Genomic DNA, 115,343 nt, shown 5'->3' on the forward strand with positions numbered 1-115,343 from the left:
TCTACATCGCTTTTCAAAACTTTGTTGGTCAAAATCTATTGCCCTAACCCGATATTGAATTTGGTCAAAATCTTGAGTGACAACAACTACATAGTTATATGCTCTCATATCTCCTAAAAGTCTAACAAAACACTGCTCGTTAAATTTAACAAATTCTTTAGACAGCCTTACCGGGTTTATGTTTCGTTGGCCAGATTTTACTTCATTAATAAATTGATCTCCTGGTATTCCAATAATATGCTCCTCTATAAGCGTGTCTTTGTAGTAGATATAATTTATTTTGTTGGGAGAAAAATGATGTTCTAACTCTAACCCATAAACTCTAGATGCGTCAGCTTTCTTAACATAATAGTAATCGTAATTATCGTTTAATTGATTTAAAATTTTTATTCGAAAAGGTTTAGAATTTCCATAACCACAAAAGTCAATACCATCAACCGTTAAGTGGTCTAATTTTGTTCCGTCAGAAATTAGTAATCGGTATATTTCAACAAGTCCTGCATATAAATAATCCATCTCATTAGGACCATAAACACACCTGTTCCATAATGTTGGCTCTCCTGAAAAATCTTCTAATGGAATTAAACTAGCATACCTCAGCAAATCTTCATACTGCAAAGGTATTTCTATGCTTCTTGATATTTTTACTAAATAGTCGTTGAGTTCTTTGCCAATTTTAAAAAAAGGCTTTTTGTATTCTATATTGTTAAGTCGCATAATTAGCTATAAAGCTAAAAAATTACACAACCTATACAAAACTCTTGCTCCAACATTTGCGTCCCACTCATTGTTTCCAACCTCATTTAAATCAAACCCTATTATTTTTTTGCCCGAAGAGACAAGTTCTCTAATTAAAAAATTGATTTGTTCAACTTCAAAACCTCCAGCAACCGGCGTTCCAGTATTTGGACAAAGTTTTGGGTCTAAACCATCAATATCGTAACTTATGTAAACTTTTTCTGGCAATTCATTAATTATTTCTTTGCATTGTTGCTCCCAGGTTTTACCTTCATATTGAGCATTTTTAATATCCCAATCAAAAAAAGTTTTAATTCTGTTTTCAGAATTATTTATTAATTCTATCTCTGCTGGACAAATATCTCTAATTCCAACCTGAACCAACTTAGAAACCTTGTTGTTTTTAAGTGCGTTAAACATTATAGAGGCGTGAGAATATATAAACCCTTCGTAAGCCTCTCTGAGGTCAGCGTGTGCGTCTATTTGAAGTATTCCAAAGCTGTCATGTCTTTTAGACAGGGCGTTTATTAATCCTAATGGAGAGTTGTGATCGCCACCCAACAAACAAACTGTTTTGTTTTGGTTTATATAAGTTAACGCTGTTTCTTCTACTTTTCTATTTAGCTCTTCACAATGCAAATTGATTTTTTCATATAAACCCTTGTCTTCTTCTGTAAACGGGATTTCGTTCTCCAGCTTATCAATAAGAATTGTTGCTATTTCTCCTATTTCTCTATTCTTTTTGAGTTCTTCTTCAAAAATTGGCAACATAGCAACTTTTGTTTTCCAGGCCTCTTTTTTATAAGGACTATAAAAATCAAGCTGTGTTGATGCTTCTAAAATTGCTTTTGGCCCTTCGGCTGTTCCTTTTGAATAAGAACAAGTAATGTCAGATTGAACAGGTATAATAACAATTTGGCTTTCCTCAACACTGTAAGGAAAGCCAAAAATATTGCCATTGTTTATACCAACTTCGTTAGGATTAAACATTGTTTATGCGTTTACTGCTTCTTTTTTTAATAACTTTTTCACAAAGTTTGGCATTGCAAAAGCTGCTTTATGAATTTCTTGATTGTAATAATTTAGTTCATTTTTGTTTACAAACGCCTCTATTTTACTTTCGTCAGCATTAATAGGATTTATATTCCCTTTCGATGCTATTTGGAAGCTCCACATTCCAGTAGGATATGTAGGAATATAAAACAATAATGTGTTTACTTTTTCTTGACCAAAAATATTACTCAAACATTGGTTTAACTCAACGAAAACTTTTCCGTTAAACATTGGAGATTCTCCTTGTGCAACAAGTAACCCATTTTCCGATAAAGCATTTTTACAGTTTGTATAAAACTCATCTGTAAACAATCCTTCTGCTGGTCCAACAGGGTCTGATCCATCAACCATTATTAAGTCGTATTCTCCAGCTTTTGCGTTTTTAACAAACTCTATTCCATCGCCAACTATTAGGTTTAGTTTTGGGTTGTCAAACTCACAAGAAATAGATGGCAAATGTTCTTTACATGCTTCTATTACAACTCCGTCTATTTCTACCATTGTAACTTTTTCAACGCTCTCGTGTTTTAAAATTTCACGAATTGTTCCTCCGTCACCACCGCCTATTACTAAAACATTTTTAGCGTTTCCATAAGCAAGCATAGCTGGGTGAGAAATCATTTCGTGATAATGATACTCATCTTTTTCGGTACACATAACCATATTGTCTATGGTTAACATTTTACCATAAGCATGGGTGTCTAAAACTGAAACTCTTTGAAAAGGAGATTCTTTTCTAAACAATACTTCTCCTGTATATCTTAATGAAAGCGCTTGATTTTCGTCTTTATCAGTAAACCACACATCTCTTGTATATTTTCCAGGGTTAACACGATCTGTTGTTTGACTTCTCATAGAACTTAAGTCAAAATCCATTCTCTCCAACAAATTAATAACCCCTCTTCTCATTTCTATAGCTGAATAATTTTTGGCCTTAAACTGATCTTGTAAATAGTCAAACGCAGCCCAGGTGTTTGTGTCGCCACAAGTAAAAATATCTACTGCAGCATAACCGTATTCTGGCCAAGTATGAATTGCCAGGTGACTTTCTTGAACAACAACAACCCCAGAAACACCGTAAGGTGAAAAATGATGAAACGTTGAGTTTATCACTGTCATTTCTGCTCTAACAGCAGCTTCAACCATGTCGCGTTCTATTGCTACAACATCGTTCATAATTTCAGGTGAACACCCTGTAAATTCAACCAAAATATGGTTCCCTAATGCACTCATAATGTAAGTTTTATAAAATAAAAAAGTGGTTAAAATTAACCACTTTTATTGTTCTTTGTTAGTTTATGTCTTTTTATATCAAGTTTATTTTATTAAAGAGATCGTCTTTGTATGAACCCCCTATTGGAATAAGCTTTTTTCCTCCTTCTATTACAATGTTTGGTTGTTCTATTGCTATTATTTTATCAAGTCTTACTATATAGGAACGGTGCACTCTTTGAAAATCGTTTTTAGGTAACTTTTTTTCAATGTCTTTCATTGTTGAGTGAATAGTATATTTAGCCTCACCAATATTAATAACTACATAATCTTTAAGTGCTTCTACATATAAAATGCTTGAAGTTTTTACCTTAACAAGTCTTGAGTTTGATTTAACAAATATAACACCATCATCTCCTTCCTTGTTTTCTACTAAAGAATAAAGAAAATCTCTTTCTTTAATGATTTCTGCTTCTTTACTATGTTTGTAAAGAGCCATTTCTATTGAGGTGTGAAGGTCGATTTCTTTAAAGGGTTTAATTATATAGCCATATGGTTCTGTAACTTTTGCTTTACTAAGCGTATTTTCATCAGCATAAGCTGTTAAATATATTACAGGAACATTAAGTGTTTCTTTAATTTTTTCTGCAGTATCAATTCCACTCATGTCTCCTTTCAACATAATGTCCATCAAAACAAGGTCTGGTTTTGTTTCGTTAGCTAATAAAACAGCTTTTTCTCCTGTTGCTGCCGCTCCAACGATATTATAACCAAGCTTTTTTAAGCTTTGTTGAATATCTTTTGAAACTATACTCTCGTCTTCAACTACTAAAATATTGTATTTCGACATTTTTTATACTTGTTTAAATTTTATTGTATATGTTGTTCCTTTTGTGCTTTTCATTTCAATCGTTCCATCAATTTGTTCAACCAGTGTTGTTACTAATTGAAGTCCTAGAGAGTTTGTTTCTCTAAAATTTATGTCTTTAGGAAATCCTACTCCATTATCAGAAACCGTAAGAACAATATTTTTTCTATTAAGAGACAAATTTATCCTTATTTTTCCTTCTTTCCTTCCTTCAAACGCATATTTTAATGCATTAGAAACCAATTCATTAATTATCAACCCGCACGGAATAGATGTGTCTAGATTTAAAGAAACATCTTCAATTTGATGTGTTAAGTCGATAAACTTATCTAAAGAACTGTATGAATGTACTAAATTTTTAGACAAACTTACAACATATTCCGAAAAATTTATTTTAGAAAAGTCATTTGTCTGGTATAAACTTTCGTGTATAATAGACATTGATTTTATTCTGTCTTGACTTTCTTTTAGTATTGAAAGTGTTTTTTTATCATCAATATATGATGATTGAAGGTTTAAAATGCTAGAAATAACCTGCAGGTTATTTTTTACCCTGTGATGAACCTCTTTAAGCAGAATTTCTTTTTCTTTTAAAGAGTCTTTCAACTGTTCTTCTGCTAATGTTTTTTCTGTAATGTCATGAGCAATTCCCGAAACCTGTGTTACTTTGTTGTTTTCATCAAATATAGGATTCAAAAAAATGTTTCTAATTATTCTGTTTCCCTTTAAGTTTGTTTTTGATGTTGTAAACTCTACTTGTTTGCCAGAAAATGCTTGTTTATATTGTTCGTCCCAAAAAGAATAAACATCCTTTTTAGCTTCTTGAGGTCGCATTTTTAGCTCTTGATTTATTTTTAATTCTTTACCGTATAAGTCAAAAATGGCATCAGAATAGTTTTTATTATATGTTGTTATTCCTTTGTTTTCTTCATATATCCAAAACAAATGAGAGCTGCTTTCAATTATCGATCTTAATTTTGAACTTTGGTCAAAAAGCATTTGCTCATCATACTTTTTCTGAACAGCTAATGCTAATGCTCCTGAAATAAAATCTAATATTTCAAGAGATTGATCGTCAAATTGATTTTCATTTTTATATGATTGTACAGATAATACACCTACTACTTTGTTTTTTGTTTTTAATGGAATTCCGATAAATACTTTACATTTAGGCCCTAAAACTTCATATTTTCCATCTTCAATAATCTTATCTAATTCTTTTCTTTTTAAAAGTTTACTTTTCTTTTCTTTTAAAAAATATTCATTTATTCCTTTCTTTCTTTTCCTGTCCTCTTTATAAATTCTTCCCCCTCTTTCAATATCATAATAATAAGGAAACGAAATAGATTCATCGTTAATTGCATAAGAAATAACAAAAACATCAGTATTTAACACCTTTCCTAATTCTATTCTTATGGCTTCATATAGTTCTTCAGCATTAGTTTTCTCAGCAATTATTTTTGAAATATTATTATAAACAGTTTGTCTTTTATTTGCTTTCTTTTCTTCTGTTACATTTCTAAGTATTGCTCTTGTAGATATAGGTTTTCCTTTATTATCAAATTTGCAACTAATATCTCCCTCTACTGTTATTTTTTCTCCCTTATTTGTTTTTAAATCAAATGTTTTTCTAACTGATTTTACCGTATTATTTTTAATAATTTCTTTAAAAAATATATTACAAGAATCAACACTATCTTCGTGAATGAAATCAAAAATATTTTTGTTATATATTTCTTTTTGATTGTATCCTAATGTTTTTAACCAAGATTTATTTACATATACAATATTACCTTCTACATCTATGCTTTGAATTAAATCCGTAGCATTTTCAAATATATCTCTATATCTTTCTTCACTTTCTATTAGTTGTTGCTCTGCAAGTTTTATATCTGTTATATCTCGAGAAACACCCATTGCTCCTTTGGGTTTCTTATTTTCATCTAATAAAACAGAAGCTGAAAGAAATGAAGTAAACTCCTCACCTCTTTTGTTAACATTTATAATTTCACCTGTAAAAAATCCTTGCTTTTTTAGTTCATTTTCTACTCTTAAAAGAGTGTCTAAATTTTTATAAAGTATGCTAATAGGTTTATTTAAAACTTCTTCTTTTTTATATTCAAAAGCACGTTCTGCAGCTTTATTAAATTCTTTTATATTTCTATTTTCATCTGTAGCAACAATAATATCTAATGAACTATAAATAATATTATTTGTATAGTTCTGATTTATTAATAATTGTTTCTCTACTCTTTTCCTTTCTTCAATTTCTTTTTGAAGTATTTTGTTTGATTCCTCTGCTATTTGTGTTTTAAGCCTTTCTATTGATAATTGCTTTTTATCAGATATATCTTGAAAAACAACCTGGATTGCTTTTTTACCTTCATAGTTAAAAAGCATTGATTTTGTTTCTAAATCAATTATTTCTCCTGTTAGTGGTTTTTTTACTCTTACTTCTTGAAAAATAACTTCTTCTCCGTTTAAAACCTGTTTTCTCCTTTGTAGGGCATTTTCATGATATTCCTCTAGTAAATAATTAAAAATATTTATTTTTTGATTAACTTGATTTATACTTTTTAAACCTAAAATTTCATAAGATTTTGGGTTAGCATAAACTACATTTCCATCTATATGTATTAAATTACCATAAGGAGAATTTTCAATAAGATTTTTAAAATTTTCTTCGCTTTGTTTTAATTGTTTTTCCTTTAATATTTGCTCTGTAATATCAATTAAAGTTCCTTCAATTCTATTTGTTTTTTTATCAGTAATAGAAACATTTGTTAATATCCAAATTTCTTCACCTTTCTTATTTTTATGTTTTAAAGTATAATTAGATAAAAATCCTTTTTTAGATAATTCTTTAATATAATTATCTCTATCCTTTTTTGAAAAATATAATAGTTCTGCTTTTTTACCTATTAAATCACTACTTTTTTCGTAACCAAAAATTTTAGCAAATGAATCATTACATTCTTTTATTAATCCTTTTTCTGTATAAAAAACTCCTGCTAAATTATTTGTAAATATATTCTTATATAATTGTCTATTTTCTATTAATTTTTGTTGTTGCTCTTTTTCTCTAGTTACATTTCTTAAAACAGTTGTTGTTTCTACTATTTCTCCTTTTTCATTATATTTTGCATGAACAGTTTCATCTATCCATATATATTCTTTTTTACCTTTTGGTTTAAATCTAAAAACAGAATTTATGTATGTTTTTCTTTTTTTATATAATCCTTCTGAAATGTTTTTATCTATTTTTTTTATATCATCAGGATGAATTCTACTTGATAATTTACCTGTATTACCTAGCTCGTTAAATTCTTCAATTGAATAACCTAATAATTCTTTTATTTGAGGGCTTATGTAAGTTAGTGTTTTATTTTTTTCAGAAAACTTTACATTATAAATACATTCATCAATATTTTCTAATAAAAATGAAAGCTGATTTTCTTTTTCTTTTTTTTCAGATATATCTCTAGCGGTACCAAATAATCCTTTTTGAGTTCCATCATTATTATATAAAGTATTGATAGACTCTTCTATCCAAACATATTTTTCTTTTATTTTATTATAAAAACGATATGTAATTGACCATTCTTTGGTTTCTTTATTTAAACTTTTTACTTTCTCCTTTATAAATTCTATTTCCTCTGGATGAAAATATTCAAAAAGCTTATTTTGATTTTTTATATAATTTTCAACTGATAATCCAAATACATTTATTACTTGTGGACTTATATAATCTAATATTTTTTTTCCTTTTTCATCAAAAGAAATTTTATAAAACATTTCACTAACATTATCCATTAATAAAGATAAATTAGCTTCTTTGCTTTTAAGGTTTTCTATTTCCTTAATTAACTCTTCTTTTGATTTTTTTGAGTAATCCACTTATTTTAGTTTAGTACCATCAATTTTATATTCCTTACCATCTTTATAATTGATGTTTAACACTATTTCTCCTAATTCATTATAAGTTTTCCAGGTATCAACTTTATTTCCCATTAAAAAATGTTCTTCTCTCCATAATTTACCTGATTTAAAATAAAATTTATGTTTTCCATCAGGTACTCCATCAATAAAATTACCTTCAAAATTTAATTTATTATTATCAAAATAATAATTCCATACACCACTTCTAACACCATTTCTATATTCTCCTTCTTCTCTATGATCACCCATTTCATAAAACCAAGGACCTTCTTTTAATCCATCAATAAATTCACCTTTAGTTATTAATGTTCCATCATCATAATATTCATATAAAAAACCATCTTCTAATCCTTTTCTAAAACTTTCTTCCCTTAATAGTTCACCATTTGGATGATACCATTTCCATAAACCAGTAAATTTTTCTCCTTCTAAATATTTTCCTTTTTGCTCTAATTCACCATTATTAAAATAATATTCCCATTCTTCAATTTTTAAACCATCTAAATATTTTCCTTTTGACTTTAATTGACCATCAAAATAATATTCTTCCCAATAACCCTGTCTTCTATCCATCTCATCAGTTAATCCTTTTGCAACTAAAATTCCATGATGATATATTTCTGTTTTTTCAACATTTCCATTTTTATCATAATAATTAAAATTTCCATGCTCTTTACCATTTACATCATAAGCACCTTCTTTTTTAATAGAAGCATCATCATAAAATTCTCTTCTAATATCTAAAGCTTCTACTGATTCATCAAAACTTTGTGGAACACCATTTATATATAAAATAGCATTTATAAGTTTTCCTTGCTTATCGTAATCTTTTAAATAGCCATTCAATAAATCATTTTTGTAACGGCATTCTTGTTTAAGTTTTCCTGATTCATAAAACTGTTTCCAAATACCATCTTTTTCATTTCTTTTATTAAATCTATTTATTTTTTCATTTCCAATAAAAGTTCCTTTTTTATATACACTTATTGTAATTATTCTTCCATCTTTTCCATATTCATAAGAGATACCATCTTCAACACCATCTATAAAAGGAATTTTTTTACTAATTAATTTACCTGGTTCATCATAGTAATAAATTGTAAAATTTTGCTTTATATCATTATTAAAATGTTCTTCTAAAATAATATTACAGCTATCACTGTAATAGATTTTTAAACCATTTTTTAAGCCATTTTTATAATTAATTTTCGTTTTAAATTCACCTTTTTCATTATAAAAAATCCAGGTACTATCTAAAACATAATTTTTTCTATTACCCTCCGATTTTATCAGACCTGAAGGATAATAAGTGAACCAATAACCTTCTGGCTTACCATTTTTTATTAATCCCTCGCTAGATAAATTGCCATTTTCAAAGTAAAATTTAGTAACACCATCATTCAATTTATTTTGAGTAAAACTACAGATAGAAATACAGCAAAAAAATAAATTTAGAATGAACACTTTATACATATATATATATTATTTATTTTAAAATTAAAAAAAGTATGTTATTACTATTAAGGTGTTAATTGTGTTTAAAATTAACAAATAGTTTATTCGTTTATTTAATTAATAAAAAGATATGCCTATTAATTAACAAAAAATGAGTTAATTATAATACTGATTTTGTTTTACTTACTAAGTTAATTAACATTTGTTAGTTTCTTTAATTAATAATAAGTTTTTGTAAAAGTTATTAGTTCTTTTATTCTTTTAGTTGTTTATAAAAAGAGTGTTTAAAAACATAAAAAATACTTGCAATATTCAATCTAAAATTTCATTATATTTTTATTTGATATATCCTATTATAAAAAGTTAGTTTTTATCAATACTTAATTTATTTATAAACATGATTATGGTTAATTTTATAGCCTTTAAAATCAACCATTTAAAAATAGTAATTAACATAGATGTTGATAACCTTAATTTAATATAAAATAACAATGATAGTAAACAATATTGCAATAGGTAGCGATCATGCTGGTTTCGAATTAAAAGAATTTTTAAAAGATTATTTATTAAATATAAATATAAAAGATTTTGGACCTGATTCTGATGCTAGAGCAGATTATGCAGATTATGCTCACCCGGTTGCTAATTGTGTTGAAAATAACCCTGATTATTTAGGTATATTAATTTGTGGAAGTGGTAATGGAATTAACATGACTGCAAACAAACACCAAGCAATAAGAAGTGCACTGTGTTGGAATGCAGAAATTGCTGAACTAGCTAGACTTCATAATAATGCTAATATTTTGGTTTTACCGGCTCGATTCATAACAAAAGAAGAAGCAATTAAATGTGTTGACATATTCTTTAATACTCTATTCGAAGGAGGAAGACATACAGATAGAGTTAATAAAATTGCTTGTAAATAAAATCACATAACATTTTCTTAACATTGAATTAATTTAAAGTTAACTCTTTAGCTTATTTATAGGTTTACTTTCGCTAAATATTAGAATTTAGATAACAAAAAGTAAATATTATGAATAAGATTAAATTAATGTTAACATCAGCTTTTTTTACAATAGCTATTTATTCTTTTTCTCAAGAAGTAACCAACACTAAATTTGGTAAAGGCCTTTATAATGTTGTTGCAGCAGACAGTTCTTGGAGCATGAAGTTTGGAGCAAGATTTCAAACATTATTTATAGGTGAATGGAATTTAAATGAAGATGATGGAATTACAGAAGGTACTTCTAAGTTTTTAACTAGAAGAGCAAGGTTAAAATTTGATGGTTTTGCTTACTCGCCAAAATTGCAATATAAACTTGAGTTGGGCTTAAGTAATAGAGATATTTCAGGAGCAAGCGCATACACAAGTAATTCGCCAAGATATATTTTAGATGCAGTTTTAAAGTGGAACTTTTATAAAAACTTAACCTTATGGGTTGGACAAACTAAACTACCAGGAAATGTTGAAAGGGTTATTTCTTCAGCAAACCTCCAATTAGTAGATCGTTCTTTATTAAATAGTAGATTTAATATTGATAGAGATATGGGAGCTCAATTAAGACACCATTTTAAATTAGGAAATGTTGTTATTAGAGAAATTATTTCTGCTTCTCAAGGAGAAGGAAGAAACATTACTTCTGATAATTTAGGGGGTTACCAATGGACTAGTAGATTAGAAATTTTACCTTTTGGTAGTTTTAAAAATAAAGGAGATTATTCAGGAGGAGATTTAAAAAGAGAAGAAAAACCAAAACTAGCTTTAGGAGGTACTTTTGATTACCATGATAGAGCAGTAAAAAATAGAAGTAATCAAGGAAGTTATATGACCAACGATGTTGGTTTTTATCAAACGGATGTTTATACATTATTTATTGACGCAATGTTCAAATATAAAGGGTTTTCATTAATGGCAGAATATGCTGATAGAACTGCTGAAGATGCGATAGCAAAAAACTCTGATGGAACAGAAACAGGAGATGTAGTTTCTGTTGGTAATGGATTAAATGCTCAAGTAGGTTATTTATTTAAAAACAATTGGGAAGTAGCTACCCGTTTTACACAAATTCAATTAGATAAAAAAATTACAGGAAAAGATGTTGAAACCCAATATACTGTGGGTGTTTCTAAGTATTTATCAGGGCATAAGTTAAAAATACAGTCAGATGTTAGTTATTTAACTGTTGAAAATAGTAAGGATAGTGGGTTAATGTATAGGCTTCAAATCGATGTTCATTTCTAAAATTAACATTAATTTAACACCCTAAAAAAACCTCATTAAAAAAGACACTTTAGATTTGCTAAAAATTAAATAATTATGGAATTCGGAATAATAGAAATTTTAAAATTAATAGGAGCTCTTGGTTTTTTCATTTACGGAATGAAAATAATGAGTGAAGGAATTCAAAAAGCTGCTGGTAGTGGCATGAGAAAAATACTTAGTACCATGACCAAAAACAGGTACATGGGCGTATTAACAGGGTTTTTAGTAACCTGTTTAGTACAGTCGTCTTCTGCCAGCACAGTAATGGCAGTAAGTTTTGTTAATGCAGGACTACTTTCTTTAGTTGAGTCAGCAGGTATAATGTTAGGAGCTAATATTGGAACAACAATTACTGGTTGGTTAGTTGCTGTATTAGGGTTTAAAGTGAAAATGGCGGCAATGGCACTTCCTCTTTTAGCTTTTGGTGTTCCAATGATGTTTATGAAGAAAAACAGAACTAAAAGTATTGGCCAATTTATAGTTGGTTTTGCTATATTGTTTTGGGGTTTATCTGAGTTAAAACATTCAGTTCCAGATATTAAAAATAGCCCTGAAATTCTTCATTTTTTAGGTGATTATGCTCATACAGGATTTTTAAGTAACATATTCTTTATTATAGTAGGAACTATTTTAACAATTGTTGTACAATCTTCTAGTGCATCTATGGCATTAACACAAACATTATGTTTTAGTGGTATTATTCCTTTTGAAGTTGCAGCAGCTATGATTTTAGGTGAAAATATTGGAACGACAATTACTGCAGAGTTGGCGTCTTTACCAGCAAATGTTCATGCAAAAAGATCGGCAAGAATACACTCTATGTTTAATATTGTTGGGGTAAGTTGGGCTGTTCTTTTAATAACTTTTACTCCTGCTCTAGACGGGGTTAGAGCTATTGCAATGAACTGGTTAGGTTCAGCAGACCCAATGACAGCAGAAGGAGCCCCAATGGGATTAGCTATATTCCACACAGCATTTAATGTGGTTAATGTGGGTATCATGATTTGGTTTGTACCGCTTCTAGTAAAATTAGCTATTAAATCTGTTAAATCTAAAGGAGAAGCAGACGAGGAATACCATCTAGAATATATCAGCACAGGTATAATGTCTACACCAGAGATGTCTATTATGGAGGCACAAAAAGAAATAGCTAAATTTGGTGAGGTAGTAAAAAGAATGAATGGATTTCTTAAAAGTTTAATAATTACAACAGACTCAAAAGAAATTAGCAAAACCCTTGCTCGTGTTAAAAAATACGAAGACATTACTGATAGAATAGAAGTTGATGTTGCTGATTATTTAGCTAAAGTTGCTGAAGGTGAAATGAGCGAAAACTCTAGTATTCGAGTTAGAGGTATGTTGCGTATTATAGGAAACCTTGAAAGAATGGGAGACATTTATTATCAAATGTCAAAAGGAATTGAAAGAAAGAATGAACAAAAAGTTTATTTTACTCCTGAACAAAGAGAAAAATTATTAAACATGTTTGAATTAGTTGAAACAGCACTGGAAAACATGGTTAAAAACCTAGATGGACATTACGAAGATATTTCTTTAACCAAAGCAACAGAGCTTGAAAACAGTATTAACGCTTATAGAAAAACAATAAGAAAAGAACATTTCGAAAGCGTAGAGCGAGGTGATTATAATTTCCAGAGTGCTACAGTTTATAGCGAATTGTTTAATTCTTTAGAGAAAATAGGCGATCACACTATTAATGTTACCGAAGGAGTTACTGGGGAACATTAATTTTTCTTAACATTAATTTAATATAGGTAACACATCTTTAACAATTAGATAAAAATGTGTTACCTTTTTTTATGTTTCAATGTTGTTACTTTGCTTAAAAATTCAAACTATGAAACAGACAATATTTTCAATCCTTTTTTTACTTTCAGTTATTGCTTTTGCAAACAACAACGAAACAACAAAAATTAAAACGACAACACTTCAAGGAAAGGTTGTTGATAACACAGAAAGCTTAACAGGAGTAAAAGTTACTATTGACAACCAAGAAACAGTTGTATACACGGATTTTGATGGAAACTTTTCTTTAGAAAACATTCCTGTTGGAACTCATAAAATAGAATTAAGCTTAATTACTTATAAAAACAAAGAAGTAAGTGTTGATTTATCTCAAGAGAATAAAATTGAAATAAAGTTAGAGGCAAAATAAAAAAGTATTTAAAAACAAAAAAAACCTCGCTTTGCGGGGTTTTTTTGTTTAAAAAACATAACAAATAATTTTTTTAAACGTAATGTATTAAAAAAACAAGAAACATGCATAAAAGAATAGCTTTAATAATATTAATTACTTCAATATCTCTGTTTAGTTATTGTCAAAAAATAAATAAGATAGATGGTTTTTTTGTTGATGAAAAAGGACAAAAATATAGTGGAGATTTGATTTCTTATTATGAAAACGGAAACAAAGAATTTGTTTATTTAATAAATGATGGTGTTGAAGATGGCGTCGTTTTGTTTTATTATGAAAACGGAAACATTATGGAAGAAGGGTTTTATAAGGAGGGATTAAAGTCTGGAAAATGGGTAAAATGGGGAGAAAACGGAAACAAACTAGCAGAAGCAAATTATGATAAAGGAATAAAACATGGAAGCTGGTTGGTTTGGGATGAAAAGGGTGTTAATAGATATGAAATGGAATACAATAATGGAAATAGATCGGGTACATGGATAAGTAGAAATGAATCAGGGGATGTTGTTAGCAATAAAACATATTAATGTGTTTATTTTTAATACTACCTTAACCTTCTGTTAACCACAAAATAGAAATGTAAAGTTAATTTTCTAGTAAAATTACTTTACAATGTCCTCTAGTATAGCGGTTCTTTCTAACAACAAAAACGAAAGTTTAGATTTAATTTCTCTTTTAAATAAAGAGGGTTATGACGCTTTATTTTATTCCGACGCTAAAAAGCAAACTTTAGAAAATATATTGAACTCTTCCCCTAGAATTGTTTTAATTGACTTAGACCTTGAAATAACAGACGGGATTGAAGTCTGTCATTTTTTGAAAAACGAAAAGAAGATTAACTCTTTTCTTTTTATTTTTTCAGATAGAAATGAAGAATATATTGAAATAGAAGCTTTTAAAGCAGGCGCAGACGATTATATTTTAAAGACAATTAATCCTCGTTTGTTATTAAAAAAAATAAGCGCTATACTAAATCGAAGCAAACAAAATAAGGCTAATTTTGAACAAAAACAACTTGTTTTTAAGGATGTAATTGTTGACTTATATAGTTATACGGTTTATAAGAAAAATACAGCAATATATCTTCCTAGAAAAGATTTCGAAATCTTACAGCTTTTTATATTAAACCCTCAAAAAGTTTATTCTAGAGAAGAAATACACAGGATAGTGTGGTCTACAGAAGATAACTTTAACCCAAGAATAATAGACGTTCACATTAGAAAAATAAGAGAAAAAGTTGGCAACTATTTTATTGAAACGATAAAAGGTGTTGGTTATCGCTTAGCAGCATAAGAGTTTAATTAACAAAAAAGGGAGCAAGTTTTTTCTTGCTCCCTTTTTTGTTTTGTATTCTATTCTTATTTGAAAGTATAGCTATATCCTACTCCAAAAAACCTTCCTTCACTATATGATGAAAATATTTCGTCGTTCGCGTTAAACGAGCTATATATACGCTGTCTTTTTTGATTTAGCACATTTCTTACGTTAAAGCTAATTTTATGACGTTTAATCTCTCCTCCTAAGCTTTTAGATAGTTTAATGGTTAAATCATGAAAAGCTTTGTCATAAACATCAGGAATTCTTCCTATACCTACAATAGCTAAGCTTTTCCCTTGTACGTTATAACTAAGTGTTGCGTCGATTCCTTTATCTCGATTTGTATAGCCTAAAAAGCTATTAATTAAAAATGGTGCTTGACCTTGAAAGTCTCTTGTCTTTTCAACTGTTTGTCCATCTCTAGCTTCTAATGTTCTTGATTGAAACTCAATATCGCTCATTTCAACTTCTGATTTTGCAAAAGTTACGTTAGATCCAATTGAAATGTTTTTAAGTTTTTCACTGATAAATTCTAGGTTCTTTTTTACTTCAAACTCAACACCCAAAACAGTTGCTTTATCAACGTTTCTAGGCGTAATGTTGTCGGCACTTGTTGCGTTGTAAGAAACAACTTCTATTGGGTTAGTAAATGTTTTATAAAAACCACTTACTGAAACAATGTCTGTTGAACCCATGTATTTTTCAAAACGTAAGTCGTAATTGTTAATGTGTGTTTGAACTAAATCAAGATTTCCAATAAAAGTAATCTGCGTAACTGCATCGTAAATTTGAGCGCCCGACTTTTCCTTAAAAGATGGTCTTGCTAGCGTTCTACTAAAGTTACCTCTAATGTTTATGTCTTTTGCTACAGCATAAACCATACTAACAGCAGGAAGGAAGTCTAATTCATCTAAAACCACACGGTCTTTATACACGTCTTCATTAGGGTCAATTACAGTTTGTCTTTGCCCAGTATATTTCATCTCTGCTTTTTCAACACGAGCACCATAAATTACTTTAAATGAACTATCAATTGGTAGTTCGTTCATAATATAACCAGCAAGAACAGTTTGTCCTGCAACGTAAATGTTTGAAGAGTCAACCTGTCCTATTGCATAAATACCCTCTCCTGTAACTGGTGAGTTAGCAGCACTAAACAAGTATTCGCTTGTAAAAAGCTGATCTGGATTTCCTGAGTATTCTGGCTGCCCAATATTTCTAAAGTTGTATTCAACAACATCAAAAGAGCGTTCTTTAAAAACATAGTTAACACCTGTTTTAAGTGTGCTTTTCATTTCCGACCATTGGTTAAAATCCCATTTTAAGTCTGCTTTTGCGTTTAAATTTATTTCTTCAAGATTTCTGTATGCTCTATTTACAAGGGCGCCTTCACCATAAGCTAAAGTGTATTCTCCAGCATCAGAAATTACATAAATAGTTTGCCTTAAGTCTGGCTCTTTGTTTAAAGCGAGAGATGGAGATATGGCTGTTTTTAATTCCAGTTTTTTATTAAATTGGTGTTTTGATGACAATAATATATTGCTAATACTTCTTTGGTTATAATAAAGGTTTGTTTTATCCAACGTAACGTTGTTGTCTGAAAAATCGGTGTTTTCTTGCAATAATCTTGTGGCTGTTTTTATTCCGTTTTGCGTATGAAATAAAGTTAATGAGTATTTACTTTTCTCTCTTTTTAAAGAAGTGCTTAATAATCCATTCCAAAGAACTTCTTGCTTGCCTACCGAACCATTATTTTGTTCAACCAACTCAAGATTAAACTTAGAGGTTGTATCACTGTTTTGGAAGGTGTTAAATTCAAAATCGTCATAGAAAGTATATTGCATACTATAACCTAATGAAGCAACAAACCCTATCGTGTTTTTCTCTCCATCAAACTGATTACCATAAGTAATGTTGTATCGTTGGTTCAATAAACTGTTTGCCTCTATTGCAGACATATCTCTATCAAAAGCTCTAGTTGCCTTTTGAACAGAAATGTCATTTTGTTGACTAATTAAAGGTCTTGGTATTTCACTTTTTGGGTTTATTGGGTTTACTCTCCACCCTGCACCGTCTGCCCAGAGATCAGAAGTGTATCCGTTATAGGATAAGAAGTCACTTTTAAAGTGCATGTTTGGGTTATAACTAAAAGAAGTTGAAATGCTAAAAAATTTGCTTTCAGGAAAGTCTTTAGTAACAATATCAACCATGCCGCCAGTAAAATCTCCTGGAAGGTCTGGTGAAAATGTTTTATACACCACAATATTATCTACCACACTAGTTGGAAATATATCTACTTGTACTGAATTTCTATCAGGGTCTAAACCAGGAATGGTTATTCCGTTTAATATTGTTTTTGTGTATCTGTCCCCTAAACCTCTTACATAAACATTTTTTCCTCCTTGAATTGAAACTCCGGTTACTCTTTTTAAAGCCCCCGCAGCTGAGTTATCGCCTGTTTTTGCAAATGTTTGAGCAGAGATACCATCAATTAAATTAACAGACTTTCTTTTTATTGTTGAAATAGCAGCTTCGTTATTTCTTACTTGTTTTGCTGTTAATTCAAATGTTTCTCCTGTAATTGATTGGTCTTTCATTCTTAACGGAACAATTGTTACCCCACCATCTTTAACCACAACATCGCTAACTTTTTGTGTTGCAAACGACACATAAGAACTAACAACGGTATAAGTTCCTGGGGCAACAGAAATAGTATAATTTCCATCAAAATCAGTTATTCCTCCTGTTGTTGTTCCTTCAATTATTACACTACAACCTATAAGAGGCAAGCCTGTTGCATCCTCAATTACTGTCCCTCTAATTTTTCCAGTTTGAGCAAAAACTCCAAAACTTAAAACTGTTAATGTTACTGCTAAAATATTTTTCATAAATCTTTTAAAATAAAAATTGCCGCAATGTTTCATGCGGCAATTTTAAGACTGTAAAATGTTGTAAGTATTACTTCAACATTAACTAATTGTTAATTAGTTATTGCATTTTGTATTGAGCAGTATTTGAAGCTAAAGACCACCCTGCAAATTGACTCATATCAATTCCGTTTGTAATACCAGTATTGGTTGTGTTTGAACCATTAAATGTTGTCGCATCAAAACCAGCTTGGTCTGAATTCAACACTCCTGACAAAGAAGCCACATTAAAAGTGTTGTTTGTAATAGTTAGTGTAGAAGCGCCCGTTCCTGCATAATTACCATAAGCATCAGCACCAAGAATCCTAACTAAAGCGCCAGATTTAAAACCTGTAAAATGTATGTTTTGTAAAGTACCTTGAGCTTTTGATTTAAATACCGCAAAGTTTCCGTTAGAAATTGTTGATGAAGCACCAGAACCAACAACATACCCTTTGTTAAATGTAAACAAACCAGAGCTGTTTGCAGACCCTTCTGGACCATCTATTTCAAAAGCGTCACCATCTTGATTAGGACCTAAAACAGCAACAAAGTTTGAAATAGTTCCACTATAAGATTGATCAACATCATAACAATCATCGTCAATTTTAATAACAATAGCATCAGTAACATTAACAGCACCACCAAAAAACTCAATACCATCATCTAATCCTGCATAAATTTCAACGTGATTTATTGTTGTGCCACTTCCAACACCTCCAAGTGTTAAGCCATTTATTTCATTACCTCCAGACAAAACAATTCCACCATGTCTAATTGAGCAATACTGAAACTCTCCAGAGTTATCAGCAACATCTGAACCACCATAAGTAGTTCCTGCTGTTCCTGCAGGAATACCTTCAACTTCTGCTGTTGTTCCAGAGCTTGGTGAAACAGGAGCATCTCCTAAGATGATAACACCCCCCCACAAACCTTTGTTGGCAACTGTTAAGTTTGGACTTTCTATTTGTCCAGGAAGAATTTGATCATCTTCTCCAGTAAAAATTATTGGGCTTGAAGCTGTTCCTGTAGCATGAATTTTAGCGCCAACACCTACTATTAAAACAGAAGCACTAGCACCATCTCCTGCTTTCCCCTTAATTACTGTTCCTGCTTCAATTGTTAATTCAGCTGGAGCAACAACAACAACACGACCATCTAACAATACTACTTTGTCTTTTGTCCATATTGTGTTTGTAGTTATGTTTCCTGATACTGTTATTGAGGGAAAAGAAGCTTCAGGAGTAGTTACAGGCAATATAATTTCCTCGTCGTTACTATCTTTTTTCTTCGAACAAGAAGTAAACACTAAGCTTGTTCCAAGTATTAAGGCTGAAGCAAATAATAGTTTTTTTGTTTTCATTTTAATTTAGATTTTAAATTTGATTAATTAGATTTTCGTTTTATAATTTTTTACAATGCAAAATAAGTTCCTTAAGGTTATGTGTTAATGAAAGCAACTTTACAATTGCTTTAACTTCGTGTTAAGTAAACATTAACAACAAAATTGATTTGTATTTTATTAATTCACATGACTACCGGTTTTGCTGAGAAAGAAAATAATTTAATGTTAATTTAACACCTATAATTAAAGAACGGGCGTATCTTCGTAGGAGAATAAAATAATTAAAGAATGGAAAAGATACTATTAGTTGATGACGAACAAGACATTTTAGAGTTCATTAGTTATAACCTTTCTAAAGAAGGGTATAAAGTAATAACGTCTTCTAATGGTAGAGAGGCTATTCAGGTTGCTCAAAAAGAAGAGCCAGACCTTATTATTTTAGATGTAATGATGCCTGAAATGGATGGCATTGAGGCGTGCTTAGAGCTAAGAAACATAGAAAAATTAAAAGATACGTTAATCGTGTTTCTTAGTGCACGAGGAGAAGATTACTCACAGGTAGCAGGGTTTGACGCAGGGGCAGATGATTATATATCTAAACCTATAAAACCAAGGCTTTTAGTTAGTAGAGTTAAAGCAATACTAAGAAGAAAAGGTTCGCCTCAAGAAGAAACTTCCGAACAAGAAGGAGGCATTCGAATTGATAGAGAAAAATATTTAGTTTATAAAGAAGGAACAGAATATTCTTTTCCTAAAAAAGAATTTGAATTGCTGGCCCTTTTAATTTCAAAGCCAGGAAAGGTGTTTACTAGAGAAGTTATTTTAGGTACTGTTTGGGGGGGTGAAGTTGTGGTTGGAGACAGAACCATAGATGTTCACGTAAGAAAACTAAGAGAAAAACTAGGCGACCAATACATTAAAACTATTAAAGGTGTTGGATATAAGTTTGAAGCCTAGTACTTTATTATAAAAAATCATTTACCTTTGTTCTTGTGAACAACCTTACCCCCAAAGGGATAGCCCTTAGAATTTCTTTTTTGGTAGCAACCATTGTTACCATTATTGTTTTATTAGCTCAAACTTATGCCGATAAATATAATTTATTGGTGTTAGTGTGTGTTTATCCGGCAACATTTATTTCCTCTTATTATGGGTTTTTAATTGCCATCGAAAAGTTTATTTACACAAAAATCAAATTAGTTTATCGAACAATACACAATTTAAAAAGAAATAAAACAACAGAGTTTAATAAGCTTAACTTAGATAAAGACATACTTACGCAAGTGCGTGAAGACGTAATAGAGTGGGATAAAACAAACAAACAAGAAATAGAACGATTAAAAGACATGGAATCTTATCGTCGTGAGTTTGTTGGAAATGTTTCTCACGAGCTAAAAACACCTATATTTAATATTCAAGGGTATTTGTTAACATTGCTTGAGGGCGGCATTTATGATGAAAACATCAATGTTAGCTACCTAACAAAGGCAAACAAAAGTGTAGAGCGAATGATTGCTATTATTGATGATTTGGATCAAATTACAAAGCTAGAAGCGGGAGTTATTGAAATGAACCTTAAAAAAGTTGATTTAATCGAGTTAACAAAAGAGACCATCAATTCTATAGACATTACCGCACAAGAAAAAAACATTAAAACAAGTGTTGTAAACCACACCAACAAACCATCTGTTTTTGTTTTAGCAGATAGTGATAAAATAAGTCAAGTTTTAGTTAACCTAATAGTTAATTCGTTTAAATATGGAAAAGAAGATGGAGAAACTAAAATAGAGTTTTTCGACATGGATGAATTTATTTTGGTTGAAGTTTCTGATAACGGACAAGGAATTCCAGAAGAACATCACACAAGGTTGTTTGAACGTTTTTATAGAACAGATAAAGGAAGAGCAAGAAATGCCGGAGGTTCTGGCTTAGGTCTTTCTATTGTAAAACACATTATAGAAGCTCACGAACAAACCATTAATGTGAGAAGCACGCCAGATGTTGGGTCAACATTTTCTTTTACATTAAAGAAATTCACGAATAAATAATAATTTAGATTTCGTTACTTTGTGTTATGCAGGTTAAGCTCTCGGTAGTAATAATAACATACAACGAGGAAGTAAATATCGAAAGGTGTTTAATTTCAGTTAAAGATATTGCTGACGAAATATTGATTGTTGATTCATTTTCAACTGATAAAACCAAAGAAATTTGTTTAAATCATAAAACCAGTTTTATTGAGCATGGATTTGAAGGGCATATAGAGCAAAAAAACTGGGCAATAACAAGAGCAAAATATCCACATATTTTATCATTAGATGCTGATGAAGCTTTAACTCCAGAGCTTGTAAAAGAAATTCAAAAAATTAAAGAAAACTGGACGCACGATGGATATGTTTTTAATCGATTAACTAATTATTGTGGAAAATGGATTAAGCATAGTGGGTGGTATCCGGATAAAAAATTACGATTATGGGATAGCCGCTTGGGCGAATGGAAAGGAGAAAACCCTCACGATCGCTATGAGTTGAGAACAAACAATATTAAACACATAAATAAGGACATCCTTCATTATAGTTATTACTCAATAGCAGATCATTTAGCTCAGGTTAATTACTTTACTGACATTGCAGCAGAGGCTGCAATAAAAAAAGGAAAAAAAGCATCTTTGTTTAATGTAGTGTTTAACCCTCTTGTTAAGTTTTATAGAGATTATATTTTTAAATTAGGAATTTTAGATGGCTATTATGGGTTGGTAATTGCTTTAATTTCTAGTCACGCCACATTTTTAAAGTATGCTAAAATAAAACAACTCCAAGAAGAAAAATGATTCCTAAACGCTTAATAATTAGCAGAACAGATAGCATTGGGGATGTGATTTTAACCTTGCCAATGGCTGGAATCATAAAAGAAAAATACCCAAACTGTAAAATCTATTTTCTAGGAAAAACATACACAAAGTCTATTATTGAGCTTTCTCAACATGTTGATGAGTTTTTAAATTGGGACGAAATCCAAAAAAAAGAGAACCCTTTAGCGGAATTTGAAAAAATTGAGGCTGACACGATTGTTCATGTTTTTCCAAACAAAAAAGTTGCTGAGCTAGCAAAAAAAGCTAAAATAAAAAACAGAATAGGAACGTTAGGACGAATACCACACGTGTTTACCTGTAATAAAAAGGTTTATTTTTCTAGAAAAAAATCAAATTTACACGAAGCCCAATTAAACTTAAAGCTTTTAAGCCCTATTGGAATTACAAAAGCTTTTGAGAGCGACGAATTGCATAAATACTATGGGTTTCAAGTTAAAAACAAACTACCTGAAAAGCTAAAAGAGTTAATAGATCCAAATCGATTTAATTTAATTTTACACCCTAAATCTCAAGGAAGTGCAAAAGAGTGGGGATTAAAAAACTTTCAAGAACTTATTTCTATTTTACCTCAAAACCAATTTAAATTGTTTATTTCTGGAACAGAAACCGAAAAAGAGTTGATTGGAAACGATTTAGATTTAAACCACCCCAATGTAATTTCTTTATTAGGAAAACTTAATTTAGAAGAGTTTATAAGTTTTATTGGTAGCTCAGACGGGTTGATTGCGGCAAGTACTGGCCCACTTCATATCGCCTCTTCTTTAGGCATAAATGCAATTGGACTTTATAGCTCAAGAAGACCGATTCATCCAGGAAGATGGAAACCATTAGGATTAAAAGCTCAAGCAATTGTTTACAGCCCAAAATGTGAACAATGTGCCAAAGGAGAAGATTGTGATTGTATTACTAAAATATCACCACAAATAATTATGGATTTATTGCTAAAACTGAATCCAAAAAATAAGTAAGCACCTTATTTTAAAAATTACGAACTTTATGAGTTTGCAATAAGCGAAACATAAAGGTCGTTTAAGAAATTTAATGAGTAGCAATTATCAAATATTAATACAAAAACTAGATGCTTTTATTCGAAAGTATTATAAAAATCGTCTTTTAAAAGGGGGTATTTATAGTCTTGCGCTTCTGTTGGGTTTATTTGTGTTGCTAACTACTATCGAATATTTTGCCCAGTTTAACACAACAGGAAGAACGGTAATTTTCTATTCTTTTTTTGCTGCTGCAGCATACATTCTTGTTCAATACATTTTTATACCTATTTCAAAGCTATACAAATTAGGAAAGGTAATTAATCATGAACAAGCTGCCGAAATTATTGGGCGACATTTTACAGGAGTTAAAGATAAGTTAACCAATGTTTTACAGCTTCAAGAGATGTCTCAAACCCATGATAATCAACTAGTTATTGCAGGTGTTGACCAAAAATCGATAGAATTAAAACCCGTGCCATTTACCGATGCCGTTAACTTAAAGGAAAACCTAAAACATTTAAAGTTTGCTGCTATTCCATTGTTTTTAGTGTTGTTTATTTCAATTTTTTCACCAAGTGTTTTTCAGGTGGGTACAAATAGGTTAATAAACTACAATACAGAAATTAAGCCTGTTGCTCCTTTTCAAATAAATATTTCTAATGAAAAGTTAACGGTTTTAAAAAATAAGGACTTTGAGTTAAACATCGAGATTTCGGGAGATCAAATCCCCGATAAACTTTATTTGAATCAAAACAATGTAAAAACACCTTTTAGTAAGATTAGTAATACTAAGTTTTCTTTTGTTTTTAAAAATGTCCAAGAAGCACAATCGTTTACTATTTATTCATCAGGTTTCGACTCAGAAGAATATCTTTTAACTGTTTTGCCAAATCCAATTTTAACTCGTTTTAAAATCGAGTTAAATTATCCAAACTACATCTCAAAGGTTTCAGAAACAATTGAAAACAATGGAGATTTAATTATTCCTGAAGGGACAGCTGTTAAATGGTTAATAGAAACTGAAGATGCAGGTCAATTAATGTTTTTATTGGCTGATAGTAGTATAATATTAAACCCAACAAACAATCAATTTGTTTTCTCTTCTCTGGCAAAAAGAAGTTTTAAGTACTCTTTTGTTCCTGTAAATAAACAAATAAGTTTTGGTGATACGGTAAGTTATTTTGCTCAGGTAATTCCTGATCACTACCCAACAATACAAGCCAATGAAAAACAAGATTCACTTAATGAAAAAAGAATTTATTTTAAAGGAAAAATAGAAGACGATTACGGTTTTTCTCGCCTTACTTTTAATTGTCAAATTTTAACTAAAATAGACAGTCTTCCTCAAAGAAATGAAAAAACAACGACTGAAATGCCAGTAAGCAAAACGTTACTAGCTGACGATTTTTTCCATTTTTGGAACATGGAAACAATGAATATTTTACCTGGAGATGAAGTTGCTTACTATTTTGAATTGTGGGATAATGATGGTGTTAATGGTCGAAAATCTGTTAAAACTAGTGTTAAAACGTATAGATTAAAAACACTAAAGGAAAGAGATGAAAAGACAAACAAATCTAATGAGAGTATTAAAAATCAACTATCTGAAAGCATTGATGGTGCTAAAGAACTAAAAAAAGAAGTTGAGGAATTGAGAAAAAAAATGGCTGAGAAGAAAGAGTTGGGATGGGAAGAAAAACAGAAAATAAAGGAGTTGGTTGAAAAACAAAAAGAGCTTGAAAATAAATTGGCAGACCTTAAGTTAGAAAATCAAACAAACAATCAGCAACAAAACGAGTACAAAAAATACAATGAAGAAATCCTTAAAAAGCAAGAACAATTGCAAAAACTTTTCGATGATTTAATGACGGATGAGATGAAAGAATTAATGGAGCGTTTGGAAGAAATGATGGAAAAGCTAGACAAAAATTCACTTGAAAACGAATTGGAAAAAATGGATGAATCTAGTGTTGATTTAGAGAAAGAATTAGATCGTTCATTAGAGCTGTTTAAGCAAATGGAGTTTGAACAAAAGTTAGAGGAAGCTAAAAACAAAATGGAAAAGTTAACTGAGGAGCAAAATAAACTTGCCGAACAAACTGAAAATAAAGAACAGAGCAATGAAAAGTTAGAAGAGAAACAGGAAGAGCTTAAAAAAGAGTTTGAAGAGCTTAAAAACGATTTAAACGAGCTAAAAGAGAAGAACAAAGAACTTGAAAGGCCAAAAGATTTTGACGACATGAAAGAAAAGCAGGAGCAAGTGTCAGATGACATGAAAAAAAGCTCGGACCAATTAAGCAACAATAAGAATAAAAAATCTTCTGAATCTCAAAAAAGTGCTGCAGAACAAATGGAGCAAATGGCTCAACAGATGAAAGAAATGCAAAGCGCTGAAAGTGAAGGTGAAGACATGGATGCTTTGCGTCAGTTGTTAGAAAACCTTTTACACCTATCTTTTGACCAAGAAGCTTTAATGGAAAAATTTAAAGTTGTAAAACGAGAAAGTCCTGAATATGTAAAACTAGCTCAGCAGCAAAAAAAGCTAAAAGATGATGCGAAAATGATTGAAGATTCTCTTTTTTCTTTGAGCAAACGTGTTGTTCAGTTGGAATCAACAATTAACAAGGAAATAAGAACTATTAATTCTAACATTGCTAAAGCTATTGACTTTATGCAAGAGCGACAAACACCTATGGTTGTGAGTCGTCAACAATATATCATGACATCTATTAATAATTTAGCTTTATTATTTGATGAAGCGTTACAGCAAATGCAACAACAAGCACAACAAAAGCCTGGTGAAGGAAGTTGTGACAACCCAGGGGGTTCTGGAAAGCCAAAACCTGGACCAGGAAGTGTTAAGTCTATGCAAGAGCAACTAAATAAACAGCTTGATGATTTAAAAAAGGCCTTGGAAGAAGGAAAAAAACCAGGAGGTAAAAAGGGTGAGCAGGAAGGAAAAGGAATGCCTGGTGGAAAAGGAAGTTCAAGTGAGTCTTTTGCAAAAGCGGCAGCTCAACAAGCTAAAATTAGAGATCAGTTACAAAAAATGCGTAACGAAATGAATAAGGAAGGTAAAAGCGGTGTTGATCAAATGTCAAAATTAATGGAAGAGACAGAAACAGATCTCGTTAATAAACGTATTACCCAACAAACAATAAACAGACAAAAGGAAATTCTTACCCGTCTATTAGAGTCTGAAAAAGCTGATAGAGAAAGAGAGTTTGATGATAAACGAGAGTCAACTGAAGGAAAAAACGATAATTTTAGTAACCCTGAACTTTATTTTGAGTATAACAAGAAGAAAGATCAAGAGGTAGATTTGTTAAAAACAACACCTCCTAATTTTAATTTATTTTATAAAAAGAAAGTTTCGCAATATTTTCAAAAGATTAATCAATGACCTTACTTGCTCAAAACTTAGTTTTATCTTCAGACATTTCTAACCTTATTCAAATCGAAAAGCTAATTGATTCGGTATGTGACAACTGCCACATTACTGAAGATAATTATGGAAATATTTTAATTGCATTAACAGAGGCTGTAAATAATGCTATTGTTCATGGCAATAAAGAGGATGTTTCCAAAAAAGTTACTTTAACTTATGTTGTTAGTAGTAATGAAGTTTGTTTTGTTGTTAAAGACGAAGGAAATGGCTTTGATCTAAATCAAGTTCCAGACCCAACCTTGCCTGAGAATATTAATAAATTAAACGGTAGAGGTGTCTTTTTAATGAATTCACTTGCAGACGAAGTTGTCTATGAAGAAAACGGCTCTGCTGTTTCTTTAAAGTTTTGTCTAACAAATAGTTAAGTTGTCCTTTATGAGCACCATCTCTTTTTTTTCTGAAGACATTGATTTTGAATTAATCGATGAATCAAATTATATTTCATGGCTTCAAAATGTTGTTGAATCTGAGAATAAAATTTCTGGCGAACTATCTTTTGTTTTTTGTGATGATGAATATCTACATAAGATTAATCTTCAGTATTTAAATCATGACACATACACAGATATAATTACTTTTGATTATACAGAATCTGGAGTTATCGCTGGCGATATTTTTATTAGCATTGATCGTGTTAAAGAAAATGCTTTATTGTATAATAAACCTTTTAAAAATGAACTTTCTCGTGTTATTGTTCATGGGGTTTTACACTTGGCTGGCTATAAAGATAAATCCGAAGAAGAATCAACCTTAATGCGTTCCAAGGAAGATTTTTATTTAAATTTGCTTCCTTGATTGTTTCACGTGGAACACCTAATTTTTTTATATGAATAACAGTTACGATATTATAGTTGTAGGTGCTGGTCATGCTGGCTGTGAAGCTGCTGCTGCTGCTGCAAATCTGGGTTCTAAGGTTTTGTTAATAACCATGAATCTAAATGCTATTGCTCAAATGTCTTGCAACCCAGCTATGGGTGGTGTAGCAAAAGGTCAAATAGTTCGTGAAATTGATGCTCTGGGCGGATACTCAGGAATTGTAAGCGATAAAAGCGCTATCCAATTTAAAATGCTAAATAAGTCAAAAGGCCCAGCTATGTGGAGCCCTAGAACTCAAAATGATCGTATGGTTTTTTCTAACGAATGGCGAATGATGTTAGAGCAAACTGAGAACGTAGATTTTTGGCAAGATATGGTTGTTGAACTTATTTTAGAAGGTGGTAAATGTGTTGGTGTTAAAACTCAAATTGGGGTTGAGTTTAAAGCTAAATCTGTTATACTTACAAATGGTACTTTTCTTAATGGTTTAATTCATATTGGTGAAAAACAATTTGGTGGTGGAAGGGCTGGAGATAGACCTTCTATAGGTTTGACTGAGCAGCTTGTTTCTTTGGGTTTTGAATCAGGAAGAATGAAAACAGGCACCCCTCCTAGGGTTGATGGAAGATCGTTAGATTATTCTAAAATGGAAGAACAACCTGGAGATGATAAGCCATCTAAGTTTTCTTTTTCTAACACAAGTATATTAACAAAACAACGTAGCTGTCATATTACTTATACAAATGATGATGTTCATGATATCCTTCGTACTGGGTTTGAAAAATCTCCAATGTTTCAAGGTAGAATACAAGGTCTAGGGCCCCGTTATTGTCCTTCAATTGAAGATAAAATTGTTCGTTTTTCTGAACGTAATAGACACCAATTGTTTATTGAACCTGAAGGTTGGGAGACATGCGAAATTTATGTAAATGGTTTTTCTACATCTCTACCTGAAGATGTTCAATATAAAGCAATGCATTTAATTCCTGGTTTTGAAAAAGCTAAAATGTTTAGACCTGGTTATGCTATTGAGTATGATTTCTTTCAGCCAACGCAATTAAATATAACACTTGAAACTAAAGGTGTAGAAGGTTTGTATTTTGCTGGTCAAATTAATGGAACCACAGGTTATGAAGAAGCTGCTGGACAAGGTTTGATGGCTGGAATAAACGCTCATTTAAAAATTAATAATGAAGAGCCCTTTATACTTAAGCGTAATGAAGCATATATTGGAGTTTTGTTAGACGATTTGATAACTAAAGGTACAACTGAGCCTTATAGAATGTTTACTTCTAGGGCTGAGTATCGTATATTGTTACGACAAGATAATGCAGACATACGTTTAACCGAACGTTCATTTAATTTAGGATTAGCTTCTAAAGATAGATTAGATAAAGTTTTATCCAAACAATCCGATATAGAATCTGTTATTAAAAGTTTTGAAAGAACTAGTGTTGATCCTAAAGAAGTAAATGAATATTTGTCTACTTATTCATCATCTCCTTTGAAACAAAAGGTTAAAGCGTCTTCTGTTTTAACTAGGCCAAATGTTAAGATTACTGAATTGATGAGTTATTCAGAAGATCTTAATAACAGTCTAAATTCTTTTTCTGAAGAAGTTATAGAGAGTGCTGAAATATTGATGAAATATGATGGTTATATTTCTCGTGAGAAAGATGTTGCTGATAAAATGATGCGACTTGAAAATATCAAACTACATGATAATATAGATTTTTCTAAATTAAGTTCACTTTCCGCTGAGGCAGTTGAGAAGCTTAATAAAGTAAAACCAAACACATTAGGCCAAGCCTCGCGTATAAGTGGAATTTCTGCTTCGGATATTTCTGTTTTGATGGTTCATATGGGAAGGTAGATGTTTCACGTGAAACAATTGTTTTTTCTTCTTTTTAAGCGATTTAACGAGTTTTTGGTGCTCGGCAATACTTTACCTTCAAAAACTTCTAAAAACCCCACAAAACGAATGTTTTTAAAGCGCTGATTTACAGACACTTACTTGTTTGGTCATAAAAAATTCCTACTCAATCAAAATAGAGAGCTATAAACATACATTATTGTTATATTTGGATGCTTAAAAATAATGTATGTTTAAACTATCAATTTTGATTCCTGCCTATAATGAGGCAAAAACCATTCATTTAATTTTGAATAAAGTTAAAGATGTACAACTTACATCTGGAATACAAAAAGAAATTATTATCGTTAATGATTTTTCTTCCGACAACTCTGTTGAAGTAATCGAAAAATACATTAATGAAAATCCAGACTTAGATATTAGATTATTTTCTCAAGAATACAATCAAGGAAAAGGCGCAGCAATTCATAAGGCAATAGAATTGGCTACTGGGGAATATTTAATTGTTCAAGATGCTGATTTGGAGTATGACCCAAGAGAATATAACGACTTGTTAAAACCAATTGTGGAGGGATTTGCTGATGTAGTTTATGGTTCTCGGTTTTTAGGAGGAAACCCTCATCGAATTTTATTCTTTTGGCACTCTATAGGAAATAAATTTTTGACATTTTTATCCAACATGTTCACTAATTTAAATTTAACAGATATGGAAACCTGTTATAAATTGATGAAAAGCGATGTGGCTAAAAGCTTAAATTTAAAAGAAAAACGCTTTGGATTTGAACCTGAATTAACAGCAAAATTGTCTAGAGTTCCTAATTTAAGAATTTATGAGGTTGGAATTTCGTACTATGGAAGAACCTATGAAGAGGGTAAAAAAATTGGGTGGAAAGATGGTTTTAGAGCCATATATTGTATTCTTAAATATAATCTTTTTAGTAAATAATTTAACCTATATAAGAAATGAAAAAAAATGCTCTTTTAGTTGTTGTTTTTGCAATGTTGTTTGCGTGTTCTTCTTCTGAAGAAAATAATAATGTCGAGGAAAATCTTCAAGAATCTTCTGCTTTAAAAAAAGAAGAGGTAAAAAAGGATTATGATTATTTTATCAAAAGAATTTCTGAAGATGCTGACTGGATGCTTCAAGTTGAGAAGCAAGCTGTTGAATTAGGAATTTCAACAGAAGAATCTCTTAGCAAAAACGCTAAGTTTATGGCTAAGCAAAATGGCTTTGAAGAAATTGTTCCTAGTGAGCTGGAAAAGCAAATTGATAAGATTAAAAATAATCCTGAATGGTTTAGTCAAGTTGAAAAACAAGCCCTAGAAAGAGGAATAAGTTTAGATTCGATGTTAGTTAGATCTGCAAGATATGTTATAAATAATAAAAGCAACTAATGGTTTTTAGTAGTACTTTCTTTTTATTACTTTTTTTACCCGTTTTCCTGTTTTTTTATCATTTAGCTGCTGTTAAATATAAAAACTGGGTAATATTAATTGCTAGTTTATTTTTTTATGCTTGGGGTGCACCTAAGTTTGTTTTTGTAGTAGTTGGTTCTGTTATTGTTGACTTTTACTTAATTGATTCAATGTATAAGTCCAAAGTTAAAAGAACAAGGCTTTGGCTGTTAACTATTTCTATTTCTATAAACCTTGGTTTACTCCTTTATTTTAAATATGCTAATTTCTTTATTGAAAATGTTAACGGGGTTTTATCTTCTTTTGGACAAGAAAATGTTTCTTGGACAAGCGTTGTTTTACCTATAGGAATTTCGTTTTATACGTTTCAAACACTTACATATTCTATAGATGTTTTTAGGGGAACACACAAACCATTAAAAACACCTTTGCAGTACTTAGTTTATATTATGTTATTTCCTCAAATGATTGCTGGTCCAATTGTTCGTTTTAATGAAATAGCTGATCAAATTGAAAATAGAGAAGACCTTGAAACCGTTGATAATAAGTTATTAGGGTTCTTCAGATTTGGAATAGGTCTTGCAAAAAAAGTGTTAATTGCTAACGTTATGGGACTTGAGGCTGATCGAGTTTTTTCAATGGCAGAAGAAGATTTAACAACACCAATAGTCTGGATAGGTTCTTTAGCATATACATTTCAAATTTATTATGATTTTTCTGGTTATTCCGACATGGCAATTGGTTTGGGCAAAATATTAGGATTTAAGTTTCCGGAAAACTTTAATAACCCATATGTTTCTCAAAACATAACTGAATTCTGGAGAAGGTGGCACATTACTTTAGGAAGTTTTATGCGAGACTACCTTTATATACCTTTAGGTGGTAATAGGGTGAAATCTAAAACTAGACTTTATTCAAATTTATGGATTGTTTTCATTCTATCTGGTCTTTGGCATGGTGCAGCATGGAACTTTGTTTTATGGGGAGCTTTTCATGGGTTTTTCTTAATATTAGATCGTTTATTTTTATTAAAAGTGTACAGCGTTATTGGTAAGTATCCAAGTATCTTAATTACATTTATAATTACAATAGTTGGATGGGTGTTGTTTAGGGTGGAGTCCTTAAGCCAAGCGGGATTTTATATAAAAAAGATGTTTGCTTTTGATTTTAGATCTATTGACCATTATTTAGACCAACAATTTTGGACGATATTAGTTGTTGCAATAATTTTTGCTTTTATTACTGTTTCTAAGCTAGGTTTAAAACTAGAGCAGAAAACTTTTTTTGCTGAGAGCTATACAAATAAAGGTTATGTTTTCGGAACCTTCTTGTTTTTAATTTTATTTGTTTTAAGTTTAAGCACAATAACTTCGTCTGGCTTTAATCCATTTATTTATTTTAGATTTTGATGAATGAAAAAATTATTGTTAGGGTTAGTATTTTTTCTTTTATTTATACCGTTAATTCAATGGAATATACAATTATTTGAAGAGGAACCTTTGGGTGGTGAATATACTGTTGCCGAAGAACCAGAACTAAATTGGAATAATTGGTTGACGGGTAGTTATCAAGAACAATTCTCTAGTTTTTTTAATGATACTATAGGATTTAAAAAAACCTTGGTAAGAACATATAATCAATATTGTTTTTCCCTTTTTAATAAAGCAAATTCTGTTAACACGATTATAGGAAAAGATAAAGTCTTGTTTCAAGAAAATGTAATTGAGTCTTATTTGGGTAAGAATTTTGCAGGAGAAGATAAGCTAAACAAAATAGTTGACGACTTTAAGTCTGCTCAAATAGATTTAGAAAAGCGAGGAATTCTTTTAGTTGCTGTTATTGCACCAGGTAAAGCTTCGTTTTTAAAAGAATATATACCAACTAGGTTTGCCTTATCACAAAAGAAAACTAACAATTATGACTACCTAACAAAGAGGCTGATAGAAAAGGATGCAAATATTGTTGATTTAAGTGAGTTATTAAGAAATACTAAAACCGAATATCCGTTATTTCCTAAAAACGGAATGCATTGGTCTGGCTATAGTACGATTTTAACATTTAACTCTTTAACTCGATTTATCGAAGAAAAAACAAAAAAGAATTTAAGAGGCTACATACAAAAACCAGGTGTTTTAACAAAAGATAGTTTGAGGTACACAGATAATGATATTGCAAAAGCAATGAACACTCTTTGGTTGCCAGAAAATTTTTTAATGAATTATCCGGTTGTAGAGTTTGAGGAAGATAAATATTATAAGCCAAATGTGTTAATTATAGGAGATAGTTATTCTCAAAGCTTTTATGGTTTTTACCCTTTTTATGAAAACGTTTTCAACTCTGAGTCTAGTTTTTGGTACTATAATAGAATCGAACTTTGGCCTTACGAATCGGGTAAAGAAACAAACGTTCATAAACTAGATAAAAAAGAAGAAATATTATCTAGAAATGTTATACTATTGATGGCTACAGAAGACAATTTGCATCGTTTTGGCTTTGGTTTCCTTGAGGATTATAAATATATTTTAGAAGGGGTAGAAAGCCCTAAAGATAAAGAAGTAAAAAGGCTGGAAGAAAGCATAAGAAATAACCCAGAATGGATGAAATTTATTTATATTCAAGCGAAAGAAAGAAACCAAACAGTTGATCAAACAGTTAGAGCAAACGCTATTCATCTATTCAACAATAAGAAGTAAAAATTTTATTTATGAGCATATTAAAAAAATCGTTTAATTTTTTGATTGTTCTATTATTAGCCATTGTGTTTTGTTTTTATTCTCTATCGCTTGGCGAGAGTATATTAGACCCAGGAGACGGGTTAAAACATTTCTTAATTGCAAAACATTCATGGGATTATCCTGCTCTTTTTTTTGACCATTGGGGCAAACCCCTTTTTACGTTGTTAAGCTCACCTTTTGCTCAATTTGGGTTTAAAGGTATGCTGTTTTTTAATACACTTCTTTTTGTGGTAACCAGTTTTTTTTTATTAAAAATTGCCAAATTATTTTCTTTGAAAAATGGTTGGTTAGCTATTTTGTTTTGTTTTTCTATTCCCATTTATTTTGGTGTTGTTGTTTCTGGTTTAACAGAAATATTGTTAGCAACACTTATTGTAGCAGCTTTATATTACTTTTTAAAAGAAAATTATTTTACAGGGTGTATAATCCTTTCTTTTTCTTATTTCTCTAGGCCAGAAAGCTTATTTGTAATAATGAGTTTTGTTCTGTATTTATTGGTAATTAAAAAGTATAAGTACATTCCAATTATTGGTTTATCAATTATAATTTATAGCATAGCAGGGTCTTTTACTCACGATGATTTCTTTTGGGTTTTTACAAAAAGACCTTATTCCTCAACAGGAACTTACGGATCAGGGGAGTTGTTTCATTTTGTTGGAAGCTATAAAGATACCTTTGGGAAATATATATCCTTTTCTTTTTTAGTTGGGATTTCTGTAATATCTTATAATTTTATTAAAACAAAACTAACTCCCTCAAATTTACAATGGAATTTGCTTGTTGTATTCCCTGTATTTTTAGTTGTTGGTGCTCACTCAATATTGTGGTGGAAAGGGATGCAGGGTTCTGCAGGATTGTTAAGAATTTTAGCTACAATAGCTCCTTTAGTTGCTTTAGTTGCGGTTTTTGCTTTAAATAAAATAGAATCTTTATTACCAATCAAAACTCTATCTAAGCCTTTTTCTTTTCTATTATTAATAGTTGGCTCATATACAGCTTATTTAACAGTTCAAAACCATTTTGTTGATGACAGAATGATTAGTTCGGAAAAAGTGCTGTTAGAAGCTGCGGAATGGTATAAAAACGAACATAAAGGTGTGAAGATTTACTATATGCCTCCATATTTTGCTTATCAAGCAGGTATTGATCCTTTTGGAAAAGATACAAATATGGAAATGTTTAAAATGTTTAAGGACAAAAAAAACCCGTCAAATAATGTTGAGTTTGGTGAATTAATTTTGTGGGATGGACAATTTTCTGAAATTGAAGGAAAAATTTCATTGACAACAATGTATAACGATCCAAGCTTAAGTCATGTTAAAACTTTTAAACCAGAAAAATCCTTCAAAGTTTACGGAATTAATTATGAGGTTCAGGTGTTTAAGAAGGTAAAAAACAAACTACAACAGGAAGTAAACAAGATTATAGAAAGAATAAAAAACAACAAAGAATGGTTTGACAAAGTCAAAGTAGAAGCTGAAAATAGGGGTGTATCGATTGAAGAAATGTTAAAACGATCAGCAATACATGTTATAAAAAACAGAAAGTAATTAATGAAAAAGAATAAAAAAAACACAAGGTTTTCCAAGGTATTATTTTTTTTAATTATATGCTTTTTGTTTCTTCCATTATTTCAAAAAACAACAACTTATTTTCGAGAAATAGAGATTAAAGGTGTTTATAGTTTAGCATCAAAACCTGTAAAAACTATAGAAACATGGTTTTCTGGAGAATACCAATCAAGTTATGAAAAATATTATACCGACCACATTGGTTTTAGGGGTTTTTTTATTAAACTATACAATCAAATTGACTTTTCTTTGTTTGATAAACTAAACGCTAACAGCTTAGTTCTTGGACTAGATGGTTATACATATGGACAGGGTTATATTGAAAATACTATTTCTGGTAAGGATTTTATCGGAGAAGCTCGTATTGACAGTATTTTAACAAAAGTAAAAGAAACTCAAATTAAGCTTAAAAACGAATTGAACATTGATTTAATAACAGTTTATGCTCCAAGCAAAGAGTTTGTAATTCCTCAATTTATTCCGAAAAGATATTCAAATAATAAAATAGGGCAAACTAATACTGAATGTTTTATCAAAAAATCAAAAAGAATAGGATTAAACTTTGTTGATTTAAATGAATTTCTAATAAATTTTAATGATACGAGTTATTACCCAGCTTACTATAAACAAGGGGAGCATTGGTCATATTACAGCATGATTAAATCGGGAATATATTTGGTTGACTATATCGAAAAAATTAGAAAAATTGACATGCCAGATATTAATATTGTTGGCTTAGAAAATTCTGATACCGCAAGATATTTTGATAATGACCAAGGTGATGCAATGAATTTATTATTTGACTTAAAACAAGACAGAATAGTTTATCCCATTTTAAGTTTTAATGAATCGAATAAAATAAAACCAAAAGTATTAGCAATTGCCGATTGTTATTATTTACATATTTTTAGATCACCAATAGCTGATAATTGTTTTAAAAATGGAGGCGATTTTTGGTTTTATAATAGACAACTTTCCTCAAAAAAATATGGTGATGAACAAGATATTTCTGTTGTAAATAAGCATCAAGAAATAATTAAACAAGATGTTATTATTCATATGATTACAAATCAAAATTTAAAAGATTTTGGTTTTGGCTTTTTTGATGAAATAGATAATTTATTAGAGGAATCAAAATATAAAGATTTTATTAATAAAAAAGAAGGTCTAAATAAGGAGTTTGAAGAGGAGTTGGCTAGGGTAGTTTCAAGAATAAAGAAAAACAAAGAATGGTTTGACAATGTTAAAAAAGAAGCAAAAAGTAGAAAAATTTCTATTGAAGATATGTTGGAAAGGTCTGCTAAACATGTTATAAAAAGTAGGAGCTAACAAAACAATCTACCCTTAATTTTTTTTTATACTTAAGCACATTTTTTTTAACTCTAATGGAGTATTTTTTGTTACAGTTAGCGAACAGGTAAAAATGTAATCTTTGCTTAATGATGTAACCTCTTCTGAAAAGTTTAAATTGTTCCAGATATTAGGTTTGTAGTTTTTCATTGTTAATATTTTTTCGTATTTTATTTCGTTTCGCTTGTTTGTTATTTGAACTCTTATTTCAAAAGACGATTCTATTTTTTGATTAAAATTAAGGTCCAGAAAATAATCTAATGACGAATCTATATTTACTTCAAATAAAGAACATCTATATGATATCGTTAGTCCAGAATCTCCTGGAACTGTATGGTAATCGTTTTCTAAGTCTGTTTTTTTTACTGCGTCAGTTTTATTCCATTCTAAAATTAGGTTTGCTTTTGAAGCTTCCCCAAATTTAGCACAAGGAATATTTATGGGTTTTGTAAAATTTGTTTGAATTTGCTTTATAAATAGGCAATTTAAATCATTGTAATTAAATGTGTTTCTGTTTGAGTTTTGGAAATAAATTTTAACAACATCTTCATCAGTAATATAGGAGGGTAATTTTATGAAAATAGGACCATTTTTTAATTTTTCAGTGGAGGTTGTTTTATAGAAAAATGAAGCACCAGTTTTGTTTTTAATATTTATTGAAATATAAAGAGGAGTGTTTTCTTGTTTAATTATGTTCGCTTTTATTACTATGAACTCTCCTCCTTTTAGACCCAAATCTTCAACTTTTTTATATAAAATATTTTCAAATAAACCGTTAACTTTTTCTTTATCCTTTTTTGGTATTGATAAAAAAACTAGAGAATCTTCTATGATAATGTTTTGCGTACTCTTATAAAGTGAAAAATTATACGCAGTATCTATAAGCATGTGATTATTAAAAAAATCAGGCTTTATTTCATAAATTTTTGACAATAAACTGTCATGTATAACTACATCATTATATATCTGATCAAGGTTTGTTTCAGTAATAGAATAATATTGAATGTAGTTATTTTTCTGGGTTAAATTAGAAAAGCAAGCAATAGTGTCGGTTGGCGTGATTCCAATTTTTTTAAAAAAACTGTCGAGATTGTTGCTTTCAGGAGAGCTTGCAAAGCATGATGTAGTTATTAATAAGCAAAATAAAAACCTCATAAGCATTAATTCTTACTCATTTTTTTAGCTTCTAGAGTTACTAATTCACTTTCTGAAACACCTCTTTCTTTCGCTTTTTTACGAATTTCATTCATCCAGGTTGGTTTGTTAATTATTTGAACCTCGAAATAGAGAGGAGACTTGTTTTTTTTGTCTAAAATTTCTATATCTAGAAATAATAATCTTTTGTTAATCCAACTTTTTAAATAATCAATTTCGTCTTCATATGTTTTGCCCAAATAGTGGTTGGGCCAAAAGTCTTTACTATTTAAAACGGTCCATTTTTTAAAGTTGTTTTGAGCTGGGGTTTTACAAATGTTATAAAAAGAATCTATTTTGGCATGAATATATTCATTGCTCAATGTAGTTTTTCTTAGTTGAAAGTAGCGATTTTTTAAAGCGTCGTTAAATGTGTTGTTTGCCATTAGTTTTTCCCACCAAAAAGGCACATAGCTAGCCGAATTGTAAACAAAACTTTCAGGATTAAAGCCATCATTATAATTGGTTAGTCCGTAAGCAAAATTATAATCCCAAATAGGACCCATATAAAATATAGGTGTTTTTGCATTTATATCAGGATTGTAGATATATGTACTAAGCCTATAAGCATCTATGTTTTTAGTAAACTCAGAAATAATAAAGTGGTCTACAAAAGAATTTATATCTACATTGGTTAGCATATCCTCGCTTTCTTGATATAAATTCTTTTCGAAAATATTAAATTGACGTTTTATTAATTCTTGTGTTGAGCTATCTGTTTTTTTTGTTTTAGGACATTCCAACGTGTAATATAAAGGAAGATGAGAAGTGTCGTTAGATGAAGGGAAAATAGCACTCCATTTATTCCTGTCAACCTCTAATAAATAGCCTCCCGATGTAATACCGTTATTTTCTATTTTAAGTTCAGGAATATTTAAGTGATTAGGACCAATATTAATTTTTTCGGTAAGCACATAAACACCTTGGTAGTTGTCATTTATAATTAACTCAATAAAAGCAGTTTTAACTGAATAATGCCCCATATCATTATATAAGCTATAGGTTAAAGCATTTCTAATTAAAGATTTGTCGGCATATGGTCCATATAAGACCCATTTTTTAGCTGCTGGTAAACCTAATAATGGTGTTGCTCTTGGTATACCATCATCAAGAACTGAAAACCCATAAGATTTTTTAGCAAAGTTTTGCGAACTAAACCCTCTACGTTCAATTTTTATTTGATAGGAAATAGGCTCGTCAGTTATTTTGTTTTCGTTTTTGTTATCAAAAACATTTAATAGAGATTCAATTTTTGGCTCATCAGGAATAGCCTTATTATTTGTGTTTATTTTAAAAACAGGCAGGGTTGAACTTGAAAAAATTGATGAAGAATTTTCTCTAAAATGATTTATATTTTCTTCTTCAGGCAGTAATTTTTCTTCTAAAAAAGAGATGCTTATTTTACTAGGAGAAAAATGTTTTAAATCATTAACATTTTCCACCAATAATATTATTGTGTTTTCTCCATTTCTTAAAAAGGTAGAAACTTTTTCTAAGTTAATAAATCGTTTAGCTCTAGACCAATTTTCATAAATTTTTAACGTGTTTTTTGACCCAGTCAAAAGGTCTGTTTCAGAGGTTATTAAGTGTCTGCTTGCTTTATAGGATAGATTATTGTTTAAGTATAATGAAATAGAATATTTGTTATTATATTCTAATAGAATATGCTTTATGGACGAGATGTTTTCAACTGATAAATTGGTTTTAAAAAGGATGTTTTTGTTGTTTTTACTTTCATCTAGCTCAATTTCTTCAATAGAACTTGGATTAACCCAGCTTATTTTAGATAAAAAGTCGGGAGTGTTTTTTAAAGCAGAATCAACTATTGCGTAAGACCATAATTTATCTTTAGAAACTGCGTAAATCCAAACATCTTTGTAAGCGAACTGAGCAGCAATAGTTAATGCTAGTGCTAAAAATATAACAATATAGACTAATTTTTTTAGCATTTACTCAACAATAATGCTCCAGTTTTTTTGAGATTTATCGTTTATTCTATTTGATTTTATTGTTACACCTTTAGCCTCGTCAATTTCAGATATCGCGCGATAAGTGTGTTGATCTAAAACAAATCCATTTGAGTTTATAAGTGTAACCGAAGTCTCGTTGGGTGTTAGTTTAGGGAGTTCATCAATAATATTAAATGCCTTAGGATAGATGTTAGAAAACTCAATAAAATTGTTAACAAGATAAACAGACGCTAATCGAGGTAAAATTGTGCCGATAGGAAACCTGAATTTTTTCTCTCCTTTTTCAGTTTTTATAATAATCGTATAGCCTGTTAAATTAACATCAATATTGTAATTGTTTTGTAATTCTATCCAATCACCACTGTTTTTATCTTTAGAAGATTTAATATGAATATTAACTAAGCTAATTGCAGTTGTTTTACTTGAAAAAGCACCAATATCATTTTTGTTTTCTTGAAGGTGATAGTCAAAATTAAGGGTGTCTAAAAAAATAGGCTTCTTATTTATTGCATCACCCCCTATGTTTTTAGGGTAAGACAAAGAATTCGTCCTCTCTAATGTTGACCATTCATCAGCCCAAGCATACATCTCAGAGCAATTATAAAATAAATTATTTTCAGCTTTTATTGCACCGCCCAACTTATAGTCGCTTCTTTTTCTATAAGCGTATAACCCTTTTCTGTTGTTAATCATAGTGTTGTTCTTAACTAAAGCAAAAGAGCTGTCCTTAACAGAAACACATGTTTTGTTATTAATAAACAAGTTATTTTTAACTACAACTCCATTTTTAGAAGGTCCGTACTGCTCTGTGCCTATAGAAACACCTTTGTCGGAATTATTGATTAAGATGTTATTTTCTATAATTACATTGTTACAGGCGTTTAAATCAATAGCATCATCTGGTGAATTTCTTACTAAGTTGTTTCTAATAATTCCTTTGTCTGTCTGAATGTATTCAATAGCATCAGGCATATTGTTAAAGGATGAATTTTCAGTAGTTGCGTCAACAAAATAAACAACCATTCCTTCTCCTGTCCCATTCCCCTCAAAGGTTGAATTTAAAACATTTAATTTTCCTTTTAGTCCCCAAATCAATGCAGATCTTTTTTCACCTTCAACTAAATTTTTATTATTTATAGTTATAGAAGAGCTGTCTAATGTAACTTCTGTTTCTTTAAAGTTTATTATTCCATCTTTTAAGTGCACATGTTTAAAGTAACCTGTTTTTGCTTTTTCATAAAAATAGATATGACTCCAATTTTTACTTGTGTTGTCAGGCATAAAATAAATGGGTTCTTCTCTCGTTCCTGACGCAAAAATATTCCCGTTACAACTAATTTTTACATTTTGTTTTAGGTGAATTTCAACACCAGGATTTATAGTAAGTGTTGCATTTTCTCCTATTGTTAAATTTTCTTTTATTATATAAGGAGATCCCTCTTTAGTAAAGGTAGTGTTTGAATTAATATTAGCAGAAACCAATGTTCCGCTGTTAAAGATTAAGATGTTTTTGGTGTTAAACCCCTCAGTAATAAAATTGCCATCGGTTGAAGATACTTTCCAATAATACTTTCCGTTTTTTAAGCTATTTAGTTTGTAAAAAGTATCGGTAATATTTGTAATGTATGTTGTTTTGCTGCTGTCAAGTAATAAAAAATCTGTTCCATAAGCTAGCGTGTAAGTAATATTCTTATTCGCCTTATGTTTAGATTTTTCCCACTTAAAAGTAACGGTGTCAGTTTGAGTTTGTTTGAATCGATGAACATAAAAACTTAGAGGTTGCTCATTAAATTGATTTTGTAATAATGCATAATGGTTGTTAAAGTATTCTTTCTCTCGGTTAATATTTGCTAACCATTCTTTTTTCGTTTTGATTTTATCAAGAGTGTCTAATTCAACAACAGGGTCAATTAATGGAATTAATTTATCAATAATTGGAGTTACAAATTCGTTGTTTAAATGGGACTTGTGAAGTTCGTTAATACGCTCTTTAATATCGTTGAAAATAGGCTCACATAAAATAGCCCTTTCAATTAAAGGGTTGTCTGATTCCCATTCACTAGAAGTTCTATGATAAGTATAGGGCATCCAATTGTAGTATGATAAACTTTTGTCAATATCCCACTGAAAAAGTTGCCATTTACCTGTTTTGTATAAATCATGATATAGGTAATAGTTATGATAATAAGTACTTCCGTTAGATAAAAACATGTTTAATGCAATAACATTTACCAAGCTTTTATATTCAAAAGTGTTTTTAACAAAAGAATAAAAATCTTTATCAGGAGTGTTATTTACTTTCTCTATCAACTCTTTTAAGTCGTTAAAACTTCCTTTTTTATTGGTTTTTTTTTCCCATTTTGCATTAACATCGTCAAAAATACTTAAGCACGCTCCGTCTTTTGTTGCTTTATAAAGATTGTTCTTTTTAGATAAATTGTTTCTTTTAAGAAAGTGCTCATCTATATTTTCCACCTTTAAATATAAGCCGTAATATTTGTTGTTAAGATAAATTTTAACCAGTTCGGAGTTAAAACAAATTTGCCCAGATTGCTGAATAAGTTTGCTTGAAAGGTATTGTCTTATAAGGGTTTTGTCAGAATATTCAGCATTTAAATTAAACACCATTTCGGTAGGTGAAAATGAAGTAGAATCGAATTTAATTTTTAATGATTTTTTAGGGTCTTCTCTAGATGTGTCTCCTCTAATTCTCATTTTAGCGATGTGAGTTTCGCCATTTAAAGTAATTTTTATCGGAATATAAAGGTTTTCTTTTGGCGAAGCATAAATTTTTTCAACATCACTTGTTTCGCAATCAATATAATATTCTTTAAAACTGGTTGGAGGAAAATCTTCATTTTCAATTTTAACTTGTGAAGTTCCACATGAAACAAAAAGAACTATGCATAAAAAAGCAACAGCGTATCTCATAGACAGAGTAATCATTTTTAATAAATTATTTTACACGACTCGCCTTTAACGGGTTTTCGTTTATTTCATTGTCCATTTTTCTGTTTTTTACAACATCAATTGCTAAATAAATTGCCGATCGGAACGATTGCTCGTTGGCTATGTTTTTCCCAGCAATATCATAAGCTACTCCATGGTCGGGAGAAGTTCTGATAATATCCAGTCCTGCTGTAAAATTAATGCCAGAACCAAATACTAACGATTTGAAAGGAATTAAACCTTGATCATGATACATCGCTAAAACAGCATCAAACTTTTTATAGTTACCAGAACCAAAAAAGCCATCAGCTGCGTATGGACCAAATACATTTAAACCTATGCTTTTGGCATTGTTTATTGCAGGAATAATAATTTCATCTTCTTCTGAGCCTAAAAGCCCATTATCTCCAGCATGAGGGTTTAACCCTAGAACAGCAATTTTTGGACTGTGAATGGCAAAATCTTGAATTAACGCTTTGTTTAGCACTTTAATTTTTCCAAAGATTTTATCCACAGTAAGATTGTTGGCTATCGTTTTAACAGGAATGTGTCCTGTAACCATTCCAATTTTTAAGTTTTCGCTAATCATCAACATTAACGACTCACCAGTAGACTTTGATTCTAAATATTCTGTATGACCAGAAAATTTAAAGTCATCTGATTGAATATTGTCTTTGTTGATTGGAGCGGTTACGATTGCATCAATTTTACCTTCAAATAAATCTTTTGTTGCTGCATTAAGAGAGGTAAATGCATACTTGCCAGCTTCGCTAGTGGATTTTCCAAACGCTATTTCCGCCTCTTCTTCCCAACAATCAATAATGTTTGCTTTTTTGGGGTTTGCATCTTTTGCATCATCAATTTTATTAAAACTAAAATCATGAATATCTAAACTTTTACGGTATAAACTCACTGTTTTAGAAGAACCATAAACAATAGGAGTGCATAACTCCATCATTTGAGGGTCAAGAAAGGTTTTAATAATTACTTCTATACCTATTCCGTTAATGTCGCCGACACTAATTCCAATTTTTGTTTTTTTAGACATTCTTTATAAGAATTAATAGTTTTTTATAAAATCGTAAAACACTCTAACACCAGACCCAGAACCACCTTTAGAAACATAATCTACTTTAGATTTCATCCATGCTGGACCAGCAATGTCAAGGTGTATGTATGGGTAATCAGTAAAGTTTTCTAAAAATTTACCTGCAGTTATCGATCCTCCAGCACCATTTCCAAGGTTAGTTAAATCAGCAATACTAGATTTCAATTGCTCATTGTATTCATCCCAAAAAGGAAATTCAACAATACGTTCGTAAACGTTGTTTCCGGCTGTTTTAAGTTTGTTCATCACTTTTTCTTCTGCGTTACCCATAGCTACAATTCCGTAATGACCAATAGCAGCAGCAGCAGCACCTGTTAAGGTTGCAGCATCTAATACTAGTTCTGGCTTATATTTTTGAGCATAACTTAACGCGTCAGCTAAAATCATACGCCCTTCAGCATCAGTATTTAAAACCTCTACTGTTTTTTTGTTGTGCATAGTTATTACGTCTCCAGGAGCGTAAGCATTTCCGCTAGGTCTGTTATCGGTTGCAGGTACCAAAGTAATCACATAAAATGGTAATTTGTTTTTTGCAATAGCATACATAGCTCCAACTACTGCAGCAGCTCCACCCATATCACACTTCATAATATCCATTGAGTTTGCTGTTGGCTTTAAACTTAAACCACCCGTGTCGTAAACCACCCCTTTTCCAACTAAAATAACAGGGTTTTTGTTTTTAGCTTTTGCAGGGTTCCATTCTAACACAGAAAATGTTGGAGGATCAATACTTCCTTTATTTACCGCAAGTAGGCCACCCATTTTTAAAGCTTCTATTTTGGCTTTACCTAAAACTTCCACTTTAAACCCTGACTCTTTACCTAATCGTTTAATTTCTTTTGCTAATTGCTCAGCATTTAAAAATGATTGTGGTTCGTTTACCAAATCTTTTGCAGAGTTTGTAGCATAAGTAATATTTACAACCTCTTCAATTTGAGTTTTAGTTATTTTTCCTATAACATTAATGGCTTGTAAGCTATTCTTTTTCTTTTCAGAATAATATTTTAAAAACTGATAATTTGATAAAATTGCACCTTCAATAAAATCAGTAGAAATAACTAAATCAGAAATAAGAGTAATTGATTCAAGTTTGTTTTCATTAGCTATATCTACAACTTTTGAAGCGTTTTTTCTGGCTGTTTGTCTTGCTTTATAATCATCATCTTTACTAGAAATAACAACAAATGCAATAGATGAAAGCCTATTGATTGTAACTATTTTATTATCATCTTTAATTTTAGCCTTTATGTAAGAGAGCTCATCTTTATTAAAAAAGGTATTGTCAATCTCTTTTTCGGTAGGCACTAAAAAAACAACATTGTCTTTAGTCCCTGCTTTTGTAACTTTTTTTATTTCCATTAGCGATGATTTTTATAGTAATTTTGAGAAGTTCAAAAGTAGCAATATTTACGCAAATTACATAAATAGATAATGCAAGTACAATCGTTATTACAAAAAGGGTTAAACTTAGAATTTTTAAGTGCAGAAGAAGGTGAGTTCTTGTTTCATAATGCGCCTACAGCAGAGTTAGTGTTGGTAGCAAACGAGCTCAGAAAATTAAAGAAGAAAAGTAACAAAGTTACGTGGATAATTGACCGAAACCTTAACACAACAAACGTATGTATTGCGAATTGTAAATTTTGCAATTTTTATAGAATACCAGGGCACAAAGAAGCCTATATTACTTCAATGGACCAGTACAAAGAAAAGATTGAAGAAACTATAAAATATGGTGGAGAGCAATTATTGCTTCAAGGAGGTCACCACCCAGATTTAGGATTAAAGTTTTACTGCGACACTTTTAGTGGAATAAAAAAAATGTTTCCAAACATAAAACTTCATGCATTAGGGCCCCCAGAAATAGCTCACATCAGTAAGCTTGAAGGTATTTCACACACGGAGGTTTTGAGCGCCTTGAAAGAAGCAGGGTTAAACTCACTTCCAGGAGCTGGTGCTGAAATTTTAAATGATAGGGTAAGAAGATTAATTTCAAAAGGGAAATGTTCGGGAAGAGAATGGTTGGATGTAATGAGAGCTGCACACCAATTAAATATTACAACTTCTGCAACAATGATGTTTGGACATATTGAAACAGTTTCTGAGCGTTTTGAACATTTAGTCTTACTAAGAGAAGTTCAAAGTGAAAAACCTGAAAGCTCGAAAGGGTTTTTAGCATTTATTCCATGGCCTTTTATGGATGATGGCACATTGCTAAAAAGAGTGAAAGGTGTTTCTAACAATGTTACCGATGACGAGTATATTAGAATGATAGCGCTAAGTAGAATTATGTTGCCAAATATAGATAATATTCAAGCTTCTTGGTTAACAGTTGGAGAAAAAACGGCTCAAATATGTTTACATGCTGGTGCAAATGATTTTGGCTCAATAATGATAGAGGAAAATGTTGTTTCTGCTGCAGGAGCTCCACATCGATTTACAGCTGATGGTATTCAACAAGCTATTAGAGAGGCTGGGTTTGAACCTCAATTGAGAACTCAAGAATACGAAGAAAGAGAATTGCCAAAAGATATGGTGCAGCAAGTGATTAATTATTAATTTACCTTTTTATTAAAGGTAGATAGCTAACTTTTAAAAAGCGTAACTTTAGACGTTACTTTATGAAAATAATCTTTTATATACTGCTTTTTTTAATTTCGTTACCTACGTTTGCAACGCACAACAGGGCAGGAGAGATTACTTTTAAACACGTTTCAGGGTTTACTTACGAAGTAACGGTTGTTACTTATGTTAAGGAATCTAGCCCTGCAGAACGGCCAAACTTAGAAATATTTTGGGGAGATGGCACATCACTTGACTCTATCCCAAGAATAGAGTCTATTTCTCTAGGTAATGATATCGAAAAAAATATTTATAAAGATCGGCATACCTATCCAGGAGCGAGCCCTCTTCCATATACGATTCGAATTGAAGATCCAAACAGAAATGCAGGTGTAATTAATGTTCCAAACTCAGTAAACATTGTATTTTATTTAGAAACAAAAATTTATATAAATCCATTTTTAGGGGTTAATAATTCGCCAGAATTATTAAATCCACCAATAGACAATGCATGTGTTGGTAAAGTTTATGTGCACAACCCTGGTGCTTATGATGTTGATGGAGATAGCTTATATTATTCATTACAATCAAGTTTACAAACCGGAGGGCAACCCATACCAGGATATGTATTTCCTCAAGCTTCATCTTCTTTGTCTGTTAATCCTGTTACAGGAGATTTAATTTGGGACTCGCCAACACAGCTTGGAGAGTATAATGTGGCTATTTTAATTGAGGAATTTAGAGGGGGAATTAAGATTGGAGCTATTTTAAGAGACTTGCAAATAACAGTTGCCGCTTGTAGTAATAATCCACCAATAATTACCGGAACTCAAGACACTTGTATTGTGGTTGGAGATACCTTAAATATGAATTTTAACGCATTTGACCCTGACGGAAATAATGTTGTTTTTTCTGCAACAGGAGGGCCTTTATTTTCAGGAGTAAATGCTGCTAGTTTTAATACCACAGCTATTTCTAGCGATGTTGATGGTAGTTTATATTGGATACCTCAATGTTCTGAAATTCAAAAAGGTAAATATTTAGTTTCTTTTAAAGCAACAGATGATGGCGATCCAAATTTGGTTGATTTTCATTCGTTATTTGTTAAAGTAATAGCTCCTGAACCTAAAAACTTATCTTCTACAGTTTTAACAAATGCGATAAGTATAAAATGGGATAAAACAGGGTGTAATCAAGCTCTAAAATATAAAATTTATAGAAAGCAAGGCCCATCAGGCTGGGTTCCTTCTTATTGTGAAACAGGAATTCCTGCATTTACTGGATTTCAATTAATAGGTGAAACAAACTCTAATAATGACACAATTTATGTTGACAGTAATAGTGGGTTAGGTTTAATTTCTGGTGCTAATTATTGTTACCGTGTTATAGCAGTTTACCCTGACGGATCTGAGAGTAGAGCTTCTGATGAGGTTTGTGATCAATTAAGAAAAGATGTTCCTATAATTACAAATGTTAGTATAAATTCTACTTCTACAACTTCAGGGCAAACTTATGTGGCATGGTCTAAACCAACAGAACATGATACCGCTATATTTAAAGGACCTTATCGTTATTTGGTTTATAGAGGAACAAGCTCAACAGCTCTTACATTAATAGATTCAACGGCAACAATAAACGATACTACTTACATTGATAATAATTTAAACACCAAAGACAACCAATATTTTTATCGAGTAGACATTTACAATTTAACTGGCGGCACAAGAGATTTGATTGGAAAATCAACTGTAGCTTCTTCTGTTTATTTAAACTTAATTCCATCAGACAATCAAATTACATTAGAATGGAACGAGAATGTGCCTTGGACAAATACACAACATGTAATTTATAAATACAATTTTTCCACATTAGCTTTTGATTCAATTAATATAACAACAAACTCTAATTATGTTGACACAGGACTGGTAAATGGTAGTAATTATTGTTATCAAGTTAAAAGTTTTGGAGGCTACTCTTCATCAGGGTTAATTTACCCTATTCTAAATTTTTCTCAAGAGAATTGTGCAGAGCCGGTTGATAATGTGCTTCCGTGTGAACCAAGATTAAGTATTAAAGCAGACTGTGAGTTACAAGAAAATATTTTGAGTTGGGATTCGTATTACGAAAATTGTGACGATGATGTTTTATCGGTTAATATTTATAAAAAAGACTCTATCGACGGAGAATTTTATTTGGTTACCACAATTAACAATGGAGTGGACTCAGTTTTTATTCACGACAATATAACCTCTATTGCGGGGTGCTATATTCTTGAATCAATAGATTCTGTTGGCAACAGGAGTATAATTACTGATACTGTTTGTGTGGAGAATTGCCCTAAATATGAATTGCCGAATGTTTTTACACCAGGTAGCGATGGAAGTAATGACTTTTTTAAACCATTCCCTTTTCAGTATGTAAAATCAGTTGACATTAAAATTTATAATCGTTGGGGAAATCTAGTCTTTGAAACCACAAATCCTGAAATTTTATGGGATGGGAAAAATCAAAAAAATAGTCAACCCTGTTCTGATGGAACGTATTTTTATGTTTGTACGGTTAATGAAATTTATCTAGACGGAACACGACCAAAAGTATTAAAAGGATTTATTCACTTGCTGAGCAATAAAGGCTCAGGAAATAATTTTAATTAATGTTTACAGGAATAATTGAAGGTTTAGGAGAGTTAAAAAAAATTGAAAAAGAAGGAGAAAACATTCATTTTACCTTCTATTGTGATTTTACTAACGAATTAAAGGTTGATCAAAGTTTAGCGCACAATGGAGTTTGTTTAACAGTTATTAGTATTAATAATGATGAATATACTGTTACTGCTATAAAGGAAACATTACTAAAAACGAATTTAGGAGATTTAGTTGTGGGTTCTAATGTAAACTTAGAAAGAGCTATGTCGGCGAACGGAAGATTTGACGGACATGTTGTTCAAGGGCATGTTGACCAAACTGCAATTTGTAAAAATGTTACTGAAGAAAACGGAAGTTGGATGTTTACTTTTGAATATGAATCAAAAGGAAATATAACAGTTGAAAAAGGCTCTATTACTATTAACGGCGTGAGTTTAACAGTTGTTAATTCTAACAAGAATCAATTCTCTGTTTGTATTATTCCGTACACATTTGAGCACACCACATTTAAAAACATTAAAGCAGGCACTCAAATTAACCTTGAGTTTGATATTATTGGGAAGTATGTTGCTAAATTAATGCAGGGTTATCAATAGATTGCTTTAACTATTTCTCTTGTAGAGATTGATTTACCCATTGTGTAATAGTGAATACAAGGCACTCCAAAATCAATCAAATCTTTTGATTGTTCTATTGCCCACTCAATTCCTACTTGTCTTACTGCATTGTCATTTTTACAAGCTTCTATAGCTTCTACTAAATCATCAGGAATATCAATATGGAAAAATTTAGATAAAGACAACAATTGATTTTTGTTTGAAATAGGTTTTAATCCTGGAATAATAGGAACATTAATACCAGCTTCACGACAAGCTATTACAAAACTTTTAAACTTTTCGTTATCATAAAACAACTGGGTTGTAATGTATTCCGCTCCAGCATCAACTTTTTGTTTTAAGTGTTTTAAGTCGTTTTTAAAACTTGGCGATTCGAAATGTTTTTCAGGGTAACCAGCCACGCCAATACAAAAATCTGTAGGAGTTGCATTTAACAAATCTTCATCAAAATATTCCCCTTTGTTTAAGCCTACTATTTGTTTTACTAAATCAACAGCATAAGCATGTCCACCTTCTTCAGGAACAAAGTTTGTTTCCGTTTTAATAGGGTCGCCACGAAGAGCTAGTACATTATCTATTCCTAAAAAATTAAGGTCAATTAGAGCGTTTTCTGTTTCTTCTTTAGTAAATCCTCCACAAATAATATGAGGAATTGCATCTACTTGGTATTTGTTCATAATTGCTGCACAAATACCAACAGTTCCAGGACGTTTTTTTATAGAAATCTTTTCAAGGTAACCTTTCTCACGTTTTTTGTAAACAAATTCTTCACGATGATAAGTAACATTAATAAAAGAAGGTTTAAATTCCATCAAGGGATCAATACTATCGTAAATTGATTGGATACTCTTCCCTTTTAAAGGGGGAAGTATTTCGAAAGAAATAAGCGGTTTTTTGGCTTGATTTAAATGTTCAATTACTTTCATTTATGCGATTATTTACAAATTCAATAAAATTTAATTCGGCAAATGTACTAATGACTATTTATAAACAAAATAAAATTTTACGCAAAATCAATTCTTACCATAAATAAAGCGTTTAAATAGTATTAACTAGTCCTTGAAATAATGTAATTTTGTGAATTCTAAAATTTGAAGATGGAACACATACGTAACTTTTGTATAATAGCGCATATAGACCACGGTAAAAGCACTTTGGCAGATAGGTTGTTGCAAACCACAGGAGCGATTACAGAAAGAGAAATGCAAGAACAAACGCTCGATGACATGGATTTGGAGCGTGAAAGAGGAATTACAATTAAGAGCCATGCTATTCAAATGGAATATACTCTTGATGGTCAAGAATATGTATTAAATTTAATTGATACTCCAGGGCACGTAGATTTTTCTTACGAAGTATCTCGATCTATAGCATCTTGTGAAGGAGCTTTATTAATTGTAGATGCGACACAAGGAATACAGGCTCAAACCATTTCTAATTTGTATTTAGCTATAGAAAATGATTTAGAAATTATACCTATACTAAATAAAATGGACCTTGATAGCGCAATGCCTGAAGAGGTAAAAGATCAAATTGTTGATTTGATAGGTTGCGATAGAGATGATATTATTTCTGCAAGTGGTAAAACTGGGTTGGGTGTTGAAGATATTTTAAAAGCAGTTATTGAAAAAGTTCCAGCACCTAAAGGAGACCCAGACGCACCATTTCAAGCATTAATCTTTGATTCTGTTTTTGACTCTTATAGAGGCATAAACGCTTATTTTAAAGTAAAAAATGGTTCAATTAAAAAAGGAGAAAAAGTTAAATTTATAGCTACAGGTAAAGAATATCATGCTGATGAAATAGGTACTTTAAAATTAAAACAAACTCCTAAGCAGATTATAAAAACAGGAGATGTTGGCTATATTATTTCAGGAATAAAGGTAGCTAAAGAAGTAAAAGTTGGAGATACCATAACTACAGTTGCAAGACCTGCTCCAGCTATTCAAGGATTTGAAGATGTAAAGCCAATGGTTTTTGCGGGAATTTATCCAATTGAAACCGATGAATATGAAGAGTTAAGAGATGCAATGGAGAAATTGCAATTGAATGATGCTTCATTAACTTTTGAACCTGAATCTTCTGCTGCATTAGGATTTGGTTTCCGATGTGGATTCTTAGGAATGTTACATATGGAAATTATTCAAGAGCGTTTAGAGCGTGAGTTTGATATGTCCGTTATTACTACTGTTCCTAACGTGTCTTATCAAGCATATTTAACAAAAGATAAACAAACACCAATAATAGTCAATAACCCAGTTGATTTTCCGGATCCGAGCCGATTAGATCGAGTTGAAGAACCATATATTAAAGCAACGATAATTACTAAGTCTGATTATGTTGGACAAATTATGTCTTTATGTATTGAGAAAAGGGGAGAGTTAACAAATCAAGTTTATTTAACTACTGATAGAGTAGAATTAAGTTTTAACGTTCCACTGGCTGAGATAGTTTTTGATTTTTATGATCGTTTGAAATCAATTTCTAGAGGTTATGCTTCTTTTGATTATCACCCAATTGGGTTTAGAGAGTCTAAATTGGTAAAAATGGACATAATGCTTAATGGAGACCCTGTAGATGCATTATCTGCTTTAGTTCATAAAGATAACGCATACGATTTAGGTAAAAAAATCTGTAAAAAATTAAGGGAATTAATTCCACGTCAACAGTTTAATATTGCAATACAAGCAGCAATAGGAGCTAAAATTATTTCGAGAGAATCTCTTTCTGCGTTACGTAAAGATGTAACTGCAAAATGTTATGGAGGAGATATATCTCGAAAGCGTAAGTTATTAGAAAAGCAAAAAGAAGGAAAGAAGAAAATGAAACAGATTGGAAGTGTAGAAATACCACCTAAGGCCTTTTTAGCGGTTCTAAAACTGAATGATTAATGTTAGAAAGTATCTTACAAAAAACCAAGTTTAGTTCATTACTTGAAGGCGATTCTACAGATTATGTTTGGATAGACATCTCTCTAACAAATGAGCAGTTGGAGAATGTTGATGTTTCAAATGCATCTCAATTTTCTGAGTATATCAATTTGTTTTTAAAAGAAAACAATGCAAAAATAGCAATGGGAGGTTATAATGAAGCGCGTAATATTTACAAACGAAGTGAAAACTTTAATTCAAGCGATTTAGAGGAACGGTTTATTCATTTAGGGATAGATTTATGGACAAAAGCTTATACTGCAGTTTCAGCACCTTTAAAAGGCAAAGTACACAGTTTTGGAAATAATTTAGGAGTTGGAAATTATGGGCCAACAATAATCTTAGAACATAACTTAAAGGGAGAAAAGTTTTATACCCTTTATGGTCATCTTACTAAAGACTCTATAGAAGACCTTATAATAGGTGAAGCGATTGATAAAGGAGAAATGTTTGCTGCAATTGGTAATTTTCCTGCTAACGGAGATTACCCTCCACACTTACACTTTCAAATCATAAAGGATTTAAAAGGAATGAGTGGTGATTTTCCAGGAGTTACTTCAAATACTAAACAAGAAGAAGATTTAGCAAATTGCCCAGATCCAAATTTAATTTTGAAGATATCAAAATAATAGGCTAAACAACCTTATACATTTTTCCTGGCAACGATTTTATTAAGTTATTAAACTCCATTTCTAAGAGCAGGGAAGCTGTTTTGCTCATGGGGAATTTAGCTTTTAAAGCCAAGTCGTCTATATTAGTTTTGTCTTGTTCTTTTAACAAATCAAAAAGCAGCTGTTCTTCTTGAGTTAACTCTATAAAAAGTTGGGCTTGTTTATTGTTTTTTGGAGATTGTGCCTCCCATCCCATAATATATTCTATATCTTTAAAGGATTGGAGCAAGTGAGCCTTGTTTTGCTTAATTAAAGCATTACAACCCTCAGATTGACTGTCTGTAACTCTACCGGGTAAAGCAAAGACGTCACGGTTATAACTATTGCCTAGTTCGGCAGTAATTAACGAACCTCCTTTTTTACTCGATTCAATTACAATAATTGCATCAGCTAAACCAGAAACAATTCTATTCCTTTTTGGAAAATTTTCTCTTTCAGGCTTTGTTCCACTTAAAAATTCAGAGACAAGACCTCCATTATTCAGCATTTGATTAGCTACCGGTTTGTGTTGAGAAGGATATAACCTATCAAGTCCGTGAGCAGTAACACCAATTGTGGCTAAATTATTATTTAACGCTTCTTTATGAGCACAAACATCTACACCAAAAGCAAGACCACTAACAATTAATGGATTGTGAGGTTTTAAATCCACAAGTAATTGTGCACAAAAGTCTTTACCATAATCAGTTGCTTTTCGAGTGCCAACAATACTTATTACTTTTTTTGTGTTGTAATCAAAATCACCTTTGCTAAACAATACAATTGGACCATCTTCACAATGGCTTAATCTTTTTGGGAACAAACCATCATTAAAACAAAGCGCTTTAATGTTGTTTTTTTCAATAAAAATTAATTCTTGACTAGCTAACGTAAGCGCTTCTGCTTTATGGTCAATTATTCGTGAGGCATTAACGGCTCCAATTCCTGGAATTTTTTCTAAAGCACTTTTCTTTTCTTCAAAAACAGCTTCGGCACCACCACAAAAAGCTATTAATTTTTTTGCAGTAATGTTTCCAATGTTAGGTATTGCTGTTAATGCGATATGATAAAGCAATTGTTGGTTCATCGATTTTGTTTACTTTAGTCAAAAGTAAAAGATTAATTTTTATCTGATGAAAATTTTAGGAATAATTCCTGCAAGGTATGGATCAACAAGGTTCCCGGGCAAGCCGTTAATTGATATCAATGGCAAATCGATGATACAACGCGTTTATGAGCAAGCCAAAAGTTGTACTAACCTTAATGAGGTAGTTGTGGCTACTGACGACCACCGAATTTTTGACCACGTGAAATCATTTGGTGGAAATGTTGAAATGACTTCTGATAAACACGAAAGTGGAACTGACAGGTGTGCTGAGGTGATGGATAAATTAGAAGAAAATTATGATGTGGTAATTAACATACAAGGTGATGAGCCTTATATTGATCCGATACAAATTACTCAATTATGCGAATGTTTTAATGATGAAAAAACGGACATTGCTACACTGATTAAAAAGATTGAAACGACAGAAGATTTGCTTAACGTAAATAAAGTAAAGGCTGTAAAAAGTAGTGCTGATTTTGCTATTTATTTTAGTCGTAATCCAATACCGTTTGTAAAAGGAGAGGAGAAAGAAAATTGGCTAAAAACAAATACTTACTTTAAGCACATTGGTATTTATGGGTATAGAACTGAAGTTTTACAAAAAGTAACACAAATGCCACTTTCAATATTAGAAAAAGCTGAAGGATTAGAACAATTAAGATGGCTAGAAAATGGATTACGCATAAAAGTTGCAGAAACACAACTGGAAGCCATAGCTATTGATTCTCCGGAGGATTTACAAAAGATAAAATGAAGAATCAAAAAGAAATTTAGTTTTAAACCTCCTAGTTTTTTACTATTTTTATATATTCGCAGCCCTTTATGAAATTAGACCTACATATTAGCCACCTTTTATTTCAATACGATTGTGTAATTGTACCTAATTTAGGTGGTTTTGTAGCTAATTACAAACCAGCTTCTATTCAGTCAATTAAAAGCACTTTTCATCCTCCTTCAAAAGGAATTTCGTTTAACAAAAACTTAATTAATAACGATGGGTTATTGATAAATGCAATAAGTAAAGCAAACAAAACAAGTTACGAAGAAGCAAGCAAAATAGTTGATGAAGCTGTTTTGGTGATGAAAGCAGATTTAAAAAAGAACAACAAATTGGTTGTTGAAAATGTTGGTGTTCTTTTTTATGACAAAGAAAATAGAATACAGTTTGAACCTTCTACGGATGTAAATTACTTATTAGAATCTTTTGGTTTAAGTTCTTTCCAGCAGTTTCCTGTTCAACATGAAACAATAGAAGAAAAAATAGTTAAAACCGTAAAAGAAACCCCTGTAATTGCTTTGCATCAAAAGAAAAATTCAAAAAAATGGGTTGCAGCCGCGATTATTACAATACCATTAGCATTTTTTGCTTTTTGGTTGCCTACCAAATATGATTTAGGAGCAGATTTAAATTATGCTAATTTAAACCCTTTCAAAACACTAACAACTTCAGTTTATGTTGCGAGAACAAACACGCCCGTTTTTGAGAAGATAGAAAAAGAAGATTTAAAAGCGACTATACAATCGATAAATGAGGATAACCCTACTGCAAGCATATCTTTTTTAAAAGGAGAGTCTCCAATAGTTGTAAAAATTAAAGAAACAGCTATAGATACTACTAGAGTTGAAGTTTCTAAAGTTAGGCTGAAGTTTCATATAGTTGGAGGATGTTTTTCTGAAGAACGTAATGCAAAAAGATTAGTAAGAAAACTAAACAAAGCAGGTTTTAATGCTTGGGTTATAGGGAAACGAAAAGGATTATACGCAGTAAGTTATAATAGTTTTGAAACTAGAAATGAAGCTGTTGAAGCATTAGCTTCTGCCCAAAGTCATAACTCTAAAGCTTGGATTTTAGAGCAGTAACCCCACCTTTACTTTTCTTAGAGGTTTAGTCATTAAAAAATGTTTCTTCGATTTTGTCTGCTAAAAAAGATGATAGTTTTACATAAGACTCTTTTGTCCAGCCAGCAACATGTGGGCTAAGAATAACTTTATCAGATGCACATAAATAATTAAAGTCTTCAGGCAAATCTTTACTATTAATTGTTTCAAACGATTTTGTTTCATATTCTAAAACATCTAAACAAGTACCAAGTATTTTTTTATTTTTTAAACCAGAAACTAATGCTGATATTTCTACATGGTTACCTCTTGCTGTATTAATTAAATAGAAAGGGTTTTCAAAAGCGTTTATAAATTCTTCATTAACGTAATATTTTGTTTCTGGAGTTAGTGGTAAATGAATACTAATTATATCGGATGCCTTCTGAAGTTCTGGTAAAGAGACTTCTTTAACAAAATCATTAGAAAAAGACTTTTTGTATTTGTCGAAAGCAATAACCCTACAATCAAACCCGCTTAACTTTTTAGCAAAGGCCTTTCCCATGTTCCCATAACCAACAATGCCAATAGTTTTGCCAGCTATTTCTAAACCTCTATTTCCTTCTCTATCCCAAATACCACGTCTAACTTCTGCATCTCCTTTTTTTAGTTTGTTAAACAACATTAACAACATGCCTATTGCTTGTTCTCCAACAGCATCCATGTTCCCTTCTGGAGAATTAAAAACGGTAATTTTTTTTTGTTTGGCGTAGGCTAAATCTATGTTTTCAAGGCCAGCCCCTGAACGAGCAATAAACTTTAAGTTTGAAGCTGCGTCTAAAAACGTTTTATCTATAGGGAAACGACTTCTAATAACAATGCCTTCGTATTGATTGATTTTGGTTTCAATTTCTTGTTTGGAAGATTGATAATCAAAATCACAAACACACTTTAAAGCAAAAAGTCTTTCTTCTAAAATAGGGTGAACCGAATCGACAAAGAGGATTTTCATCTTAAAGATACATTAAGTGCCCTATTAAAAAATAGAGGAAAAGACCAAAAATATCATTTACAGTAGTTATAAATGGGCCTGTAGCAAGAGCTGGGTCAACTTTATATTTGTTTAATAACAAAGGAACTATTGTTCCGAATAAGGCTGCAAAAATAATTACCGATAGCAAAGCAATACTTACTGTCAAGCTTAAAGCTGTTGATGCTTCAAAAAAGAAACAATATCCAAAAATTAATGAAGAGAGAACAACTCCATTAATCAATGCCACACCTAATTCTTTTAATAATTTACTCCACAACCCATCTAGCCCTAAAGAATTATTTGCTAAACCTTGTACTACAATTGCTGAAGATTGAACTCCAACATTTCCGGCCATTGCGGCAATTAAAGGAATAAAAATAGCCATTTCTGGATGTAATTGTAATTCATGTTCGTAATTTCCAATAACTCTTGCCCCAAGAATACCTCCAAACAATCCAATAAATAACCAAGGCAACCTCGCCCTAGTTAACAACCAAACACTATCGGAAGACTCTACATTTTCAGAGATACCAGATGCCATCTGGTAATCTTTTTCAGCCTCTTCTTTAATTACTTCTACAACATCATCTATGGTTATTCTACCAAGTAAACGGCCAATTTCATCTACAACAGGAACAACAACTAAATCATATTTATCCATAATATTCCCAACTTCTTCATCTTTCACATTTGCTTTTACAGATATAATATTGTCGTTGTAAATGTCTTTTATTTTCTTGTTGTCGGGTGTTAACAACAGTCGTTTTAGAGAAACAATACCTTGTAAAATATTTTTATCATCTACAACATAAACTGTGTAAACTTGTTCTATGTCTTGAGATTGAATTCTTAATTCGTTAATACAAGTTTTAATGTCCCAGTTAATATCAACTTTAAAAAGCTCTTTTGCCATTAATCCACCAGCAGTATCTTCCTCGTAGCTCAAAAGATCAACAATATCACTTGCTTGCTCAAAATCTTCAAGATGAGAAATTACTTCATTCTTTTTTTCATCAGACATTTCTGCCAAAACATCGGCAGCATCATCAGAATCCATATTATCAATAAACTGCTTGGCAATTTCTTCAGATGAAAGAGAATTTAAAATTCGCTCTCTTGCACCTTCATCAAGTTCAATAAGAATGTCCGCCGCTTGTTCTTGAGAAAAGAATTGGTAAAAAGCAATCGCTTCTTCTAATGTTTGTTCATCAATAATTTCAGCAATATCAGCAGATTGAAGACCATCAATAAGCTCCAAAACTTTAGACTCGTTGTTTACTTCAACAGCGAGATTAAGTGTTTCTAAAAAATCTTTTGTTAACTCGAATTGCATTATTACTTGTTTTAAGCAAATGCAAAACTACAAATTTAAATAAGGCTAAACTATTAATTTAAAGTGTCTAACAGGTTTGTTAGCTCAATAAATTGTTCAACAGAGAGTTGTTCTGGACGAAGTCGAAAAACAGGCATTTCTTTAAGCGTTTCATTTAAAAAAGGTTTTAAAGAGTTGCTTAATGTTTTCCTTCGCTGGTTAAACGCTGTTTTCACAATCGTTTTAAATAGAGTTTCGTTACAATCTAATTTGCTTTTGTTGTTTCTTGTTAGACGAATAACACCAGATTTCACCTTTGGAGGAGGGTTAAATACGTTTTCATCAACTGTAAATAAATAGTCGATATCATAAAAAGCTTGCAGCAAAACACTAGTAATTCCGTAAACTTTACTTCCTGGTTTAGAGGCAATTCTTTCTGCCACTTCTTTTTGAAACATACCAACAACCTCTGGTATTTGATCTTTATAATCCAACACTTTAAAAAGTATTTGTGTTGAGATGTTGTATGGGAAATTACCAATTATTGCAAAAGGTTCTTTACCTGTTATCTCTTCCAGATTCATATTCAAAAAATCCCCTTCAACGATATTCTTTTCTAGTTCAGAAAAGTGTTTTTTTAGGTAAATTATAGATTCAGAATCAATATCTATAAGGTAAGTTTGGTAATTGTTGTTTTGAATTAGAAATTGAGTTAAAACACCCATTCCAGGACCAATTTCTAATACTTTTTTATAATTTTTCGCTAAAGTTAGTCCGTTTACTATGTTTTGAGCAATAGTTAAGTCAGTCAAAAAATGTTGTCCAAGGTGTTTTTTAGCTTTTACCTCTCCCGAATCTTTTCTAGGTTCGTGCTGCTTAGTGTTTTCAAGCACTTTTGAACGATTATTCTTTTTATACTTCAATTTTTCAGATAAAAATTCTTAAATAATATTAATACTTTAGCGTTAAAGACAAAAGTAATGAAAAGCTACACGATGAAATGGATTCCCTTTTTTGTTTTATTTTTCCTTGTAAATAAATGTTTTTCAAATCAAATTGAATATTTAGCTAACACAAATGCAATTGAAAGAGTAGAGTTTAAATTAAATGAATTAACTCTAAATCAGTTGGCAATAGCAATGCCTTTTGCAAAAGAGCTAATTCTTAATCCAGAACAAAAAAAAGCTTTAACAGAAAAAGCTATTATTAAAGTTGAACTGGTATACACTAAACACAGAACATCTCCTCTTTTTGATCAAAAAAAACTAAACATAGACCGACTAAAAGAACTGCAAAAACTACTTCCGGTAGTTTTTGAAAATCCTTTGTGGGATTTTGAATTAATTAGTCAAACAAAAGGGCGCTCTAGAGAAGATTGCAAAAAAATGTTTCATGGTTTTGTTTTTACTTTTCGTCCTAATTCAACTAAAGAGACACTTCAGTTAGAAGCTGAATATATTCAAAGGTTAGTATTACAATCAATAAAGAACGATTCTTTAAAAAATAGCTCAAATAAATTGGAGTTAATTGCTGATATTAAAACAAGGTGGGATAATAGGGTAGGTTATGTACACGACACGATATGGAAAGAAGAGGAGGAGGTTCCTGTTCCTCATTTTTTCTATGATCAATCACTTTACCAAGATTCTACGGTTTTAAATTCATTTTCAAGGAATAAAAAATGGAATAACTTTATTGTTGTTACAGATGTAACCGGAAGCATGTCGCCATATATAGCTCAAGTATTTATGTGGTTAAGAGAACAAACAAAAGAAACAAGTGCTCAAGGGTTTGTTTTTTTTAATGATGGAGACAATAAGCCATCAAACAGAAAGAAACCACTCGAAACAGAAGGTGTTTATGTTGTTAATAACAATTCTACAGAAGAGGTAATGTTGATGGCAGCAAAATGTATGAAAAAAGGGTCAGGAGGAGGAGAAAATTTAGAGAATGATATTGAAGCAATATTATTAGGCCAAAATCAATATAAAGAGATTGATGAGGTAGTTTTAGTTGCAGACAATAGGGAAAGCATGAGAGATTATAAATTTATTGAAAAAATAAAAAAGCCAGTTCGTATTATTTTATGTGGTTCTGATAAGCGTGTTAACATTCAATATTTAGATTTGGCAAGACAAACTAAAGGTTCGGTTCATACAAAAGTAAATGATATTTTAAACCTTGATAGCATAGAAAATGGCGCTCATTTTTTTATAGGAGAATTTGAGTATTTATTTGAAAATAACCAATTTCATTACTTGTATAATTAATATTATTTAGAATCAATCTAAATAAATTTCCTTGTTTTTTTATCATTGTAATATTCAGTACAATCTCTACCTTTGTACTATATATTTAAAAAATAATTTGACGATATTATGAGTAAAGGAATCTCAAACACTTCTGTTGGAAAAAAAGTGTTGATGGCCTTATCGGGCTTTTTTCTGATGTTTTTCTTATTGCAACATCTTTTAATAAATATGCTTTCTGTTATTAGTCCAGATGCATTTAACGAAGCTTCTCATTTTATGGGGACCAATCCATTGATTCAGTATGCGCTGCAGCCTGTCTTGATTTTTGGTGTTGTTTTTCACCTTGTAATGGGGATGAGATTAGAAGCTAAAAATAGAGCTTCTAGACCAATTAAATATGCCATGAACAAGCCAAGCGAAAATGCATCTTGGATGAGTAGAAATATGATTATTACTGGTATTATGGTCATGTTGTTTTTAGCGCTTCACTTTTATGATTTTTGGATTCCAGAAATTAATACAAAGTTTATTCAAGGAGATATGAGTGGAATGATGCCTGGTATTGAGGGATATAGATATTTTGTCGAATTACAACATAAATTTGTAAATCCAGTAAGAGTTGGCTTATACATTTTATCTTTTGTGTTTTTGGCTTTACACCTTTTACATGGCTTTCAATCTGCTTTCCAATCGGTTGGGTTCAATCATAAAAAATATACTCCAGTATTAAAAAAATTAGGAAACATATACGCAATAGTAGTTCCTTTAGGATTTGTTGTTGTAGCTATTTTCCATTTTATTAACGCATCTCATTAAAATCTATTTTAGATATGTCAAAATTAGATTCAAAAATACCAGAAGGTCCTTTAAAGGATAAATGGACAAAACATAAAAACGACATTAATGTTGTTAATCCTGCAAATAAGCGTCATATAGATATTATTGTTGTTGGTACAGGTTTAGCAGGAGGTTCTGCAGCTGCTTCTTTAGCAGAAATGGGGTATACTGTTAAGGCTTTTGCTTATCAAGACTCTCCGAGAAGAGCTCACTCTATTGCTGCTCAAGGAGGAATAAACGCTGCAAAAAACTATCAAAATGATGGTGATTCGACTTATCGATTATTTTATGATACCGTTAAAGGTGGTGATTATCGAGCAAGAGAAGCTAACGTTTATCGTTTAGCAGAAGTTTCAGGTAACATAATAGATCAATGTGTTGCTCAGGGAGTTCCTTTTGCAAGAGATTATGGTGGTTTGTTAGACAATCGTTCTTTTGGTGGTGTTTTAGTTTCTAGAACTTTTTATGCTAAAGGACAAACAGGACAGCAATTATTGCTAGGAGCATATTCTGCAATGAATCGCCAGATAGGAAAAGGTAAAATTACTATGTATAACCGTCATGAGATGATGGACTTGGTAATTGTTGATGGAAAAGCAAGAGGTATTATTGCTAGAAACATGATAACTGGAGAAATAGAAAAACATTCAGCTCATGCTGTAGTAATTGCTTCAGGTGGTTATGGTAATGTTTTCTATTTATCAACAAATGCCATGGGTTCTAACGTTAGTGCAGCATGGAAAATACATAAAAAAGGAGCTTACTTTGCTAATCCTTGTTACACACAGATTCACCCAACTTGTATTCCTCGTTCTGGCGAAAACCAATCTAAATTAACTTTGATGTCTGAATCATTAAGAAATGATGGAAGAATATGGGTTCCAAAAAATTTAGAAGATGTAAAGGCTATTCGTGAAGGAAGAAAAAAACCAACAGACTTAAGTGAAGAAGAAAGAGATTATTACTTAGAAAGAAGATACCCTGCTTTTGGTAACTTAGTTCCAAGAGATGTTGCTTCAAGAGCAGCAAAAGAAAGATGTGATGCAGGTTATGGTGTAAATGCAACAGGGGAAGCAGTATATTTAGATTTTAAATCAGCGATTAATAGATATGGAAATGAAAAAGCACATGTCTTAGGTATTCATAACCCGAGTGAAGCAAAAATTATAGAGTTAGGAGAAAAGGTTGTTGAAGAGAAATATGGAAATCTTTTCCAAATGTATGAGAAGATTGTAGATGAAAATCCATATAAAACACCTATGATGATTTATCCTGCCGTTCACTACACAATGGGTGGTGTATGGGTTGATTACAACTTAATGACAACTATTCCAGGTTGTTATGCAGCTGGAGAAGCAAACTTCTCTGATCATGGAGCAAACAGACTTGGGGCTTCTGCTTTAATGCAAGGTCTAGCAGATGGGTATTTTGTTTTACCTTATACAATTGGCGATTATTTAGCTAACGACATTAGAACGGGAAAAATTTCTACAGATTTACCTGAGTTCAACCAAGCAGCTAATGAAGTAAAAGAGCGATTAGAAAAACTAATCAATTTAAAAGGAACAAAGTCGGTTGATTATTTCCATAAAAGATTAGGGAAAGTGATGTGGGATAAAGTAGGGATGGCAAGAAATGCAGAAGGTCTTAAAGAGGCTATGGATGAAATCAAACAGATTAGAGAAGAATTCTGGAAAGATGTTCGTGTTCCTGGAGGAATGAATGAGTTAAATCCTGAATTAGAAAAAGCAACAAGAGTTGCTGATTTCTTGGAGCTAGGAGAGTTATTTGCTAAAGATGCTTTAGAAAGAAATGAATCATGTGGAGGTCATTTTAGAGAAGAATCGGTGGAGTTGGATGGAGAGCAAAAAGGAGAAGCAAAAAGAGATGATAAAAACTTTGCTTATGTAGCAGCTTGGGAATATAAAGGAGACCCAAGAGATGCTGTAATGCATAAAGAAGAATTAACATTTAATGACATAGAACTTAAACAACGTTCTTACAAATAACAAACTATGAATCTTACATTAAAAGTTTGGCGTCAAAAAGATGCAAAGGATAAAGGTGGTTTAGAAACCTATCAAATTAAAGACGTATCAGAGCATTCTTCATTTTTAGAAATGTTGGATATGTTAAATGAGCAGCTAATAAATGAAGGTAAAGAGCCTGTAGCTTTCGATCATGATTGTAGAGAAGGTATTTGTGGAATGTGTTCTTTATATATTAACGGAGAAGCTCATGGACCAGATAGAGGTGTTACTACATGTCAGTTGCACATGAGAATGTTTAAAGATGGAGATACTATTTTTATTGAGCCATTCAGATCAAAAGCATTTCCAGTGTTAAAAGATTTAATTGTTGATAGAGGTTCTTTTGAAAGGATTCAGCAAGCTGGAGGGTTTATCTCTGTAAATACTTCTGGTAATACTCAAGATGCAAATGGATTACCAATAGCAAAACCAATGGCAGATAAAGCTATGGACGCGGCTACTTGTATTGGTTGTGGAGCTTGTGTAGCTACTTGTAAAAACTCCTCAGCAATGTTGTTTGTTGCTGCAAAAGTTTCTCAGTACTCATATTTGCCACAAGGTCAAGTAGAAAGAAAAGAGCGTGTTCTTAATATGGTTGAACAAATGGATAAAGAAGGGTTTGGAAACTGTACAAATACAGGGGCTTGTGAAGTTGAATGTCCAAAAGGAATTTCTTTAGAATTTATTGCAAGAATGAATAGTGAATATTTAGGAGCTTCAGTTAAATCTGAGAACTAATAAGAAAATAATAATAAAATAAAAAAGCCAGACTGTTTGTCTGGCTTTTTTGTTGTTAGGAATACTTTTTTTATTTGACAATTAACTTTTCAGTCTGAACATTATTATCAGCATTGAACTCTATAAAATAAAGACCTGAAGATAATTTATTTGTTTTATCAATTTCTAGATTGTATTTCCCGGCAGAAAAATGAGCGTTATTTACAATCCTAGTTACCTCTTTTCCTAATACATCTTTAATTTTTACATTTAGTTGAGTAACATTATTTTTTATGAAAAAGGATAGAGTTGTTTTGTCTGACATTGGATTAGGAAACACTTTTATACTATTTACGTTATTAATTGCGTTTATACTAGTTGAAATAGCATCCATAAGGTTTATGTCGTCTATATAAAAGTTATTCCCTCCATTGTTCTTAAAACGAAATTTAAAACGAACATTACTTTCGTTTGCAAGTGAACTCAAATCAATTGATGCGCTATCCCAATCGTTTAAATTAGGGATAAAAGGAGAGTTTGTTGCATTTGAAGTAACCATTGATGAGCCAGCTGTTGCAGATTTAATTGCCCAAGTATTACCACAATCTGTAGAGTAATAGATTACTAATTGATCATTTCCTCCAGATAGCTTTTTAGCAAAAGCCCACTTATAAGTTAAAGTTGGCGAGCTAAGTGTTGATAATTTAAATGAAGGGCTTATTGCTTCTGTTATATCTCCAGCACTATTGGAAATATTATTGACCATCATTGAACGAGATCCTGTATAACTTGCTGTAGTGTTATTTTGCCAATCACTTCCACTTTGAGTTTGTATTGTCCAGTCATTATTAAATAAAGAAGTATTTTCAAACCCTTCAGAGAAAGGTAAAATATAATCTGCTGTAATACTGCTTACTGTTATAATGTTATTCTTAATCATAGGATCAGCAAAACCAGCAGCATTTCCTGGAGCATAAATTACACTATAAATACCTTCAGTATTGTAAATAATAGTTGGACTTTCTAAAGTAGAAGTATTTGGAGTTCCTCCAATAAAATCCCATGACCATTGAGTTTGAATTCCATTGTATGTATTAAAATCATTAAAAGATATTGCGTCACCTTCACAAACCCATTCTTTATTATAAGTAAAATCGGCGTCCCATAATTTACAAACCGGATCTTGAATATAAGGGTCTTCGGTTCCTGTTAATGCAAGGTTACTTAAACTAACCATTGTTTGTCTTTTACCATTATCTGAATTCAAGGCTGAATGCATTCTTTGTTTTTGTCCTTCTGTAAACATAACATCACAAAAGTTATACTCCATATAATTTTGAACATTATCTATTGATCCACATGAGTTTGATGTTGCCAGACAGCCTGTTTGTCCAATTGTGTTTGGAGTATCTGTAACACCATCATCAGCATCACAATTACTAGCCACTTGAGGATCGTTAGTGCTTCCCCATAGATGAGCTAAATTTAACCAATGACCAACTTCATGTGTTACTGTATTTCCCAATTGTTGGTATCTTAATACTATACCATCTTGATCCATACCAACTGTTCCTGGATAATAAGCGTAACCTCCTGCACCATTTGCTAAAACAACCCCCATCCATATATTCAAATAAAATCTTCCATTTCTATTCCATGATTCAGCACCCGGCAAAAATTTAGCACTTTCATCCATTGCAAAAGTTAGCGTACTTTTTGTCCTTGTAATACCTTCTGTACAATTTCCTTCAGGGTCTAGTCTAGCCAGTCTAAATTCAATTTCAGAATCTGCAGCAATACTTGCAAATGCAGGATGAACATTGGCGATGTCAATATTTAACTTTTGAAAATCTTCATTTAATTTTAGAATTTCCTCTTCAATTGTAGCTCTAGATATGTTTTCGGGACCATTATTATGGATAACGTGCCAAACAACAGGAATAATATAACTAATTACTTTTTTACCATTAGCACCTGTTTTAACCTCTCCATAATGTTCTTGAGTCCATTTCAATGCTTTTTCATGAGCATCATTTAAAAGTTGTTTTTTTAATGGATTGTTTTTGATGATTTCATTATTCCTCTCACTTGCACTGCATTGGCGATAATCAACTCCAGGTATTCCTTTTTGAGAGAAAGAATAGAAAAAAAACAAAAAAAATAAAACAGTAAAGAATGATTTCATAAAAGTTGATTTTCATTAAAAAAGCCCGGAAAAATAATTTTATCCGGGCTTTGTTAAACTTATTAATAAGCTGTTATTTCACAATTAATTTTTCAACTTGAACATTGTTATCAGCATTAAACTCTATAAAATAAAGTCCAGATGATAATTTATTTGATTTATCAATATTCATAGTATACTTTCCAGCGCTAAACCCAGTATTACTTACAACTTTGGTAACTTCTTGACCAAGTACATCTCTAATAACAACATTTAAGTTAGATACATTGTTTTTCAAAAAGAAAGACAATGTAGCATTCTCTGTCATAGGATTAGGGAAAACTTTTAAGTTGTTCACAGGAGCAACCTCATTTATTCCAACAGTAGAAGATGTTCCCATAATGTTTAAATCATCTAAAAAGAAGTTGTTACCTGCATTGTTTTTAAAGTATAATTTAAACCTAACATTCGTTTCTGCAGCTAAAGCACTTAAGCTAACTGTTGCGCTATCCCAATCTGCAGCACTTGGAGTAAATGCTGAATTTGTTGCAGATGCTGTAGCCATAGAAGTTCCGGCTTTAATGGCTAGGATACTCCAGGTTCCTCCACAATCTGTTGATTTATAAATAATAAATTGATCATTACCTCCAGTAAGTTTTTTTGCAAAAGCCCATTTATAAGTAAGTTTTGGGTCTGTCATAGTAGACAAATCGTAAGAAGGACTAATAGCTTCTGTAATATCTCCAGCACTATTATTAAAGTTATAAACTCTTAAAGATCTATTTCCTGTGAAACTAGCTGATGTTGATGTTTGCCACCCATTACCACTTTCTGTTTCAATTGTCCATTCATTTATAAAACTAGTATTGTTTTCAAAACCTTCAGCAAAAGGAAGAACATAGTCTGCTGTAATACTACTAACAGTTATAATATTATTTTTGACAGCAGGAGTTGCAAATCCAGCCCCATTTCCGGGAGAGTAAGTAACACCATAAACACCTTGAGAATTATAAGTAATTGCTGGTGAAGCAACACTTGATGCATTAGGTGTTCCTCCAGTAAAAGTCCAATCCCATTGGTCTGGAGTCCCATTATATGTTCCTTGGTCAGCAAAACTAACAACATCTCCTTCACAAATATATTCTTTGTTATAAGTAAAATCTGCACCTAATAAACCACAAACTGGATTTTGCACATAAGGATCATCGGTTCCAGTAAGCGCTCTGTTTCCAGCACTAACCATTGTTGCTCTAAATCCTGTGTTAGAATTTAAAGCTGCATGCATACGAGACTTTTGGCCATTTGTAAACATCACATCACAAAAATTGTAATCCATGTAGTTTTGGCTATTATCTACTGACCCACAAGAAACAGTACCTTCTGCACAACCAGTAGAACCAATTGTGTTTGGAGTATCTGAAATACCATCATCACTACTACAGTTTGTAGATAAACCAGGTTCATTTGTACTTCCCCACATGTGAGGAAGATTTAACCAGTGACCAACTTCGTGGGTTACAGTGTTACCTAGTTGACCTGCTCTTAAAACAATACCATCTTGGTTCATAGGAACATTTCCTGGATAAAAAGCGTAACCACCAGCACCACTTTCAATAGAAGACCCCATCCATATATTAAGGTAATATCTTCCATTTCTATTCCATGATCTTGCTCCGTTAATAAATTTTGAATTTTCATTCATTGCGTAAGTTGCAACATTTTTTGTTCGAGTTATTCCTTCAGTACAATTTCCATCAGGATCAAGTCTAGCTAATCTAAATTCAACCTGAACATCTGCTTGAATACTAGCAAAAGCAGCATGAACATTTCCTGCATCCGGATTCAACAATTGATAATCTTGATTTAACTTAAGTATTTCATTATCTATTGTAGCTTTCGATATGTTTTCAGGACCATCATTATGAATAACATGCCATACAACAGGCATTACATAAAGAATAGTTTTTTTTCCTGTAACAGGGTCAATAGTAACATCAGTCGGATGTGTTTTTTCATATTCCAATGCCCAGGCGTTAGCTTGTTCCCAGCTTGCACGAATTTCTGGATTGTTATCCATTATTTCATTGTTCTTCTCTGCAGCAGAACAAGATCTGTAATCAACTCCAGGTATTCCATTTTGAGCAACAGCAAACAACGTTGCGAAAGCTAAAATTGAAGATAAAGTAATTTTTTTCATAGTTAAGTTTATTGTGATAAGTCTATAAAGTTAAGCATTTTTCATTTAAATATTTGTTAAATTTTTAAAATGATTGTATTCCTATACTTTGTTAATAGTAGGCTGTTTATAATTTTAATGCAGAAGCAATAAAAGCAAAACCAATAAACAATAGTATTGTAAGGTAAAAAAATAATTATGAAAAACATAAATAATTTAATTGTTGTTGGTATGCTTGGGGGATTATTATTTGCATGTGTCCCAGCAAAAAAATACGAAGAATTAAAGTCTAAACAACAAGCTTGCTCTGAAGAAAATGAAGCATTAAAAGCGTCAAACCAAAACTTAGAAGAGCAAAATAAAGAAATGCAGTTAAGCATAGAAGAGCTAAACAAAAGAATTAATCAATTAGTAGCTGATACTTCTATGATTGGAACTTCATTAAGACAAATGACCACAAATTATGACAACATTAATAAAACATATCAATTGTTGTTAGATAAAAATAACGAGCTATTAGCTGGGAATAAATCAACAACAGAAAAGCTAATGAAAGAGTTGCAAAAAGCCCAAGAAGATATGCAAGCTCAAGAAGATGCTTTAAGAACGTTGGAATCGTCACTTCACAAAAAAGAAGAAAATTTACAACGATTAACTGCAGAACTTGATGCTAGATCAAAAAGAGTAAATGAACTTGAAGCGATGATTAGCAGAAAAGACTCATTGGTTACAGCACTTAAAAATAAAGTAAAAGATGCTTTACTTGGTTTTGAAAATAATGGATTAACGATTGAACAAAAAAATGGAAAAGTTTATGTTTCTCTTGACGAAAGTTTATTATTCTCTTCTGGAAGTTATTCTGTAGGAAGTAAAGGTACAGATGTGCTAAAAAAATTAGCTAAAGTGTTAGAGCAAAATCAAGACATTAACATTGTCGTTGAAGGACATACTGATAATGTTCCTTTAAATGGAAAAGGAGACATTAAAGACAATTGGGACTTAAGTGTTAAAAGAGCAACTTCTGTTGTGAAAATAATTACAGATAATAGTACTGTTAACCCTAAAAGATTAACTGCAGCAGGGAGAGGGGAGTATTTACCGTTGGATATGACAAACACTGCTGACGGAAGAAAAAAGAACAGAAGAATAGAAATTATTTTAACTCCTAAATTGGATGAATTGTTTGAACTTTTAGAAGCTAATTAATCTATTGATTTAAACAAAAAAGCCCAATCAATTTGATTGGGCTTTTTTATAAGATAATATATTTACGCACTAACTGTTTCCAGTTGTCTATCTACCTTTTTAAATAGCCCTTGTAACACTTTTCCTGGGCCAACTTCAGTAACAGAAGTTACTCCATCAGCCAACATGTTTTGCATTGTTTGTGTCCATTTAACAGGAGCAGTTAACTGAGCAATTAAATTTTCTTGTATTTGTGTAGCATCAGTAATTGCTGAAGCTGTTACATTTTGATATATAGGACAAGTTGGATTACTAAAAGATGTATTTAGTATAGCTTCTTTTAATTCTTCTCTTGCAGGTTCCATTAAGGGAGAATGGAAAGCTCCACCAACAGGTAAAACCAAGGCTCTTCTTGCTCCAGCTTCAGTTAATTTTTCGCAAGCAATATTAATTGCCTCTACAGTTCCAGAAATAACTAATTGACCAGGACAGTTGTAGTTTGCAGGAACAACAACTCCATCAATTTCAGCACATACGTTTTCTACTACTTCATCTTCTAAATTTAAGATAGCAGCCATGGTTGAAGGAACAACTTCACAAGCTTTTTGCATCGCTAAAGCTCGTTGAGAAACCAATCTTAACCCATCTTCAAAAGTTAAAACACCATTAGCTACCAATGCTGAAAACTCTCCTAAAGAGTGTCCAGCTACAGCTTCAGGGTTAAAATCGTCGCCTAAAGTTTTAGCTAAAATAACCGAATGCAAAAATATTGCAGGTTGAGTAACTTTTGTTTGTTTTAATTCTTCATCAGTTCCATTGAACATAATGTCAGTTATGCGGAAACCTAAAATTTCATTTGCTTTTTCAAATAGCTCTTTTGCTAAAGGAGAATTATCGTAAAGGTCTTTTCCCATCCCAATAAATTGAGAACCTTGACCTGGAAATACGTATGCTTTCATTTATTATAAGTTTTAGTTTTAAGGCAAAAATAAAAATATATCATAAACAAACAGAAGGCTTTTAGAAATTAAAAAAATGTTAACACAGAAAACTCTAATGGTCAAACTAACAAATTTGTTAACTTTATGCACCTATGAATCGAAAGACTATTCGTATTATAATTTTGCTAGCAACGGTTTCGTTAATCGGAATTATTGCTACACAGTTCTTTTGGGTAAAAAATGCTTACAATCTAGAAGAAAAGCAATTTAACGAGCGAGTTAGTCTTGCATTAAGTAATGTTACTCACAAACTGTTGAGTATTAATAAAGATGAAGCTGAAATTTTTAACCCTGTTAAACAGATTTCCTCTAATTATTTCATTACTACAATTAACGATACAGTTCATCCATATTTACTAGAAACACTTTTAAAAAATGAATTTATTGAACGGAATATCAATGTAAATTTTGAATACGTTATTTACGATTGTTTTACCGATTCGATTGTTTTTGGTGATTTTATTTCATTAGATAAAACGGAGCAAGATCAACTCCAATCAAAATCTTATAATATTAAATGGGATAGAGACGGTCATTATTTTGGAGTTTATTTTCCAACTAAGTTGACTTATATTATTAATCGAATGGGAATTTGGATGTTTTCTTCTTCTATTATTTTAATCATCATTATTTTCTTTGCTTATACAATTAACGTAATTCTTAAGCAAAAGCGGTTATCAGAAATTAAGAACGACTTTATTAATAACATTACACACGAATTTAAAACCCCAATTTCTACCATATCGCTTTCTGCTGATGTTTTGTTACAGCCAAATTTATCTCCAGAGCGATTAAAAAATTATGCGAAGATAATTAAGGACGAAAATAATCGTTTGAAAAATCAGGTGGATAAAGTACTGCAGCTTGCAACATTAGAAAAAGATAAGCTAAAATTAGAAAACGAAAAACTAGATTTACACGAAATAATAAACGATTCAATTAAAAGTTTTGAATTACTAGCTAAACAACAAAAAGGAAAAATAGTAAGTAATTTAACAGCTAGTAAATTTATTATTTATGGAGATAGGGTTCATATTTCTAATATCCTTTACAACCTAATTGATAATGCAATTAAGTATTCACCTGAAAAACCCAAAATTGAAATTGCTACTAACTCTACCGATGAACATATTGAAATTAGTGTAAAAGATAATGGATTAGGAATTCCTGAACAAAGCCAGAAAAACATTTTTGAAAAATTTTATAGAGAGCCAACAGGAAATAGGCATGACATACAAGGTTATGGCTTAGGACTTAATTATGTAAAAGCGATTGTAGAGGCTTATAAGGGTAAAATTAAGTTAATTAGTAAAGAAGGAGAAGGTTCAACCTTTGTAATAAAACTTCCTTTTAAAAAATAAGACATGGATAAAAAAACACACATATTATTAGCTGAAGATGACAATAACTTAGGGTTTGTTATACAAGATAATTTAATGGTGAATGGTTTTAAAGTAACCCTTTGTGGAGATGGCGAAGAAGCATTAAAAGCATTTGCAAACAATCAGTTTGATATGTGTGTGTTAGATGTCAATATGCCACGAAAAGATGGGTTTGCAGTTGCTGAAACTATAAGAGAAGTGAACCCAGATATGCCGATTGTTTTTTTAACTGCTAAAACAATGCAAGAAGATAAAGTAAAGGGATTAACAATTGGTGCTGATGATTACATTACAAAACCTTTTGATTTTCAAGAGTTTATATTGCGAATAAATGCTATTTTAAAAAGAAGTGGAGTTACTACTGAAGAAAAAGTTGAGAAAATAGAACACTACACAATTGGCAGTTATTCGTTTGATGTAAAAAACCAAAATTTGGCACATAAATCAGGAGATAAAAAATTAACCAAGAAAGAGACTCGAATTTTAACTTTTTTATGTGAACACATTAATGACATTGCTCCTCGTGATTTAATATTAAAAAACATTTGGGGGAATGACGATTATTTTAGTGGAAGGAGTATGGATGTTTTTATTTCTAAACTGCGTAAATATTTGAGTGAAGATTCTACAATTCAAATTAATAATATACATGGAGTTGGATTTAAATTAGAGGTGAAATAAATCCATGAATTTTCTTGAGCAAACAGCACAACATTTAATTACAACTTATGGGAAAGAGATAAGTGATGTTTGTATTGTTTTACCTAACAAAAGAGCAGGTTTATTTTTAAAACAACATTTAAGCAAGTTAATTGATAAACCGATTTGGTTGCCTCCAATTATTGGCGCTGAAGATTTAATTGAGCAACTTGCCGATAAAGAAATAATAGACAATTTAACTCAACTTTTTGAACTCTATGAAGTTTATTTAAAAACGGTAAAAGAGCCTGAAAGTTTTGAAGAATTTAGCAAGTGGGGTCAAATGCTGTTGCACGATTTTAACGAAATAGATCGTTATTTAATTCCTGCAGATAAATTATACGAATACATAAACGAAGCACGAGCAATTGAGGTTTGGAATTTAGGTGAAGAAATCACCGATTTTCAATCGCAATATTTAAAGTTCTGGAAACAAATGGGAGGTTTATATAAAGCCTATAAAGAGCATTTACTTGAATCAAACAAAGCTTATCAAGGAGCAGCTTTTAGAATTGTTGCCGAACAAATAGAATTAAATCCGCTGCAATTTATTAACTCAAAAATTAAATGGAGTAAAATAATATTTGCTGGGTTTAATGCTTTAACAGCAGCAGAAGAGACATTAATTACCGCTTTAATAAAAGAAGGAAAAGCTGAAATTTTATGGGATGCTGACCAATATTACTTAGAAGATAAGTATCAAGAAAGTGGTTTGTTTTTAAGAAAGTTTAAAGAAAAGGCAGTTTTTAGTCCGTTTAATTGGGTAAGTAACAAATTTAAAACAGAGCAAAAAAACATCAATATTTTAGGAATACCTCAAAATATAGGGCAGGCTAAATACTTAACAAACATTTTTGCTGAGCTTAAAAAAAACAACAACTTTGAAGATACTGCAGTAGTTTTAGCTGACGAAAACTTATTGATTCCTGTATTACAATCTTTACCTGAAAGTGTTGATACGATTAACGTAACAATGGGTTATCCATTAAAAAATACACCATTAAATAACTTTTTTGAAATCTATTTTACTACAGTATTAAATGCGGAGCGTTTTGGGAAAAAAGAACAGTTAACTTATCATTACAACGATATTTTAAAATTGGTGCAATTACCTTTTAGTCAAGTAGTGTTTGGTGAGGAAAACTGTACTAAAATAAAACAACAGATTATAAAAAATAATTGGGTGTTTATCAATAAAGATAAGCTCGATTTTATTAATGAGTTGTTGCCGATAAAACTTTCTACGACCTATTCAATTAATGAGCTTTTAGCGAACTGTTTGCAGTTTGTAGAAAAAGGAAAAGCACATTATATCAACACCCAAAAAGAAACGAATAACAAATTGGAATTAGAATATTTGTTTTTGTTTTCAAAGCTGTTTAATCAACTCATAGAATTAAACCAGAAATACCCGTTTTTAACAGAAATAAAAAGCTTTTACAGTGTTTACCATCAATTACTTAGTTCACTTTCTATTGAGCTTTATGGAGAGCCTTTAAAAGGCTTACAGGTAATGGGAATGTTAGAAACCAGAAACATTGATTTTAAAAATGTAATTCTATTATCGACCAACGAAGGAATGTTGCCATCTGGTAAATCGTTTAATTCATTTATACCTTTCGATATTAAAAATGAGTATCATTTACCCACTCACGTTGAAAAAGATGCCATTTATGCGTATCATTTTTACCGATTAGTGCAAAATGCAGAGAATATGTACATTATGTACAACACTGAACCGGGAAGTTTTACCACTGGAGAGCAAAGTCGATTTGTAACACAAATAGAAAACGAGTTGAGCGATTTTGAAAACATCAACATCACTAAAAAGATAATAACTTACCCAACATTAAAAAATTCAACAGAAAAAATAAGTGTTGAAAAATCACCTAAAATTTTAGCTAAAATCGAGGAGTTGTTTGAGCGAGGAGTTTCGCCAACAGCGTTAAACACTTACATTAATTGTCCCCTCGATTTTTATTACAAATATGTAATTGGCGTTAGAGAAGCTGATGATGTGGAAGAAACAATAGATCATTCTTCTTTTGGAACTTACATACACGAGGTATTGGAAATTTTATACCAACCTTTTGCCGATCAAAAAACCAACTTAACCGTTGAAGACGTAAAGTTGGTACTTAAAAAAGCACCTGAAGTGGCGTTACAAGTTTTCTCAGAGAACATGACTGAAAGGGAACTGAAATCGGGTAAAAATTTATTGACTTTTAGTGTGGCTCAAAACTACATTAACACCTTTTTAAAGAATGAGATTAATTTTATTAAAAAGAGCAAAGATGACCTGTACATTAAGTTGTTGGAGCAATCGTTAGAAGGAAGTTTGCAATTAAATGGTAATACCATAAAACTAAAAGGAACTGCCGATAGGGTAGATACGTTTGGAAATACTTTACGAATAATTGACTATAAAACAGGGTTGGTAAACGTGGCGGATTTAAAAATTAAATCGGTTGAAGAGTTAAAAGTTGGAAAGAAAAGTAAAGCATTTCAAATATTGATGTATGCTTATTTGTATGCCCAACAAAATGAATTAAGCAATACACAACTACATTCTGGTATTATTTCGTTTAGGGCATTAAGTAAAGGTTTTATGCCTTTCGAATTAAATAAGATTAAGGAAATAGATACTGAAATTTTAATTGATTTTGAAGCCTTTTTAAAAGAATTGTTTGCAGAAATAATTAATCCTGAAATACCGTTTGCACACCAGCCAACTGCTCAATATTGTGAGTTTTGTGAATGATTTAATTCAACCTACCAGCAACCACACAAGGCTTTTTGTATTTTTTTACATCGCCATTTATGTTTACAATTTCAGCATAAACAATATAAATTCCGATAGCAGCTTTTTCGTTGTTTTCATCAATACCATCCCAACTAAAAGTACCTTGTGTGCCTAAATATTCATTCAATACCAAGTTTTTAATTAATCGCCCTTTTGAATCGTAAATAATTACATTGGCAACGTTTCCGGGTTCAGCAAATTGGTAAGAAATGTTTAACACATCATCATAACCATCATTGTCTGGCGAAAATGTTTCTGGGCTTAAAGTAATTTCATCACCAATTTCTGCAATTAAGTATTGTGAGTTTTCGTAGCCAGGTGTTGCAAAACCAACAGCTTCTGCTGCCGAATGCCAATTGCTTTCATCATTACTTGGGCGGTTATAATCGATACGTTCTAACGAAACACCATCGGTACTGTTTAGCAACGCAAAATGCATGTCTTCGTTGTAATTTACATTGTCAATAACCTCATCATTGTTGTTGATTAAATAAACCGAACCTTCATCATTGCTATAAGTTGGTAAACTGGCCATTTGTAAAAACGCGTCTTCTTTTGCATTAAAATACTCTTGTTTAATGTTGTTTACATCAACCGAAAGCATCACAAATTGTTGAGGTTTTAATAAATAAGGCAGTTCCGAAATGATTTTATAATTATCTATACTGTCATTATCGAGGTTAGCTAATTTCCAATTTTCAAGACTAATGTATTTGTTTGAGTTGTTGTATAGTTCAACAAAATCACTTCCGCCATCGCGAGGGTTAAATAATATTTCATTAATCACAATATCATTGATTCCTCCTTGTTCTGGTAAAGCAAAATCAGCACTATTATTTGTACTAATGGTATTGCCGACACAATCGAAAGCACCATTAACGGTAACAGTATAAATGGTTTGGTTTTGCAACTTGTTGCTCAAGTTTAACAGTATGTTTTTGTTGTCTAAAATGGTAATCGTTGCAATATTAATTCCGTTGTTAATGGTAACCGAGCCTAATTGTATAGCTTCATTAAATGTTACCAAAACAGTAGAATCATTCATAGCATTTGCATTGACTACTTCTGGCAATAAATTGTCTGGATTGCTTGCAAAAATTGAGTTTTGAATTCCTGGAGTTCCACCAAACCATTTGGTAGATGCCGACCAGTTATCTGCTTCTCCACACGGATTGTTGTAATCAATCATTTCTATACTCCAACCACCATCTTTTTTGTCATCATCATTGTACCACGAATCAAAATAATGAACGGTATGAATCAAATTACTATCCACATCCCAAAGGGTTATAACTTCATCCGTATTATTTAATGAAGGCAAACTACCAACAGTTATAACTTTTCCATAAGGAGTAAATTGGCCCTCGTTATTATCGTCACAAAGAATAAGGTATTCTCCCGGTAAAATTTTACCCGATTGTATTTGATTTGCTGTGCTTAAATCAGAAATCCAGCAATTGGTTAAATCAATAATTTTAGAAGTGTTGTTGTAAAGCTCCAAATATTCTTGCTCTGGTAGTCCAATTGTTGGTGAAGGGTCTGGAAATAATTCTGTAATGATAATTTCGTATGGCAAGGGCGCTTTTCCAATACCAAAATCAATAGAATTTAGAGAAATTAAGTTGCCTGAACAATCGGTAGCATTGTTTATTGTTAAAGTATAAACCAAAGATGAATCTAATGGAGCATCTAAGTTTAACATTACACTTTGTAAATTAGTATTAATAGTTACAGTTGTTGTATTTATTCCTCCAGTTAACCCATAAGAAGCTGTTGCTAATGAAAGACTATCCATTGTTTCATTAAAAAATACTTCCAATTGAGTAGCAGATATTACTTTAACAGTTGAAATAGTTGGTGCTTGAACATCAGGAGAACTGTCAAAAACGGAGTTTTGAGTTCCCGGAGTTCCACCGTCTGTATTTGCAGAAGCTGACCAATTGCCACTTCCAGAGGCACAAGGGTTAGTTGGATTAATTAATTCTAAGGTGTAACCTCCATCATCTTTGCTTGGGTCGTTGTACCAAGAAATGTCGTAGCTCACAACATCAACAACAACTCCGTTATTATCAGTTAAAGTTAAACTATCGCCTCCGTTTGTTAAAGCAGTGAAAGAAGAAATTCCAATAACATTTCCATAAGGAGAGTATAGTGCTGTATCTGTTGTAGAACAAAGAATAACGTAGTTGTTCGGCATCAATACAAAATTAGGTAGTGATTTAGCTGTAGTTGAATTTATAAAATTCCAATTACCTAAATTGTAGGTGTTTGCTGAGGTGTTATAAAGCTCAACAAATTCAGCGTTTGGCAATCCAATTTGTGGACTTGGATCAGCAAAAATTTCGTTGATGATGACATCGCCATAAGTTACAGGAATTATTACCACATAAGTAAAAGGGTTTACTGAGGATGTAATTACATTTCCACTATTATCTTCTAAATTAATAGTTGTTAAGTTGTTCGTTAATCCGTTTGTAAAAGCAGTGGAAAATGTTAAATGAACAATACTTGAATCAGTTAGGTCTCGCATTGCAGTAGAAGGATTACCCAAGCCATTATCAGCGGAATAATTAGTTAGAGATTGAGCGGTGTTGATTTCTACTACTTCGTTAAAATAAACGTTCAAATTATTAGCATCAACCACTACAACAGAATCTATGCTTGGAGGAGTTAAATCTGCTCCAATAGTTCCACAATAAAAATTATCGAAAAAGTGATTGTTGATTGGGCTTGCTGCCGAAGATTGTTCAATTAAAACTCCAAAAAAGGAGGAGCTGTTTACCGAATTATCAAACACAGAACCAGCATTGGTAAATGAGCCTAAAATACCATCATCGTAAAGTAAAGCCCAGTTATTAGATAAATCACGAGTTACTTTAATTTGAAAAGGATTGTTAGATGTACTGTTTACATCACCATCATTTCCATCAATTAAAATATTTGCTGTTCCACTCACTAAACTATAAAGTTTAATATCGTCTTGAGTACTACCAATTCTAACAAAGTAACCGTTTTGAGCAGTTGTTAAATCGGCAACATCAGCCATTAAAAATACATCTACATAATTTGCTCCAGATGTTCCAAATTTTAAGTTAAGATCGAATATCCACTCGGCATTTGAGCTTAATGTTGAAGGTGTGCTTAAATAATAAGTTGCTGCACCAGAACTTTGAGAGTTTAACTCCCCAGTTGTGATGGTAAATAATGCATCATTACCACTCCAAGTAGGGCTATTGGTAAAATCTCCATCAGAAAAATCATCAGAAAATTGGGCAAAAGCAAAAGAGCTCAACATTAAAAAAACAGCATTAAGTAGCGCGTATTTTATATTTCCCAACTTGTTAATCATCTCTGTAATATTAAAAAAGTAGTTAAAAATACAAATTAAAGATTTGTTTTGGGCGAGCAAAAGTAATCGCAGTTAAAATTTAATATACTTTTGTTAGAAATTTAAAACCATTTTAAAATGAAAATTGCCGTTGTAGGAGCTACCGGAATGGTAGGTAACGTAATGCTAAAAGTGTTAGCAGAAAGAAACTTTGTGATTAATGAATTAATTCCTGTTGCTTCAGAGAAGTCGGTAGGAAAAGAAATTGAGTACAAGGGCAAGAAGTATAAGGTGGTTTCGTTGCAAGATGCAGTAAATATGGCTCCAAACATTGCTATATTTTCTGCAGGAGGTGACACTTCTTTAGAATGGGCTCCAAAATTTGCAGCTGTTGGCACAACCGTAATTGATAATTCTTCAGCTTGGAGAATGAACCCAAACAATAAGTTGGTGGTACCAGAAATTAATGCTTCAGTTTTAACCGCTGAAGATAAAATTATTGCGAATCCCAACTGTTCAACCATACAAATGGTGTTGGTAATGAATCCATTGCATAAAAAATATAAAATTAAAAGAGTAGTGGTTTCTACTTACCAATCGATTACCGGAACAGGAGTTAAAGCTGTTGAGCAATTAGAAAACGAAAGAAATAACAAAGCTGGAGAAATGGCATACCATTACCCAATTGATAAAAACTGTATTCCGCAATGTGATGTTTTTACAGATAATGGATACACAAAAGAGGAGTTAAAATTAATGAATGAACCTAAAAAAATTATGGGTGACGATAGCATTAAACTTTCTGCAACTGCGGTAAGAGTTCCTGTTGTTGGAGGACATTCAGAATCTATCAACATAGAGTTTGAAAACGACTTTGATTTAGCTGAGGTCCGTAAAATTTTACATGAAACGGAAGGAATTACTTTGCAAGATAATCCGGACACCAACACTTATCCAATGCCATTGTATGCAGAAGGTAAAGATGATGTTTTTGTGGGAAGAATTAGAAGAGATGAATCGCAACTAAATACCATAAACATGTGGATAGTAACCGATAACTTGCGTAAAGGTGCTGCCACGAATGCTGTACAAATTGCGGAGTATTTGGTGGAAAAAGGACTGCTTAAACAAAACGTAGAAAGCTAAGAATAAGCTAATAATTTATTGAAGCCGAGCCTAAAAAGTTCGGCTTCTTTCGTTAAGTTTGTTTCACTTCAAAAAAATAAAAATGAGTAAATATAAAACACTACAAGAGCTAATTGCTATCGATTCTCCATCGGGTTATACTGATAACGCAAGTAAATATATTTTTGATTTATTAACGAGTTATGGGTATTCTCCAGAATATACTAATAAAGGAGCTGTAAAATGTGCTTTGGGAGCAAATCCAAAAGTGGCTATTGCTGGGCATGTTGACACTTTGGGAGCTATTGTTTCTGGAATTAAAGCTGACGGAACGCTTTCTTTTTCATTGTTAGGAGGACTTTCATTAACTGGAGCAGAAGGAGAATATGTTAAAATTATTACACATGAAGGAAAAACTTATACCGGAACTATTTTAATTAATAACCCATCGGTACACGCGAATAACGAAAAAGAAAAAACGCAACGAAGCATAAAAAGCATGCACATTAGAGTGGATGAAGAAGTTTATACCAAAGAAGATGTAGAAAAATTAGGAATTGGAGTTGGCGATATTATTTGTGTAGATGTAAAATATCAGGAATTAGCTAGTGGATTTATCAAATCTCGATTTTTAGATAATAAAGCAGGTTGTTATGTGTTGTTTGAATTGGCTAGAAGATTAAAAGAACAAGGTAAAGAAGCACCTGTAGAAATTTTCTTTAGCAATTATGAAGAAGTTGGGCATGGTGGAACAGTTGGTTATTCTGATAGTATTGAAGAATTGTTAGTAATTGACATGGGTGTGTTGGGGGATGATTGTGAAGGAAACGAAGTAAGTTGTTCTATTTGTGCTAAAGATAGTTCAGGACCTTACGATTACAATTTTAGAAAACGATTAGTTGATTTGGCTCAAAAAAATAACATTCCATACAAAGTAGATGTTTATCCTTTTTATGGCTCAGATGGCTCAGCGGCTTTACGTGCTGGTAACGATTTTAGAGTTGGGTTAATTGGAATGGGGGTTGCTGCCTCACACGGAACAGAACGTACACACATTAAAGGTATTGAAGCAACCATTGATTTATGTTTGGCTTATATCAATGAAATGTAGTATTTTAATGATTTGAAAAAACTGTTTCCCATACTCCTAATTGTCATCCTGAGTTTATCGAAGGATAGACAATGTGTTGCTCAAAATTTTAGTCCAGAAGAGCAACACCAAATAGATAGTTTAAATGCAATTATCAATAACCCAAATAGTCATGATACCTCTATAGCCGGTGCTTATGTTGGATTAAGTGAAATCTTGTATATATCAAATATTGACACTTTAAATGTCTTATGTAACAAATCAAAAAAAATAGCAGAATCAGGACTAAAAAAGAGTGATTTACACCCACAGATTGTTCAATCGTATAAAAAATCTTTAGCTAGATCAGTTACAAACATCGCTTACACATATGTTTTAAGTGGAGAAATTGAAAGAGCATTAGAAAATTATAAGTTATGTTTAATTCTTTCTCGGGAAATTAGTGACTATGAATTAATAGCATATTCATTAAACAATATTGGCTATCTATACAATCACCAAGGGGATATTTCTAATGCTCTTCAATATTATTCGGAAAGCCTTAAAATTCAGGAAGAAATTGGTGATGACAGAGGAATTGCTATATCTTTAAACAACATTGCCGCTATTTACGATGACCAAGATGATAATAAAAAAGCTATTGAATATTACAATAGGAGTTACCTTAAATATAAAACTCTTAAGGATAAGCGAGGGATGGCTGAATCATTAAATAATATTGCATATAATTATAGCAAACAATCAAATTATGATTTAGCCTTAGATTACAACAAACAAAGCTTATTGTTAAAAGAAGAAATTGGAGATACCCGAGGTATTGCGGGTTCTTTAATTAATATAGGTGTAATTTATGACAATCAAAACAAATTGGATGAAGCCATAGACTATTATGAAAGAAGCCTTCATCTATTTGAAAAGATAAATGATAAAAGTAGTATTGCAAAGGCTTTAGGGAACTTGGGAAAGTCATATTTAAATAAAGGGGAGGTTAATAAGGCATTTAAATTTGCTAACAAAGGCTTATCTATTTCTCAAGAGGTCGGATTTCCTGATAATATAAAAAATATTAGCAAAGTCTTAGAAGAAATCCATTCAAAAAAAGGAGCATACAAGGAGGCTTTAGAAATGTACAAGTTACACATCCAGATGCGAGATAGTTTGAATAACGAAGAAACCCAAAAAGCAGCCGCCAAGCAACAAGCCCAATACGAGTACGAAAAACAAAAAGCTGTTGATGATGCGGAACATGAGAAACAAATAGCCATAGAGCAAGAAGCTAAAGAAAAACAACAAATAATTACCTATGCTACAGCTGGCGGCTTAGGATTGGTAGCTATCTTTTTAGTTTTTGTGTTTAACCGCTTACAAGTAACTAAAAAGCAAAAAGTAGTAATTGAAGGGCAAAAACAAGAAGTGGAACAGCAAAAAGAAGTAGTGGAATTAGCTCACCATGAATTAGAAGAAAAGAACCAAGAAATAATGGATTCGATTACTTATGCTAAACGAATTCAAAATGCAATTTTACCACCACTTAAACTGGTAAAAGAATATTTACAAGAAAGTTTTATTTTATACAAACCCAAAGACATTGTTGCAGGAGATTTTTATTGGTTAGAACACAAAGAAGATATAATACTATTTGCAGCAGCCGATTGTACCGGACATGGCGTACCAGGAGCAATGGTAAGTGTGGTCTGTAACAATGGGTTAAACAGAAGTGTACGTGAATATGGATTAACCGATCCGGGAGAAATATTAAACAAAACACGAGAGATAGTTATTGCAGAATTTGAGAAAAGCGAAGAAGAAGTAAAAGATGGGATGGATATCGCCTTATGTAGTTTAGAAGGAAACATATTAAAATATGCTGGAGCTAATAATCCACTATGGATAATCAGAGATGGAGAAATAATAGAAACAAAAGCTGACAAACAACCCATAGGGAAGTTTGATGAGTTATTGCCTTATAAAACCCATACTTTTGAACTACAAAAAGGAGATAGTATTTACATATTCTCTGATGGATATGTTGACCAATTTGGAGGAGAAAAAGGGAAGAAGTTTAAGGCGAAAGCCTTTAGAGAGCTACTTTTATCTATTCAAGAAACACCAATGGAAGAACAAAAAACGAAAATTGACAATGCATTTGAAAATTGGAGAGGTAACCTAGAACAAATAGATGATGTTTGTGTAATTGGAGTTAGAATATGAAAAAGTTAATTTACATAGTACCTTTTATCCTTTGTGAACTTTTCATTGTAAATTCTAACGCTCAAAACTATGCTGATAATCAGTTTTTAGACTCATTAAAAAATGAACTAACCAATCCAAATATTGAAGACTCTATGCAAATAATTTTATTGCATCAAATAGGTGAGAACACACCGATATTTAGGGTAAGTTATTGGGATAGTCTATTGCAAATAAATAATCATATTATTCAGAATTTTAAAAACAAACAACATCCAAAGATTTATTCCGATTATAAAGCAAGAGCAATTAATAACATAGGTTATATATATGAAAATGAAGGAGCTATAGATAAAGCTGTTAAAAATTATTTATTGAGTTTGAAAATTCAAAATAAGATTGGTGATAAGGAAGGGGAAGCTCAATCATATAATAATTTAGGCTTTGTAGAATATAATCGTGGAAATATTGAAGGAGCTTTAAAATATTATCATAAAAGTATAAAGATTAGAGAATCGATTAACGATGCAACAGGAATGGCTCAATCTTATAATAACATTGGATTACTGTATAAAAATCAAAATGAAATAGAATTAGCTTTAGAATATTACACAAAAAGCCTTAAAAAATATGAATTGATAGATAGTAAATATGGACAGGCTTTGGTGTTAATCAATATTGGAATGATTAAAGAACGAGCCAATGATTTAGATGGAGCATTACAGTATTATAATCATAGTTTAAAATTAAGAGAAGAAATTGGAGATAAAGCAGGAACAGCAATAGCCTTTAATAATATAGGGGGGATTTATAAACTTAAAGGAGATTTCCCTAAGGCATTATCCTATTATCAAAATAGTTTAGAAATTAGAAAAGCCATCAATAATAAGCCAGGCATGGCCACTTCTTATGATAATATTGGTGGCATTTATCTAAAATTAAATGATGTAAAAGCAGCAAAAGAGAATGGTCTAAATTCTTTGAATATATCCAAAGAAATTGGTTTCCCAACGAATATTTTATATGCTGCAATTTTAATGTGTCAGGTTTATGAGAAAGAATTAAACTATAAATCAGCCTTAGATATGTACAAATTACACATTCAGATGCGCGACAGTTTGAATAACGAAGAAACCCAAAAATCAGCAGCCAAGCAACAAGCCCAATACGAGTACGAAAAACAAAAAGCCGTTGATGATGCAGAACATGAAAAGCAAATAGCGATAGAGCAAGAAGCTAAAGAAAAACAACAAGTGATTACTTATGCTACTGGTGGTGGTTTAATGTTAGTAGGTATCTTTTTAGTGTTTGTGTTTAACCGTTTGCAAGTAACACGTAAGCAAAAGAATATAATTGAAATACAAAAGCAAGAGGTTGAAACACAAAAAGAGGTAGTAGAGTTAGCTCATTCAGAATTGGAAGAAAAGAATCAAGAAATAATGGATAGTATTAACTATGCCAAACGCATCCAAAATGCCATTTTACCGCCACTAAAAGTCGTTAAGGAATATTTACAAGAAAGTTTTATTTTATACAAACCCAAAGATATTGTTGCAGGAGATTTTTACTGGTTAGAACACAAAGAAGATAAAATACTATTTGCAGCAGCAGATTGTACCGGACATGGTGTACCTGGAGCCATGGTAAGTGTGGTGTGTAATAATGGTTTAAATAGGAGTATTAGAGAATATGGATTAACCGAACCGGGAGAAATATTGAATAAAACACGAGAAATAGTAATTGCAGAGTTTGAGAAAAGCGAAGAAGAAGTAAAAGATGGGATGGACATTGCTTTATGTAGTTTAGAGGGAAATACATTAAAATATGCAGGAGCTAATAATCCGCTATGGATAATTAGAGATGGAGAAATAATAGAAACAAAAGCAGACAAACAACCCATAGGGAAATTTGATGAGTTATTGCCTTATAAAACCCATACTTTTGAACTACAAAAAGGAGATAGTATTTATATTTTTAGTGATGGATATGTAGATCAATTTGGTGGAGAAAAAGGGAAGAAGTTTAAGGCTAAAGCCTTTCGAGAGCTACTTTTATCTAGTCAAGACAGTCCAATGGAAGAGCAAAGAACGATAATAGATAATGCATTCGAAAATTGGAGAGGTAACCTAGAACAAATAGATGATGTTTGTGTAATTGGGGTAAGAATATGAGGAAGTTAGTTTACATATTATTTTATTTATTACCACTATTTAACGTGGCTCAAAATCTTTCAAAAGAAGATTTAATAATAATTGATTCTATTAAGGTTGAATTAAACTCAACTAACAATGATTCGGTAAAAGTATTGCTATATGGCGATTGGGATAATATAGTTTATTATAATAATCCTATTCAAGGAATTGAATTGAATCAAAAAATAAAAAGTATTTGTGAACAAAATCTTAATAATTCAAATTTATCAAAAGGGCAAAAAATATTTTTTCAAGAAAGCCTCGCAAATTCTCATAATAATTTAGGACTATACTATTCTGACCAAGGAAAAATTGAAGAAGCAGTTGAACAGCATTTTACTGGATTAAAAATTTCAGAATTAATAAACGATTCACTAGGAAAAGCAAATGCTTATAATAATATTGGAAATCTATATGCTGATTTAGAAAACTATGATGAGGCTTTAAGTTTTTATGACAAAAGTTTCAAGATAAAAAAAATGCTAGATGATAAAAAAGGGATGTCTTCATACTACACAAATGTTGGTAATATTTTTTCCTCATTAGGACAAGATGATAAAGCACTTGATTATTATAAAACAGGATTATCTATAGATATTGAAATAGAAGATAGGATGGGAGAATCAGTAACATTGCATAATATAGGAGGTATTTATGCATCGCAGAATAAGACTCAATTTGCTAAAGAAAAATTTCTTCTAAGTTTGAAAATTGCTGAAGATCTTGATATTATTGAAAGGCAATCATTGACTTTAAACAGCTTGGCATTACTTGAACTTAAGTTGAAAAATTACTCTGCCGCATATAATTATGCAGCTCAATCATATAAACTTGCTAAAGAGATAGGATTAATTTATGAGCTTATGGATGCTGCTGATATTTTGTATGAAGTTTATTTTTTTAATAAAGAATACAAAAAAGCAATTGAAAAACTGGAGGAATATATTTTACTTAATGACAGTCTAACAAAAACAGAAAATCAATCTTCCATTATTAAAGAAAATTTTAGGCATGAGTACGAAAAGCAAAAAGCCATTGATGATAAAGAGCATGAGAAACAAATTGTTATTGAGCAAGAAGCAAAAAAACAACAACAAGTTATTACCTATGCTACTGCAGCAGGTTTAGGTTTAGTGGCAATCTTTTTAATCTTTGTATTTAATAGATTACAAGTCACTAAAAAACAAAAACTAATAATAGAAAAGCAAAAAAAATCAGTTGAATTAGCTAACCATCAATTAGAAGAAAAGAATCAAGAAATACTAGACAGTATTAATTACGCCAAACGAATACAAAACGCTATACTTCCACCAAATAAAGTTGTAAAAGAATTCCTTCCAAATAGTTTTATATTATACAAGCCAAAAGACATTGTCGCAGGAGATTTTTACTGGATGGAGTCGTTAGTGCCGACTGGCAATAAAAAAGATACCGCTATACTTTTTGCAGCAGCAGATTGTACAGGACATGGTGTGCCAGGAGCAATGGTAAGTGTTGTTTGTAACAATGGTTTAAACAGAAGTGTGCGAGAATATGGATTAACTGATCCTGGAGAGATATTAAACAAAACACGAGAGATAGTTATTGCAGAGTTTGAGAAAAGCGAAGAAGAAGTAAAAGATGGAATGGATATAGCCTTATGTTCACTAAAAGGAAACACTTTACACTATGCAGGAGCAAATAATCCCTTATGGATAGTTAGAGAGGGAGAGTTATTAGAAACAAAAGCAAACAAACAGCCTATAGGACAATTTGATAATCCAGAACCATACAAAACACATACAATAGAATTACAAAAAGGAGATAGTATTTACATATTCTCAGATGGATATGTTGACCAATTTGGAGGAGAAAAAGGGAAGAAATTTAAGGCTAAAGCCTTTCGAGAGCTACTTTTGTCTATTCAAGAAACACCAATGGAAGAGCAAAGAACGATAATAGATAATGCATTCGAAAATTGGAGAGGTAACCTAGAACAAATAGATGATGTTTGTGTAATTGGAGTTAGAATTTGAAATATTTAATTTACATATTACTTTTTTTACTGCCTTTGGTTGGGTTTTCTCAAAACTTTGCTGATAAAGAATATTATCTTGTTGATTCGTTGGTTTTAGAAGAGTTTTCGGAAAAAGAAATAGCAATTATAGATAGCTGCCTCAATTTATTTCACTCTTCTAATATTGATACTATAAAGGTTAATGCAATAAGTTTTATGGTTGAATCTAGTTCAAACTTTAATTTATGGCCAAAATATAATAGATGGCTTTATCAATATGTTGATTCATTATTGAATAAAGAATTAAGTAAGAAAACCCAAATAAAATTATTAAACATAAAAGCAGGTACAATAAATAATATAGGGTTTGTTTATGGAGAACAAGGTGATGTTGAAAAACAACTTTTTTATTATAAAAAAGCGATGTCTATTTTTAAAGAAAATAATGATTTAAAGGGTGTAGCCGGAGCCCTCAATAATATTGGCTATGTTGTAGAACGTCAGGGAAACTCAGAAGAAGGTCTAAAGTATTATTTTGAGAGTTTAAAAATTGAAAAAGCACTAAACAACAAAGCTGAGGTTGCAAAAAGACTTAATAATATTGCTGCAGTATATCAAAACCAAGGGATATTAGAGAAAGCATTAGAATATTATTATAAGAGTATTAAAATTAAAGAAGAATTAGCTGATACTGATGGCTTAGGGTATAGTTATAATAATTTAGGATACATTTATCTAGATCAAAAAGATTCAGCTCAAGCATTTATTTCACTTATAAAAGGATTAAAAAACTTTAAAGCCTCTTCAAGTACTTTTGGAATCGCAATGGCCTATAATAGTATTGGTTATGCTTATGACAAATTTAAAAACTATTCTAAGGCTCATCTATACTATCAAAAGAGTCTTAAAATTTATGAAGAACTAAATAATAAACTGGGATATGCCATTGCCTATAATAATATTGGAGGCCTTTATAAAAAAGAAAGTAGTTACGATTTAGCTCTTAAGAATTACCTAATTGCACTTGAATTACTTGAAGAAGTAGGTAACAAGAAATATCTTTCTAAAGCATTACACAGTATCGGAGAATTGTATTTTCTGAAAGGAGATTTTAAAAAAGCAACAGATTATGGAGAGAAAAACAGAAAATTAGCTGAAGAAATTGGGTTTCCTTCAAACATTAAAGATGCATCAATCTTACTAAGCCAACTTTATGAAAAACAAGGAGACGGGATGAAAGCATTAGCTTATTATAAAAAGTATTCTTTAATGAAGGATAGTTTATATAATGATGAAACACAAAAAGTTACAATACAGCAACAATCTAAGTTTGAGTATCAAAAGAAAAAAGAATTGGATGATGCAAATAATGAGAAAAGGATTGCGGTTGAAAAAGAAAAACAAAAAAGGCAATACATAGTATTAATAATAATTATAGTAGCATCAAGTTTGGTTTTTATATTAATGCTAATTATTTATAGAAGACTTAGAATAACTAAAAAGCAAAAAATAATTATTGAAGAACAGCGAGATATCGTTGAAGAAGCTCATAAGGAAATTCGAGATTCTATTAATTATGCAGAACGCATCCAGCGAAGCTTTTTAGCAACAGAGGAGTTGTTAAACAAAAATTTGGTCGATTACTTTGTGTTTTTTAAGCCTAAAGATGTGGTAAGTGGAGATTTTTACTGGGCAGGATTATTGGCAAATAACCAATTTGCAATAGTCAATGCAGATAGTACTGGCCATGGAGTTCCGGGAGCTATTATGAGTATTTTAAATATTTCTTCAGTAGAAAAAGCAGTAGAAAAAGGAATTACCAATCCCGCAGAAATATTTAACGACACCAGAAAAACGATTATTGAAAGATTAAAAAAAGATGGAAGTGAAGAAGGAGGAAAAGACGGGATGGATGCCAGTATTATCTCTTTCGATTTTGATAACAATAAGTTTAACTATACTGCTGCACAAAATCCTATTTGGATAGTGCGTAATGGAGAATTGCTAGAAATTAAGCCCGAAAAAATGCCAATAGGTAAGCACGATAACGATACCGCTCCATTTGTTGGTGGAGAATTTGAAACTCAAAAAGGAGATGTTATTTACACGTTAACTGATGGTTTTCAAGATCAGTTTGGCGGAGAAAAAGGAAAGAAATTTAAAGTAAAACCTTTTAAAAGTTTACTAATCTCAATAGCTTACTTACCAATGGAAGAACAAAAAGAAATACTAAACAATAAGTTTGCCGCTTGGAAAGGGAAAGAAGAACAAGTGGATGATGTTTGTGTAATTGGAGTTAAAATAAACTAGAATGAAAGGTGCAATAAAATATTTAGTGATTTCTTTATCAGTGCTTAGTATTTCATTATTAATTTATTTAATAATTGATTTAAATGCTACAATTGACGAATTAGTAGTTAGCACTCTAGAACAAGAATCGGAACAAGTAAAATCTGAGTGTGAAGATCTTTTAGAAAATGTAACCAATGAATTTATTATCTATGAAGAAAATTTGAGTGCTTCAAAAATTGATTTAAATAAAAACGACTTTTTTTACAATACTTTTATTCCGCTCTTAAAACATTCCAATATAGTTTCATCTTTATTGCTTGCTAATGCAAATGGTGATGAACTAATGCTGTTAAAAATAGACAGTGTTAACTATATAAGTAGAGTTAGTTTTGATCAAGAATCGACTGAAATAGACATAAAATATAAAGATGGAGAAATCAGTTTTCTAGATTCTTCTGCAACTAAAGAAAAATATGATGCAAAAATTAGACCCTGGTTTATTAATGCTTACCAAAACCCAAACAAATTAAACTTAACAAAGCCATACCTTTTTTTTAGATCAAAAAAAATGGGCGGAACAATATCTAAAACCTTTATATCTTCTACTGATACTATGGTTTTAGCTTTTGACATTTTGTTGTCGGACATTTCTAAAGTCACAAAATCATTAGATCTAAGTGAAAATGGATTCTCTTTGGTCGTAAATGAAGAAAACAAAATAATAGGACTGCCTAAACTTCATTTTGCTCATGATAGTAGTAACAACCTATTAAAGTCCTTTTCAGAAGTTAATCATCCCCTATTAAATATGATAAGTAAAGAAATTGATTTGTCTGAAGGAGATCAAATTTTTAATGTTGACTTTGAAAATAAGTTTTGGTGGGTCAAAAAAAGTGACTTTAATTTTTGTGGACATGGGTTTAAAATTATTTTAGCCTCACCAGAATCTGATTTTTCACCAACAATAAATTCAACTAAGATAGTTTTATGGATTTCTGTTTTTACTATTGTGTTTTTTATAATTATAATTAATGGATTGTTTAAAAAGAATAATCGTTATATAAAAAGCTTATTTGAAAAAAATATTGAAATACAAAAACAAAAAGAAATAGTTGAAGAAAAGAGTAAAGAAATAACAGATAGTATTGAATATGCTAAGCGAATACAATCAGCAATTTTACCTCCCGAAAAATTGGTTAAAGAATATTTGCAAGAAAGCTTTATTCTTTACAAGCCAAAAGATATAGTTGCAGGTGATTTTTATTGGTTCGAGCAAAAAGATAATATGATAATGTATGCAGCAGCTGATTGTACTGGTCATGGAGTTCCCGGAGCAATGGTTTCTGTAGTTTGTAATAATAGTTTAAACAGGAGTGTTCGTGAATTTGGACTTGCAATTCCAGGGGAAATTTTAACTAAAACAAGGGAATTAGTTATTGAAGAATTTGAAAAGAGTGAGGAAGTAGTAAAAGATGGGATGGATATTGCATTATGTACCATAGATGGGACAACGCTAAAATATGCTGGGGCAAACAATCCTCTTTGGTTAATTAGAAATGGTGAATTATTAGAAACAAAGGCAAGTAAACAACCAATCGGCTGTTACGATAATTTAGAACCTTATCCCACCCATACTATAGAATTACAAAAAGGAGATGTAATTTATACATTCTCTGATGGATATGCTGATCAATTTGGAGGAAAAAAGGGGAAGAAATTTAAAGCTAAAGCATTTAGAGAGTTGTTATTAAGCATTCAAGATAAATCAATGGAAGAACAAAAAATAATAATTGATAATGCTTTTGAAAATTGGAAAGGGGATCATGATCAAGTAGATGATGTTTGTGTGATTGGAGTGAGGATATAAGATTATTTTTTTTATTTTTGAATAAACCAAAAAATTTCACTAATGAATAAATTTTTACTTAATACTTTATTACTATTGCTTTCTCTCTCTGTTTTATCTCAATCAAAAATTGATAGATGTTCAACTATGGAAGTTGATGCAACCTTGAGAGCAAATAATCCTCAAATAGGAACTCTTGAAGACTTTGAAGAATGGTTAGCTCCAAAAGTTCAAGAATATAAAAATAGTGTTCAGTCTGGTAATGCAAAAAAAATGGTTTATAACATTCCAGTAATTATTCACATTATTCATAATTCTAATGAGAGTGTTGGTTCTGGTAGAAATATATCTAATGCACAAGCGGTTTCTCAGATTAAAGTTTTGAATGAAGATTTTAGAAAGTTAAATGCGGACTTTTCAACAACCCCTTCAGTTTTTCAAGCTGTAGCAGCTGATTGTGAGATTAATTTTTGTTTAGCTTCAGAAGATCCAAATGGGATTGATTTAGATGAAGAAGGAATTGTAAGAATAGATGCTTCTACATTGTCTGGAGTGGGAAATACATCGGGAGGTTATGACAAGCCTACAATTGAATCTTCAATTAAGCCTGTTACTCAATGGGATCCATCAAAATATATGAATGTATGGGTAATGGAATTGTCAGGCGGATCATTGGGGTATGCTCAATTTCCACAATCATCTGGATTATCTGGATTAACTGGAGGAACTACCACTGCGAATACAGATGGAGTTGTAATAACTTATAATGCTTTTGGGAATACAGGTACTTTAAACCCTCAATATCCTTTAGGAAGAACTGCAACTCATGAAGTGGGGCATTTTTTGGGTTTAAAACATATTTGGGGTGATGATTCTCCTCAATCAATACAAAATGGGACGTGTGATAGTGGTGAATGTGATGGTAATGATTTTGTGGATGATACCCCTGATGCTTGTGAACCAAATTATGGGTGTAAAACCTATCCTCATAATGCTTTTAATTCATGTGGGACTGATAGTGATGGAGAAATGTTTGTGAATTATATGGATTATGGAAATGACGCTTGTTTAACTATGTTTACTAACGATCAAAAAGCAAGAATGATGGCTGTTATGCAAAATTCTCCAAGAAGAGCTGAACTTAGTTCATCATCTGTATGTGGTTCATGTCAAGCTAATAAAGTTGTTTCAGATCAAAATTTTTCTGATACCGACACACCTATTTTATATGAGGATGATTTTGGAACACCTCCTTGGGGTTGGATCTCTGGACATAATAGTTTTGGAGATGATGCAAAATGTGAGCAATTTGAAGGTTGGGTTTCGGGTGTGGAATATGAAGTTCTTACTCTATTTGGTGTTGAAATTTATTTTGCTAAAGCTTATGATGCCACAGGTTCTAGTACAGTTAGAGTTTCTGTTTGGAATGATAATGGATCTTTTAATTCAGAGCCTACAACCCTTATTACTAGTGAGGATTTTCCAATTAGTCAAATAACAACTGGAAACCCAGAAGTTGTCGATCCGACATATATTTCATTTTCTAATCCTCCATCATGGTATCCTCTAAATGGTAATAAATATTATGTGGGTATTGAGCTGAGTTATGGAGTTAATCAAGATTCAGTAGCAATTTATACAAATACTGATGATCCTTCAAATAATCAAACTTCATGGGAAAAATGGAGTGATGGAACTTGGCACCAAATGTATGCTCAAGATTCATGGGGCAAAAACGTTAACTTTTTAATTATGCCTGATTTGTGTACTCAAATAGTTGGTGTACAAGAAAATGATAACGTAAATAATGATATTAATGTTTATCCAAATCCAACAACAGGATTAATTAATATTGAGTTTGAAAATGGTGAATTTTTGGAGGTTTATAATCTTTTAGGTGAAGTAGTTTTGAATGAAACCATAGCTGCTGATCAATTTTTAGTTTCGTTAGACTTAACAGATAATCCAAATGGTGTTTATTTTGTTTCAATCAAAACAAATGACAAAATTTTCACTAAAAAAATATTACTAAGTAAATAGGAAGTTTCTATCGATTTATGTTTGGCTTATGTGAATGAAATATAATTTCAATTCTAATCTAATATTTTATGATTTAGGACAAATAAGGTATTAAAAAAAGCGAAAAACGTAATTCCAATTTGAGTATCTAATGTGTCTTCAGTTAGCATCGAAACCAAAATAATTAAGAAGAAAGCCACATATAAATAGTTTTGGTAAGATTTTGTTTTAACCATAGGGTAAAACAAAAACCAGCAAAAAAGAACTATTCCAACAACCCCAAAAGTTGCTGCAATTGTTATGTATTGGTTATGTGCTCTAAGTCTAAATTGAGGCTTTAAAGTAGAATTGTTTAGTTCATACTGTTTGTCAAAAGCAGCTTGTATGTCACCAGATCCAACTCCTAAAATTTGATTGTCAATAAAGATTTCCAAACCAGTTTTCCAATATTCTAATCGCATTAGTATAGAGTGACCATTAATATCTCCACCATTTTTATAGTTATCAAATTCCCATATAATATCAAACAAACGTTTATCGATGCTTGACATATTTACCAACTTGTAATTTGCTACGCCATTTTCTATGGCATTTATTTCTTTTGGTGTTAAATTATAAACAGAGAGGCTGTCTTTATAAACTCCTTTAGAGGTTAGAAAACGGGTAAGGGTAATTTTTAATTTCTGTCCTTTTAAATCATTTCCATGAAAAGGCAAGGTGCTTTTTTTCTCCCATTCCCAGAACATTTCACCAAAGCAGTTGTTTCGAAATGTATAATAACCATTCTCTTTGTTTGTTGCTGTAGAATCATGAAAATAAAATCGTCCATTTGCAGTTTTTTCTAGCTCTTTTAAAGGTTTATTATTTTCATAAAAGCTAGAGTATGATTTTTCTAATTTATAACCTCCAAAAGCTAGAATTAATATAGGGCTGAGGAATAAAGCAATTTTTAGAGGCTTAAGTTTTAATTTAAAACTAAAGAACAAAATCATTAAAACAGTTACAACAAATAAAATAGCAATACCAGTAAATAAGGAGATAAATACCATAAAAATTGAGAGCCAAACTATAGTTAAAAGCCAAACAATTTTTTCTTTAGCATTTGGAGTTTTAAAAAAGTAATAACCAGCACCAAAAATGGCTAAACATATTTCTAATCCAAAGCGGATGTGAGAATTAAATCTCGATAAATCTCGATAATCATGAATAGTAATTCCAAGCCCTCCAAGCTTTACAAAAACACTCCAAAAAGAAGAGGAAAGAACCCCTCCTATATAGATTATAAAAAATAATTTTAGCTCTTTTGCTGTAAATTTTTTTGAGAATAGCACAAAAGGGATAACAAAAAGTGGGAGTTTTCTTTTAATATCTTTAAAAGCATAACCGAAATCAGATGTATTAATTAATCCAATTAATGTTAGTCCAAAAAAAGCAATTAAAGCTATAGCTAATGGGTTTGTAAAAAACGCTTTGATTTTGTTTTTAAGATTTCCATCAACAATCCAAGCAACAGAGATTAATAACTGACCAAGGCCCAACAAAGGTTTTGAAAGCGACAATCCTACACAAATTGATATTGCACCAAAAAGATAAAGGTTATGAGAATTAAAATAAGGGTTTTTAAAACTGCTAAGCATTTTAACTTTCTACTTGTTTGTCCCGGCTAAAATCGAATTGTACAAGTCTTTATCACCTAATGTTTTAATAGCCTCATTAAGGGTTGCATCCTTTTTTAAAGAAATTTCAATTTGCCCTTTTTGATAGTAGTATCGACCAACAATTTCAGTCTCTAAAATCTTTGAAATCTCTTCCTTAAACGTATTTAAATCATCACCTTTATGTAAGCTTAATTTTTCTTTTAATTGCTCATATTCAATTTTAACATCTTCAAAATACTTTTCTTCTTTGGTTGTTTTTTCAAGAGAAGCTAATAAATCTTCACTTTCAGTTGTGTAGGCATAATCTTTATCCGAAAGAAACTCAACAAATGATTTATAATCTTCTGCAGATAATTCAAACTCTTTTGCAGGAGCAATAGTTTCATGTTTTAAACGATATTCTGTAGCGAAATTAAAAAACAAGCTTTTAGTTAATAAACTCACTGAAATATCACTAATAGGTTCACGATCAACTTCAATATCAGGAGAAATACCTTTACCATCAAAAACTGGACGCTTATTGTGAACGGTTTTAAACTCGGTAATCAAAGAATCAGCAATTTCATTTACTTTTCCTTCATCATCTCTGTGTGAATAGTCTAATTTTTGAATACATCTTCCGCTTGGCGTATAATATTTAGCAACGGTTACTTTTAGTTTTGAATTATAGCTTAATGGTCTAACTGATTGAACCAATCCTTTTCCAAAAGATTGAGTTCCCATTACAATAGCTCTATCATTGTCTTGTAAAGATCCTGAAACAATTTCAGAAGCTGAAGCCGAACCACCATCTATTAAAACAACAACAGGAATGTCCATGTCTAAAGGATTTAAAGTAGCAACATAAGATTTGTCCCAGTCTTTTATTTTTCCTTTAGTGTTAACAATATCAGCACCTTTTGGCACAAAAAAGTTAACAATACTTACCGCTTCTTTAAGCAATCCTCCACCGTTCCCCCTTAAATCTAAAACAAGCGATTGCATATTTTCTTCTTTCAATTTATTAAAAGCTTCTTTTACTTCAGCACTTGCAGTTTCTGTAAAGCCAGTTAGTTTAATATATCCAACAGAATCAGCCACCATTCCAAAATAAGGTACATCTTTAATTTTCACTTCTTCACGAGTTACTTTTTTTAATAAAGGCTCAGGAGTACCTGGTCGCTCAATTTTCAATTCAATCGTAGAGCCTGGTTGTCCCAATAAAAACTCTCTAATATCTGTTGTTGATTTTCCTTTTACTGATTTTCCATCAACTTCCAAAATTTTGTCACCAGCAATTAAACCTGCTTTAAAAGCACCAAAGCCTTCGTAGGGTTCAGAAATAATTACATAATCACCTTGTTTTTGAATTAACGCACCAATACCGCCGTATTGACCAGTGGTCATCATTTTATAATCTTCAATATTCGATTCTGGGATGTAATTGGTGTAAGGATCTAACGATTTTAACATCGCATCTATCCCTGTTTTCATTAATTTACCTGGGTCAGAATCATCAACATAATAAATGTTTAACTCTCTAAAAAGAGTTGCGAAAATGTCAAGGTTTTTAGATACTTCAAAATAACTATCAACAAAACCAACTGAAACTACTGATGAGATTGCTATACTAACAATCAACACTATTTTTGAAATTCTATTTTTCATCTTTTTTATTTTAATGTTAAGGTACAGGATCGTATCCATTTCCACCCCAAGGGTGACAAGAAAAAATCCTCTTTAAAGCTATCCAACCACCTTTTAAAGCACCATATTTATTAATTGCTTCAATGCTATATTGCGAGCAAGTTGGTGAATATCTGCAATTTTGTCCTAAAATGGGCGAAATGCTTAATTGATAAAATCGAATTAAAAGGATAAATATTTTACTTAATATCCTTCTCATTCAAAGCTTTTAAACGTTTTAAAATTACTTTTATTTTTTCTTCAACCTCTTTGTACGTAAAAATTTCTTTAGCGGTATAAATAAACATTACATTTAATTCTTGCCCATTTTCTTTAAGGCTTTCTTTTAATTCATGATTATTTAAGCGGTAAGCTTCTTTTATTCTTCGTCGTATTAAATTTCTGTTAACTGCTAGTCGGATGTTTTTTTTAGGCACAGCAAAACCTGCGTTTAGATATATTCCTGTCTTCTCCTCTTTTTTAGTATAAACAACTCTTATAGAAGGCTCATTTACAGAACGACCTTTAGCAAACAAAAACTGAATGTCGTTGTGACTTTTAAGGTGTTCTTTTTTTGAAAATTTGTTGTTTAACTTCATAATGCTAAAGTCAAAGATACTTTCATTAAAAACAATAGGCTTTAATTTCTAAAACAAAAAATATAAATTAAGTTAAAAGGTTTGATTTGGCTATTTTTGTCAATAAACCAAAACAACACATAGATTCTTTCATTTTTAAACAATATTGACACTGAGCTTTTTCTGTTTTTAAACAGTATTCACAACAATTTTTTTGATGTTGTATTTGAATGGATTTCTGATCGTTATATATGGATACCTCTTTATTTAGCGCTTCTTATTTTACTTTTTGTAAAATTTAAAAAAGGGTTGCTTTATATCGTTCCATTTATTGTAACGTTAATTTTTTTAAGCGATAAAATTTCTGTGTATTTTTTTAAAGAGGTATTTATGCGATTACGGCCTTGTCATAATCCTGAAATAGCTAATTTGGTTCATATTGTTAGTGATCATTGTGGAGGTCAATATGGATTTGTATCTTCTCACGCTACAAATACTTTTGCTTTAGCAGTTTTTGTAGGCTTGCTGGTAAAACAAAAAATTTCCTGGTTGTTACCAACACTTGTAATTTGGGCGGCAGTTGTATCTTACAGCAGAATTTATTTAGGAGTTCATTATCCTGGGGATGTAATTTGCGGTGCAATATTGGGTGCAATTATTGGCAAATTTGTTTTTATGATGCTTAGTTTTATCAATAAAAAAATAGACAATAAAATAGGGTTATGATAAATTATATAGCAATATTTATTGGTGGTGGTTTAGGAAGTTTATGTCGTTATGTTATATCTAAGTTTAGCACCTCTTTTTTTGATGGAAATTTTCCATTAGGAACCTTTATTTCAAATACATTAAGTTGCATAATTTTAGCAATTTCAGTATTACTTTTTGCCAACAAAATTGATGCAAGCACCACACTAAAGTTATTTTTAATTACAGGGTTTTGTGGAGGTTTTAGTACCTTCTCAACCTTTAGTTTCGAAACATTTGAATTATTAAAATCAGGCAATTATTTCGTTGCTATATTAAACATTTTACTAAGCGTTATAGTTGGTGTTGGATTGATTTATATATTATTAAAAAATCAAGGTTAATGAAGAATTTTATTTTAGCCATTTTATTAATGGCAACTACAGTTTCAAACGCTCAAAACAACAAGCCAAAACTTGTTGTTGGTATTGTGGTTGATCAAATGCGTTACGATTATTTAGATCGCTATTGGAATAAATTTGGTGAGGATGGGTTTAAAAAATTAATTAATAATGGTTTTAATTGTCAGAATACCCATTACAATTATATGCCAACCTATACGGCTCCAGGGCATGCATCTATTTATTCAGGAACAACACCAGAAAACCATGGAATTATAGCAAATACTTGGTTTAATAAAGAGTCGGGAAAATATTTTTATTGTACTGAAGATACAACAGTAGCTACTTTGGGGAGTGGTTCTAAAAATGGACTAATGTCTCCTAAAAATATGATTACTACAACAATTACAGATGAGCTAAAATTAGCAACTAATTTTAAAGGTAAAGTAATCGGCGTTTCATTAAAGGATAGAGGAGCAATATTACCTGCAGGGCACAAAGCAGATGCAGCTTATTGGTACGATGGCGGAAATGAAGGAAAATGGATAAGCAGCACATACTACATGAATGACTTGCCAAAATGGGTGCAAGATGTTAACTCTAAAAATTCAGCAAATACCTATTTAAACAAACCTTGGAATACACTATTACCAATAAAAGATTATACTGAAAGCATTCCTGATGATAATCATTATGAAGGAACATTTACAGGTGAAGAAAAACCTATTTTTCCTCATAATTTACCAGCTTTAAGAGATAGTAATTCAAACTATAGTTTAATTAAAGCTACTCCTTTTGGAAATACCATTTTAAAAGAAATGGCAATTGCAGCAATTAAAGGAGAGCAGCTAGGGAAAGATGATATTACCGACTTTTTAGCGATTAGTTTCTCTTCACCTGATTATGTGGGGCACCAATTTGGACCAATGTCTATTGAGGTGGAAGATACTTACTTAAGATTAGATAGAGAATTAGCTGAGATTTTAACATTATTAGAAGCGCAATTTAAAAATGATGAAGTTTTAATCTTTTTAACAGCTGATCATGGAGCAGTTAATGTTCCCCAGTATTTAATTGACAATCATATTCCTGCAGGTTATTTTGATATGAAATCTGCTGCAAAAGATTTGAGTAAAAAATGTAAAACTCAATTTGGCGTAGATAGTTTAATTCGAAATATTTCTAATAGCCATGTATTTTTAGATTACAACCGTATTGATGCTAATAAACTAAATCAGAAAAAAATTGAAAATGCTATTGCTACTTGGCTATTGGACTACGAAGGCGTTGCATTAACATTAACAAGAAATAGTTTAGAAAGCACAAAATTTGATGAAGGTATAGCCTCAATAATTCAAAGAGGATTTAATCAAAATCGTTCGGGAGATATTTTGTTTACACTTGAATCGGGCTGGATAATGTCTGGGTACTCAACAGGCACAACACATGGCTCTCCTTATCAATACGATACACATGTACCATTGCTTTGGTATGGTGCTGGTATTGCAAAAGGTGAAACGAAAAGTAAAATTGTAATACCAGATATCGCTGCTACTTTAGCAGTAATGTTAAATATTCAGGCGCCAAGCGCATGTACAGGATTACCAATTAAAGAACTTGTAAAATGAAAACATTAAATACGCTTATAATCGCCTTGTTTATTTTTGTTGGATGTAATACTCCAGAAAGAGAAAGTAACGAAACAATAGAGTTAATTAAAGAAGATACATTAGAGTTAACAGATAACGTAAATTTAAGAGCATCAAAAACAGAAGTTTTAACCCCTCAAGATTCTTTTTTAATGATTTTTTCTAGTGTTTCTGAAATGCAAAAAACAGCGGATTATTCATCATTAATAAATGAAAACTATGGCGTTTATATCATCAGTAGCAATGGAGCAATGCCCCAAATTGAAAAAAGCTATGAACTTAATGCTGCTATTTTAACCAAAAAGATTTCCAATAAAGCAATAGTTGGAGAGTTGCCAAAAGTAGTTTGTGAGGATTTTATTTACAACAAACAGGGATGTTTTGCTCAAGAAATCAATTCACTATTAGATGGTCAAATATGGAACTATTGTGATTTAAATGAGAAGGAAAAACAGGCATTTATAGCTGTTGCTGAAACAATAAAATATACTGTAATCGATACAGAAAGTTATGTTTATTATTTTTCAATAGTTGATGATATATGGGCATTAACTTTTATAGATGTTCGAACACCTTGTGAAGGATAAAAGCAATCAAAGCAGCAGAAAAAAACACCCTTCTCGTTTGTTAATTTTTATGTTGATAAATACTATCAACCAATAAGTATTTACCGCTTATAAACGGCTTCGTTTTGTTATATTTGTTACACTTCAAAAAACGAGAAATTTTAGATAAAATATGAGCGAAGAAAAAAAAGGCTATTCAGCCGATAGTATTCAGGCATTAGAAGGAATGGAGCACGTTAGAATGCGTCCATCAATGTATATTGGAGATGTTGGTATTAGAGGTTTACATCATTTAGTGTACGAGGTAATTGACAACTCAATTGATGAAGCTTTAGCTGGGCATTGTGATACGATTACAATTAACATCAATGAAGATAATTCAATTACTGTAAAAGATAACGGTAGAGGTATCCCTGTTGATATGCACAAAAAAGAAGGTGTTTCTGCTTTAGAAGTAGTAATGACTAAAATTGGTGCCGGAGGTAAATTTGATAAAGATTCGTATAAAGTATCTGGAGGATTACACGGTGTTGGTGTTTCTTGTGTGAATGCACTTTCTGAGCACCTACACGCTATAGTATATAGAGAAGGGAAAACCTACGAACAAGAATATTCAAAAGGGAAGGCTCTTTATCCTGTAAAAGAAACAGGAACAACAGACCATAGAGGAACTCAAGTTACTTTTTTACCAGATAAATCTATATTTGATTCAACCATTTATAATTATGAGACTTTAGCAAATCGTATGAGAGAATTGTCGTTCTTAAATAAAGGAATTACAATTACCCTTACCGATAAAAGAGAAGTAGAAGAGAATGGTGAGTTTAAAGCAGAAGTTTTTCATTCAGACGAAGGGTTATCGGAATTTGTAAAATATATAGATTCTTCTCGTGAGCCACTTATTGCAGATGTAATTAGTATTGAAGGAGAAAAAGGTGGAATTCCTGTTGAAGTAGCTATGATTTATAATACATCATATGCTGAAAACATTCACGCTTACGTAAATAACATTAATACTCACGAAGGAGGTACTCACCTTTCTGGATTTAGAAGAGGATTAACAAATACACTTAAAAAGTATGCTGATGCTTCAGGAATGCTTGATAAGTTAAAGTTTGAAATTTCTGGAGACGACTTTAGAGAAGGATTAACAGCAATTGTTTCTGTAAAAGTTCAAGAACCTCAGTTTGAAGGTCAAACCAAAACAAAATTAGGAAACAGAGAAGTTACTGCTCCAGTGAGCCAAGCAGTAAGTGAAATGTTAGAAAACTACTTAGAAGAACATCCTGCAGATGCAAGAGCTATTGTTCAAAAAGTAATTTTAGCGGCAACTGCTCGTCATGCAGCTCGTAAGGCTCGTGAGATGGTTCAACGTAAAAATGTTTTAACAGGTAGTGGTTTGCCTGGTAAATTAGCTGATTGCGCATCTAAAGATCCTGCTGAAAGTGAAATATACTTAGTAGAGGGAGATTCTGCAGGAGGTACAGCAAAACAAGGTAGAGATAGACACTTTCAAGCAATTATGCCTTTAAGAGGAAAGATTTTGAATGTTGAGAAAGCGATGTCTCATAAAATATTTGAAAACGAAGAGATTAAAAATATCTATACGGCATTAGGAGTAAGAGTTGGTACAGAAGAAGACGAAAGAGCATTAAACACAGAAAAATTAAGATATCATAAGGTTATTATTATGTGTGATGCCGATGTTGATGGTTCGCATATTGAGACGTTAATTTTAACATTCTTTTTCCGTCACATGCAAGAGCTAATTGAAAAGGGATATATCTACATTGCTACACCTCCATTATATTTAGTTAAAAAAGGAAAAGAGCAACGTTATTGTTGGAATGATGATGATAGAGATAGAACAGTTCAAGAATTGAAAGGAAAAGGATCGGAGTCAAGTGTTGGTATTCAACGATACAAAGGTTTAGGAGAAATGAATGCTGAACAACTTTGGTCAACTACAATGAATCCTGAGTTTAGAACATTAAGACAAATTACTATCGAAAATGCAGCGGCAGCAGATCATACATTCTCTATGTTAATGGGTGATGAAGTGCCACCTCGTAGAGAGTTTATTGAAAGAAATGCGAAGTATGCAAACATCGATTTATAAATAAGAATTCAATGTATAATCAAAGCCCAAGAATAGATATTCTTGGGCTTTTTGTTTTCTGTAAATAGACTTCTTTACAACAAAAAACGATTTTATTCGTAATATTATACTGCTTTGGCATAGACTTTGCCAACTACCAAGTAACCTATTAAATTAAAAACTATGAAAACAAAACACATAATATCAGCGATTGCTATTGCAGGGTTGTTTTCTGCATTTAGCGCTCAACAACAAATTGCGATTGGGCAAACAACTGAAAAAACAGAGTTTAGAAAAATTGAAAGTGAAGCTTATAAGCCAGGAGAAGTTTTAGAGTATAGATTACATTATGGAGTAATTAATGCTGGAACAGCTAGATTAGAAGTAAATAAATTAGATAAAAAAATTGCTGGACGAGAAGTTTACCATGTGGTTGGAACAGGAAAATCGAAAGGCGCTTTTGATTGGTTTTTTAAAGTTAGAGACCGTTATGAAACATTTATCGATAAGGATGGAGCCTTCCCTTGGATGTTTGTTAGAGACGTAAATGAAGGTGGTTATAAGATTAAACAGAATTACACCTTTGCTCAAAACAAACAAAAAGTAATTACTCAAGATGGCAATGAATTTGAAGCTCCAGAAGGAATTCAAGATATGCTTTCTTCATTTTATTATGCAAGAACTATAGATTTTAGTAATGCTAAAAAAGGAGAAATATTTACAATTTGGTCGTTTGTTGATGATGAAATATGGCCGTTAAAAATAAGATATGCAGGAAAAGAAAAAGTAGAAGTTAGTGGAGATACTTATAATGCAATGAAGTTTCACCCTGTAATTCAAACAGGTCGTTTGTTTAAAAGTGAAGACGATGTAAGTGTTTGGATTTCAGATGATGCAAATAAAATACCACTACTAGCACAAGGTAAAGTTATGGTTGGTTCAGTTAAAATGGAATTAACAGGCTACAAAGGATTAGTTGCACCAATTTCAAAAATTGACGATTAATAACAGTTATCTGTTTAAAACAATAGAAAAAATAAGGCGATGAAGCAATTCATCGCCTTATTTTTATGCCTTATTTAAAAAATGAAGATGGGGAAAAAAATAGCTGCGGTTGTATTTGTGTTAATCCTTTTAATAGGAGGGTGTAGAATATATTTCAATGATTATTATTACGATTTAGAAACAGAGGAAGACTTAATTAGTCTAGAAGACACCATTCCTGAACCTACTTTTGAGTATGGTATTCAAACGGATTCATTTACAGTACATAAAGGAGTAATACAACCGAATGAATTTTTAGCAAACATTTTATTAAAATATAAAATTCCTTATCCAGAGATTGATAAACTGGTTAAAGAATCAGAAGGTGTTTTTAATGTAAAAAGCTTACATGTGGGTAAAAACTATACAGTAATGTGTAGTAATGATTCTTTAGGTAAAGCACAATGTTTTATATACGAACCAAATGCTGTAGAGTATGTGGTGTTTGATATGAGAGATTCGTTAAGAATTTATAAAGAGCGTAGAGAAATTACAACCGAAATACACACAACCTCAGGAGTTATTACATCTTCTTTATATAAAACCCTGCAGGACGCAAAAGTAAGCCCTGTGTTGGCAATAGAAATGGCAAATGTGTATGCCTGGTCGATAGATTTCTACAGAATTCAAGAAAACGATTGGTTTAAAGTAATATATGAAGAAAAGTTTGTTGATGGAAAATCAATAGGTATTGGCAAAGTATTGGCAGCAGAATTTAACCATAGTGGTAAAAACTATAATGCTTATTACTTTGAACAAGATAATGTAGGTGATTATTTTGATTCCAAAGCGAATAGTTTAAGACGGGCATTTTTAAAGTCACCCTTAGAGTTTGGTCGATTAACCTCTGGTTTTACAATGAAGCGTTTTCATCCGGTACAAAAACGAAATAAACCACATTTAGGAACAGATTACGCCGCACCAAAAGGAACACCAATTTTGGCTACTGGAAACGGAGTTGTAATTGCATCTGCACATTCTGTTTATAATGGTAATTACGTTAAAATTAAACACAATAGTACTTACACTACTCAATATTTACACATGAGTAAAAGAGCAGCTAAAGTTGGTCAAAGTATAAAGCAAGGAGATGTAATTGGTTATGTTGGTAGCACAGGTTTAGCAACTGGTCCTCATGTTTGTTATCGTTTTTGGAAAAATGGGCAACAGGTTAATCATTTAAATGAGGATTTTCCTCCATCTGAGCCAATAAAGCCTGCCTACAAAGCACCATTTGAGCTTAAAAAAGCAGAGTTTGATAAGCAATTACAAAAGGTAAAAGTGAAAGGGCTGGATTAGTAAACATTCTCTATATTTATCAAATAAAAAGATTAGATAAATTATACAATGTTAGTGAGGCCATATAATATTTTTATTGTATTAATTTATTTTGCATTTATATTCTTTGGGTGCTCTATAAAAGAGAAAACAAACAAAAAACAACAGGATAAATATTGTTGGGAAAATATTCATTCTAAAATAGAATCCTATTCAAATTTAGACTCTATTTTAAGTTTTGAAATTTCTGAATTTCAATTATTAGTAGAGCAAAGTCTTGTTGTTAGATCAGAAATGATTCAGTTTTCTAATGAAATAAATTTAGATATTGAAAAACCAATTTCTTCTAAACATTTAGAGTTTTTAAAGTCTAAAACAGAAACATTTTTAGTTTTAAGAGAAAAGTTATACGATATAACCTATAGATATGAATGCGCTCAAGAAGCATCTAAAGAGAGGCTTGTAAGAGCAAAGGTAAAAGAAAACATTAGGACTAAAGCTGTAATGCTTTCTGTAGCATCAGCGTTAACCTTGTACGACAATTATTTGATTGGGGCATTAATATTTGAAAACGACCCTCGTTTAAGGAGGTTGTCAAATGATCCTGACATAGGGTTTGATGTCTCTTCAAATGTATTATTAGAAATTACACTAGCGGCTAATTCTATTAAAAATCAAAAAAGGATTCAAGATGGGATATCTTTTTTTGAAAAAAAACAGAAACATTTTATCGGTCAAAGTGATAACGAATATGAGTATTTGAAATTATTAATATATTCTAGCCCATCTTATAATCATATAAAAAATCTAACCACAAAAGAAATGGTTGGTAAAAAATTTAAAGTGTTCGGTAGAATGTCGCAAGATATTTTTGCTGAATTAAAAAAAGACGGATTTGACGGAATAAGTAAATTTTTTGGTAACTCTATTGGATTAGTCGAGTTTAGAAAGGGAAAGCTTTATAAAAACGAGAAGATCAAAGAAGAGCTATTAAAAGAACTTCAACCCCTAGATGTTATTCTAGAAAAAACTCCCTTTCGTTTAACAGATAAATTAATACCAGGGCATTTCGGACATGTCGCTATTTGGGTTGGGAATGAAAGTGAATTAAAAGAAAAAGGGTTATGGGATAATGAAGTTGTTAAGCCATTTCATGATCAAATTAGCTCAAAAGGAGCTGATAATTTTGATGGGAATAATATAGTTGAAGCTTTAAGGAGTGGAGTTAAACTTAGCTCTTTAGATGAATTTATGAATATTGATGATATTGCTATTTTAAGACCTGTTTTTAATGATAGTATTAGCGAGAACCAATCACTGTTACTTGCATTTAGACAACTTGGGAAAAAATATGATTTTAATTTTGATGTTAACACAACAGAAAAAATAGTTTGTTCCGAATTAGCTTATGTTTGTTTTCCTCAAGTAGATTGGCCTACAGAAAAAACATTAGGAAGACATACTATTAGTCCTGACAATGTTGCTAATCAATGTATTAAAGGAGTAAAATTTCAACTGATTACTTTTTATCATGATGGTGTTAAATGCCAAGAAGATAAACAAATGGAATTATTTAAATCTTTAGTGGAATAAGAACAACTATTTTAACTTAGGATTATTGTGATGACGTTCTCCATCCCTTTTCGTTTTCTTTTCTAAGTTTTTGTTTAGTGCATCAGTCAAGTCAACACCTGTTTGGTTAGCCAAACACAACAAAACAAACAAAACATCTGCCATTTCTTCTCCTAAGTCTTTGTTTTTATCGCTTTCTTTTTCAGACTGTTCACCATATCTACGCGCAATAATGCGAGCTACTTCGCCAACTTCTTCTGTAAGCATTGCCATATTGGTCAATTCATTAAAATAACGAACACCATGTTCTTTTATCCAATTATTTACTGTTTGTTGTGCTTGTTCTAATGTCATTTTTAAAACTTTAATAGATGTGATTTTGCATTGTTTTTCCACCCAGCTTGGCTTTCATAATCTACAAAGTAAATTTTTAAATCAGCCTGACTTTCGTAATCAACAAAGTAGATTTTTTTATCGGCTTGGCTCTCGTATTTTACAACATACCAAAGCCCATCTTTTTTGGCTTGACTCTCATACTTTACATTAAATACTTTTAAGTCGCATTGCGATTCGTACTTCACAATGTAAACTTTAATGTCTGCTTGACTTTCGTATTTAACTTTAAATATTTTTTGAGCTTTTAATGATGTATTTGAGCTAAGTATAAAACTAAGAACGAGTGTAAGTAGGAGAATTAAGTTTTTCATGGTATTAATTTTCAAAGCGATTAATATCAATTTCCTTATCGAGAGGAGCATTATTTAATAAGCAATTTACCAATTTTTGACTAAAAAATGGAGCGAGCATTACTCCTTTTGTGCCTAATCCATTAAAAACGCATAATTGTTTATGGTTAGGATGAACTCCAATTAGAGGTCTTCTGTCGAGGACCGTCGGTCGAACTCCAGCTTTATGCTCTATTATTTCTATTTTATCATTAATAAATTTTCCTGCTTTTTTTAATAATTCTTCTTTACCTTCTTCTGATGTTTTTTCATTTAATTCATCCCAATTATAGGTAGCCCCCAGTTTATAATTGTTGTTGTAAGGTAATACAAAAACACCTTTATTTATCGCAGAATCTAATTTTAAATTTTCAAATTGAACCGTTAAAACTTCGCCTTTGGTTAACTTAAAAGGCAACCAGCTAAAAAAAGGATTATGAATACTTTGATAACCTTCACAAAAAATAATTTGCTTTGCTTCATATCCATTCCAAGCAACCCCATTTTCTTTAAATTCTATTTTATTGTAATCGAACGTTGAACCGAGAAAAGAGTTTGATTTTTTTAAATATTCACGAAAATGACTTAACCATTTTGCCGTTTGCAAATAACCAGATTGCAGTGTTTTTGCTGCACCAAATTTATGGTCAAGATAGGTTGGATTAAAAGGATGTTCTATTTTATGGTTAATCCAATCAAAAAGTTGGGGTTCATTACTTTTTTGTCTCCAAAAATTAGCTTCTTTCTCATCAACAAACAATTTATAAATAGGAATATCGAAATAGAACTGTTCGCCTAGTAATTTTTCTTGTTGCCTATAAAATGATTTTGCGTTTTCTAATACTTCATCAACTAACCAACTTTTGGTTAATCGCTTAAACACAACCGGATTGCATAATCCAGCAGCAACTCTTGAAGATGTGTTTTCTTTTTCTTCATCAATAACGAGAATAGTCTGTTTATTTTCTAATAATTCATAAGCTAAAACAGAACCAGCCAATCCTTGCCCTACAATAATATAATCGACTTTTTTATTCATTTCAACATACTGTTTTTGTGGTTTCGAAAGGCTTTCGATTTATACTTCGAAATTAAAAATTAAAAATTGTTTTATGGATTTTTTATGATTCAAACATCTAACTACAAAACAAGCATTAACTCACTTAAAAAATAAACTTATGAAAACTCAAAAAACAAAAGCACTTCACTATCTATTGGTAGTTATTTTAATCGGACTATTTAATCAGTCTTATGCAGCAGATGCCATTTTAAAAGGAAAAGTAATTGATAAACAAACAAAAGCAACATTACCAATGGTAAATGTTTATTTAAAATCAGAAACGGGTAAAACTATAAAGTCGACCTTAACAGACGTTGATGGGAAGTTTGAAATTACAGGTATTGCACCTTCAACATATAACGTGATTGTTGAAATGATAGGGTATAGAAAATTTACTAAAAAAGGGATAATTCTTAGCTCAGCAGTTACAAAAAATATGGTTTTTGAATTGAGCAGTAATACTCCTCAAATTGTAGACGAAATTGATGTAGTTAATGCTGAAGACGAAAAAGAGGAAAGCATAAGTACGGTAGCTGTTTCGAAAGATAAATATAAAAAAGATAGAAGAATGAAAAGTGCAGAGATGAGCGCTGGTTATGCTAGTCCAATGATTATTGGCAACGTAGTTTCTCGACAAGATAATTTTAATACAGAGTCTTACAGCCCAATTTCGGAGAATGATTTTAAAAATGTAATAGCAAGCCCTTTATCTACTTTTTCAATAGATGTAGATGCTGCTTCATATTCAAATATGAGAAGATTTATTACAAATGGACAAAATCCACCAGCAGATGCAGTAAGAATAGAAGAAATGATTAATTATTTCTCTTACGATTATCCACAACCAAAAGGAGAACATCCTTTTAGCATTACTACTGAAATGAGCGATTGTCCTTGGAATAAAAACAACAAATTAATTCATATCGGATTGCAAGGTAAGAAAATGGATATGAGTGAATTACCATCAAGTAATCTAGTATTTTTATTAGATGTTTCAGGGTCGATGAGTTCGCTAAACAAATTGCCATTATTAAAAAAATCGTTTAATCTTTTAGTAAATAACTTAACCGAAAATGATAGAGTTGCAATAGTAGTTTATGCTGGGGCAGCAGGATTGGTTTTACCATCAACCCCAGGGAACGATAAAGAAAGAATAATGGAAGCATTAAACAATTTAAATGCTGGAGGTTCAACAGCAGGAGGTGCTGGTATAAAGTTAGCTTATAAAATAGCACAAGAAAACTTTATTAAAGAAGGAAACAACAGAATTATTTTAGCAACAGATGGCGATTTTAATATTGGAGCAAGTAGTGATGGTGAAATGACTCGATTGATTGAAGAGAAAAGAAAATCTGGAGTTTATTTGACTTGTTTAGGTTTTGGAATGGGAAATTACAAAGATTCTAAAATGGAAACATTAGCTGACAAAGGAAATGGCAATTATGCTTACATCGATAATATTTTAGAAGCGAAAAAAGTATTGGTTACCGAAATGGGAGGAACAATGTTTACAATAGCTAAAGATGTAAAATTGCAATTAGAGTTTAATCCAGAAAAAATAGAATCGTACAAATTAATAGGATATGAAAACCGATTGTTAAATGATGAAGATTTTAATGATGATACTAAAGATGCAGGAGAATTAGGTGCAGGACATACAGTAACTGCTCTTTATGAAGTTGTTTTAAAAGGACAAGGAATTGCTCCTTCAGTTGATCCATTACGTTACCAACGATTAACCGAACTAATTCCAACGCCTAAAACTGATGAGATTTTGACTGTAAAGTTTAGATATAAAAAACCAACAGAAGATAAGAGTAACTTAATTGTAAATCACTTAACTGACAAAAGTGTTTTATTAAATAAAACTTCAGAAAACTTTAGATTTTCGGCTGCTGTTGCTGAGTTTGGATTGTTGTTAAGAAATTCAAAACATAAAGCGGAAGCTTCTTTCGAAAAAGTGTTGGCTCTTGCAAAAGCAAGCAAAGGAAAAGATGAGTTTGGTTATAGAGCAGAATTTATTAGGCTGGTAGAAATGAGTGAGATGCAAGCAAGTGCGTATTTAAACGAAGAATAGTAATTTAAAACCCACATCACTTACCAGTTTTGCCCCAACTTCGGTTGGGGCTTTTGTTTATTAAGAGATAATTTTGCAAATTATAATACTGCACAAATGATTAAACACAAAACAAAATATTGATTTACACAAAATGCACAGTTTTAACGAAACATAATATTTAACACTATCGTTGAAATATAATAGTTGACAACAACAAAGTTCTTTTATTTACTAATACCTAATAGCCATGAAACTAATTTACCATTTTCCAAGGTTAAAAACCTTATTACTAATCATAGCGTTTATTCAACTTAGTGGTGAAGCATATGCAAGCCATGCTCAAAGTGCAGATATTACTTATCAATGTTTGGGGGGAAGCCAATATCAGATTAGCGTATCTTTTTACCGAGATTGTAGCGGGATTAATGCACCGGGCTCTGTTGATGTAAATCTTTACTCTTCATCTTGTAATCAAGACTTTAATATTACCTTGAATCAAGCTGCAGCAACAGGAAATGAAGTTTCATTGGTTTGTAGTTCAGTAAATACAGTGTGTTCAGGAGGAACTTACCCTGGAGTTGAAGAATATATATATCAAGGGGTTGTTACTCTACCTGCTCAATGTAACGATTGGATTTTTAGTTTTTCTTTATGTTGTAGAAATAATGCAATTAATACAATTAATAATCCTGGAGATGAAAATATTTATGTTGAAGCTCAACTAAATAATTTAGATTTCGTTTGTAATAATTCTCCAACATTTTCAAACCCACCAGTATCCTATCCATGTATTGGACAAACCTCTTGTTTTAATCATGGAGCTTATGAACCAGATGGAGATTCTTTGTATTATTCTTTATTTGCACCTGCGACTGGACCAGGAACAACAGTAACATATGTGCCAGGATATTCTGAAACACAACCTTTATTATCAAGCCCATTAGTTAGTTTTAATTCAAATACTGGAGATATATGTGTTACACCAACCAATATTGAAGTAACAGTACTTGCTGTTAAAGTAGAAGAATGGAGAAATGGTGTTTTGATAGGTAGTGTAGTAAGAGATATTCAACTAAGAACAATAGTTTGTAGTAATAATTTACCTGAAATTACAGGGATTAATGGTACAGGGCAATATTCAATAACTGCTTGTGCGGGATCAAATTTAACTTTTGATATTTTTTCAAACGATATAGATGCTGGTCAGAATGTAACATTAGCATGGAATAATGCTATTCCTAGTGCTACATTCACAACAAATGCATCAAATCATCAAACAGGAACATTTAATTGGACTCCAAATGTTGGAGACATAAGTTCAATTCCTTATTGTTTTACAGTAAATGTTGCTGATGATAATTGTCCTATAACTGGGCTGCAGGTTTATTCTTTTTGTATTACAGTTACAGGATTTGATGTCAGTATGGGTTCAACTGATGCTAATTGTGGTGCATCCAATGGAACTGCAACAGCAACTCCATCAGGGGGTACAGGGCCATACACATATGCATGGAGTCCAACAGGAGGGAATAATTCAGTAGCTCATGGATTAAATGCAGGGACATATACTGTAACTGTAACCGATGTTAATGGATGTACAGCTATAGGAAATACCACTGTTGGAAGTGGTGCCGCTCCTGGCAACATTAATATAAACTCAACTGATGTTAGTTGTTTTGGAGGGAATAACGGAACAGCAACAGTAGTTGCAAATGGAGGACAACAACCATACACTTATCAATGGTCAAATGGAGACTCGATTGACAATATTTCAAATTTATCTGCAGGAACTTATTATGTAGATGTAATAACAAGTAATGGTTGTATTACTTCTGATAGTATTATTATTACGGAGCCACAAGAACCTCTAACAATAAACACTTCAACAACAAATGTAATTTGTAATGGAGAAAATACTGGTACAGCAAGTGTTCTGGCAAATGGAGGAACTTCTGGTTATACTTATTTATGGAATACTACTCCTAATCAGTTTAGTGATATAGCTACAGGATTATCTTCAGGAAGTTATTTGGTAACAGTAACAGATGCTAATGGATGTCAAGTTTTAGATGAGGTAAGCATCAGCCAGCCAGACCCATTGTCTATAAATGTAATTGACCAAATTGATGTTTCTTGTAATGGAGGAAATGGTGGATTATTGAATGTAAATGCATTTGGAGGGACATCACCATATTCTTATTCATGGAACTCAGGAATTTACTCAGGAAATTCTATTAATATGTTAACACAAGGTAATTATCAATTAGAGGTAACTGATAATAATGGTTGTAATCAAATAGGTTCTTTTATAATTAATGAGCCTTTGCCATTAGAAGCATCAGTGATTAATCAAACTGATATTAGTTGTTATCAAGCTAATGATGGAGAAATTGAAGCCTCTGTTGTTGGAGGGACACCACCATATTCTTACTTATGGAGCAATAGTGCTACATCTCCTCAAATAGGTTCTTTATCAGAAAATATGTATATGTTAACAGTAACAGATGCAAATGGCTGTGAAGATACAACATCAGCTATTATAAAAGAACCTGAAAAGTTGGTTATTACGTCTTCAAGTCAATCGACTATTTGCCCAGGTGAAAATATTAACTTACAAGCTTTTTCAACAGGAGGTACGGGAGCTATTCAATATTATTGGGATAATGGAATAATATCAGACTCTCAGTTAGTTTCTCCCTCACAATTAACAGAATACCAAGTATACGGAATAGATGAAAATGGTTGTATAGGAGCAACGGTTTCTACTATTGTTTTAGTTAATGACATCAACCTTTCAACCTTAACTGTTGCTCCTGATACAGCTATTTGTATAGAAGAAAACGGGGTTGTTTTTGCGAATTTTACACCAGGAATTGGGGTTTATACTTTTCAATGGAGCAATGGATTAGGAACTAATCTTGGGCCTCATTATGTATATCCAGATGAAGCAGAAACCTATGTAATTCAAGTAACGGATGATTGTGGGAATACATTATTAGATAGTGTAAATATAGATGTTAACTCATTGCCTAATATAGATTTAACTCCACAAACTTCAACAGGATGTGGAGAGGCGACTTTTAATCTACAGAATAATGCACCTTATGTTTCTCAAGATTTATATAATTGGAATTTTGGCGATAATACCTTTTCAACAGTTACAATGCCTGAAAAATCATATTCTCAATCAGGAAGTTATACCGTAACCTTAATTGTAACTTCAGCACAAGGGTGTATTAATTTGGCGACAACAAATTTAAACGCGATTGTTAACCCAATAGCGAAAGCTAATTTTAGCTTTACACCAGATGAAGAGATTAGCACACTAAACTCAAAACTTTATTTTGATAATACTACAACAGACGCCACTATTTATAATTGGGATTTTGGTGATGGATCAAGTTCTTCAGAAATGAATCCTATTTACAGTTATAAAGATAAAGGAACGTATACCATAACTTTATTTGCTAATAACTATTTTGGTTGTTCTGATACTTACGAGCAAGAGGTTACCGTTGATCCTGCTTATACATTTTATATTCCTAATGCTTTTACGCCAGATGAAAATGGATTAAATGAAGTTTTTACTGCTGTTGGTGAAGAAATAGATGAGTTTGAAATGCAAATATTTAATCGATGGGGAGAAAAAATATATGAAACAACAAGCCTTAATCAAGGATGGGATGGGTCTGCTAATGGTAGCAATCAAATTTCTGAGCAAGGAGTGTATGTATATAATATTAGATTAAAAGATTATACTGGTCAATTTCACCGTTTTACAGGAAAAGTAACATTACTAAAATAGTTCTTGTTTTTTACTGTGTACAACTTTGTATATTTGCAACATGGCGGAAGAATTAATAGTTTCGGATGGTATTTCGAAAGAAAAAAAATATGAGGAATTAATACCTCAAATAAAGGCATTAGTTGAAGGTGAAAGCGATAAGACCGCTAACCTTTGTAATATAATGTCTGCTTTAAAATGGACCTTCAATTGGCTTTGGATAGGTGTTTATATCGTTAGGGGTGATGAATTAGTTTTAGGACCTTTTCAAGGACCAATTGCTTGCACTAGAATACAATTAGGAAGAGGTGTAAGCGGAACAGCTTGGCATAAAAAAGAGGTAATTATTGTGCCTAATGTGGATGAATTTCCAGATCATATTATTTGTAATTCCGCTTCTAAATCAGAAATTGTATTACCCGTAATGAATAAAAATGGAGATGTTTCTATGATTTTAGATGCAGATAGTGACAAGCTGAATGATTTTGATGAAATAGACGAAAAATACTTATCGCAAGTTATAGAAATTATAAAAAAACTGGGTTGAGACAGAAGTACATCATATTGTTAGTTGTCTCAATTTTTATAATTTCTTGTGCTCAACGTTCTGCCTTGTCGGGAGGAGATAAAGATATTTTACCTCCAGAAGTAAAAGAGGAATTTCCAGCAAATAAGACAACCAATTTTATTGAAAATACGATTACAGTTGAGTTTAATGAATTTATAAGTTTAGATAATTTATCTAGTCAATTAATAGTTTCTCCTCTAATGGATGAAACACCTGATATAGCTGTGAAAGGTAAAAAATTGGTAATTAAAATTAAAAGCGAGTTAAAACCAAATACTACCTATAGTTTAAATTTTGGAGATGCGATAAAGGACATTACCGAAGGAAATATTTATCCAAATTATAAATAT

At 31.4% G+C, this 115,343-nt stretch carries 84 protein-coding genes (2 of these 84 only partly in view); 55 read left to right on the forward strand and 29 right to left on the reverse strand.

From position 1 onward, the window contains the following. The 6 genes from FRY74_RS09825 to FRY74_RS09850 all read right to left on the reverse strand — a co-directional run. Nucleotides 1-717 carry the 5' portion of a hypothetical protein gene (locus tag FRY74_RS09825; RefSeq protein ID WP_223265863.1) on the reverse strand. It extends 309 nt beyond the left edge of the window, so the window shows 717 of its 1,026 coding nt (coding positions 1-717); it begins with the start codon at nt 715-717; its stop codon lies beyond the left edge, outside the window. A gap of 6 nt (nt 718-723) precedes the next feature. After that, complete coding sequence (locus tag FRY74_RS09830) at nt 724-1,728, reverse strand: agmatinase family protein (protein ID WP_147100998.1); 1,005 nt, start codon at nt 1,726-1,728, stop codon at nt 724-726. Between the two features lie 3 nt (nt 1,729-1,731). Then, on the reverse strand, nt 1,732-3,024 hold the full coding sequence (gene speE / locus FRY74_RS09835) for a polyamine aminopropyltransferase (protein WP_147101000.1): 1,293 nt from the start codon (nt 3,022-3,024) through the stop codon (nt 1,732-1,734). Between the two features lie 73 nt (nt 3,025-3,097). After that, nucleotides 3,098-3,853 (reverse strand): response regulator, encoded by a 756-nt coding sequence (locus tag FRY74_RS09840; protein WP_147101002.1) that lies wholly within the window; start codon nt 3,851-3,853, stop codon nt 3,098-3,100. 3 nt (nt 3,854-3,856) lie between these two features. Beyond that, entirely contained in the window at nt 3,857-7,768 is a 3,912-nt protein-coding gene (locus tag FRY74_RS09845) for a PAS domain S-box protein (protein WP_147101004.1), read from the reverse strand. Further along, nucleotides 7,769-9,283, reverse strand: coding sequence for a toxin-antitoxin system YwqK family antitoxin (locus FRY74_RS09850; protein WP_147101006.1), 1,515 nt, complete (start codon nt 9,281-9,283; stop codon nt 7,769-7,771). A 473-nt stretch (nt 9,284-9,756) separates the two neighbouring features. On the opposite strand from FRY74_RS09850, the gene rpiB reads away from it, so the two are divergent. The 6 genes from rpiB (at nt 9,757) to FRY74_RS09880 (ending at nt 15,039) form a co-directional block, all read left to right on the forward strand. After that, a complete protein-coding gene (rpiB, locus tag FRY74_RS09855; protein ID WP_147101008.1) occupies nt 9,757-10,191 on the forward strand; it encodes a ribose 5-phosphate isomerase B in 435 nt (144 codons plus the stop codon). A 110-nt stretch (nt 10,192-10,301) separates the two neighbouring features. Then, nucleotides 10,302-11,510, forward strand: coding sequence for a porin (locus FRY74_RS09860; protein WP_147101009.1), 1,209 nt, complete (start codon nt 10,302-10,304; stop codon nt 11,508-11,510). Between the two features lie 75 nt (nt 11,511-11,585). Next, nucleotides 11,586-13,280, forward strand: a complete 1,695-nt coding sequence (locus tag FRY74_RS09865; protein WP_147101011.1) for a Na/Pi cotransporter family protein — start codon at nt 11,586-11,588, stop codon at nt 13,278-13,280. 109 nt (nt 13,281-13,389) lie between these two features. Continuing rightward, nucleotides 13,390-13,707 (forward strand): beta-sandwich domain-containing protein, encoded by a 318-nt coding sequence (locus tag FRY74_RS09870; RefSeq protein ID WP_170228001.1) that lies wholly within the window; start codon nt 13,390-13,392, stop codon nt 13,705-13,707. A gap of 104 nt (nt 13,708-13,811) precedes the next feature. Then, the gene (locus FRY74_RS09875; RefSeq protein WP_147101014.1) at nt 13,812-14,273 is read left to right on the forward strand and encodes a toxin-antitoxin system YwqK family antitoxin; all 462 of its coding nucleotides are present in this window, start codon (nt 13,812-13,814) and stop codon (nt 14,271-14,273) included. A gap of 85 nt (nt 14,274-14,358) precedes the next feature. Next, nucleotides 14,359-15,039, forward strand: a complete 681-nt coding sequence (locus FRY74_RS09880; protein ID WP_147101016.1) for a response regulator transcription factor — start codon at nt 14,359-14,361, stop codon at nt 15,037-15,039. 65 nt (nt 15,040-15,104) lie between these two features. Here FRY74_RS09880 and FRY74_RS09885 read toward each other — a convergent pair whose 3' ends face one another. Both FRY74_RS09885 and FRY74_RS09890 read right to left on the reverse strand, forming a co-directional pair. Then, nucleotides 15,105-17,951 carry a TonB-dependent receptor gene (locus FRY74_RS09885; protein ID WP_170228002.1) on the reverse strand — a complete coding sequence of 949 codons (2,847 nt, stop codon included), beginning with the start codon at nt 17,949-17,951 and terminating at the stop codon, nt 15,105-15,107. A gap of 100 nt (nt 17,952-18,051) precedes the next feature. Beyond that, the gene (locus FRY74_RS09890; protein WP_147101020.1) at nt 18,052-19,332 is read right to left on the reverse strand and encodes a hypothetical protein; all 1,281 of its coding nucleotides are present in this window, start codon (nt 19,330-19,332) and stop codon (nt 18,052-18,054) included. Nucleotides 19,333-19,602: 270 nt separating this feature from the next. Between FRY74_RS09890 and FRY74_RS09895 the strand changes: the two genes are divergently transcribed. From FRY74_RS09895 to FRY74_RS09960, 14 genes are all read left to right on the forward strand, one after another. After that, nucleotides 19,603-20,271 (forward strand): response regulator transcription factor, encoded by a 669-nt coding sequence (locus FRY74_RS09895; protein ID WP_147101022.1) that lies wholly within the window; start codon nt 19,603-19,605, stop codon nt 20,269-20,271. A gap of 35 nt (nt 20,272-20,306) precedes the next feature. Next, nucleotides 20,307-21,362 (forward strand): sensor histidine kinase, encoded by a 1,056-nt coding sequence (locus FRY74_RS09900; protein ID WP_147101024.1) that lies wholly within the window; start codon nt 20,307-20,309, stop codon nt 21,360-21,362. A 26-nt stretch (nt 21,363-21,388) separates the two neighbouring features. After that, on the forward strand, nt 21,389-22,144 hold the full coding sequence (locus tag FRY74_RS09905) for a glycosyltransferase family 2 protein (protein ID WP_147101025.1): 756 nt from the start codon (nt 21,389-21,391) through the stop codon (nt 22,142-22,144). Further along, nucleotides 22,141-23,154 (forward strand): glycosyltransferase family 9 protein, encoded by a 1,014-nt coding sequence (locus FRY74_RS09910; protein ID WP_147101027.1) that lies wholly within the window; start codon nt 22,141-22,143, stop codon nt 23,152-23,154. The genes FRY74_RS09905 and FRY74_RS09910 overlap by 4 nt, the downstream gene beginning before the upstream one ends. Before the next feature lie 73 nt (nt 23,155-23,227). Next, a complete protein-coding gene (locus FRY74_RS09915) occupies nt 23,228-26,578 on the forward strand; it encodes a hypothetical protein (RefSeq protein ID WP_147101029.1) in 3,351 nt (1,116 codons plus the stop codon). Then, nucleotides 26,575-26,988: an ATP-binding protein gene (locus FRY74_RS09920; protein WP_147101031.1), complete on the forward strand. Its 414-nt coding sequence runs from the start codon at nt 26,575-26,577 to the stop codon at nt 26,986-26,988. Before FRY74_RS09915 ends, FRY74_RS09920 begins: the two co-directional genes overlap by 4 nt. Nucleotides 26,989-26,998: 10 nt before the next feature. Continuing rightward, nucleotides 26,999-27,418, forward strand: a complete 420-nt coding sequence (gene ybeY / locus FRY74_RS09925) for an rRNA maturation RNase YbeY (protein ID WP_394344899.1) — start codon at nt 26,999-27,001, stop codon at nt 27,416-27,418. A 31-nt stretch (nt 27,419-27,449) separates the two neighbouring features. After that, nucleotides 27,450-29,312 carry a tRNA uridine-5-carboxymethylaminomethyl(34) synthesis enzyme MnmG gene (gene mnmG / locus FRY74_RS09930; protein ID WP_147101033.1) on the forward strand — a complete coding sequence of 621 codons (1,863 nt, stop codon included), beginning with the start codon at nt 27,450-27,452 and terminating at the stop codon, nt 29,310-29,312. 229 nt (nt 29,313-29,541) lie between these two features. Continuing rightward, on the forward strand, nt 29,542-30,258 hold the full coding sequence (locus FRY74_RS09935; RefSeq protein WP_147101034.1) for a glycosyltransferase family 2 protein: 717 nt from the start codon (nt 29,542-29,544) through the stop codon (nt 30,256-30,258). 17 nt (nt 30,259-30,275) lie between these two features. Next, nucleotides 30,276-30,707, forward strand: coding sequence for a hypothetical protein (locus FRY74_RS09940; protein ID WP_147101036.1), 432 nt, complete (start codon nt 30,276-30,278; stop codon nt 30,705-30,707). Next, the gene (locus FRY74_RS09945) at nt 30,707-32,137 is read left to right on the forward strand and encodes an MBOAT family O-acyltransferase (protein WP_147101038.1); all 1,431 of its coding nucleotides are present in this window, start codon (nt 30,707-30,709) and stop codon (nt 32,135-32,137) included. The genes FRY74_RS09940 and FRY74_RS09945 overlap by 1 nt, the downstream gene beginning before the upstream one ends. Before the next feature lie 3 nt (nt 32,138-32,140). Beyond that, a complete protein-coding gene (locus tag FRY74_RS09950; RefSeq protein WP_147101040.1) occupies nt 32,141-33,421 on the forward strand; it encodes an alginate O-acetyltransferase AlgX-related protein in 1,281 nt (426 codons plus the stop codon). Nucleotides 33,422-33,432: 11 nt separating this feature from the next. Continuing rightward, a complete protein-coding gene (locus FRY74_RS09955) occupies nt 33,433-35,013 on the forward strand; it encodes an ArnT family glycosyltransferase (RefSeq protein ID WP_147101042.1) in 1,581 nt (526 codons plus the stop codon). 66 nt (nt 35,014-35,079) lie between these two features. Then, nucleotides 35,080-36,363, forward strand: coding sequence for a hypothetical protein (locus tag FRY74_RS09960; RefSeq protein WP_147101044.1), 1,284 nt, complete (start codon nt 35,080-35,082; stop codon nt 36,361-36,363). Nucleotides 36,364-36,378: 15 nt separating this feature from the next. Here the strand turns inward: FRY74_RS09960 and FRY74_RS09965 are convergent, their stop codons facing one another. Genes FRY74_RS09965 through FRY74_RS09985 form a run of 5 tightly spaced genes read right to left on the reverse strand, consistent with a single transcriptional unit; the run spans nt 36,379 to nt 44,964 of the window. After that, nucleotides 36,379-37,539 (reverse strand): hypothetical protein, encoded by a 1,161-nt coding sequence (locus FRY74_RS09965; protein ID WP_147101046.1) that lies wholly within the window; start codon nt 37,537-37,539, stop codon nt 36,379-36,381. A 5-nt stretch (nt 37,540-37,544) separates the two neighbouring features. Further along, nucleotides 37,545-39,527, reverse strand: a complete 1,983-nt coding sequence (locus tag FRY74_RS09970) for a CotH kinase family protein (protein WP_147101048.1) — start codon at nt 39,525-39,527, stop codon at nt 37,545-37,547. Continuing rightward, complete coding sequence (locus FRY74_RS09975) at nt 39,528-42,494, reverse strand: CotH kinase family protein (RefSeq protein ID WP_147101049.1); 2,967 nt, start codon at nt 42,492-42,494, stop codon at nt 39,528-39,530. Nucleotides 42,495-42,504: 10 nt separating this feature from the next. Continuing rightward, nucleotides 42,505-43,545, reverse strand: a complete 1,041-nt coding sequence (pdxA, locus tag FRY74_RS09980) for a 4-hydroxythreonine-4-phosphate dehydrogenase PdxA (RefSeq protein WP_147101051.1) — start codon at nt 43,543-43,545, stop codon at nt 42,505-42,507. 12 nt (nt 43,546-43,557) lie between these two features. After that, a complete protein-coding gene (locus FRY74_RS09985) occupies nt 43,558-44,964 on the reverse strand; it encodes a leucyl aminopeptidase family protein (RefSeq protein WP_147101053.1) in 1,407 nt (468 codons plus the stop codon). 72 nt (nt 44,965-45,036) lie between these two features. Between FRY74_RS09985 and mqnC the strand changes: the two genes are divergently transcribed. The 3 genes from mqnC (at nt 45,037) to FRY74_RS10000 (ending at nt 49,405) form a co-directional block, all read left to right on the forward strand. Beyond that, nucleotides 45,037-46,161 carry a cyclic dehypoxanthinyl futalosine synthase gene (gene mqnC, locus FRY74_RS09990; RefSeq protein ID WP_147101055.1) on the forward strand — a complete coding sequence of 375 codons (1,125 nt, stop codon included), beginning with the start codon at nt 45,037-45,039 and terminating at the stop codon, nt 46,159-46,161. A gap of 62 nt (nt 46,162-46,223) precedes the next feature. Next, nucleotides 46,224-48,818, forward strand: a complete 2,595-nt coding sequence (locus tag FRY74_RS09995) for a T9SS type B sorting domain-containing protein (RefSeq protein ID WP_147101057.1) — start codon at nt 46,224-46,226, stop codon at nt 48,816-48,818. Then, nucleotides 48,818-49,405: a riboflavin synthase gene (locus FRY74_RS10000; protein WP_147101059.1), complete on the forward strand. Its 588-nt coding sequence runs from the start codon at nt 48,818-48,820 to the stop codon at nt 49,403-49,405. The genes FRY74_RS09995 and FRY74_RS10000 overlap by 1 nt, the downstream gene beginning before the upstream one ends. On the opposite strand, the gene metF is transcribed toward FRY74_RS10000, so the two are convergent. Beyond that, entirely contained in the window at nt 49,399-50,352 is a 954-nt protein-coding gene (metF, locus tag FRY74_RS10005; protein ID WP_147101061.1) for a methylenetetrahydrofolate reductase [NAD(P)H], read from the reverse strand. The genes FRY74_RS10000 and metF overlap by 7 nt on opposite strands. A 171-nt stretch (nt 50,353-50,523) precedes the next feature. Here metF and lepA point away from each other — a divergent pair, with 171 nt between their 5' ends. Together lepA and FRY74_RS10015 are read left to right on the forward strand one after the other, a co-directional pair. After that, nucleotides 50,524-52,317 carry a translation elongation factor 4 gene (gene lepA / locus FRY74_RS10010; RefSeq protein WP_147101063.1) on the forward strand — a complete coding sequence of 598 codons (1,794 nt, stop codon included), beginning with the start codon at nt 50,524-50,526 and terminating at the stop codon, nt 52,315-52,317. Then, nucleotides 52,317-52,985, forward strand: a complete 669-nt coding sequence (locus FRY74_RS10015) for a peptidoglycan DD-metalloendopeptidase family protein (protein WP_147101065.1) — start codon at nt 52,317-52,319, stop codon at nt 52,983-52,985. The genes lepA and FRY74_RS10015 overlap by 1 nt, the downstream gene beginning before the upstream one ends. Before the next feature lie 4 nt (nt 52,986-52,989). Here the strand turns inward: FRY74_RS10015 and dprA are convergent, their stop codons facing one another. Then, the gene (dprA, locus tag FRY74_RS10020; RefSeq protein WP_147101067.1) at nt 52,990-54,093 is read right to left on the reverse strand and encodes a DNA-processing protein DprA; all 1,104 of its coding nucleotides are present in this window, start codon (nt 54,091-54,093) and stop codon (nt 52,990-52,992) included. A 46-nt stretch (nt 54,094-54,139) separates the two neighbouring features. Between dprA and kdsB the strand changes: the two genes are divergently transcribed. Further along, the gene (kdsB, locus tag FRY74_RS10025) at nt 54,140-54,868 is read left to right on the forward strand and encodes a 3-deoxy-manno-octulosonate cytidylyltransferase (protein WP_147101069.1); all 729 of its coding nucleotides are present in this window, start codon (nt 54,140-54,142) and stop codon (nt 54,866-54,868) included. Nucleotides 54,869-54,936: 68 nt separating this feature from the next. Further along, nucleotides 54,937-55,974 (forward strand): HU domain-containing protein, encoded by a 1,038-nt coding sequence (locus FRY74_RS10030; RefSeq protein WP_147101071.1) that lies wholly within the window; start codon nt 54,937-54,939, stop codon nt 55,972-55,974. Between the two features lie 25 nt (nt 55,975-55,999). Here FRY74_RS10030 and FRY74_RS10035 read toward each other — a convergent pair whose 3' ends face one another. The 3 genes from FRY74_RS10035 to rsmA are packed head-to-tail and all read right to left on the reverse strand — an operon-like array spanning nt 56,000 to nt 59,170. Next, nucleotides 56,000-56,944: a 2-hydroxyacid dehydrogenase gene (locus tag FRY74_RS10035; protein ID WP_147101073.1), complete on the reverse strand. Its 945-nt coding sequence runs from the start codon at nt 56,942-56,944 to the stop codon at nt 56,000-56,002. Between the two features lies 1 nt (nt 56,945). After that, nucleotides 56,946-58,298: a magnesium transporter gene (gene mgtE, locus FRY74_RS10040; RefSeq protein WP_223265864.1), complete on the reverse strand. Its 1,353-nt coding sequence runs from the start codon at nt 58,296-58,298 to the stop codon at nt 56,946-56,948. A 53-nt stretch (nt 58,299-58,351) separates the two neighbouring features. Then, the gene (gene rsmA / locus FRY74_RS10045; RefSeq protein ID WP_147101236.1) at nt 58,352-59,170 is read right to left on the reverse strand and encodes a 16S rRNA (adenine(1518)-N(6)/adenine(1519)-N(6))-dimethyltransferase RsmA; all 819 of its coding nucleotides are present in this window, start codon (nt 59,168-59,170) and stop codon (nt 58,352-58,354) included. An 87-nt stretch (nt 59,171-59,257) separates the two neighbouring features. Between rsmA and FRY74_RS10050 the strand changes: the two genes are divergently transcribed. The 4 genes from FRY74_RS10050 (at nt 59,258) to FRY74_RS10065 (ending at nt 64,134) form a co-directional block, all read left to right on the forward strand. After that, nucleotides 59,258-60,547, forward strand: coding sequence for a hypothetical protein (locus FRY74_RS10050; protein ID WP_147101075.1), 1,290 nt, complete (start codon nt 59,258-59,260; stop codon nt 60,545-60,547). A 108-nt stretch (nt 60,548-60,655) separates the two neighbouring features. Further along, nucleotides 60,656-61,345 carry a succinate dehydrogenase cytochrome b subunit gene (locus FRY74_RS10055; protein WP_147101077.1) on the forward strand — a complete coding sequence of 230 codons (690 nt, stop codon included), beginning with the start codon at nt 60,656-60,658 and terminating at the stop codon, nt 61,343-61,345. Nucleotides 61,346-61,359: 14 nt separating this feature from the next. Then, on the forward strand, nt 61,360-63,375 hold the full coding sequence (locus FRY74_RS10060; protein WP_147101079.1) for a fumarate reductase/succinate dehydrogenase flavoprotein subunit: 2,016 nt from the start codon (nt 61,360-61,362) through the stop codon (nt 63,373-63,375). Nucleotides 63,376-63,381: 6 nt separating this feature from the next. Then, a complete protein-coding gene (locus tag FRY74_RS10065) occupies nt 63,382-64,134 on the forward strand; it encodes a succinate dehydrogenase/fumarate reductase iron-sulfur subunit (protein WP_147101081.1) in 753 nt (250 codons plus the stop codon). A 70-nt stretch (nt 64,135-64,204) separates the two neighbouring features. Here FRY74_RS10065 and FRY74_RS10070 read toward each other — a convergent pair whose 3' ends face one another. Together FRY74_RS10070 and FRY74_RS10075 are read right to left on the reverse strand one after the other, a co-directional pair. After that, nucleotides 64,205-66,298 carry a M43 family zinc metalloprotease gene (locus FRY74_RS10070; protein ID WP_147101082.1) on the reverse strand — a complete coding sequence of 698 codons (2,094 nt, stop codon included), beginning with the start codon at nt 66,296-66,298 and terminating at the stop codon, nt 64,205-64,207. Between the two features lie 73 nt (nt 66,299-66,371). Beyond that, nucleotides 66,372-68,474: a M43 family zinc metalloprotease gene (locus tag FRY74_RS10075; protein ID WP_147101084.1), complete on the reverse strand. Its 2,103-nt coding sequence runs from the start codon at nt 68,472-68,474 to the stop codon at nt 66,372-66,374. A gap of 177 nt (nt 68,475-68,651) precedes the next feature. Here FRY74_RS10075 and FRY74_RS10080 point away from each other — a divergent pair, with 177 nt between their 5' ends. Next, a complete protein-coding gene (locus FRY74_RS10080; protein WP_147101085.1) occupies nt 68,652-69,659 on the forward strand; it encodes an OmpA family protein in 1,008 nt (335 codons plus the stop codon). A gap of 62 nt (nt 69,660-69,721) precedes the next feature. On the opposite strand, the gene fabD is transcribed toward FRY74_RS10080, so the two are convergent. After that, on the reverse strand, nt 69,722-70,597 hold the full coding sequence (fabD, locus tag FRY74_RS10085) for an ACP S-malonyltransferase (protein WP_147101087.1): 876 nt from the start codon (nt 70,595-70,597) through the stop codon (nt 69,722-69,724). A 134-nt stretch (nt 70,598-70,731) separates the two neighbouring features. Between fabD and FRY74_RS10090 the strand changes: the two genes are divergently transcribed. From FRY74_RS10090 to FRY74_RS10100, 3 genes are read left to right on the forward strand one after another with little or no spacing between them, the layout of a single operon-like run. After that, nucleotides 70,732-72,000 carry a sensor histidine kinase gene (locus tag FRY74_RS10090; protein WP_147101088.1) on the forward strand — a complete coding sequence of 423 codons (1,269 nt, stop codon included), beginning with the start codon at nt 70,732-70,734 and terminating at the stop codon, nt 71,998-72,000. Between the two features lie 3 nt (nt 72,001-72,003). Continuing rightward, entirely contained in the window at nt 72,004-72,702 is a 699-nt protein-coding gene (locus FRY74_RS10095; RefSeq protein ID WP_147101090.1) for a response regulator transcription factor, read from the forward strand. Nucleotides 72,703-72,706: 4 nt separating this feature from the next. After that, the gene (locus tag FRY74_RS10100) at nt 72,707-75,481 is read left to right on the forward strand and encodes a PD-(D/E)XK nuclease family protein (protein WP_147101092.1); all 2,775 of its coding nucleotides are present in this window, start codon (nt 72,707-72,709) and stop codon (nt 75,479-75,481) included. 1 nt (nt 75,482) lies between these two features. Here the strand turns inward: FRY74_RS10100 and FRY74_RS10105 are convergent, their stop codons facing one another. Beyond that, nucleotides 75,483-78,872, reverse strand: a complete 3,390-nt coding sequence (locus tag FRY74_RS10105) for a lamin tail domain-containing protein (protein WP_147101093.1) — start codon at nt 78,870-78,872, stop codon at nt 75,483-75,485. 117 nt (nt 78,873-78,989) lie between these two features. Here FRY74_RS10105 and FRY74_RS10110 point away from each other — a divergent pair, with 117 nt between their 5' ends. The 8 genes from FRY74_RS10110 to FRY74_RS10145 all read left to right on the forward strand — a co-directional run bounded on the left by FRY74_RS10110 (nt 78,990) and on the right by FRY74_RS10145 (nt 93,622). After that, nucleotides 78,990-79,997, forward strand: coding sequence for an aspartate-semialdehyde dehydrogenase (locus tag FRY74_RS10110; RefSeq protein ID WP_147101095.1), 1,008 nt, complete (start codon nt 78,990-78,992; stop codon nt 79,995-79,997). A gap of 82 nt (nt 79,998-80,079) precedes the next feature. Next, on the forward strand, nt 80,080-81,087 hold the full coding sequence (locus FRY74_RS10115; RefSeq protein ID WP_147101096.1) for a M42 family metallopeptidase: 1,008 nt from the start codon (nt 80,080-80,082) through the stop codon (nt 81,085-81,087). Between the two features lie 12 nt (nt 81,088-81,099). Further along, nucleotides 81,100-83,277, forward strand: a complete 2,178-nt coding sequence (locus FRY74_RS10120) for a tetratricopeptide repeat protein (protein WP_147101098.1) — start codon at nt 81,100-81,102, stop codon at nt 83,275-83,277. Beyond that, nucleotides 83,274-85,427: a tetratricopeptide repeat protein gene (locus FRY74_RS10125; protein ID WP_147101100.1), complete on the forward strand. Its 2,154-nt coding sequence runs from the start codon at nt 83,274-83,276 to the stop codon at nt 85,425-85,427. The genes FRY74_RS10120 and FRY74_RS10125 overlap by 4 nt, the downstream gene beginning before the upstream one ends. Next, complete coding sequence (locus FRY74_RS10130) at nt 85,424-87,463, forward strand: tetratricopeptide repeat protein (RefSeq protein ID WP_147101102.1); 2,040 nt, start codon at nt 85,424-85,426, stop codon at nt 87,461-87,463. Before FRY74_RS10125 ends, FRY74_RS10130 begins: the two co-directional genes overlap by 4 nt. Continuing rightward, nucleotides 87,460-89,754, forward strand: a complete 2,295-nt coding sequence (locus tag FRY74_RS10135) for a tetratricopeptide repeat protein (protein WP_147101104.1) — start codon at nt 87,460-87,462, stop codon at nt 89,752-89,754. Before FRY74_RS10130 ends, FRY74_RS10135 begins: the two co-directional genes overlap by 4 nt. Before the next feature lies 1 nt (nt 89,755). Then, nucleotides 89,756-91,603: a SpoIIE family protein phosphatase gene (locus FRY74_RS10140; protein WP_147101106.1), complete on the forward strand. Its 1,848-nt coding sequence runs from the start codon at nt 89,756-89,758 to the stop codon at nt 91,601-91,603. Between the two features lie 42 nt (nt 91,604-91,645). Continuing rightward, entirely contained in the window at nt 91,646-93,622 is a 1,977-nt protein-coding gene (locus FRY74_RS10145) for a M43 family zinc metalloprotease (protein ID WP_147101108.1), read from the forward strand. A 53-nt stretch (nt 93,623-93,675) separates the two neighbouring features. Here FRY74_RS10145 and FRY74_RS10150 read toward each other — a convergent pair whose 3' ends face one another. From FRY74_RS10150 to rnpA, 4 genes are read right to left on the reverse strand one after another with little or no spacing between them, the layout of a single operon-like run. Continuing rightward, nucleotides 93,676-95,238: an O-antigen ligase family protein gene (locus FRY74_RS10150; protein ID WP_147101110.1), complete on the reverse strand. Its 1,563-nt coding sequence runs from the start codon at nt 95,236-95,238 to the stop codon at nt 93,676-93,678. A gap of 9 nt (nt 95,239-95,247) precedes the next feature. Then, on the reverse strand, nt 95,248-96,906 hold the full coding sequence (locus tag FRY74_RS10155) for a S41 family peptidase (protein WP_147101112.1): 1,659 nt from the start codon (nt 96,904-96,906) through the stop codon (nt 95,248-95,250). A gap of 16 nt (nt 96,907-96,922) precedes the next feature. Next, a complete protein-coding gene (yidD, locus tag FRY74_RS10160; RefSeq protein ID WP_147101113.1) occupies nt 96,923-97,144 on the reverse strand; it encodes a membrane protein insertion efficiency factor YidD in 222 nt (73 codons plus the stop codon). Further along, nucleotides 97,125-97,523: a ribonuclease P protein component gene (gene rnpA / locus FRY74_RS10165; protein WP_147101115.1), complete on the reverse strand. Its 399-nt coding sequence runs from the start codon at nt 97,521-97,523 to the stop codon at nt 97,125-97,127. The genes yidD and rnpA overlap by 20 nt, the downstream gene beginning before the upstream one ends. A gap of 288 nt (nt 97,524-97,811) precedes the next feature. Here rnpA and FRY74_RS12905 point away from each other — a divergent pair, with 288 nt between their 5' ends. From FRY74_RS12905 to FRY74_RS10205, 8 genes are all read left to right on the forward strand, one after another. Then, nucleotides 97,812-98,228 (forward strand): phosphatase PAP2 family protein, encoded by a 417-nt coding sequence (locus tag FRY74_RS12905; RefSeq protein ID WP_223265865.1) that lies wholly within the window; start codon nt 97,812-97,814, stop codon nt 98,226-98,228. Continuing rightward, nucleotides 98,225-98,593 carry a fluoride efflux transporter CrcB gene (gene crcB / locus FRY74_RS10175; RefSeq protein ID WP_147101119.1) on the forward strand — a complete coding sequence of 123 codons (369 nt, stop codon included), beginning with the start codon at nt 98,225-98,227 and terminating at the stop codon, nt 98,591-98,593. The genes FRY74_RS12905 and crcB overlap by 4 nt, the downstream gene beginning before the upstream one ends. Next, entirely contained in the window at nt 98,593-100,218 is a 1,626-nt protein-coding gene (gene pafA, locus FRY74_RS10180) for an alkaline phosphatase PafA (protein WP_147101121.1), read from the forward strand. The genes crcB and pafA overlap by 1 nt, the downstream gene beginning before the upstream one ends. After that, on the forward strand, nt 100,215-100,826 hold the full coding sequence (locus FRY74_RS10185) for a hypothetical protein (RefSeq protein WP_147101123.1): 612 nt from the start codon (nt 100,215-100,217) through the stop codon (nt 100,824-100,826). The genes pafA and FRY74_RS10185 overlap by 4 nt, the downstream gene beginning before the upstream one ends. Before the next feature lie 151 nt (nt 100,827-100,977). After that, a complete protein-coding gene (gene gyrB / locus FRY74_RS10190; protein WP_147101124.1) occupies nt 100,978-102,924 on the forward strand; it encodes a DNA topoisomerase (ATP-hydrolyzing) subunit B in 1,947 nt (648 codons plus the stop codon). Between the two features lie 162 nt (nt 102,925-103,086). Then, the gene (locus FRY74_RS10195) at nt 103,087-103,908 is read left to right on the forward strand and encodes a DUF3108 domain-containing protein (RefSeq protein WP_147101126.1); all 822 of its coding nucleotides are present in this window, start codon (nt 103,087-103,089) and stop codon (nt 103,906-103,908) included. An 87-nt stretch (nt 103,909-103,995) separates the two neighbouring features. Beyond that, nucleotides 103,996-105,246: a peptidoglycan DD-metalloendopeptidase family protein gene (locus tag FRY74_RS10200; protein WP_170228004.1), complete on the forward strand. Its 1,251-nt coding sequence runs from the start codon at nt 103,996-103,998 to the stop codon at nt 105,244-105,246. 48 nt (nt 105,247-105,294) lie between these two features. After that, nucleotides 105,295-106,818 carry a YiiX/YebB-like N1pC/P60 family cysteine hydrolase gene (locus FRY74_RS10205; RefSeq protein ID WP_147101130.1) on the forward strand — a complete coding sequence of 508 codons (1,524 nt, stop codon included), beginning with the start codon at nt 105,295-105,297 and terminating at the stop codon, nt 106,816-106,818. Between the two features lie 6 nt (nt 106,819-106,824). Here the strand turns inward: FRY74_RS10205 and FRY74_RS10210 are convergent, their stop codons facing one another. The 3 genes from FRY74_RS10210 to FRY74_RS10220 are packed head-to-tail and all read right to left on the reverse strand — an operon-like array spanning nt 106,825 to nt 108,561. After that, nucleotides 106,825-107,151, reverse strand: a complete 327-nt coding sequence (locus tag FRY74_RS10210; protein ID WP_147101132.1) for a nucleotide pyrophosphohydrolase — start codon at nt 107,149-107,151, stop codon at nt 106,825-106,827. Between the two features lie 2 nt (nt 107,152-107,153). Continuing rightward, entirely contained in the window at nt 107,154-107,504 is a 351-nt protein-coding gene (locus FRY74_RS10215) for a DUF6150 family protein (protein WP_147101134.1), read from the reverse strand. Between the two features lie 4 nt (nt 107,505-107,508). After that, on the reverse strand, nt 107,509-108,561 hold the full coding sequence (locus FRY74_RS10220; protein WP_147101136.1) for an NAD(P)/FAD-dependent oxidoreductase: 1,053 nt from the start codon (nt 108,559-108,561) through the stop codon (nt 107,509-107,511). Between the two features lie 139 nt (nt 108,562-108,700). Here FRY74_RS10220 and FRY74_RS10225 point away from each other — a divergent pair, with 139 nt between their 5' ends. The 4 genes from FRY74_RS10225 to FRY74_RS10240 all read left to right on the forward strand — a co-directional run. Further along, nucleotides 108,701-110,659 (forward strand): YfbK domain-containing protein, encoded by a 1,959-nt coding sequence (locus FRY74_RS10225; protein WP_147101138.1) that lies wholly within the window; start codon nt 108,701-108,703, stop codon nt 110,657-110,659. Between the two features lie 229 nt (nt 110,660-110,888). Next, the gene (locus FRY74_RS10230) at nt 110,889-114,446 is read left to right on the forward strand and encodes a PKD domain-containing protein (protein ID WP_147101140.1); all 3,558 of its coding nucleotides are present in this window, start codon (nt 110,889-110,891) and stop codon (nt 114,444-114,446) included. Between the two features lie 40 nt (nt 114,447-114,486). Then, complete coding sequence (locus FRY74_RS10235; protein ID WP_147101142.1) at nt 114,487-114,972, forward strand: GAF domain-containing protein; 486 nt, start codon at nt 114,487-114,489, stop codon at nt 114,970-114,972. Beyond that, nucleotides 114,969-115,343, forward strand: the 5' end (the start) of a protein-coding gene (locus tag FRY74_RS10240) for an Ig-like domain-containing protein (protein WP_170228005.1). It continues 1,212 nt past the right edge of the window; only the first 375 of its 1,587 coding nucleotides appear in the window; its start codon is at nt 114,969-114,971; the stop codon falls past the right edge of the window. Before FRY74_RS10235 ends, FRY74_RS10240 begins: the two co-directional genes overlap by 4 nt.

It is taken from the genome of Vicingus serpentipes, from assembly GCF_007993035.1.
Lineage (GTDB): Bacteria > Bacteroidota > Bacteroidia > Flavobacteriales_E > Vicingaceae > Vicingus > Vicingus serpentipes.

Excerpts from the sequence above, each read along its gene's own strand:
- FRY74_RS09830 (WP_147100998.1), bottom strand. The coding sequence starts at position 1,728 with ATGTTTAATCCTAACGAAGTTGGTATAAACAATGGCAATATTTTTGGC.
- speE (WP_147101000.1), bottom strand. The coding sequence starts at position 3,024 with ATGAGTGCATTAGGGAACCATATTTTGGTTGAATTTACAGGGTGTTCA.
- FRY74_RS09840 (WP_147101002.1), bottom strand. The coding sequence starts at position 3,853 with ATGTCGAAATACAATATTTTAGTAGTTGAAGACGAGAGTATAGTTTCA.
- FRY74_RS09850 (WP_147101006.1), bottom strand. The coding sequence starts at position 9,283 with ATGTATAAAGTGTTCATTCTAAATTTATTTTTTTGCTGTATTTCTATC.
- rpiB (WP_147101008.1), top strand. The coding sequence starts at position 9,757 with ATGATAGTAAACAATATTGCAATAGGTAGCGATCATGCTGGTTTCGAA.
- FRY74_RS09860 (WP_147101009.1), top strand. The coding sequence starts at position 10,302 with ATGAATAAGATTAAATTAATGTTAACATCAGCTTTTTTTACAATAGCT.
- FRY74_RS09865 (WP_147101011.1), top strand. The coding sequence starts at position 11,586 with ATGGAATTCGGAATAATAGAAATTTTAAAATTAATAGGAGCTCTTGGT.
- FRY74_RS09870 (WP_170228001.1), top strand. The coding sequence starts at position 13,390 with ATGAAACAGACAATATTTTCAATCCTTTTTTTACTTTCAGTTATTGCT.
- FRY74_RS09875 (WP_147101014.1), top strand. The coding sequence starts at position 13,812 with ATGCATAAAAGAATAGCTTTAATAATATTAATTACTTCAATATCTCTG.
- FRY74_RS09880 (WP_147101016.1), top strand. The coding sequence starts at position 14,359 with ATGTCCTCTAGTATAGCGGTTCTTTCTAACAACAAAAACGAAAGTTTA.
- FRY74_RS09885 (WP_170228002.1), bottom strand. The coding sequence starts at position 17,951 with ATGAAAAATATTTTAGCAGTAACATTAACAGTTTTAAGTTTTGGAGTT.
- FRY74_RS09890 (WP_147101020.1), bottom strand. The coding sequence starts at position 19,332 with ATGAAAACAAAAAAACTATTATTTGCTTCAGCCTTAATACTTGGAACA.
- FRY74_RS09895 (WP_147101022.1), top strand. The coding sequence starts at position 19,603 with ATGGAAAAGATACTATTAGTTGATGACGAACAAGACATTTTAGAGTTC.
- FRY74_RS09905 (WP_147101025.1), top strand. The coding sequence starts at position 21,389 with ATGCAGGTTAAGCTCTCGGTAGTAATAATAACATACAACGAGGAAGTA.
- FRY74_RS09910 (WP_147101027.1), top strand. The coding sequence starts at position 22,141 with ATGATTCCTAAACGCTTAATAATTAGCAGAACAGATAGCATTGGGGAT.
- FRY74_RS09915 (WP_147101029.1), top strand. The coding sequence starts at position 23,228 with ATGAGTAGCAATTATCAAATATTAATACAAAAACTAGATGCTTTTATT.
- FRY74_RS09920 (WP_147101031.1), top strand. The coding sequence starts at position 26,575 with ATGACCTTACTTGCTCAAAACTTAGTTTTATCTTCAGACATTTCTAAC.
- ybeY (WP_394344899.1), top strand. The coding sequence starts at position 26,999 with ATGAGCACCATCTCTTTTTTTTCTGAAGACATTGATTTTGAATTAATC.
- mnmG (WP_147101033.1), top strand. The coding sequence starts at position 27,450 with ATGAATAACAGTTACGATATTATAGTTGTAGGTGCTGGTCATGCTGGC.
- FRY74_RS09935 (WP_147101034.1), top strand. The coding sequence starts at position 29,542 with ATGTTTAAACTATCAATTTTGATTCCTGCCTATAATGAGGCAAAAACC.
- FRY74_RS09940 (WP_147101036.1), top strand. The coding sequence starts at position 30,276 with ATGAAAAAAAATGCTCTTTTAGTTGTTGTTTTTGCAATGTTGTTTGCG.
- FRY74_RS09945 (WP_147101038.1), top strand. The coding sequence starts at position 30,707 with ATGGTTTTTAGTAGTACTTTCTTTTTATTACTTTTTTTACCCGTTTTC.
- FRY74_RS09950 (WP_147101040.1), top strand. The coding sequence starts at position 32,141 with ATGAAAAAATTATTGTTAGGGTTAGTATTTTTTCTTTTATTTATACCG.
- FRY74_RS09955 (WP_147101042.1), top strand. The coding sequence starts at position 33,433 with ATGAGCATATTAAAAAAATCGTTTAATTTTTTGATTGTTCTATTATTA.
- FRY74_RS09965 (WP_147101046.1), bottom strand. The coding sequence starts at position 37,539 with ATGAGGTTTTTATTTTGCTTATTAATAACTACATCATGCTTTGCAAGC.
- FRY74_RS09970 (WP_147101048.1), bottom strand. The coding sequence starts at position 39,527 with ATGCTAAAAAAATTAGTCTATATTGTTATATTTTTAGCACTAGCATTA.
- FRY74_RS09975 (WP_147101049.1), bottom strand. The coding sequence starts at position 42,494 with ATGATTACTCTGTCTATGAGATACGCTGTTGCTTTTTTATGCATAGTT.
- pdxA (WP_147101051.1), bottom strand. The coding sequence starts at position 43,545 with ATGTCTAAAAAAACAAAAATTGGAATTAGTGTCGGCGACATTAACGGA.
- FRY74_RS09985 (WP_147101053.1), bottom strand. The coding sequence starts at position 44,964 with ATGGAAATAAAAAAAGTTACAAAAGCAGGGACTAAAGACAATGTTGTT.
- mqnC (WP_147101055.1), top strand. The coding sequence starts at position 45,037 with ATGCAAGTACAATCGTTATTACAAAAAGGGTTAAACTTAGAATTTTTA.
- FRY74_RS09995 (WP_147101057.1), top strand. The coding sequence starts at position 46,224 with ATGAAAATAATCTTTTATATACTGCTTTTTTTAATTTCGTTACCTACG.
- FRY74_RS10000 (WP_147101059.1), top strand. The coding sequence starts at position 48,818 with ATGTTTACAGGAATAATTGAAGGTTTAGGAGAGTTAAAAAAAATTGAA.
- metF (WP_147101061.1), bottom strand. The coding sequence starts at position 50,352 with ATGAAAGTAATTGAACATTTAAATCAAGCCAAAAAACCGCTTATTTCT.
- lepA (WP_147101063.1), top strand. The coding sequence starts at position 50,524 with ATGGAACACATACGTAACTTTTGTATAATAGCGCATATAGACCACGGT.
- FRY74_RS10015 (WP_147101065.1), top strand. The coding sequence starts at position 52,317 with ATGTTAGAAAGTATCTTACAAAAAACCAAGTTTAGTTCATTACTTGAA.
- dprA (WP_147101067.1), bottom strand. The coding sequence starts at position 54,093 with ATGAACCAACAATTGCTTTATCATATCGCATTAACAGCAATACCTAAC.
- kdsB (WP_147101069.1), top strand. The coding sequence starts at position 54,140 with ATGAAAATTTTAGGAATAATTCCTGCAAGGTATGGATCAACAAGGTTC.
- FRY74_RS10030 (WP_147101071.1), top strand. The coding sequence starts at position 54,937 with ATGAAATTAGACCTACATATTAGCCACCTTTTATTTCAATACGATTGT.
- FRY74_RS10035 (WP_147101073.1), bottom strand. The coding sequence starts at position 56,944 with ATGAAAATCCTCTTTGTCGATTCGGTTCACCCTATTTTAGAAGAAAGA.
- mgtE (WP_223265864.1), bottom strand. The coding sequence starts at position 58,298 with ATGCAATTCGAGTTAACAAAAGATTTTTTAGAAACACTTAATCTCGCT.
- FRY74_RS10050 (WP_147101075.1), top strand. The coding sequence starts at position 59,258 with ATGAAAAGCTACACGATGAAATGGATTCCCTTTTTTGTTTTATTTTTC.
- FRY74_RS10055 (WP_147101077.1), top strand. The coding sequence starts at position 60,656 with ATGAGTAAAGGAATCTCAAACACTTCTGTTGGAAAAAAAGTGTTGATG.
- FRY74_RS10060 (WP_147101079.1), top strand. The coding sequence starts at position 61,360 with ATGTCAAAATTAGATTCAAAAATACCAGAAGGTCCTTTAAAGGATAAA.
- FRY74_RS10065 (WP_147101081.1), top strand. The coding sequence starts at position 63,382 with ATGAATCTTACATTAAAAGTTTGGCGTCAAAAAGATGCAAAGGATAAA.
- FRY74_RS10070 (WP_147101082.1), bottom strand. The coding sequence starts at position 66,298 with ATGAAATCATTCTTTACTGTTTTATTTTTTTTGTTTTTTTTCTATTCT.
- FRY74_RS10075 (WP_147101084.1), bottom strand. The coding sequence starts at position 68,474 with ATGAAAAAAATTACTTTATCTTCAATTTTAGCTTTCGCAACGTTGTTT.
- FRY74_RS10080 (WP_147101085.1), top strand. The coding sequence starts at position 68,652 with ATGAAAAACATAAATAATTTAATTGTTGTTGGTATGCTTGGGGGATTA.
- fabD (WP_147101087.1), bottom strand. The coding sequence starts at position 70,597 with ATGAAAGCATACGTATTTCCAGGTCAAGGTTCTCAATTTATTGGGATG.
- FRY74_RS10090 (WP_147101088.1), top strand. The coding sequence starts at position 70,732 with ATGAATCGAAAGACTATTCGTATTATAATTTTGCTAGCAACGGTTTCG.
- FRY74_RS10095 (WP_147101090.1), top strand. The coding sequence starts at position 72,004 with ATGGATAAAAAAACACACATATTATTAGCTGAAGATGACAATAACTTA.
- FRY74_RS10100 (WP_147101092.1), top strand. The coding sequence starts at position 72,707 with ATGAATTTTCTTGAGCAAACAGCACAACATTTAATTACAACTTATGGG.
- FRY74_RS10105 (WP_147101093.1), bottom strand. The coding sequence starts at position 78,872 with ATGATTAACAAGTTGGGAAATATAAAATACGCGCTACTTAATGCTGTT.
- FRY74_RS10110 (WP_147101095.1), top strand. The coding sequence starts at position 78,990 with ATGAAAATTGCCGTTGTAGGAGCTACCGGAATGGTAGGTAACGTAATG.
- FRY74_RS10115 (WP_147101096.1), top strand. The coding sequence starts at position 80,080 with ATGAGTAAATATAAAACACTACAAGAGCTAATTGCTATCGATTCTCCA.
- FRY74_RS10125 (WP_147101100.1), top strand. The coding sequence starts at position 83,274 with ATGAAAAAGTTAATTTACATAGTACCTTTTATCCTTTGTGAACTTTTC.
- FRY74_RS10130 (WP_147101102.1), top strand. The coding sequence starts at position 85,424 with ATGAGGAAGTTAGTTTACATATTATTTTATTTATTACCACTATTTAAC.
- FRY74_RS10140 (WP_147101106.1), top strand. The coding sequence starts at position 89,756 with ATGAAAGGTGCAATAAAATATTTAGTGATTTCTTTATCAGTGCTTAGT.
- FRY74_RS10145 (WP_147101108.1), top strand. The coding sequence starts at position 91,646 with ATGAATAAATTTTTACTTAATACTTTATTACTATTGCTTTCTCTCTCT.
- FRY74_RS10150 (WP_147101110.1), bottom strand. The coding sequence starts at position 95,238 with ATGCTTAGCAGTTTTAAAAACCCTTATTTTAATTCTCATAACCTTTAT.
- FRY74_RS10155 (WP_147101112.1), bottom strand. The coding sequence starts at position 96,906 with ATGAAAAATAGAATTTCAAAAATAGTGTTGATTGTTAGTATAGCAATC.
- yidD (WP_147101113.1), bottom strand. The coding sequence starts at position 97,144 with ATGAGAAGGATATTAAGTAAAATATTTATCCTTTTAATTCGATTTTAT.
- rnpA (WP_147101115.1), bottom strand. The coding sequence starts at position 97,523 with ATGAAGTTAAACAACAAATTTTCAAAAAAAGAACACCTTAAAAGTCAC.
- crcB (WP_147101119.1), top strand. The coding sequence starts at position 98,225 with ATGATAAATTATATAGCAATATTTATTGGTGGTGGTTTAGGAAGTTTA.
- pafA (WP_147101121.1), top strand. The coding sequence starts at position 98,593 with ATGAAGAATTTTATTTTAGCCATTTTATTAATGGCAACTACAGTTTCA.
- FRY74_RS10185 (WP_147101123.1), top strand. The coding sequence starts at position 100,215 with ATGAAAACATTAAATACGCTTATAATCGCCTTGTTTATTTTTGTTGGA.
- gyrB (WP_147101124.1), top strand. The coding sequence starts at position 100,978 with ATGAGCGAAGAAAAAAAAGGCTATTCAGCCGATAGTATTCAGGCATTA.
- FRY74_RS10195 (WP_147101126.1), top strand. The coding sequence starts at position 103,087 with ATGAAAACAAAACACATAATATCAGCGATTGCTATTGCAGGGTTGTTT.
- FRY74_RS10200 (WP_170228004.1), top strand. The coding sequence starts at position 103,996 with ATGGGGAAAAAAATAGCTGCGGTTGTATTTGTGTTAATCCTTTTAATA.
- FRY74_RS10205 (WP_147101130.1), top strand. The coding sequence starts at position 105,295 with ATGTTAGTGAGGCCATATAATATTTTTATTGTATTAATTTATTTTGCA.
- FRY74_RS10210 (WP_147101132.1), bottom strand. The coding sequence starts at position 107,151 with ATGACATTAGAACAAGCACAACAAACAGTAAATAATTGGATAAAAGAA.
- FRY74_RS10215 (WP_147101134.1), bottom strand. The coding sequence starts at position 107,504 with ATGAAAAACTTAATTCTCCTACTTACACTCGTTCTTAGTTTTATACTT.
- FRY74_RS10220 (WP_147101136.1), bottom strand. The coding sequence starts at position 108,561 with ATGAATAAAAAAGTCGATTATATTATTGTAGGGCAAGGATTGGCTGGT.
- FRY74_RS10225 (WP_147101138.1), top strand. The coding sequence starts at position 108,701 with ATGAAAACTCAAAAAACAAAAGCACTTCACTATCTATTGGTAGTTATT.
- FRY74_RS10230 (WP_147101140.1), top strand. The coding sequence starts at position 110,889 with ATGAAACTAATTTACCATTTTCCAAGGTTAAAAACCTTATTACTAATC.
- FRY74_RS10235 (WP_147101142.1), top strand. The coding sequence starts at position 114,487 with ATGGCGGAAGAATTAATAGTTTCGGATGGTATTTCGAAAGAAAAAAAA.